The 112,180-nt window shown below is 62.3% G+C and carries 106 protein-coding genes, 3 tRNA genes and 1 pseudogene (1 of these 110 cut by a window edge); 28 read left to right on the plus strand and 82 right to left on the minus strand.

The genetic code is table 11. The features are described from left to right. The first annotated feature begins 134 nt into the window (after positions 1 to 134). Genes ACHHRT_RS06590 through ACHHRT_RS06600 form a run of 3 tightly spaced genes read left to right on the plus strand, consistent with a single transcriptional unit; the run spans position 135 to position 4,073 of the window. The gene (locus ACHHRT_RS06590; RefSeq protein WP_395498959.1) at positions 135 to 1,646 is read left to right on the plus strand and encodes a nickel-dependent hydrogenase large subunit; all 1,512 of its coding nucleotides are present in this window, start codon (positions 135 to 137) and stop codon (positions 1,644 to 1,646) included. Positions 1,647 to 1,657: 11 nt separating this feature from the next. Further along, positions 1,658 to 2,569: a hydrogenase small subunit gene (locus ACHHRT_RS06595; RefSeq protein ID WP_395498960.1), complete on the plus strand. Its 912-nt coding sequence runs from the start codon at positions 1,658 to 1,660 to the stop codon at positions 2,567 to 2,569. 49 nt (positions 2,570 to 2,618) lie between these two features. Further along, the gene (locus ACHHRT_RS06600; protein ID WP_395498961.1) at positions 2,619 to 4,073 is read left to right on the plus strand and encodes a methyl-accepting chemotaxis protein; all 1,455 of its coding nucleotides are present in this window, start codon (positions 2,619 to 2,621) and stop codon (positions 4,071 to 4,073) included. Here ACHHRT_RS06600 and ACHHRT_RS06605 read toward each other — a convergent pair whose 3' ends face one another. Next, positions 4,074 to 4,577, minus strand: a complete 504-nt coding sequence (locus ACHHRT_RS06605) for a DciA family protein (protein ID WP_395498962.1) — start codon at positions 4,575 to 4,577, stop codon at positions 4,074 to 4,076. It abuts the gene before it with no gap. A 157-nt stretch (positions 4,578 to 4,734) separates the two neighbouring features. Between ACHHRT_RS06605 and ychF the strand changes: the two genes are divergently transcribed. From ychF to ACHHRT_RS06635, 6 genes are all read left to right on the plus strand, one after another. Then, on the plus strand, positions 4,735 to 5,829 hold the full coding sequence (gene ychF / locus ACHHRT_RS06610; protein WP_395498963.1) for a redox-regulated ATPase YchF: 1,095 nt from the start codon (positions 4,735 to 4,737) through the stop codon (positions 5,827 to 5,829). Positions 5,830 to 5,852: 23 nt separating this feature from the next. Then, entirely contained in the window at positions 5,853 to 6,737 is an 885-nt protein-coding gene (locus tag ACHHRT_RS06615) for a DUF4438 domain-containing protein (RefSeq protein ID WP_395498964.1), read from the plus strand. Between the two features lie 99 nt (positions 6,738 to 6,836). Beyond that, positions 6,837 to 7,220, plus strand: a complete 384-nt coding sequence (locus ACHHRT_RS06620) for a response regulator (protein ID WP_395498965.1) — start codon at positions 6,837 to 6,839, stop codon at positions 7,218 to 7,220. Then, entirely contained in the window at positions 7,217 to 8,656 is a 1,440-nt protein-coding gene (locus ACHHRT_RS06625) for an HD-GYP domain-containing protein (protein ID WP_395498966.1), read from the plus strand. The genes ACHHRT_RS06620 and ACHHRT_RS06625 overlap by 4 nt, the downstream gene beginning before the upstream one ends. A 58-nt stretch (positions 8,657 to 8,714) precedes the next feature. Beyond that, positions 8,715 to 9,269, plus strand: a complete 555-nt coding sequence (pyrE, locus tag ACHHRT_RS06630) for an orotate phosphoribosyltransferase (protein ID WP_395498967.1) — start codon at positions 8,715 to 8,717, stop codon at positions 9,267 to 9,269. A 5-nt stretch (positions 9,270 to 9,274) separates the two neighbouring features. After that, positions 9,275 to 9,472: a dual CXXC motif small (seleno)protein gene (locus ACHHRT_RS06635; protein ID WP_395498968.1), complete on the plus strand. Its 198-nt coding sequence runs from the start codon at positions 9,275 to 9,277 to the stop codon at positions 9,470 to 9,472. Between the two features lie 19 nt (positions 9,473 to 9,491). On the opposite strand, the gene ACHHRT_RS06640 is transcribed toward ACHHRT_RS06635, so the two are convergent. Beyond that, on the minus strand, positions 9,492 to 11,483 hold the full coding sequence (locus ACHHRT_RS06640) for a ribonuclease catalytic domain-containing protein (RefSeq protein WP_395498969.1): 1,992 nt from the start codon (positions 11,481 to 11,483) through the stop codon (positions 9,492 to 9,494). A gap of 210 nt (positions 11,484 to 11,693) precedes the next feature. Here ACHHRT_RS06640 and era point away from each other — a divergent pair, with 210 nt between their 5' ends. Next, positions 11,694 to 12,596: a GTPase Era gene (era, locus tag ACHHRT_RS06645; RefSeq protein ID WP_395498970.1), complete on the plus strand. Its 903-nt coding sequence runs from the start codon at positions 11,694 to 11,696 to the stop codon at positions 12,594 to 12,596. A gap of 49 nt (positions 12,597 to 12,645) precedes the next feature. Here the strand turns inward: era and ACHHRT_RS06650 are convergent, their stop codons facing one another. Next, the gene (locus ACHHRT_RS06650) at positions 12,646 to 12,984 is read right to left on the minus strand and encodes a hypothetical protein (RefSeq protein WP_395498971.1); all 339 of its coding nucleotides are present in this window, start codon (positions 12,982 to 12,984) and stop codon (positions 12,646 to 12,648) included. 203 nt (positions 12,985 to 13,187) lie between these two features. On the opposite strand from ACHHRT_RS06650, the gene gltX reads away from it, so the two are divergent. The 4 genes from gltX (at position 13,188) to ACHHRT_RS06670 (ending at position 16,902) form a co-directional block, all read left to right on the plus strand. Then, the gene (gene gltX / locus ACHHRT_RS06655; RefSeq protein ID WP_395498972.1) at positions 13,188 to 14,675 is read left to right on the plus strand and encodes a glutamate--tRNA ligase; all 1,488 of its coding nucleotides are present in this window, start codon (positions 13,188 to 13,190) and stop codon (positions 14,673 to 14,675) included. Next, entirely contained in the window at positions 14,675 to 16,357 is a 1,683-nt protein-coding gene (locus tag ACHHRT_RS06660; protein ID WP_395498973.1) for a glutamine--tRNA ligase/YqeY domain fusion protein, read from the plus strand. Before gltX ends, ACHHRT_RS06660 begins: the two co-directional genes overlap by 1 nt. A gap of 7 nt (positions 16,358 to 16,364) precedes the next feature. Then, positions 16,365 to 16,793, plus strand: coding sequence for an NUDIX domain-containing protein (locus ACHHRT_RS06665; protein ID WP_395498974.1), 429 nt, complete (start codon positions 16,365 to 16,367; stop codon positions 16,791 to 16,793). 33 nt (positions 16,794 to 16,826) lie between these two features. Next, positions 16,827 to 16,902, plus strand: a tRNA-Ala gene (locus tag ACHHRT_RS06670). Positions 16,903 to 16,942: 40 nt separating this feature from the next. Here ACHHRT_RS06670 and ACHHRT_RS06675 read toward each other — a convergent pair. The 9 genes and pseudogenes from ACHHRT_RS06675 to ACHHRT_RS06715 all read right to left on the minus strand — a co-directional run bounded on the left by ACHHRT_RS06675 (position 16,943) and on the right by ACHHRT_RS06715 (position 26,293). Further along, the gene (locus tag ACHHRT_RS06675) at positions 16,943 to 17,296 is read right to left on the minus strand and encodes a TraR/DksA family transcriptional regulator (RefSeq protein WP_395498975.1); all 354 of its coding nucleotides are present in this window, start codon (positions 17,294 to 17,296) and stop codon (positions 16,943 to 16,945) included. Between the two features lie 101 nt (positions 17,297 to 17,397). After that, on the minus strand, positions 17,398 to 18,507 hold the full coding sequence (locus ACHHRT_RS06680; RefSeq protein WP_395498976.1) for a tRNA-queuosine alpha-mannosyltransferase domain-containing protein: 1,110 nt from the start codon (positions 18,505 to 18,507) through the stop codon (positions 17,398 to 17,400). Between the two features lie 54 nt (positions 18,508 to 18,561). Beyond that, the gene (locus ACHHRT_RS06685) at positions 18,562 to 20,430 is read right to left on the minus strand and encodes a flagellar hook protein FlgE (RefSeq protein ID WP_395498977.1); all 1,869 of its coding nucleotides are present in this window, start codon (positions 20,428 to 20,430) and stop codon (positions 18,562 to 18,564) included. 98 nt (positions 20,431 to 20,528) lie between these two features. Next, a complete protein-coding gene (locus ACHHRT_RS06690; protein ID WP_395498978.1) occupies positions 20,529 to 22,709 on the minus strand; it encodes a peptidase U32 family protein in 2,181 nt (726 codons plus the stop codon). Continuing rightward, positions 22,706 to 24,097, minus strand: a complete 1,392-nt coding sequence (locus ACHHRT_RS06695; protein WP_395498979.1) for a sensor histidine kinase — start codon at positions 24,095 to 24,097, stop codon at positions 22,706 to 22,708. Before ACHHRT_RS06695 ends, ACHHRT_RS06690 begins: the two co-directional genes overlap by 4 nt. Positions 24,098 to 24,116: 19 nt before the next feature. After that, entirely contained in the window at positions 24,117 to 24,656 is a 540-nt protein-coding gene (gene pyrR, locus ACHHRT_RS06700; RefSeq protein WP_395498980.1) for a bifunctional pyr operon transcriptional regulator/uracil phosphoribosyltransferase PyrR, read from the minus strand. Further along, positions 24,643 to 25,233, minus strand: coding sequence for a phosphoribosylglycinamide formyltransferase (gene purN / locus ACHHRT_RS06705; RefSeq protein ID WP_395498981.1), 591 nt, complete (start codon positions 25,231 to 25,233; stop codon positions 24,643 to 24,645). The genes pyrR and purN overlap by 14 nt, the downstream gene beginning before the upstream one ends. Positions 25,234 to 25,283: 50 nt before the next feature. Next, a pseudogene (locus ACHHRT_RS06710) lies at positions 25,284 to 25,859 on the minus strand (IMP cyclohydrolase); the annotation flags it as partial. 44 nt (positions 25,860 to 25,903) lie between these two features. Continuing rightward, positions 25,904 to 26,293 carry an RNA-binding S4 domain-containing protein gene (locus ACHHRT_RS06715; RefSeq protein WP_395498982.1) on the minus strand — a complete coding sequence of 130 codons (390 nt, stop codon included), beginning with the start codon at positions 26,291 to 26,293 and terminating at the stop codon, positions 25,904 to 25,906. Positions 26,294 to 26,487: 194 nt separating this feature from the next. Between ACHHRT_RS06715 and folE2 the strand changes: the two genes are divergently transcribed. Further along, positions 26,488 to 27,222 (plus strand): GTP cyclohydrolase FolE2, encoded by a 735-nt coding sequence (gene folE2 / locus ACHHRT_RS06720; RefSeq protein ID WP_395498983.1) that lies wholly within the window; start codon positions 26,488 to 26,490, stop codon positions 27,220 to 27,222. A gap of 83 nt (positions 27,223 to 27,305) precedes the next feature. Here the strand turns inward: folE2 and ACHHRT_RS06725 are convergent, their stop codons facing one another. From ACHHRT_RS06725 to ileS, 27 genes are all read right to left on the minus strand, one after another. Then, positions 27,306 to 29,894: a hypothetical protein gene (locus tag ACHHRT_RS06725; RefSeq protein WP_395498984.1), complete on the minus strand. Its 2,589-nt coding sequence runs from the start codon at positions 29,892 to 29,894 to the stop codon at positions 27,306 to 27,308. A gap of 151 nt (positions 29,895 to 30,045) precedes the next feature. Then, on the minus strand, positions 30,046 to 30,849 hold the full coding sequence (locus ACHHRT_RS06730; RefSeq protein WP_395498985.1) for an alpha/beta fold hydrolase: 804 nt from the start codon (positions 30,847 to 30,849) through the stop codon (positions 30,046 to 30,048). Between the two features lie 18 nt (positions 30,850 to 30,867). After that, positions 30,868 to 32,034, minus strand: a complete 1,167-nt coding sequence (locus ACHHRT_RS06735; RefSeq protein WP_395498986.1) for a helix-turn-helix transcriptional regulator — start codon at positions 32,032 to 32,034, stop codon at positions 30,868 to 30,870. 242 nt (positions 32,035 to 32,276) lie between these two features. Further along, positions 32,277 to 32,972, minus strand: a complete 696-nt coding sequence (gene nadD, locus ACHHRT_RS06740; RefSeq protein ID WP_395498987.1) for a nicotinate-nucleotide adenylyltransferase — start codon at positions 32,970 to 32,972, stop codon at positions 32,277 to 32,279. Between the two features lie 8 nt (positions 32,973 to 32,980). Further along, positions 32,981 to 34,237, minus strand: coding sequence for a glutamate-5-semialdehyde dehydrogenase (locus tag ACHHRT_RS06745; protein WP_395498988.1), 1,257 nt, complete (start codon positions 34,235 to 34,237; stop codon positions 32,981 to 32,983). A 16-nt stretch (positions 34,238 to 34,253) separates the two neighbouring features. Further along, entirely contained in the window at positions 34,254 to 35,402 is a 1,149-nt protein-coding gene (gene proB, locus ACHHRT_RS06750; protein ID WP_395498989.1) for a glutamate 5-kinase, read from the minus strand. Further along, positions 35,395 to 36,441: a GTPase ObgE gene (gene obgE, locus ACHHRT_RS06755; RefSeq protein WP_395498990.1), complete on the minus strand. Its 1,047-nt coding sequence runs from the start codon at positions 36,439 to 36,441 to the stop codon at positions 35,395 to 35,397. Before obgE ends, proB begins: the two co-directional genes overlap by 8 nt. A gap of 168 nt (positions 36,442 to 36,609) precedes the next feature. Continuing rightward, the gene (gene rpmA, locus ACHHRT_RS06760) at positions 36,610 to 36,882 is read right to left on the minus strand and encodes a 50S ribosomal protein L27 (protein ID WP_395498991.1); all 273 of its coding nucleotides are present in this window, start codon (positions 36,880 to 36,882) and stop codon (positions 36,610 to 36,612) included. Between the two features lie 17 nt (positions 36,883 to 36,899). After that, on the minus strand, positions 36,900 to 37,208 hold the full coding sequence (rplU, locus tag ACHHRT_RS06765) for a 50S ribosomal protein L21 (RefSeq protein WP_395498992.1): 309 nt from the start codon (positions 37,206 to 37,208) through the stop codon (positions 36,900 to 36,902). 122 nt (positions 37,209 to 37,330) lie between these two features. After that, positions 37,331 to 38,866 (minus strand): Rne/Rng family ribonuclease, encoded by a 1,536-nt coding sequence (locus ACHHRT_RS06770; protein ID WP_395498993.1) that lies wholly within the window; start codon positions 38,864 to 38,866, stop codon positions 37,331 to 37,333. 11 nt (positions 38,867 to 38,877) lie between these two features. Further along, entirely contained in the window at positions 38,878 to 41,409 is a 2,532-nt protein-coding gene (locus ACHHRT_RS06775) for a TIGR03960 family B12-binding radical SAM protein (protein ID WP_395498994.1), read from the minus strand. A gap of 53 nt (positions 41,410 to 41,462) precedes the next feature. Next, on the minus strand, positions 41,463 to 42,320 hold the full coding sequence (locus tag ACHHRT_RS06780) for a hypothetical protein (RefSeq protein WP_395498995.1): 858 nt from the start codon (positions 42,318 to 42,320) through the stop codon (positions 41,463 to 41,465). After that, positions 42,317 to 44,059, minus strand: a complete 1,743-nt coding sequence (locus ACHHRT_RS06785; protein WP_395498996.1) for a tetratricopeptide repeat protein — start codon at positions 44,057 to 44,059, stop codon at positions 42,317 to 42,319. Before ACHHRT_RS06785 ends, ACHHRT_RS06780 begins: the two co-directional genes overlap by 4 nt. Then, positions 44,046 to 44,720, minus strand: coding sequence for a dTMP kinase (gene tmk / locus ACHHRT_RS06790; RefSeq protein WP_395498997.1), 675 nt, complete (start codon positions 44,718 to 44,720; stop codon positions 44,046 to 44,048). Before tmk ends, ACHHRT_RS06785 begins: the two co-directional genes overlap by 14 nt. Continuing rightward, a complete protein-coding gene (pdxA, locus tag ACHHRT_RS06795) occupies positions 44,710 to 45,705 on the minus strand; it encodes a 4-hydroxythreonine-4-phosphate dehydrogenase PdxA (protein ID WP_395498998.1) in 996 nt (331 codons plus the stop codon). Before pdxA ends, tmk begins: the two co-directional genes overlap by 11 nt. A 40-nt stretch (positions 45,706 to 45,745) precedes the next feature. Next, positions 45,746 to 46,120 carry a YraN family protein gene (locus ACHHRT_RS06800; RefSeq protein ID WP_395498999.1) on the minus strand — a complete coding sequence of 125 codons (375 nt, stop codon included), beginning with the start codon at positions 46,118 to 46,120 and terminating at the stop codon, positions 45,746 to 45,748. Continuing rightward, a complete protein-coding gene (locus ACHHRT_RS06805; protein ID WP_395499000.1) occupies positions 46,117 to 46,800 on the minus strand; it encodes a ribonuclease HII in 684 nt (227 codons plus the stop codon). Before ACHHRT_RS06805 ends, ACHHRT_RS06800 begins: the two co-directional genes overlap by 4 nt. A gap of 31 nt (positions 46,801 to 46,831) precedes the next feature. Next, the gene (gene rplS / locus ACHHRT_RS06810) at positions 46,832 to 47,182 is read right to left on the minus strand and encodes a 50S ribosomal protein L19 (protein ID WP_395499001.1); all 351 of its coding nucleotides are present in this window, start codon (positions 47,180 to 47,182) and stop codon (positions 46,832 to 46,834) included. 56 nt (positions 47,183 to 47,238) lie between these two features. Then, entirely contained in the window at positions 47,239 to 47,805 is a 567-nt protein-coding gene (locus ACHHRT_RS06815; protein WP_395499002.1) for an RNA methyltransferase, read from the minus strand. A 4-nt stretch (positions 47,806 to 47,809) separates the two neighbouring features. Then, positions 47,810 to 48,574 carry a tRNA (guanosine(37)-N1)-methyltransferase TrmD gene (gene trmD / locus ACHHRT_RS06820; RefSeq protein WP_395499003.1) on the minus strand — a complete coding sequence of 255 codons (765 nt, stop codon included), beginning with the start codon at positions 48,572 to 48,574 and terminating at the stop codon, positions 47,810 to 47,812. 8 nt (positions 48,575 to 48,582) lie between these two features. Beyond that, a complete protein-coding gene (gene rimM, locus ACHHRT_RS06825; RefSeq protein ID WP_395499004.1) occupies positions 48,583 to 49,143 on the minus strand; it encodes a ribosome maturation factor RimM in 561 nt (186 codons plus the stop codon). An 11-nt stretch (positions 49,144 to 49,154) separates the two neighbouring features. Further along, complete coding sequence (locus ACHHRT_RS06830) at positions 49,155 to 49,382, minus strand: KH domain-containing protein (RefSeq protein ID WP_395499005.1); 228 nt, start codon at positions 49,380 to 49,382, stop codon at positions 49,155 to 49,157. 8 nt (positions 49,383 to 49,390) lie between these two features. Next, on the minus strand, positions 49,391 to 49,636 hold the full coding sequence (rpsP, locus tag ACHHRT_RS06835) for a 30S ribosomal protein S16 (RefSeq protein WP_395499006.1): 246 nt from the start codon (positions 49,634 to 49,636) through the stop codon (positions 49,391 to 49,393). A 41-nt stretch (positions 49,637 to 49,677) separates the two neighbouring features. Then, positions 49,678 to 51,045 (minus strand): signal recognition particle protein, encoded by a 1,368-nt coding sequence (ffh, locus tag ACHHRT_RS06840; RefSeq protein ID WP_395499007.1) that lies wholly within the window; start codon positions 51,043 to 51,045, stop codon positions 49,678 to 49,680. Positions 51,046 to 51,172: 127 nt separating this feature from the next. Continuing rightward, complete coding sequence (gene fabD, locus ACHHRT_RS06845) at positions 51,173 to 52,105, minus strand: ACP S-malonyltransferase (RefSeq protein WP_395499008.1); 933 nt, start codon at positions 52,103 to 52,105, stop codon at positions 51,173 to 51,175. A 10-nt stretch (positions 52,106 to 52,115) separates the two neighbouring features. Next, positions 52,116 to 52,607 carry a signal peptidase II gene (gene lspA / locus ACHHRT_RS06850; protein ID WP_395499009.1) on the minus strand — a complete coding sequence of 164 codons (492 nt, stop codon included), beginning with the start codon at positions 52,605 to 52,607 and terminating at the stop codon, positions 52,116 to 52,118. A 53-nt stretch (positions 52,608 to 52,660) separates the two neighbouring features. Beyond that, positions 52,661 to 55,510: an isoleucine--tRNA ligase gene (gene ileS, locus ACHHRT_RS06855; protein ID WP_395499010.1), complete on the minus strand. Its 2,850-nt coding sequence runs from the start codon at positions 55,508 to 55,510 to the stop codon at positions 52,661 to 52,663. Between the two features lie 140 nt (positions 55,511 to 55,650). Here ileS and ACHHRT_RS06860 point away from each other — a divergent pair, with 140 nt between their 5' ends. Beyond that, the gene (locus tag ACHHRT_RS06860) at positions 55,651 to 56,409 is read left to right on the plus strand and encodes an ATP-binding protein (RefSeq protein WP_395499011.1); all 759 of its coding nucleotides are present in this window, start codon (positions 55,651 to 55,653) and stop codon (positions 56,407 to 56,409) included. Between the two features lie 95 nt (positions 56,410 to 56,504). On the opposite strand, the gene ACHHRT_RS06865 is transcribed toward ACHHRT_RS06860, so the two are convergent. From ACHHRT_RS06865 to ACHHRT_RS06940, 16 genes are all read right to left on the minus strand, one after another. Next, positions 56,505 to 59,270, minus strand: a complete 2,766-nt coding sequence (locus ACHHRT_RS06865; protein ID WP_395499012.1) for a flagellar hook-basal body complex protein — start codon at positions 59,268 to 59,270, stop codon at positions 56,505 to 56,507. Between the two features lie 44 nt (positions 59,271 to 59,314). Further along, positions 59,315 to 60,040, minus strand: coding sequence for a flagellar hook assembly protein FlgD (locus ACHHRT_RS06870; RefSeq protein WP_395499013.1), 726 nt, complete (start codon positions 60,038 to 60,040; stop codon positions 59,315 to 59,317). A 54-nt stretch (positions 60,041 to 60,094) separates the two neighbouring features. After that, a complete protein-coding gene (locus ACHHRT_RS06875) occupies positions 60,095 to 61,885 on the minus strand; it encodes a flagellar hook-length control protein FliK (RefSeq protein ID WP_395499014.1) in 1,791 nt (596 codons plus the stop codon). A 290-nt stretch (positions 61,886 to 62,175) separates the two neighbouring features. Then, a complete protein-coding gene (locus tag ACHHRT_RS06880) occupies positions 62,176 to 62,667 on the minus strand; it encodes a MotE family protein (RefSeq protein WP_395499015.1) in 492 nt (163 codons plus the stop codon). 4 nt (positions 62,668 to 62,671) lie between these two features. Then, on the minus strand, positions 62,672 to 63,118 hold the full coding sequence (fliJ, locus tag ACHHRT_RS06885) for a flagellar export protein FliJ (protein WP_395499016.1): 447 nt from the start codon (positions 63,116 to 63,118) through the stop codon (positions 62,672 to 62,674). A gap of 1 nt (position 63,119) precedes the next feature. Next, positions 63,120 to 64,430 carry a FliI/YscN family ATPase gene (locus ACHHRT_RS06890; protein ID WP_395499017.1) on the minus strand — a complete coding sequence of 437 codons (1,311 nt, stop codon included), beginning with the start codon at positions 64,428 to 64,430 and terminating at the stop codon, positions 63,120 to 63,122. 2 nt (positions 64,431 to 64,432) lie between these two features. Next, positions 64,433 to 65,272 (minus strand): FliH/SctL family protein, encoded by an 840-nt coding sequence (locus tag ACHHRT_RS06895; protein ID WP_395499018.1) that lies wholly within the window; start codon positions 65,270 to 65,272, stop codon positions 64,433 to 64,435. Then, positions 65,265 to 66,296 carry a flagellar motor switch protein FliG gene (gene fliG, locus ACHHRT_RS06900; RefSeq protein ID WP_395499019.1) on the minus strand — a complete coding sequence of 344 codons (1,032 nt, stop codon included), beginning with the start codon at positions 66,294 to 66,296 and terminating at the stop codon, positions 65,265 to 65,267. Before fliG ends, ACHHRT_RS06895 begins: the two co-directional genes overlap by 8 nt. A gap of 3 nt (positions 66,297 to 66,299) precedes the next feature. Continuing rightward, positions 66,300 to 67,886: a flagellar basal-body MS-ring/collar protein FliF gene (fliF, locus tag ACHHRT_RS06905; protein ID WP_395499020.1), complete on the minus strand. Its 1,587-nt coding sequence runs from the start codon at positions 67,884 to 67,886 to the stop codon at positions 66,300 to 66,302. Between the two features lie 15 nt (positions 67,887 to 67,901). Next, positions 67,902 to 68,204 (minus strand): flagellar hook-basal body complex protein FliE, encoded by a 303-nt coding sequence (gene fliE / locus ACHHRT_RS06910; protein ID WP_395499021.1) that lies wholly within the window; start codon positions 68,202 to 68,204, stop codon positions 67,902 to 67,904. Between the two features lie 14 nt (positions 68,205 to 68,218). Beyond that, positions 68,219 to 68,653: a flagellar basal body rod protein FlgC gene (gene flgC, locus ACHHRT_RS06915; protein ID WP_395499022.1), complete on the minus strand. Its 435-nt coding sequence runs from the start codon at positions 68,651 to 68,653 to the stop codon at positions 68,219 to 68,221. 3 nt (positions 68,654 to 68,656) lie between these two features. After that, positions 68,657 to 69,043 carry a flagellar basal body rod protein FlgB gene (flgB, locus tag ACHHRT_RS06920; protein WP_395499023.1) on the minus strand — a complete coding sequence of 129 codons (387 nt, stop codon included), beginning with the start codon at positions 69,041 to 69,043 and terminating at the stop codon, positions 68,657 to 68,659. 63 nt (positions 69,044 to 69,106) lie between these two features. Continuing rightward, positions 69,107 to 70,576, minus strand: a complete 1,470-nt coding sequence (locus ACHHRT_RS06925) for a sigma-54-dependent transcriptional regulator (RefSeq protein ID WP_395499024.1) — start codon at positions 70,574 to 70,576, stop codon at positions 69,107 to 69,109. Between the two features lie 31 nt (positions 70,577 to 70,607). Then, the gene (locus ACHHRT_RS06930; RefSeq protein WP_395499025.1) at positions 70,608 to 71,687 is read right to left on the minus strand and encodes a two-component system sensor histidine kinase NtrB; all 1,080 of its coding nucleotides are present in this window, start codon (positions 71,685 to 71,687) and stop codon (positions 70,608 to 70,610) included. 12 nt (positions 71,688 to 71,699) lie between these two features. Beyond that, entirely contained in the window at positions 71,700 to 73,730 is a 2,031-nt protein-coding gene (locus ACHHRT_RS06935; protein WP_395499026.1) for a tetratricopeptide repeat protein, read from the minus strand. Between the two features lie 31 nt (positions 73,731 to 73,761). Continuing rightward, positions 73,762 to 74,886, minus strand: coding sequence for a sigma-54 interaction domain-containing protein (locus ACHHRT_RS06940; protein WP_395499027.1), 1,125 nt, complete (start codon positions 74,884 to 74,886; stop codon positions 73,762 to 73,764). Positions 74,887 to 75,081: 195 nt separating this feature from the next. Between ACHHRT_RS06940 and ACHHRT_RS06945 the strand changes: the two genes are divergently transcribed. From ACHHRT_RS06945 to ACHHRT_RS06960, 4 genes are all read left to right on the plus strand, one after another. Continuing rightward, a complete protein-coding gene (locus tag ACHHRT_RS06945) occupies positions 75,082 to 75,789 on the plus strand; it encodes a cell division ATP-binding protein FtsE (RefSeq protein ID WP_395499028.1) in 708 nt (235 codons plus the stop codon). Then, on the plus strand, positions 75,773 to 76,672 hold the full coding sequence (locus ACHHRT_RS06950) for a cell division protein FtsX (protein WP_395499029.1): 900 nt from the start codon (positions 75,773 to 75,775) through the stop codon (positions 76,670 to 76,672). Before ACHHRT_RS06945 ends, ACHHRT_RS06950 begins: the two co-directional genes overlap by 17 nt. Before the next feature lie 3 nt (positions 76,673 to 76,675). Then, a complete protein-coding gene (locus tag ACHHRT_RS06955) occupies positions 76,676 to 77,935 on the plus strand; it encodes a murein hydrolase activator EnvC family protein (protein ID WP_395499030.1) in 1,260 nt (419 codons plus the stop codon). Between the two features lie 113 nt (positions 77,936 to 78,048). Further along, a complete protein-coding gene (locus ACHHRT_RS06960) occupies positions 78,049 to 79,386 on the plus strand; it encodes a S41 family peptidase (RefSeq protein WP_395499031.1) in 1,338 nt (445 codons plus the stop codon). A 33-nt stretch (positions 79,387 to 79,419) separates the two neighbouring features. Here the strand turns inward: ACHHRT_RS06960 and ACHHRT_RS06965 are convergent, their stop codons facing one another. The 13 genes from ACHHRT_RS06965 to ACHHRT_RS07025 all read right to left on the minus strand — a co-directional run bounded on the left by ACHHRT_RS06965 (position 79,420) and on the right by ACHHRT_RS07025 (position 89,324). Beyond that, positions 79,420 to 79,995, minus strand: a complete 576-nt coding sequence (locus ACHHRT_RS06965) for a FumA C-terminus/TtdB family hydratase beta subunit (protein WP_395499032.1) — start codon at positions 79,993 to 79,995, stop codon at positions 79,420 to 79,422. Beyond that, on the minus strand, positions 79,995 to 80,831 hold the full coding sequence (locus ACHHRT_RS06970) for a fumarate hydratase (protein ID WP_395499033.1): 837 nt from the start codon (positions 80,829 to 80,831) through the stop codon (positions 79,995 to 79,997). Before ACHHRT_RS06970 ends, ACHHRT_RS06965 begins: the two co-directional genes overlap by 1 nt. Positions 80,832 to 80,833: 2 nt before the next feature. Next, on the minus strand, positions 80,834 to 81,427 hold the full coding sequence (locus ACHHRT_RS06975; protein ID WP_395499034.1) for a PilZ domain-containing protein: 594 nt from the start codon (positions 81,425 to 81,427) through the stop codon (positions 80,834 to 80,836). A 24-nt stretch (positions 81,428 to 81,451) separates the two neighbouring features. After that, positions 81,452 to 82,210 (minus strand): OmpA/MotB family protein, encoded by a 759-nt coding sequence (locus ACHHRT_RS06980; protein ID WP_395499035.1) that lies wholly within the window; start codon positions 82,208 to 82,210, stop codon positions 81,452 to 81,454. A gap of 8 nt (positions 82,211 to 82,218) precedes the next feature. Further along, positions 82,219 to 82,983: a motility protein A gene (locus ACHHRT_RS06985; RefSeq protein ID WP_395499036.1), complete on the minus strand. Its 765-nt coding sequence runs from the start codon at positions 82,981 to 82,983 to the stop codon at positions 82,219 to 82,221. A gap of 78 nt (positions 82,984 to 83,061) precedes the next feature. Continuing rightward, positions 83,062 to 83,904: a 3-methyl-2-oxobutanoate hydroxymethyltransferase gene (gene panB, locus ACHHRT_RS06990; RefSeq protein ID WP_395499037.1), complete on the minus strand. Its 843-nt coding sequence runs from the start codon at positions 83,902 to 83,904 to the stop codon at positions 83,062 to 83,064. A 4-nt stretch (positions 83,905 to 83,908) separates the two neighbouring features. Beyond that, on the minus strand, positions 83,909 to 84,988 hold the full coding sequence (gene ruvB / locus ACHHRT_RS06995) for a Holliday junction branch migration DNA helicase RuvB (RefSeq protein ID WP_395499038.1): 1,080 nt from the start codon (positions 84,986 to 84,988) through the stop codon (positions 83,909 to 83,911). Continuing rightward, positions 84,985 to 85,620, minus strand: coding sequence for a Holliday junction branch migration protein RuvA (gene ruvA, locus ACHHRT_RS07000; RefSeq protein ID WP_395499039.1), 636 nt, complete (start codon positions 85,618 to 85,620; stop codon positions 84,985 to 84,987). The genes ruvB and ruvA overlap by 4 nt, the downstream gene beginning before the upstream one ends. 28 nt (positions 85,621 to 85,648) lie before the next feature. After that, positions 85,649 to 86,131 carry a crossover junction endodeoxyribonuclease RuvC gene (gene ruvC, locus ACHHRT_RS07005; RefSeq protein WP_395499066.1) on the minus strand — a complete coding sequence of 161 codons (483 nt, stop codon included), beginning with the start codon at positions 86,129 to 86,131 and terminating at the stop codon, positions 85,649 to 85,651. After that, entirely contained in the window at positions 86,128 to 86,877 is a 750-nt protein-coding gene (locus tag ACHHRT_RS07010) for a YebC/PmpR family DNA-binding transcriptional regulator (protein ID WP_395499040.1), read from the minus strand. The genes ruvC and ACHHRT_RS07010 overlap by 4 nt, the downstream gene beginning before the upstream one ends. Next, a complete protein-coding gene (locus ACHHRT_RS07015) occupies positions 86,878 to 87,525 on the minus strand; it encodes an RlmE family RNA methyltransferase (protein ID WP_395499041.1) in 648 nt (215 codons plus the stop codon). 86 nt (positions 87,526 to 87,611) lie between these two features. Then, complete coding sequence (rsmI, locus tag ACHHRT_RS07020; protein ID WP_395499042.1) at positions 87,612 to 88,490, minus strand: 16S rRNA (cytidine(1402)-2'-O)-methyltransferase; 879 nt, start codon at positions 88,488 to 88,490, stop codon at positions 87,612 to 87,614. Positions 88,491 to 88,514: 24 nt separating this feature from the next. Then, positions 88,515 to 89,324: a sensor histidine kinase gene (locus ACHHRT_RS07025; RefSeq protein WP_395499043.1), complete on the minus strand. Its 810-nt coding sequence runs from the start codon at positions 89,322 to 89,324 to the stop codon at positions 88,515 to 88,517. Positions 89,325 to 89,566: 242 nt separating this feature from the next. Here ACHHRT_RS07025 and ACHHRT_RS07030 point away from each other — a divergent pair, with 242 nt between their 5' ends. The 4 genes from ACHHRT_RS07030 to cmoB all read left to right on the plus strand — a co-directional run bounded on the left by ACHHRT_RS07030 (position 89,567) and on the right by cmoB (position 93,003). Then, positions 89,567 to 90,763, plus strand: a complete 1,197-nt coding sequence (locus ACHHRT_RS07030) for a TraB/GumN family protein (RefSeq protein WP_395499044.1) — start codon at positions 89,567 to 89,569, stop codon at positions 90,761 to 90,763. A 64-nt stretch (positions 90,764 to 90,827) separates the two neighbouring features. Next, complete coding sequence (locus tag ACHHRT_RS07035) at positions 90,828 to 91,301, plus strand: YhbY family RNA-binding protein (RefSeq protein WP_395499045.1); 474 nt, start codon at positions 90,828 to 90,830, stop codon at positions 91,299 to 91,301. Then, positions 91,298 to 92,029 (plus strand): carboxy-S-adenosyl-L-methionine synthase CmoA, encoded by a 732-nt coding sequence (gene cmoA, locus ACHHRT_RS07040; protein ID WP_395499046.1) that lies wholly within the window; start codon positions 91,298 to 91,300, stop codon positions 92,027 to 92,029. Before ACHHRT_RS07035 ends, cmoA begins: the two co-directional genes overlap by 4 nt. Continuing rightward, positions 92,029 to 93,003 carry a tRNA 5-methoxyuridine(34)/uridine 5-oxyacetic acid(34) synthase CmoB gene (gene cmoB / locus ACHHRT_RS07045; protein WP_395499047.1) on the plus strand — a complete coding sequence of 325 codons (975 nt, stop codon included), beginning with the start codon at positions 92,029 to 92,031 and terminating at the stop codon, positions 93,001 to 93,003. Before cmoA ends, cmoB begins: the two co-directional genes overlap by 1 nt. A 23-nt stretch (positions 93,004 to 93,026) precedes the next feature. Here the strand turns inward: cmoB and ACHHRT_RS07050 are convergent, their stop codons facing one another. Further along, positions 93,027 to 94,754, minus strand: coding sequence for a Na/Pi cotransporter family protein (locus ACHHRT_RS07050; RefSeq protein WP_395499048.1), 1,728 nt, complete (start codon positions 94,752 to 94,754; stop codon positions 93,027 to 93,029). Between the two features lie 236 nt (positions 94,755 to 94,990). On the opposite strand from ACHHRT_RS07050, the gene ACHHRT_RS07055 reads away from it, so the two are divergent. Further along, on the plus strand, positions 94,991 to 95,794 hold the full coding sequence (locus tag ACHHRT_RS07055; RefSeq protein ID WP_395499049.1) for a flagellin: 804 nt from the start codon (positions 94,991 to 94,993) through the stop codon (positions 95,792 to 95,794). Between the two features lie 8 nt (positions 95,795 to 95,802). Here the strand turns inward: ACHHRT_RS07055 and ACHHRT_RS07060 are convergent, their stop codons facing one another. Continuing rightward, on the minus strand, positions 95,803 to 96,417 hold the full coding sequence (locus ACHHRT_RS07060) for a nitrite reductase (RefSeq protein ID WP_395499050.1): 615 nt from the start codon (positions 96,415 to 96,417) through the stop codon (positions 95,803 to 95,805). A 160-nt stretch (positions 96,418 to 96,577) separates the two neighbouring features. On the opposite strand from ACHHRT_RS07060, the gene ACHHRT_RS07065 reads away from it, so the two are divergent. Beyond that, positions 96,578 to 96,997 (plus strand): M41 family metallopeptidase, encoded by a 420-nt coding sequence (locus ACHHRT_RS07065; protein WP_395499051.1) that lies wholly within the window; start codon positions 96,578 to 96,580, stop codon positions 96,995 to 96,997. A gap of 19 nt (positions 96,998 to 97,016) precedes the next feature. Here ACHHRT_RS07065 and speA read toward each other — a convergent pair whose 3' ends face one another. Further along, positions 97,017 to 98,945, minus strand: coding sequence for a biosynthetic arginine decarboxylase (speA, locus tag ACHHRT_RS07070; protein ID WP_395499052.1), 1,929 nt, complete (start codon positions 98,943 to 98,945; stop codon positions 97,017 to 97,019). Positions 98,946 to 99,129: 184 nt separating this feature from the next. Between speA and rhlB the strand changes: the two genes are divergently transcribed. Further along, positions 99,130 to 100,722 carry an ATP-dependent RNA helicase RhlB gene (gene rhlB, locus ACHHRT_RS07075; protein WP_395499053.1) on the plus strand — a complete coding sequence of 531 codons (1,593 nt, stop codon included), beginning with the start codon at positions 99,130 to 99,132 and terminating at the stop codon, positions 100,720 to 100,722. A 23-nt stretch (positions 100,723 to 100,745) separates the two neighbouring features. Here the strand turns inward: rhlB and ACHHRT_RS07080 are convergent, their stop codons facing one another. Beyond that, positions 100,746 to 101,375: a phosphoesterase gene (locus tag ACHHRT_RS07080; RefSeq protein WP_395499054.1), complete on the minus strand. Its 630-nt coding sequence runs from the start codon at positions 101,373 to 101,375 to the stop codon at positions 100,746 to 100,748. Between the two features lie 273 nt (positions 101,376 to 101,648). Here ACHHRT_RS07080 and ACHHRT_RS07085 point away from each other — a divergent pair, with 273 nt between their 5' ends. Then, positions 101,649 to 104,354, plus strand: a complete 2,706-nt coding sequence (locus ACHHRT_RS07085; protein WP_395499055.1) for an ATP-binding protein — start codon at positions 101,649 to 101,651, stop codon at positions 104,352 to 104,354. Positions 104,355 to 104,414: 60 nt separating this feature from the next. On the opposite strand, the gene ACHHRT_RS07090 is transcribed toward ACHHRT_RS07085, so the two are convergent. The 10 genes from ACHHRT_RS07090 to ACHHRT_RS07135 form a co-directional block, all read right to left on the minus strand. Then, a tRNA-Pro gene (locus ACHHRT_RS07090) sits at positions 104,415 to 104,491 on the minus strand. A 51-nt stretch (positions 104,492 to 104,542) separates the two neighbouring features. Next, positions 104,543 to 104,983, minus strand: coding sequence for a MerR family transcriptional regulator (locus ACHHRT_RS07095; protein ID WP_395499056.1), 441 nt, complete (start codon positions 104,981 to 104,983; stop codon positions 104,543 to 104,545). Between the two features lie 8 nt (positions 104,984 to 104,991). After that, complete coding sequence (locus ACHHRT_RS07100; protein WP_395499057.1) at positions 104,992 to 105,285, minus strand: integration host factor subunit alpha; 294 nt, start codon at positions 105,283 to 105,285, stop codon at positions 104,992 to 104,994. 4 nt (positions 105,286 to 105,289) lie between these two features. Next, positions 105,290 to 107,725, minus strand: a complete 2,436-nt coding sequence (gene pheT, locus ACHHRT_RS07105) for a phenylalanine--tRNA ligase subunit beta (protein ID WP_395499058.1) — start codon at positions 107,723 to 107,725, stop codon at positions 105,290 to 105,292. Positions 107,726 to 107,740: 15 nt separating this feature from the next. Continuing rightward, positions 107,741 to 108,748: a phenylalanine--tRNA ligase subunit alpha gene (gene pheS, locus ACHHRT_RS07110; RefSeq protein ID WP_395499059.1), complete on the minus strand. Its 1,008-nt coding sequence runs from the start codon at positions 108,746 to 108,748 to the stop codon at positions 107,741 to 107,743. A gap of 151 nt (positions 108,749 to 108,899) precedes the next feature. Continuing rightward, entirely contained in the window at positions 108,900 to 109,250 is a 351-nt protein-coding gene (rplT, locus tag ACHHRT_RS07115) for a 50S ribosomal protein L20 (protein WP_395499060.1), read from the minus strand. Between the two features lie 11 nt (positions 109,251 to 109,261). Continuing rightward, the gene (gene rpmI, locus ACHHRT_RS07120) at positions 109,262 to 109,459 is read right to left on the minus strand and encodes a 50S ribosomal protein L35 (RefSeq protein WP_395499061.1); all 198 of its coding nucleotides are present in this window, start codon (positions 109,457 to 109,459) and stop codon (positions 109,262 to 109,264) included. Between the two features lie 17 nt (positions 109,460 to 109,476). After that, complete coding sequence (gene infC, locus ACHHRT_RS07125; protein ID WP_395499067.1) at positions 109,477 to 110,016, minus strand: translation initiation factor IF-3; 540 nt, start codon at positions 110,014 to 110,016, stop codon at positions 109,477 to 109,479. 88 nt (positions 110,017 to 110,104) lie between these two features. Continuing rightward, complete coding sequence (gene thrS, locus ACHHRT_RS07130) at positions 110,105 to 112,033, minus strand: threonine--tRNA ligase (RefSeq protein ID WP_395499062.1); 1,929 nt, start codon at positions 112,031 to 112,033, stop codon at positions 110,105 to 110,107. 80 nt (positions 112,034 to 112,113) lie between these two features. Continuing rightward, a tRNA-Val gene (locus ACHHRT_RS07135) sits at positions 112,114 to 112,180 on the minus strand (it continues 8 nt past the right edge of the window).

Below are 112,180 nucleotides of genomic sequence, written 5' to 3' on the forward strand. Positions count from 1 at the left end.
AAAAAAATCTTGATAAGGCATAAAGATACTGCTAACTAATTCCAGACAACAAAAATCAAAATAGATTAACACCTGGCGACAGGACTGGATTAAAACAGCTCCGCTTTCGGGCACTCGATCGGGGGAGATCAAGGATGAAAATTGACATCGGGCCGGTAACCAGAATTGAAGGCCATCTCAACGTGCAAACCACCGTCGAGAACGGGGTGGTCACCGATGCCCGCTGCGAAGGAGAAATGTTCCGAGGTTTCGAGATTTTCCTCCGCGGCCGCGACCCCCTGGACTCCCAGCAGATTACCCAGCGGATCTGTGGGGTTTGCCCCTATGCCCACGCCATCGCTTCATCCTACGCCCAGGAAAATGCCTATCAACTTACCGTCCCGCCAAACGGTCGGATTCTCCACAACCTGATCCAGGGCGCCAACCATCTTTACGACTATCTGCTCCACTTTTATCAGCTCTGCGCCCTGGACTACGTCGATATCACCGCCGTGCTGCAGTACACCGGCCGGGACCCCGAGCTGAACAGGGTGCGCGACTGGGTCAAGGCCGAGGTCGACTCCGGCAAGCGCTACCCCGCCGCGCCCTTTCTGCCCCGCCTTTCGGGTAAATATCTCAACGATCCCGAGGCCAACTTCGGGGCGATCAAAAACTATCTCGAAGCGATGAGCATGGAGAAAAAGGCCAACCAGGCCGCCGCCATCTTCGGCGGCAAATTCCCCCACGCCACCGCGATCTTCCCCGGCGGCTGCACCCAGGAAGCCCGCATCGACCTGATTGTCGCCTACCAGTCGCTGATCCGGGAGGTCCGTGACTTTATTCACCATAAATACATTCCCGATGTGCTGGCGGTGGCCGGCGCCTTCCCCGAATACTGGGAGATCGGCCGCAGCAAGGGGGGCTTCCTCTCCTACGGTCACCTGCCCTTGGGGCCGGAGCTCGACAGCCGACGGCTGCTGGCCGGCGGAGTGATGTTCGACGGTCGGGTTTCGGCGGTGGATTTCGGTAAAATTCGCCAGGATGTGGGCCACGCCAAATACTCCTCTCCCAGCAACCTCACGGTCCGGGAGGCGGCCATCGTCCCCCAGCCCGGCAAAAACGGGGCCTACTCCTGGATCATGGCCCCCCGTTACGACGGCCGGATGGTGGAGGTGGGTCCCGCGGCCCGGGTCATGGTGGATTACGCCCAGGGCCACAACCCGGCCATCAAGGCTTTGGTGGAAAAGTTCGCCGGCCAGGCCAACATCAGAGCCGAGCAGCTCAACTCGGTACTGGGCCGCCACCTGAGCCGGGCGATCCTGGCGGCGGTGACCGCCGATTTCCTGCTGGCGGAGAGCGAACGGCTCACCCCCGGGGCCCCCACCATGGCCGAACTCAATCCGCCCTCCTCGGGCGAAGGCTACGGGGCCACCGAATCCTCACGCGGGGCTCTGCTCCACTACATCCGGATCGAAAACTACAAGATCGCCAAGTATGAATGCGTGGTACCAACCACCTGGAACGCTTCCCCCCGGGATGACCAGGGTAACCCGGGCGCCATGGAATCGGCCCTGATCGGCACCAGAGTGCAAACGCCGGCAGAGCAGATCGAGTCGAAAAGGATCGTCCGCTCCTTCGACCCCTGCCTGGCCTGCGCCGTCCACTAAGAGGAGTGCTTATGCTTGATCGTCGCGACTTTTTGAAACTTGCCGCCGCCCTGACCGCCGCCTTCGGCGCCAAAGGCATTCCCCAACCGGTGGCCGCGGCCCTGCAAGAGGTCGATCCCCGCTCCGTCCCCAAACTGCTTTACCTGCAGGGACTATCCTGCACCGGTTGCTCCATCTCCCTGCTCCAGGCCGATTCCCCCTCGCCGCTGGCGATGATCACCGATTATTCCCAATTGGTCTTCCACACCGACCTCTCCTCGGTATCGGGCAAGATGGCGATGGAGCTGATCGAATCGTTCATCGACGGTCGGGCCGGAGAGTACATTCTGGCCATTGAGGGGGCAATTCCGGCGGAGATGCCCGAGGCCTGCATCATCGCCCACAAACCGTTTGCCGACTACCTGGAACGGGCGGCCAAAACCATGACCGCGGCGGTGGCCATCGGTTCCTGCGCCTGCGACGGCGGCATTCCCGCCGCGGAAGGCAATCCCACCGGGGCCATCGGCCTTAGAGAGTTTTACCGCCGCCGCAACGTTGACAAGCTGGTGATCGACATCCGCGGCTGTCCGGTCCATCCCGACTGGGTCTGGCACACCATCAGCCATCTGGTCAAGGTCGGGGTTCCGGAGCTGGTTGACGGCGCCCCCAAACTCTTTTTCGAACGCCGCCTCCATGAACAGTGCCCCCGCTATTACGATTTCCAGGAGGAGATCTTTGCCGCCAAACTGGGAGAGAGGGGGTGTCTGTTCAAGTTGGGCTGCCTGGGGCCGATCACCTTTGCCGACTGCCCCACCCGCTGGTGGAACGGCGGCCGCACCTGGTGCATCGACACCAACGCCCCCTGCATCGGCTGTGCCTCCCCCAGTTTCGCCCGCCACAAAGCGCTGCCTTTCTACCGCCTCAGCGAAGGCAAAGTCAAGTGAGGGCAGAGGCCGTCACCAATACCAGACCAACGCTTAACGGAGATCTGCAATGTCAGGCAACGCCTCCAGCAAACATTCACTGATCGCTAGGGTTCTAACCGTGGTCCTGGTGGTTTTGGCCGGGGCCCTGGTCGGCGGCACCATCTTTCTCCACTCCTTCGTCAAACAGCGGCTGACCGGCAACTACCTGGACTCGGTCCACATCCTCTTCGACTCTTTCGAAGAGGGGGTGAAGGGTTCCCTGGAGCGGGGCCAGATGAAGACCTTCCTGCAACTGCTCCACCAGCAGAACGAGATTGCCGGGGTGCTGGACGCCTCCCTCTATGACGCCGGCGGCAAACTGGATATGTCATCCAGCAAAGGCGAACGTTCGGAAGAACGATTGTCCCCCGCCACCATGCAAAAGCTGGAGGCGATGACCATGGTGGCCGAGCAGCGGGGCGATCATGTCCGGCTCTACAGCCCCCAGCCGGTGGTGCCCGATTGCGTCCGCTGCCATATCGACTGGCGGGTGGGGGAGAGCGGCGGCACCCTGGCCTTGAGCTACGACCTGAGCCGGCTCAATGAAACGGTTCGTAATCTTGGTCTTTTTCTGATTTTTGGTTGCATCACCTTGCTGGTCCTGGTCAGTGTCTCCATCGCCCTGGTGCTGAACCGGATGGTCAGCCGCCCGGTTATTGCCGTGATCGACGAGCTCTCGGCCAGCGCCGGCCAGGTTTCCTCCAGCTCCCGCAGGGCGTCTGATTCCAGCCTGGCGGTGGCCGACCGCGCCTCCCAGCAGGCGGCCTCCTTGGAGCAGACCAGCGCCTCCATCGAGGAACTCTCCTCGATGACCAACAAAAACGCCGACAGCGCCGACGCAGCCAACAATCTGATGACCGAAGCCAACCAGGTGATGACCGAGGCCAACCTGGCCATGGGCCAGCTCACCGAGGCCATGGGCAAGATCACCAGCGCCAACGAAGAGACCAGCAAAATTATCAAAACCATCGACGAAATCGCCTTCCAGACCAATCTCCTGGCCTTGAACGCGGCGGTGGAGGCGGCCCGGGCCGGTGAGGCCGGGGCCGGGTTCGCGGTGGTGGCCGACGAGGTGAGAAATCTGGCGATGCGGGCGGCCGAGGCGGCCCGGCAAACCACCGCCCTGCTGGAAACCACCAACGACCGGATCGAGCGGGGGGCCCAATTGGTGGGCAGCACCGACGAGGCCTTCAAAAACGCGGCGGACAAAGCCAAGAAAACCGCCGATATCCTGGCCGAAATCGCCTCCGCCTCCAAGGAGCAGACCCAGGGGATTCAGCAGATCACCAAGGCGATCCACGAACTGGACGAAGCCACCCAGCACAATGCCGCCGAGGCCGACCAGCAGTCGCAATTGGCCCAGGAGATGGAGCAGCAGGCCGAACAGCTCAGCCATTGCGTCACCACCCTGATCCACCTGATCAAAGGACTGGAGGGACAACGGCAGGAGGACAAAGAGGGCCCCAGGCTCATCCAGGGCTGATCATTCCGGCGGTGAACGCCGTCGGTCGGCCTGCGTCTTGCGCCAGAGCCGCAGCAGATTGGCGCGGGCCTGCGGGTCATCGATGACCTCGATCATCCGGGCAAACTCCGCTTCCCGTTGCGGATCCGGCGGCGGCTCCGGATCCGCCTCCCGACCCTCCTGAGCCAGCAGCTGCCGCGCTTCCATCTCTTGGGCCAGCGCTCCATCCAGCCGGAAACGGAGGTCTTCGATCTTCTCCCGGGAGCGCAAGCGCCGGTTGATCTCCCGCAACAGGGAGCTTTTCTGAAACACCAGCTGCTGACGCCAAACCGGGTCCACCACCCGCAGCCAGAGGACCCGCTCCCGGATCACCTCCGGCTGAACGACGGCGGCCAACTCCTCCCCAACCATTTCCGGCCAGGAGAGGAAAATGGCGTGCATATCCAGGCGCTCACGCCACCGTTTTTCGCCGGCCAGATCCCCCAGCAGGGCACCAATCCGGCTGATATTCCGCTCTCGTCCCATCTTCTCTTCCCCGGCCACTGGTCATGGGCAATTCACCCCGGTCACCCCGCAAGTTAAACAAGCCTTGCCGCTTTGCCAAGAAAACATTATCATGCCGGGTTGCAAAAGCAGCCATACCATCAAGAGCCTACCCTAATTAATCACCAAGGATATCAGCATGGGATTTCGTTGCGGAATCGTCGGCCTGCCCAATGTCGGCAAATCCACCATTTTCAACGCCCTGACCGCGGCCGGAATCGAATCGGCCAACTACCCCTTCTGCACCATCGAACCCAATGTGGGGATGGTGGCGGTCCCCGATGAACGGCTGGACAAGCTGGCGGCCATGGCCAAGACCAGAAACAAGGTCAACGCCCAGATGGAGTTTGTCGATATCGCCGGCCTGGTCAGCGGGGCCAGCCAGGGCGAGGGCCTGGGCAACCAGTTTTTGGGCCATATCCGCCAGGTGGATGCCATTGCCCATGTGGTCCGATGTTTCGCCGATGACAATATCGTCCATGTCAGCGGCAAGATCGACCCTCTCCAGGATCGGGAGATCATCAACACCGAGCTGATCCTGGCCGACCTGGAAACCGTGCGCCGCCGTCAGCAGAAAACCGCCTCCCAGGCCAAATCCGGCGACAAGGTCTTCAAGGAGCAGTTGGCGGTGCTGGATGCCATGGAAAAGCACCTGGATCAAGGGCTGCCGGCCCGAACCCTGGAGCTTGACGACAGCGGCCAGACCCTGCTGCGGGAGATGTTTCTGCTCAGCGCCAAGCCGGTACTTTATGTGGCCAATGTCCCCGAGGAGCAGATCAATACCGGCAACCCCTGGGTCGAGGAGCTGACCAGGGCCGCCGCCGCCGAGCAGGCCTCGGTGGTGATGATCTCCGGGGCGATCGAAGAGGAGCTCAGCGGCCTGGATCCTGAAGAGCGCCAGGCCTTCCTGGCCGACATGGGCTTGAGCGAACCGGGACTAAACCGCCTGATCCGGACCGGCTACCAACTGCTGGGGCTGATCACCTATTTCACCGTGGGAGAGAAGGAGACCCGGGCCTGGACCATTCCCCAGAGGACCAAGGCTCCCCAGGCCGCCGGAGTTATCCATTCCGATTTTGAACGGGGCTTTATCCGGGCCGAAGTAATCTCCTGCGCTGACCTGCTGGCCTGTGGCAGCGAGGCCAAGGCCAAAGAGAAGGGGCTGTTGCGCCTGGAAGGCAAGGAGTATGTGGTGCGGGACGGTGACTGTATCAATTTCCGCTTCAATGTCTAACAAGTTGATGGTGAGGAGATCAAATGCTCAAAACCAACCGGGAACAACTGGTTTGTCAGTCGGTGATCGGCGAGATCACCTCCCCCCTGGGCGGCATCAATCCCTACCGGATCGATCCCCAGGGCCAATCCGACATCTACCCCGGAGTCGGGGGGATCACCTACAACCTGCGGGTCGGGGACAGGGCCTGCGGCCTTTTTGCCGACCACGTTGAACCCGGGGTCTCGATCAGCAATTTCACCAAGTTCCAGGGCCAGCCCGGCCCCAATCGGGCCCTCAATCTCTTCTCCTGCGCCGGCAACCTGGCCACCGTGGTATCCGGCGATGCCAAGGGCAAAAAGGGGCGGGTCACCGGTAAACACGGCGGCATCGAGCATGTCCTGCTCGACTTCCCGGCCAAGGTGCTGGAGCAGCTGGTGATCGGCGACAAGATCCAGATCCGGGCCTTCGGCTGCGGCCTTAAGCTGCTGGAGTTCCCGACGATCAAGGTGATGAACCTGGACCCGGACCTGCTGGCTCAACTGCCGCTCAAGGCGCTGAAAAACCGCCGACTGCAGGTGCCGGTAACCCACCTGGTGCCGGCGGCGATCATGGGTTCCGGCCTGGGCTCTCCCCACAGCCAGAGCGGCGATTACGATATTCAGCTGTTCGATCAACCCACGGTGGAGAAGCACGGTCTGGCTGACCTGCGCCTGGGGGATTTCGTGGCCATCACCGACGCCGATGCCACCTTTGGCAGAATCTATCGCAGCGGCGGGGTGGTGATCGGGATCGTGGTCCACTCGGACTGCGTGCTGGCCGGCCATGGCCCCGGCGTCATGGTGGTAATGTCGTCGGCCACCGGGGAGATCGAACCGGTGATCGACCCCAAGGCCAATCTGGAGCGCCACCTGCCCAAACTGAAATAACCCGCTGCCGGGGTTATATTTTTTGCATTATTCCCCCCAGTGGGGTTATAATTCTCTGATTGGCTGTTTTGGAAAGGGGCGTTCAGGGGTGCTAAGCGGATGAGCAAAACCATTCTAATAGTTGACGATTCAACGATGATCCGGCGGATTGTCAGTCAACTGGTCCAGCAGTTGGGCTATCGACCCGCCGTCGCGGAAAACGGCAGAAAAGGCTGGGAGATGGCCCTCGAACTCACCCCCGACATGGTGATCATGGACATCGAAATGCCGGAGATGGACGGCATCGAGGCCACCCGCATGATCAAAGCCGACGCCCGCACCGCTGCCATTCCGGTGGTTTTCTTCACCGCCCTGGGCGGAGAGGACAATATCCGCCAGGCCAAGGCGGCCGGCGGCAATGGTTTTCTCAACAAGCCGATCTGCAAGGAGGAGCTGGGCAAGGCCATCGACCATATCTTAGGCCTTACCACGGCCCAGCCATGAGTTCCATTCAGGATCACCTCTTCGACAGCGAATTCCTTGATCTTTCGCTCCACTACCTGAGCGAGACCCTCCAGCTCAAAATCACGGTCCTGGACAGTGACCAGCGCCCGATCATCGAAAAGGGGGAGATCGGCGGCGCGGCCGCCCGCTACTACCCCTTTAATTTTCCCCAGAATATCGGGGGCCTCTCCTGCGCCGCCCCCAACCCGGAAGCGCTGGAACGGGCCGAACCCCACATCAACTACTGCCTGGCCTCCCTCAACAGCCAACTGCTGCGGGAGATTGAACTGCGGGAGACCAGCGAGGAGATGTTGCAACTCTCCAGCCAGCTAAGCTTCCTGAGCCGGGTGGCCCTTAAGATCATCGGGGTGGAAGAGCTGGAGCAGTGCTACCGGATCACCCTGCGGGAGATCGCCGGGGCGATCAAGGCTGAACAGGCCTTTCTTAAAACCCGCGGCCGCTGGGATGAAGAGATCAGCCTGGCCCTCGCTGTTGGCCAGGACGAGAGTGTCACACTCCGGGAGAGCGAATGCCTCAAGGAGCGAGGGGGTTGCGAGCACACCATGATTTGCGCCGCCGCCGACGGCTCCTCCCTGCTCTGCTCCCCGATCCGGGAAAAGGACAACAAGATCAGGGGCCAGATGATCTTCCTGCGCCTTCCCAATCAGCGCCCGTTCTCCTCCTACGAAAAAAAACTGGTCGGCATCATCGAAAACATCATCTCGCCAACCTTCGAGACTCTGCGCCTCTACGATAGCCTCCAGGACCTCTACCTCAACACGGTCAAGGCCCTGGCCGCCGCCATCGACGCCAAGGATGAATACACCCACGGCCACTCCTTCCGGGTGGCCAAGTACGCGGTGGCCATCGGTCGCCAGCTGAAACTGGAGAGCAAGGAGATCAGCGACCTGGAGATCGCCGCCTACATGCACGACCTGGGCAAGATCGGCGTTTCCGAACAGATCCTGGGTAAGCCGGGCAAACTGACCAGCGATGAGTTCGGCCAGATCAAGCAACACCCGGTGTTCACCGACCGGATCCTCCAGCCCATCCATCTGGCTGGCCATATTCTCCAGGGGGCCATCCAGCACCACGAGCGGCTGGATGGCAGCGGCTATCCCCTGGGGCTACGGGGGCAGGAGATCTCCCTCTTTGGCCGGATCATCGCGGTGGCCGACGTCTTTGACGCCATGACCTCCAAACGGCCATATCGCGAGGCCATGGCGGTGGAAACCGCCCTTAAAACGCTCTGCCAGGATGTGGATAGCCAGTTCGACCGCAACGCGGTCCTCTCCCTGATCCAGGCCCTGCAGGCCAATATACCCAACGGCGAGCTGGGGGAACTCCATACCACCCTGCGCTTTGATGCCCTGCATAACCTCAAGCAGTTTCTGCTGGAACTGGCCGAGATTGTGGCCACGATGCCGGCCCGCTGACCGACAACGATTCGCCCCCACATTTCCACCGGTAAACCAAACAAAAGGACCAGATTCAATGGACGACAGGCAACGACTGAAAGAGATTATCCGCGAAAAATCTTACCGACAGGGCACCTTCAAGCTCTCTTCCGGCAAGGAATCCGACTTCTACATCGACGGCAAGCAGACCACCCTCTCCGCCGAAGGAGGGTGGCTCTGCGGCAAGCTGCTCTTCGAGATGATCCGCGACAACCCGAAAAAGATCGAGGCGGTGGGCGGCATGACTCTGGGGGCCGACCCCATTGTCACCGCGGTCTCCCTGGTCAGTTTTGTGGAAAAGGCCCCGATTCCGGCCTTTATTGTGCGCAAGGAGTCGAAAAAGCACGGCACCGAGGCCTATCTGGAGGGACAGAGCAACCTGCCCGAAGGGGCCACGGTGGCCCTGGTGGAGGATGTGGTAACCACCGGCGGCACCCTGCTGAAGGTGATTGAACGGGTGGAGGCCCAAGGCTACAAGGTGGGCCTGGTGGCGACCATCGTCGATCGCCAGGAAGGTGGGGCCGAAGCCCTGGCGGCCAAAGGTTACGAATTGCGGGCGATCTTCAACCGCCAAACCCTCCTGGCGGATTAAGACCCATGCTCGGCACCTCGATCCCCACCACCATGACCTGCCCCGCCTGCGAGGGACCGCTTGACATCCTGCGCTCCTGCCGGCGGGTGCGCATGGCCTGCACCAGCTGTCAACGGCAGTATCAGATCCATGAGGTGGCGGACCGGCTGGATGAACGGGCCGAAGAGGTCCTCTCCCGCTGGACCGCCATTATCTACGACTGAAACCGGGCGGTGCCCCGACCTACCATTCCACCCGCAGAATCCCCTCCAGGGGATCGACCCGGGCAATCTTGATCGGAACAATCTCGCCCGGCTGGATGTTGAGACCCCGACCCGGGGGCAGATCAGCCTCCAGCAGACAATCGGTAAGCACCACCGTCACCCGCCTGGGCCCGCCGGCCACCACCAGGGCGTCCACCCGGCTGCCCTCCTTTCCGGCCAGGTATTTAAGCAGCCAGTAGCGCTGGCGGTCCCGCCGCACCTGATTAACCCGGGGCTGACTGGTGGCCATGGCGGCGATGAAATCCAGCATGTCCGGCTCCGCGAAACGGGCCCCCTTGCCGGCCCGCAGGGCGTAAACCTGATGCTGCATCACCAGATCCAGCAGCCGCCGAATCGGCGAGGTGATGGTGGTATAGCTGGCCGCCCCCACCCCGCTGTGACGTTTGGGCCGGGTTAGCAGCTGACCGGGCTTGAGCTGCTTGCGTTGGCGCCAGATCGTGAAAATATCCTGATCATACCCCTGCACCAACCGCTGATGGGGATCGTCCTGGGCCCGGAAGAGGCCGGGGACCTGCTGCTGGGCCACATATTCCGCCGCCACCATATTGGCCAGCACCATCATCTCCGAAACCAGCAACCGGGCCGGGATATCCACATCCTCCAGCGTTACCCGGGGGTTACCCTGTCGGTCGAGACGGATGTTAACATCGGGAATGGGAAGCAACAGGGCGCCGGCCTCCAGACGGCGGCGGCGCAGGGCCCGGCTCAAGGCCAGCAGCTCCTGTAAGTCAGGATCGTCGGCCAGCAGCTCCTCCACCTGATCGTAATCCAGCCGGCGCTTTACCTCCACCACCCCGGCCACGATCCGGGAATCAACGATATCCCCGGCCGGGGTGAGGGTCACCAGAAAGCTCATGGTCGGCCGAACCTTGCCGGCCACCAGGCTGCAAAGGTCCTCGGAGAGCCGGGGGGGCAGCATCGGCACCTGGCCCTCGGGGAAGTAGAGGGAGGTCACCCGTTTCACGGCCGCGGCGAAAAGGGCCGAGCCGGGCTTGACGAAATGGGCCACGTCGGCGATATGGATGCCGACCCGAAAGTTCTCCCCCTGGCGCTCGAGATGGAGGGCGTCGTCGAGATCGCGGGTGGAAGCGCCATCAATGGTCAGCACCGACAACTCCCGCAGATCCAGCCGGCCCGCCGCCAGCAACTCCTCGCCGCTGGGCTCCCGGCAGGCCTCGGCCTCGGCCAGCTCCTCGGCGGAAAACTCCACCGGCAGCCGGGCCCGCAACAGAGGCACATTTTCATCGGGCCGCCAGTGCCCGGTTTTGACCAGCAGGCTGTAAACATCGTGGGGCCGGGTCAGGCCGGACCGTTTGAGCAGCTCCCGGGCCAGTTCCCCCTCTTCGGCTTCATTGGCATAAAGGTAGTAGTCCCGGAGCAGGGCCAGGCAAGGTTCCAGTTCCGGCCAGTCGCCCACGGCCTCCCCGGCAAAAATATTCTTGAGCTTTTCCGCTCCGACAACCAGCAGCTCTTCCCGCTGCCGCTCCTTCTCCTGGCGGGCCAGCAACTGCTCCACCACCTCGACGGGATGGGCCATCACCCGGCCATCCTTATATTTAAAGTAGAGACGATCGGTGAATACCGCCCGCAGGAAGGCGGCCACCTGGTCATCATCGGCATGGCCGCCGAAATTGAGCTCGGCCAGAAACAGGGGGTTGAAAAGCTGGTTTTTTTCGCCGGCGGCCAACTGCCAGACCATCTCAGTCTCCACCTGGGCCGTCAATTCCCGGCGACGCTGGTCGGTCTCCTGGAGGCGGCGGCGCTGCTCGTCGCGGGAGAGCCCGGCCAAGGTGGGCGAACTGGAGCTGTGGACCACCCGGGCCCCGGGCAGGTTGAGTTCCCGGCCGTTCTGGTTGAAAACTTTCAAGCGGGAAGAGGTGGCATCCAACACCACTCCGCAAATAAATTTGCCCTGTTCAACATATTCAACAATATTACCGGAAGAGGTCATGGAATAGCAGCTGGTCCGTGGAGGTGGTCGGAAAGGGGAAAGGGGGCTTTCTCCCGCGGATAGCCCGGAGGCCGAAGGGTACCCATCTACCATAAATTAACCCCCCAGTCACTTAAAACAGGGGCGAAAGAGAGCAAGATTACGGACAAAATAACCAAAAGCTGCTAAGATGGCGGCTTACCTTTATCCCGTAACCCGGAGACAACAACCATGCATAACGACCCGGCTCAAGAGATCGCCTGCGGCTTTGTGGCCCTGGTGGGCCCCCCCAACGCCGGCAAATCAACCCTGCTCAACCGCCTGCTGGGGCAGAAAATTTCCATTGTCACCCCCAAGCCCCAAACCACCCGTAACCGGATCCTGGGGGTGGTCAACGGCCCCGGCTACCAGCTGATCCTGCTGGATACCCCCGGGCTGCACCGGGCCCGCACCCCCCTTAACAGCGAAATGGTCAAAATAGCGCGCAATACGGTTAAGGAGGTGGACGCGGTGGCCTATATGATCGACGCTGGTTTACCCGATAGCGAACATCAGCGGGAGGCGGCGGAACTGCTGCGGGGGGCCGGCAAACCGGCCCTGCTGCTTTGCAACAAGATCGACCGGATCGGCAAAGAGCGGCTGTTGCCGCTGATCTCCGCCTGGCAGGAGGTTTACCCCTTCCAGGCCATCATTCCCGTCTCGGCCATGAACGGTGAGGGCTGCGAAATATTTCTCGACCAGGCCAGCCGCCTGTTGCCCACGGGACCAAGGCTGTTCCCCGATGATCTGCCCACCGATGCCAGTGAACGTTTTATCTGCGGTGAGATCATCCGGGAAAAGATCATGCTGCTGACCAAAGATGAACTGCCCTACTCGGTGGCGGTGGTGATCGAAGGTTTTTCCGAGGAGCCGGAGCGCAACCTGACCACCATCCACGCCACCATCATGGTGGAGAAGGATTCCCAGAAGGGGATTATCATCGGCAACAAGGGTTCGATGCTGCAACGGATCGGCCAGACCTCCCGGCGGGAGATCGAGGCCCTGCTGGGGGTCAAGGTGCTGCTTAAACTATGGGTGAAGGTGCAGAAAAACTGGACCGCCAACCGGCGGGTCTTGCAGGAGCTGGGATTCTAGCCGGCTCCGGCGACCAGGCGGGCGGCGGCCCAGGTCAGGACGGCCTTACTTAGACTGTTAGATCGATGCTGGAGTAACGCTGGGGCTCCTGTTGCACCCGGCGGGCCTGCTCCTCGCGGTTGGCCTGGGCCACCCCCCGATCCTCGCGTTCCATCCGGTCGGCACTCCGTTCCGGATCGGCTTGCTGCTCCGCCTCCCGGACCGGACGGGCCAGCTCCATGGCCGCGGCGGAAAAATTGGTCACCACCGCCGGGCCGATATCACTGCTCCGCCCGACTTCGCTCCGCTCGGGCTGGGCCCGGTTGGCGTCGTTGGGAACCGGGCTGCTCTCCGGACGCTCGGGCCGGGTCAACGATTGCCCCACTCCACTACTGGCATCGAGTAACATAACTGGCACCTCCAACAATTATTACCTCGTGCTAGACATCATACAACGATCGGAGAACAAAATCAAATCCCGGCCCCAAAACAAAAGCATGACCACCCTCCCCCGACTCAACCGCAGTCGTTCATTGAATATTTGAGCAAAAAGGACTATAAACAGCTGGAAATATCACCCCCTTATTTTCCCTGTTCAAGGAGATTACCGGCATGAGTGAAGTACGTGTACGCTTTCCCCCCAGCCCCACCGGCTATCTGCATATCGGCGGGGCTCGCACCGCCATCTACAACTGGCTTTTCGCCCGCAAACACGGGGGCAAGCTGGTGCTGCGCATCGAAGATACCGACGCCGAACGCTCCACCGAGGAATCGATCAAGGGGATTATCGAGGGGCTGGAGTGGCTGGGGGTGGATTGGGATGAAGGCCCCTACTTCCAATCCGCCTTTGCCGCCGAACATGTGGCGGCGGCGGAGAAGCTGCTGGCTGCGGGCCATGCCTACAAATGTTTCTGCACCAAGGAGGAGCTGGAGGCCCGGCGGGAGGCGGCGGCCGCCGCCAAGGCCGACTACCGTTACAACGGCGCCTGCCGCGAGCTGAGCCCGGAAGAGGTGGCGGCCAAGGAGGCGGCTGGCCTGCCGGCGGTGATTCGTTTCAAGGTGCCCCAGGGCGAAGGGGGAGTGGCCTTCAACGACGTGGTTTACGGCGGCGTCGAGCGCAACTATCGCGATATTGAAGATTTCGTGATCGTGCGTTCCAACGGTCTGCCCCTCTACCTGCTCTGTAACGTGGTGGATGATATCCGCGACCGGATCAGCCATGTGATCCGCGGCCAGGACGGCCTGGTCAATACCCCCCGCCAGATTCTGCTCTACCGGGCCCTGGGGACCACTCCCCCGACCTTTGCCCATATGCCGCTGACCCTGGACTTGAAAAAGGCCAAAATCTCCAAGCGCAGCCACGGCGAGATTGTGGCGGTCCAGTTCTACCGGGACCACGGCTTTCTGCCCTGGGCCCTGGTCAACTTCCTGGTCCTGCTGGGCTGGTCCGCCGGTGATGACCGGGAGATCTTTTCCAAGGAGGAGCTGATCGAAGCCTTTACCCTTGAGGGGGTCAACCGGGCCAACTCGATCTTCAACTACAGGAAGGATGACCCCAAATTCTTCACCGACCCCAAGGCGATCAACATCAACGCCCACTATCTGCGAACCATTCCGGTGGCGGAACTGGCCCAACGGGTCAGGCCGGTGCTGGAGAAGGAGGGACTCTGGGATCCCGCCTATGAAGGGGAGAAACAGGAATGGTTTCACAAAACCCTGGAGATGAGCCGGGAGCGGTTCCACACCCTCACCGACTTCGCCACCCTCGGCCGGGCCTGGTTCGCCGATGATTTCTCCATGGATGAGACCGCCCTGCAGAAAAACCTGCTCAAACACCCGCAGATGAAGGAGTGGCTGCCCCAACTGGCCCAACGTTTTGCCGCCCTGCCCGAGATCACCCATGACGAGGCGGAGCGGGTGGCCCGGGAATTCGCCGAGGAACACGGGGTCAAACCGGGAGTTCCGATCAACGCCGCCCGGGCGGTGATCACCGGCCAGAACAAGGGCCCCAGCATGTTCGAGGTGTTCGCTCACCTTGACAGGGAGAAGGTGGTGCAACGCCTGCGGGAAGCGGGAAAATATTTCGAGGGACAAAGCTGATGAGTCAAACAGAGCTTGGAGGTCCGGCCGATTTTATCCGGGCGATCATCGCCGAGGACCTGGCCCGGGGTAAACATGAGCAGATCGTCACCCGCTTTCCGCCGGAGCCCAACGGTTATCTCCATATCGGCCACGCCAAATCGATCTGCCTCAACTTCGGAATCGCCAAGGAGAATACCCCGGCCCGCTGCCATCTCCGTTTCGATGACACCAATCCGACCAAAGAGGAGCAGGAGTATGTGGAGTCGATCAAGGAGGATGTGCGCTGGCTGGGTTTCGACTGGGGCGAGCACCTCTATTTCGCCTCCGACTATTTCGCCCAGCTGTACGACTATGCCGAACAGTTGATCAGCCAGGGTAAGGCCTACGTCTGTGATCTGCCCGCCGATCAGATCCGAGCCACCCGCGGCACCCTCACCGAACCGGGCCAAAACAGCCCCTACCGGGAGCGGAGCGTGGCGGAAAACCTCGATCTTTTCCGGCGGATGCGGGCCGGGGAGTTTGCCGACGGCAGCCGGGTCCTCAGGGCCAAGATCGACATGGCCTCGGGCAACCTCAACCTGCGCGATCCCGTGCTCTACCGGATCATGCATACCAGCCACCATCGCAGCGGCGACCAGTGGTGCATCTACCCCATGTACGACTTCACCCATCCCATCTCCGACGCCCTGGAGGGGGTCACCCACTCCCTCTGCACCCTGGAGTTCGCCGACCACCGCCCCCTTTACGACTGGTTCCTGGCCAACCTGCCGGTGCCGGCCCAACCCCGCCAGATCGAATTCGCCCGCCTCAACCTGGGCTACACCGTGGTCAGCAAGCGCAAACTGCTGCAACTGGTCAACGAGGGCCATGTGGCGGGCTGGGACGATCCCCGGATGCCCACCATCTCGGGAATCCGCCGCCGGGGTTATCCCCCCGAGGCGATCCGCGGCTTCTGTGACAGGATCGGGGTGGCCAAGAAGGAGAGCCTGGTTGACGTGGCCCTGCTGGAGCACTGCGTGCGGGAGGAGCTGAATCAACGGGCCCTGCGGGTGATGGGGGTGCTCAACCCCCTAAAGGTGGTGATCAGCAACTACCCGGAGGGGCAAAGCGAAGAGCTTACCGCCCAGAACCACCCCCAGCAGCCGGAACTGGGGCAGCGCCAAATCCCTTTCAGCCGGGAGATCTTCATCGAACGGGACGATTTCATGGAGGAGCCGGCCAAAAAATTCTTCCGCCTGGCCCCGGGCCGGGAGGTCCGGCTGCGTTACGCCTATTTCATCAAATGTGACGAGGTGATCAAGGATGCCAGCGGCGAGATTGTCGAGCTACGCTGCACCTATGATCCCCAAACCCTGGGCGGTTCCGCCCCCGACGGTCGCAAGGTAAAGGGCACCATCCACTGGGTTGACGCCGCCCGGTCGATTGAGGCCGAAGTCCGCCTCTATGACCGGCTCTTCACCGAGGAGAGCCCGGAAAAGGGGGGCCGCGATCTCACCAGCTCCCTTAACCCCGACTCCCTGACGGTTCTCTCCGACTGCCGTCTGGAACCAGGTTTGGCCGAGGCGACAACCGGTCAGCATTTCCAGTTTGAGCGCCAGGGTTACTTCTGCCTCGACCCCAAGGATTCGCGGCCCGGCCGGCCGGTTTTCAACCGCAGCGCCACCCTGCGCGACACCTGGGAAAAAGTGAAGGGCAGCTGAGGCGACCATGCGCTGCCCCAGATGTGGAGAGCGGATCGAAAGCCGCCGCAACCCGGTGCCCACCGTCGATATCATCATTGAGGCGGGGACGGGCATTGTCCTGATTGAGCGCCGCAATCCGCCGCCGGGCTGGGCCCTGCCCGGCGGCTTTGTCGATTACGGCGAAAGCCTGGAAGCGGCGGCCATCCGCGAGGCCCGGGAAGAAACCGGGCTTAAGGTGGAGCTTATCGGCCAGTTCCACACCTACTCCGATCCGGCCCGCGACACCCGGCTGCACACGATCAGCACGGTCTTTATCGCCAGGGCCCAGGGGGAGCCACAAGCCGGCGACGACGCCGCCGCGGCGGCCATCTTCACCGCGGACAACCTGCCGCCCCTGGCCTTCGATCATGCCAAAATTCTGGCCGACTATTTCCGCCACAAGGCAGTTGACTAACCGGGCCGGGCATGGTTTAAGGGAAACCGACAAGGGGCTGTAGCTCAGCTGGGAGAGCGATGCGTTCGCAATGCATAGGTCAGGGGTTCGAGCCCCCTCAGCTCCACCAAAAGATCAAGGGCGACTCCGCCAATCGGAGTCGCCTTTTTTTATAAATTCTCCGCCTCCCGGGCGCAGGCGAGGCAGACCAGGGAGCTGGGGTCCACCCGCAACCGCCCTTCGGCGATCTCGTCGTCGCACTGCATGCAGTAGCCGTAATCGCCCCGTTTGATCCGGCCCAGGGCGGCTTCGATCCGCTGGCGCTCCTGGCCGGCCAGCCGGGCCCCGGCCCGGGAGATCGCCTGTTGCTGCATGGCGTCCATCCGGGAGAGCCGGCCCACACACTCCTGATCAAGCTCCCGGGGGGCGCTTTCCCCCCGGGCGGCTTCCTGTTCGGCCTTAATGACCGCCAACCGATCCTCGAGACGCTGCTTGAAATATTCCAGATCGAGATCCCGACCCATATTTTTTCTCCTCTGCTCATCAGATGTATTGCCTGGTCTTGCCCCCCACTATACCCGATCACCAACCCGCTCTGCCAGGACTGTTCCCAAGCCCTCAATTCTCAAGCCAAAAGCCATTGGCGATAGCGGGGAGCCAGGGTGGGCCAGTCGTAGGGGGCGGTAAGCGCCACCGCCTGCTCCCGGGCCAAGCGGCCGGCCCGGCAGGCGGCCTTAAGGGCCGGCAGCAGCTCTTCATCATCGGCATAAAGATATGGAGCGGGAAACAGTTCCGGATAGGCCAGGCGGGCCGGCAACAAAGGCCGGCAACCGGCTCGCACCGCTTCCAGCACCGCCAGGCCGAAAAACTCGTGGGCGGCGGTGGAAACCACCAGGTCGGCCTGGCCGAGCAACCGGTAGTAGGCGATTCGATCGGCCACAAAACCGCAGTGGAGCAGGTGCTCCGGCAGGTCTTGCCTAATTCGGGCAAATACTTCACCCCCCCGGACAAACTCCTGGCCGGCAATAATCAAGCGGAAGGGGAAATTATCGGCCGCCAGCCGGCGGATGGCGGCGCCGAAGAGTTCCGGCTGCTTATCATGTTCCCAGCGATGGTTCCAGAGGATCACCGGCGGACCGGGGGGGCGATGAGTTGGCCCAACGGCATCAATGGCCGCCAGATCGAGACCCGGCGGCAGGACTACGCTCTGCCGGGCGATCCGTTCCACGCTGTCTAAAAGGGGCATATCCGGGGCCTTGGCCAGCACCTCCCGGCAGCCGGCCAGGAAGGTGGCCAGGTTGTAGGCGGAGTTGAAGGCGAGCCGATCAGCGGCCAGGGCGGTGGTGTAGTTGGTCAGGGCAAAATGGAGATCGCGGTAATCTTCGACCCGCACCGGATAGGCAAACTGATTTTCGTGGAAGTAAGCCGTCAGCGGCACCCCCTGCCAGGTGGCGGGCAGCAGGGCCTTGAGGGCCGCCAGATCCAGCAGGGATGAGCAGAGAATCCGCGCGGGCTTCGCCAACTCGCCGGCCGCCACCCGCCGGGCGATCACTTCCGCCAGCAGGGGGGCGGCCAACCGCATCCGCCATTTCCAGCCCCGGGCCGGCAAGGTCAGCAGCTCAAAGCGGCAATCCCGGGCCAGGGCCCCCTGCAAGCCGGTGAGAAAACGGCGGTGGGAGCCACCGAAATAGGGCTCCAGGACCAGAATAAGCGGCAGGGCCGAGTCCGAGCTCATGAAATCACCTCGATAATTCCGGCCGCCGCCGGCAACTCCAATCTCATCACTACACTACTTGAGGCGCATCAGGGTATCGAAGATCTCGTCGGCGGTGGTGATCGACTTGGAATTGGCCTGGAAGATCCGCTGGGTCATCATCAGATCGACAAATTGCCGGCCCAGATCCACATTGGAAGTTTCCAGGGAGTTGCCCATAACCTTGCCAAAACTGCCGCTGCCCGCCGCTCCCATCACCACCTCTCCCGCCTCGGCGGTGGCCCGGTAGGCGTTGCCACTGGCCAGGGTCAGCCCCCGGTAGTTGGCAAAATCGGCCAGCATCACCTGGGCCTGCTCAAACTGCTGGTTATTGGAGTAGTAGCCGACAATGGTACCGTCCGCCTTGACCGAGATATTCTGCAAAACTCCCGCCCCGAAGCCATCCTGGCCCTGGGCGATGGTGGCGGACGCCACCGCGTAATTGGTGGTGCGAATCGGACTCAGCTCAAATCCCTCGCCCTCCCTCACCTCAAAGGGCGCCCCATCCTCGCCAAAAGGTCTGGCCAGATCTGGATTTTCCGCCGGGCTGTTGCCGGCGGCGTCCCGGTAAGTGATCCCGGCAACCGTCAGTTGACTCTCCCCGGGATTAAGGTCATGGAGTTCCAACTGACCGTTTCTCACCAGAGCCGTGCAGTTGAAGGCGCTCTCCAGCCTGATCAGCAGATCCTCCACCCGCTGACCATACTCCACCACGTAGGTCAGCTCCACCTCCTGGCCCGCCCCGGTGAGGCCGCTGAAGGTCAACTGGTCCCCCTCCTGGATTCGATTACCATCCCGGTCGTATACACTCTCCCACAGGGTCATGGCCGAGATCGCCGGTCCTTCGACCCCGGTGGCGTCGGCCCTGGCCCCAGCGGGGCTGGTGGCCTGCCGGGCGGCCAGGGTGGTTCCGAAATCGATGGTTGAATTCAGGTTGGCGCCGGTGCCGCTGAGATTATAGGCAAAGGAGTAAAGACCGCTCTGGGGATCGGCCGCCAGCAGGTTGTCCTGCTCGGGAACCAGCTCACCAGCCGGCGGCACATTCCAGGCCTGGATATCCAGCATCTCCCCGTTGCTGTTGAAGAGCAACCGACCGTAAAGCAGAGCCCCGGCCCCCTGCTCCGGGCTGTCGCCATCATTGTAACGCGTTCCGTTGTCGTCGAGCAGCCGCCGATCCAGGACCGGATCGTGGGTGACCATGAACTCCCACTCGTTGGCGCTGGCGGTCCGATCGAAATAGACCACCAGGTCAAAGTTCTGCCCCTGATCGTCAAAGGCCCGGATCGTCGTCTGATAGGCGTACTGATCGGCGGCCAGGGGTGGGCTGGCTGTCCCGTCCCAGGCCGCGTAAAGGGGGGGATTGACCGCCTCGGGGACAAACGGTCTGTTTTCCAGGTTGACGGCCAGATTGACATTGGCGGTGGCCTGGGGCATCGATTGGCGGCGAATCAGAATATCTTCGATATTGCCACTGGGATTGGCCACCGAGCCCAGGTTGATCCCCTGCACATAACGGCCATCGGGGGTAACCAGGTTATAGGTTCCCTCGGGGGTGCCCGGCAACAGCTCCAGATTGAACTGCCCGTCACGGCCATAAAGGGTTTCGCCCTCCCGGGGATCACGGAGCATGAAAAAGCCCTGACCGCTAATGGCCATATCGGTACTCTTGCTGGTGGCCTCAAACTGACCCGGCAGGAAATTCTTGCTGATGGCGGCGATCTGGGAGCCGTTGCCGACCTCCCCGAAACGGGCCTGGGAAGAGGTTAACACACTCTGAAAGGTGGTCTGGGCGGCCTTGTAGGAGACGGTGTTGACGTTGGCGATATTATCACCCAACACCGCCATGTTACCGGACATGCTGTTGAGCCCGCTCATTCCATTGTACATGATGTTGTGCAGCGCCATAATCGCCTCCCGCCGGACCAAGGGTTAAAAAACTCTCACCCCTGCCCATAAGCAATTAGCGTGCCAGATTCCGGCGGTATTTTTTGCCGCCATCGCTCTCAATCCAGGCCATGCAGATAGTTGAAGTTGCTCAGGGCCACCCGCGAACGCCCCTTTTTTCCGGCCTGGCGCAGCAGGGGCAGCAGCTCCGGCCGGGATACCTGAAGATGGCGCAGGTCGATCACCCCATAGGCCAGGCCGGCGGCGGCCAGTTCGGCAACATGGGGCAGCAGGGAAAAGGGTTTGTCCGCCAGGGCCAGGGTCTGACCGGACTCCCGGGTCAACACCAGGCCCTCATTCCGGGGGGAGAGCAGTGGCGTCTGATAACGAAAATGGATGGAATCCAGCCGGGAGGTAAACAGCGGCGGCCGGCCGTGGATGGTCATCCCCAGTTGGCCGGGCCGGGCCCGGCCCAGCAGGGCCAGGGTCGAGCGATCAACCTCCACCGCCGCCTGGGCACTGGCCAGCCCCGCCTGCTTGCAGATATCCCAGGCCAGGCTGTTGAGAAGATTAAGGGGGTAATCGCCATGAATGATCAGCCCGGCCGCCCGACCCCGTTTGAGGCCCGGCCGTTTTTCATCGCTCCGGGCAAACAGGCGCACCTGGGCGAGATGCCCGATCTGCCAGGCATGGAAGCCTTTGGCCCGCAGGGCGGGGATCTGCTCCCGGTAAAAAGGGAGGTCGGCCTCGAGAATAACCGGAGGCAGGGCCCAGATAATTCGGGCGGCCAGATTGCGCAGCACCTTGCCCGCGGCCAGAAAACGGGGCAAGGTTTCGGGGGTGAGCGTCAGCACCACCCGGGCCACCTGTTCGGGCAGCCGCTGTTTTAGGAGCTGGGGATCATCCAGCTTAAGCCAGAACGGAAGGGGGGCCGTCTCACCACCGGTTCTCTTGGCCCCCCTCCTCCGCTCCGTAAGCGCCCCCGAACCGAGCAAGGCCCCGATCTCCCGCCGGGGGGGACGGGCCGCCAATCTGGCGGCCAGACGACGATGGGAGTCCCGCACCACCAGATCACGCCGGGCGGCGGCCTTGCGGCGTTCGGCCGAATCAACCTTATAGAGGCTGTCGCCGACTCGAGCGGCTTCCGGCAGCAGAATTTCCACCGCCGCCAGGGCCCCACCCCCACCGGGGGACTTGCCCCCGGACCGTCCCGGCCGCAGCTCCTTGGCGGTAAAGGCCAGCCGTTCCCCGCTCCCCTCCCGGTGCAGGCGGAGCCGATCCCCTTGCCGCAAAGGATGGCGAGGGGCCAAGGTGGCCCAGCGGTCACGCTGAGCGACAATCTTGCCCAGAAAGAGCCCGACATTGCCGGAATGGGCCGGGCTGACCAGATCCTTGGGGGGCAACTGAAAGAAACCGGCTCCGCTGCGGCGCCCCATCGCCTCCCGCAGCAACTCCCGCCCCTCGGCCAGGGCCGCCGCCGGTACCTCATCGGCGGCCCCTCCCCCTCCGGCCCGGGTCGCCGAAGCCGCCAAAGCGTCCAGCACCAAACGATAGGCCCGCACCACCCGGTCCACGTACTGGGCGCTCTTCATCCGGCCCTCGATCTTCACCGAACCCACCCCGGCCCGGGCCAGGGCCGGCAGCAGTTCCAGGGCATCCAGGTCGTTCATCGAAAAAAGGTAGCCCGATTTATCGGCCCAGCGATAGAGCCGGCGGCAAGGCTGCACGCAACGGCCCCGCAACCCGCTTTTACCCCCCAGGTAGCTGCTGAACAGACAAAGGCCGGAATAGCTGAAACACATGGCCCCATGAACAAACACCTCCAGTTCCACCCCGGTTTGGCGGTGAATGGCGGCAATCTCCGGCAAGGAGAGTTCCCGGGCCAGCACCACCCGGGCAAAACCCATCCCGGCAAACTGCTCCACCGCCAGGCTGTTGTGGGCTCCCAGCAGGGTGCTGGCATGGAGGCGGATTTGCGGAAAAAAACGGCGACAGAGGGCGTAAAGCCCCAGATCCTGGATAATCAGGGCGTCGATCTTGAGAGCGGCCAGCAGTTCGACGGTGGCGGCGGCCCCGGCCAGCTCATTCTCCTTGAGCAGGCTGTTCATCGCCGCGTAGACCTTGACTTTGCGGCCATGGGCGTATTCCAGCATGGCGGCCAGTTCCGCCGGGGTGAAATCCCGGGCCAGGGCCCGGGCATTGGCGCCCGGAGCCCCGATATAGACCGCGTCGGCGCCGGCGGCAACCGCCGCCTCGAAGGCCTCCAGGCTGCCGGCGGGGGCCAACAGTTCCATTTTCATCGCTGGTCGCCGGAGATGGGGAGAATGAAGTAGAAGTTGTTACCCATCTCGGTGGGCTCGTAACCCACCACGCCGCCATGGATCTCCACCACCTGCTTGATGAAGGCCAGACCGTGGCCGGTACCGGGTTTGGCCAAGCCGGAACGGCCGCGAAAACCGTCGGTATAGAGCGACCCTGCCTCCTTTTGGTCAAGATGCTCACCGGTGGTGAAGACGTTGAACTTGATCCCGTCCTGGCCCGGCCCGAAATAGTTGGGCAGAAATTCACGCCCGTAGGCCATCAGCTTGGTCTCATCGCCGCTCCCGGAGGGAACGGGGGCGGTGTATTTCTCGGCATTGGAAAAAAGGTTGGCATAGACCTGGGAGAGCAGGCCGACATCCACCTTCAGCGGAATCTCCTCGTCACGCATATCGCTGGGCTGGGCGATCCTGATCCCCTGCCTGATCAGGCGATTACCGTAATGATCCAGCTGGGGGTTGATGATCTCCTTTTCGATGGAGCACATCCGGGGCCGCAGCACCAGATGGCCCTTGCTGAAATGGTCGCGCCGGAAGAGGCTTTCCAGGAAGAGGCTGTAGTTGTTGTAGTGTTCCAGCATCTCCCGGTGGTTGGCGGCCAGATCGTCATAGAGGATATCCAGCCGCTCCTGAATCAGGCCGCAGGTTTTATCGTCGCAAGCGTTGACCCCGGCCTGGCGCATCCGGGAAAACTCCAGGCTGAGCTGCTCCAGTTCATTGAGCCGCTTGCGCAGCTTGTTGAAGAGATGCCGGAAGTGGATATTGGGGGTGATCACGTTGTGCTCGATATCCATCACCAGATTGTTAATAAATTTGAGGTGACGAATATTTTGCTGAGCAATCAGGCGGTTGTGAAGGTTGTACCCGATGCGGTTGGCGTATTTGCGGAGAAAAAAGCGTTGATCGCGGCTGAGCTCGGCCCCGGCGGAGATCTCCAGCATCCCCATCACCAGATCGGTGAGCGAACGGGGTTCCCCACTCTCCTGGTTCGAGGGTTTGCGCTGGATCGGCACCACCAGTGAGCGGTTCAGGCTATAGGTGTGGCAGCCCAGACGCATCCCCTGGGGGGAGGGCAAGGGGGGGCTCACCAGCCCCTTGGCGCCGTCGCAGACCAGGGAGAGGGCATCCCGCCGTTCGTTGAGCAGGTGCAGACGGCAGGAGAGCTTGAGAAAAACCACCGGCACGATGACGCAGACCCGGTAGAAATCCTCCATGGCGTCATACTCCTGGGCCAGGTCGAAAAAGGCGCGCAGGGCGGCATTCTGGCCATGGGAGAAGTTGTAGCGTTGATAGCTCTTCTCCTTCTCCCTGACCCGCGACAGCACCCTTTCCAAGGCCTGTCGCTCTATTTCGGGGGCGGACTCGCGCATGGGGGGCACCGCTGCCAATTCAGGCTTCCGTCAGCACCACCTCATCGGCGCCGTCGTGTTCCCGCAACAACACATGGACATGCTCACCGGGGCCGACCTGGACATCCAGCCCGGTATAATCGGCCTGGATGGGCAGCTCCCGACCGCCGCGATCCACCAGGGCGGCCAACTGAATGCAGCGGGGACGACCCAGGTCCATCAGGGCATCGAGGGCGGCCCGGATGGTCCGACCGGTGTAAACCACATCATCCACCAGCACCACCACCTTATCCTTGAGGGCGAAATCCAGGGTGGTTTTTTTCACCACCGGATTCTGGGCCACCAGGCTCCAGTCATCCCGATAGAGGGTGATATCCAGGCTGCCGGTGGGCAGATTGATCCCGAACTGCTCCTGGATCAAAGCCTGGATCCGCTGGGCCAGATAGACCCCACCGGTATGGATGCCGATGATCGCCAGGTTCTCCACCCCATGATTATGTTCGACGATCTGCATGGCCATCCGGGCCAGGGAACGATCAACATCATCCCCATCCATCAGGCGTGTCTTAACCTTGTGCATCCCCGCTCCTCCCTTGCCAGAAGTAATCCACCCCCTTTTGGGCCACCAGATTGATCGCCTCGGGATAGGCTTCGCACTCGGCGGCAAAAACCTTGGCGGCGATGGACTCCGGGGGTTCACCATCGGCCAGGGCCACACACTTTTGTACCACGATCGGACCTTCGTCGTAAATCTCGTTGGCAAAGTGAACCGTGCAGCCGCTCACCTTCACCCCCCGGGCATGGACCGCCCGGTGAACCCGCATGCCATACATCCCGGCCCCGCAGAAGGAGGGGATCAGCGATGGATGGATGTTGAGTACCGCCCGCCGCAAAGAGTCCGGCGGAGTATAGAGCTTGAGAAAGCCCGCCAACAGCACCAGATCCACCGGATATTGGGCGATGATCCGGTTGATCGCGGCGCTGTCCGCCGCCTGGAAGGCGGGATAGCCATAACCCCGGGCCTTTTCCAGGCCCAGGGCGTCGGCGGTATTGGCGATCACCACTGCGATCCGGCCAACCATCCGGCCATCGGCAATCCGCTGGTGAAAATTATCCAGGGTCCGGCCGGAGCCGGAGAGTAACACCGCCAGATTCATGGGCCTGTCCTTTACGCGAAATAGGGGTTACTGTCCAGATCCACCTTTTTCAGCCAGGCGGTGATGGTGGTATCGTAAGAGCCGGTGAGATCAAACACCTTGACCGCCAGCTTGAAGCGGGTCTTCAAAGTGGTATTACCGTGCTCCTTCAGTTCGGCCAGCACCTGGGGGTAGTCGGCGGGATCGACAATCACCGTCACGTCACGAAAATTCTTGGCCGAGGAGCGGAGCATGGTGGGGCCGCCGATATCGATGTTCTCGATGGCGTTGGCCAGGGTGCAGGCGGGATCGGCCACACTCTTCTCAAAGGCGTAAAGGTTGACCGCCACGATATCGATGGGCTGCAAACCATGTTCGGCCATCTGGCGCAGGTGCTCGGGGTTCTCCTTCTGGGCCAGAATCCCGCCGTGCACCTTGGGATGCAGGGTCTTGACCCGCCCATCCAGCATCTCGGGAAAACCGGTGAACTCGGCCACATCCTTAACCGGGATCCCATGCTCCCGCATCTTCTTGGCGGTGCCGCCGGTGGAGAGAATTTCAATCCCCAACCGGGCCAACTCGCCGGCAAAATTCTCGATTCCGCTCTTGTCGGTAAGACTGATCAACGCCCTTTCCGCTTTCCGCATCTTTTCCTCTCCTGCTCACTTTTGTATCTGTTAGAGATATACTATTACAACTCGTCCTTACGGATAAATTTCTTGATCAACCGCCGATCCCGCTTGCCGGGACGACCGACGGGAAGCTGGGGCCCGGCCTGGCGGAACAGCCGCCGCTCCTCGCTGGCGGCCTGCCGGGCGGCCAGGCTGGCGGGAGTCTCCTCGTAGAGTTCGGCCGCCTTGGGAGCGGAAAGTCGCTGTCGGCTGAGGCCCCGCACCAGCACGACAAATTCCAGCCCCCCCTTGTGGATCTCCAGCCGGTCGTCCGGCCCCACCAACCGGGCGGGTTTGACCCGTTCGCCGTTGAGATGGACCTTACCGCCGCTCACCGCCTGGGAGGCCAGGGCGCGGGTTTTAAAAAAGCGAGCCGCCCAGAGCCAGATATCTATTCTGATCTTCTCCACCACCCCGGTTTTAAACCATACCCGGCCCTGATTTGCAATAACCGTCGGCGGACAAGCCCCCAGCCCGGCCCAATTTATCTCCCGTCACCTTTCCCTTTCTCTCCAGCCGCGAACAGGGTATAAAATGGGCGACCACCGGTCGTGGCCCAACCAGATCAAAAACCGCCCCCGGCGGCCTAACCGTAAAAAAGCGCATGGAACTACAGAGCGTCGGCATCAAGGATATCAGGTACCCCATCACCGTGCGGGAAAAATCGGGCGGGCTGCAACAGACCGTGGCCAGCATCGACCTGCTGGCCACCCTGCCCCGCCAGTACCGGGACACCTGCGTGACCACCTTTATCGAGGTGCTCAACCAGTACCAGGAGGAGATGAGCAACCGCATCTTCCGCAAGCTGCTGGTGGAGGTTAAGGAGCGGCTGCGGGCCGATTCGGCCCATGTCGAGATGACCTTCCCCTACTTCCTGGAGAAAAAGGCGCCGGTCAGCGGCACCCCCAGCCTGATGGAGTACCGCTGCCGCTTCACCGGCGGGATCGGGGCCGACGAAGAGTTCATGCTTTCGGTCTGGGTGCCGGCCACCACCCTATGCCCCTGCTCCCGGGAGATCAGCGCCAATGGTGCCCACAACCAGCGGGCCGAGATCAACCTCAACGTCAAATACCGGGAATTTATCTGGCTGGAAGAGCTGATCGCCATGGCCGAGGCCGGCTCCTCCTGCGAGGTTTTCGCCCTGCTCAAACGACCCGATGAAAAGTATGTCACCGAACAGGCCTACCACAATCCGATGTTCGTCGAGGACGTGGTCCGCAAAGTGGCCCAATCGGCCCTGAACCACCCCGCCATTAACTGGTTTTCGGTGGGGGCCGAAAGCTTCGAGTCGATCCACAAGCACAGCGCCTACGCCTACGTCGATAGCGACGACCTGTAAAAAAACCGGGCAAAAAAGGGATCCGGTCGCCATGTTCGCCGCCATCGCAATCATTGGTCGAGATGACGATTATCAGCACGGGCCTACTGCAGATTGAATTCTCCTGAAATCAGCTCCCCAAGGCTGCTGTTATAAACGGTGGCCTTGTACGTGCCGCGAGGATTATCGCCCCAATCGTCGTAGACTGATTCGCTGACCGCATCATAGCGACTATCACAATCAACGGAGGCCCATACCGTTTTTTGATCATTACCACCTAAATAGGGCGACTCCAGATATTCATTCCAATCATCCCAACGATCTGAACCGTCCGGATACTGCAGGCGGATATAGACACCTGAAAGGGCTTCGCTCGGCGGACGATTCTGGGTTATCCAGATCCCGATGCACCCAACATCGTAGGCATTAAAGGATGACGCAAAGGTGGTCGGAACTGTCAGCGAGTCAACCCACTGGTCTTCAAAAAACTGGATGGTGAACTCCTCATCCACAGCAATTTTCACCGCCCACAGCCGAGCGGAGTAATTGCCCTTGAGGTTGAAAAGATGCGAGTGGTCGGCAAGCAACTCTCCCTCGTCGCTGCCCACCACCGCCCTGGTGACCTTGATCTCCGCGGCCAGAGACGTGTCGGTGACGCCCCGGTTCACCGCCAGCAGATAGAGCACTTCATTGCCCTGGACCGTCGTGATCTCCAGCTCGTCGCCATCGCTTAGCACCTGATCGGGAGCCAGTATCTGATTGCCCGGTCGCCGCGCCGCCGCCCCCTCGGGCCCCCGGAACACCCGCAGTTCGGCATTGGCCCCGCCCGCCACGGCCAGTTTCAGGGTGTCCCCCGAATTCAATTCCAGGCGTTCTTTCTTCTCCGCGATCTCATTCCCCACCACGACGGTACTGAAATCCGCGACAGGAAAAGACTTAAGGGGAGAGTTATCGGCAAAAACCGCCCAGGCGGCATATTCGGCATAGTAGTCCCCCAGAGTCGACGGGGAAAAATGTTGGTTTAAAACCTCCAAAGGATTGCCCTGGGCCACGGCACCAACCAGCAAGCGGAAGTTGGCATACTTGGCCTCCACCAGGAACTGGACAAAGGCGGAAGCGGCATACTCATATTCCCGCTTCCAGGTTCCCGTGTGCCCGGTTGGACTTCCCGTGCTGTTCAAAGGATGGCTCAACAGGTCCGCCCTGGTCCCGGCGTTAAGGTACACCAAGCGCTCGTTACCCCAGGCGATCCGACTGCCGGCGAACTCGGCCGTGGCCTCAAGCCACCAGAAGTTGGGGGGACGGTTGCCGGCGGTACCGGAGCGCATCCCCAGAAGAGTGTAGTACTCCGCCTGAATCCGGTGGAAAAGCTCATGGCCGATCACATGGTGGGAGCTCTTGCTGCCGGTGAAGTTTTTCAGTTCCCCGGAAGGGAAGTGCAGGCGCTGGCGAATTTTTTCATACTGGGGATCCCGGACGCCCAGGCCGGTGGTCAAGGACCAATAGGAATCGATCTTGACATTTACCGGGTTATGCCATTGGCCGTAGAGCCACCCCGGGGTGACGGTGGGATCTTTGAAGTCGCGGGCCTTGTAATTGCTCAGGGCGTCCTCGAACACCTTGCCGATATCCTGAATATAGACCGGGTAGTTCACATTGTAGGGAACAGTGACCTGGGGCCGACTCTGGCTCCAGTTATAATCATTGCCGAATAATTCATCATCATCCATGGCGCTGCGACTATAGAAAAAACGAAAATTACCCTGCGGGGTCACATAGATATCGTTGAGCAGCTGCTCGCCGGCCCTGGCGCCGGCCTCCACCAGCATCAGAAAACCGAACAAACTGAGATGGTCGGTTACCGCGTAGATCTCCCCATCATCCGCGTTCACCTCATAGGGCAAAGTCTGCCACTCCCCCTCCTGCTCATCCCAGCGCATGACCACCAGCTGTTCAGCCGCGCCGAATCCGGGATCGAGCAGATCGGGATCGTATTTCATGCCGATTACCACCTCACCGTCAAGCTGGGTCAGCCCCTCAATGCTTACATCATAGGTGACGGGGGAGGAGTAGGGAGCGAGAGCGCTGGGGGGCGGATTTTCCACCCTGGCCAGGGTGAGCTTGCGGGGGGAGTCGAGAATCCCGGGGGGAATAATGATGCCCACGGAACCGGCCGCGGTCACCACGGTATTAGTGGCCGCAGGCGCAACGGTTTCTTCGTGGAGGGAGATCAACTGGGTGGGCAGGATTACAAACGGTACCCCATTGCCTCTATCCTCCCCGGCGCCCATGCTGATCTCAGCCGACGCGGCGGCAGCGGGGATCATTAGCTCGGCGGCATTTTCGTTGACGGCGACAATGGAGGTCTCCTGCCCGGCATAGTAGGCGCGCAGGGTGGTCAAGTCACCGACATAGGGACTGGCAAACCAAACCGTGACATAAGAGCCGGAGGGGCCCTCCTGGGGATAGTACTCCTTGATCTGCGGGGCAGAACCAGCCGGCAGCGAAGGATTATCAACCGGAGCGCCAACCCCGGCATCACCGCCTCCCCCACCACAAGCCACAAGAACCCCCAGCAGCATGGCCACCAGCAGCCAAGCCGTCGTACTCGCCAGCGTACTGAAAAACCCGGCGAAAACTCCTCCGTTCCCCACTGCTTCCATTGAGTCAAGTCGGCGTTGATCAACCCGCATGTTTCCCCCTCCTTGTTTACGCACTGTTTTGTCCAAAGGATTGTTCACGCTGGGGGGGGTATGACCTACCACCCAGCCCACGGAGCATAACAGGGGCCTAAAAGGAGGGAATCACCCATATGGGTGAAACCGCAATACAGGTTGATTTTTTTTACCGCGCCAAACGGGAAAGCAACTGGGTCAGAATCTGGTTGAAGCCTGACGGGTCCTCCATCTGCAGGAAGTGACCGGCGCCGGGAATGATGGTCTCCTGAACAAAAGGGGCACAGCGGTGGCGAGCGGATTCGGGAATCAGGGCCCCATTGATGGCGTGGATGGGGATCCGCAGTTCGGCAAAGGCGGCGGCCGGGTCCCAGGAAAGCAGATCACGCCAGAGGGGCAGAGCCCAGGCCGGATCGGCTTGGGCCATTTCCCGGCTCAGCTTCCGTTTGAGCTCCGGGGGGGTGGCCGGGGTGGAGGTCTGCTCCACCAGGGCGGCAATGGCGGCGGCAAAATCGGCGGCGAAGGGGCTGAAAACCGCCTGGACGGTCTCTGGAGACAGCCCCCCATAATCAATAATGAAGGTGTCCACCAGAACCACGCCCTCGGCCACCCCCGCCAGGCGCCGGGCGGCCTCCAGGGCCACCGCCCCGCCCATGGAGTGGCCCACCAGAATCACCCGGCGGGCCCCAAGCTCTCCGACGCAGGCTTCCAGGTCGGCGGCTAAACTTTGCACCCCCCAGACCTGGCGTCGGCCCGCCCCGGAGTCACCATGCCCCGGCAGATCAACCGCCGCCACCGCCTGTTCACGCCCGAAACAGGTCAGCTGCGGCTCCCAGTAACTCCGGCGACAGGTCCAGCCATGGACAAAAAGCAGCAAAGGTTCGCCCTCGCCCCGGCGCTCACCAACCAGGGTGACCCCATCATGCCCCCGCAAATTACAAAGCACGGTTCCGGCAGCGGACAGCTTACTCATCAGCCAAATCCTCCCATATTATCTCCGACGGACCGGACCGGCCAACAACAGCTTCATCAATGCGGCCTGGCTGCTGGTACCGGTCTTGAGAAAAATCGCCTTGAGGTGGGACCTTACCGTATGCAGGCTGATATGGCAGTGTCGAGCCACCGCCGCCGGCTCGGGGGTCACCGTCATGGCCCGGGCGACCCTGATTTCCGCCTCGGACAATTCATAAAGCCGGCGCAAGCGACCGGCGTCAATCAAGGCCCCGGCGGCGGGGTCATGGAAATAGACCGCCACATGAGCTGCCGATTCACCCTGGACCGACACCTCCGGGTGAATCGGCCGGATCAGCAGTTGCATCCGCACTCCATCGGCGCCCGGAACCTCCACCAGTCCGCCAGCCCCGTTGAACCGGCGGCTGGCCGCCGCGCGCAAGCTTTGCCGCAACAACTTTTGCAGGTGATCGTCGGCGGCTGCGTCGGTCAGCCGCAGCCGGCCGTCGACGCACCCCAGGCCGCTCCAGGTGCTCCACAACTTCTCAGCCCCGGGACTGGTGTACACCGGCCGCAACTCATGGTTCAGCAGCAAAAAAGGCAGGGTTTCACGCCCCGCCGCCCGGGCCACGGCCTCGTCCCGAACCCGGGCTGCCGCAATCTGACTGGCCAGGACCAGTGACTGCCGGAGGTGAGGAACGAAGCCGTTGATAAACTCGGTTTCCGCCTCGCTGTAGTATCCTTGGTCCCGGGTGCGTTGAATCAACAGCTGTACCGAACGTTCGGTGTCCTGATAAATGGTGCCACAGACCCCGTGGTGAATGTCCTGGGGCCCGGCCCAGTCATTGAAGAATTCGGTACGGTAGAAATCGGGTTGCCGGCAACTGAAGTGAAGATAGGTGGAGTAGAGCCGGCCCGGCTTTTTACGCCGCAACTCCGGGCGCCAGGGGCAGGCATTGACATAATGTTCAACATATCGCCGATGCCAGTTGTCGTCGATATTGAGTTTGCAGCTGGAGATAACCCGATCGGCCTCGGCATTCAGCATAAGAAGGCGGGCGGAGCGTGAACGGGTAAGGTCCACCAACTCCCGCAGGAAGGTCGACCAGGCGGCGGAGTCGCTGATGGTGGCATAAATTCCGGCGATCAGCCGTTCCCGCCTCCGCCGCAAACTATCATGCTGCGCCCAACCGATCCCACTTTCCATTATCTGACCAAATGATCGTGACACCCCAGGTGCCGTCCAGAGCCCTGGCCGCCGCCAACCCCCACCAGCTCACCGGCCCCCCAAATTGCCCTTGTTGTGGTGTAGCGCCTGCCCCCCGGTTTGTCAACCAAAACACTCCCTCTCCACCCCGCCATTCCCGTGGTCACAAGGACCGCAGACCGTGGCCGTAAACGGCATAGGAAAAAACACCGGCCAAACAACAACCAGACCACGGAAAGGATTCAGCGATAAAGCCCATTTTGCTCAATGTAGGCGGCCACCGGGGCGGGAACCAGGTCGGCAAGCGACTGGCCCCGGCGAGCCCGGGCGCGAATATTGGTGGCCGATACCGGCACGGCGTTCACCGAGCAGGGGTAGACCAAGCCGCCAAGGCGATGGCGCCAGGGCCGGAGATCGGGATCAACAGCAAGGCCGGGGGATGATTCCACCGCCGGCGGGGTAAAGCCGGGCAGATCACCCAGCAGGTGGGCCAGCCGGCCGGGGGCCAGATCGGGGCGCTCCGCCACCAGAAAATCGGCGTAGCGAAACAGCTCCTGATAATTCTTCCAGGTGGTGATTTCGGCAAAGGCGTCGGAGCCGATGATAAAGAAGAGGTCGCAGGCGGCGGGCAGGTTTTGCCGCAGCTCCCGCAGGGTATCGATGCTGTAGGATGGTCCCAGCCGCTGCCGCTCCATGCGGCTGACCACCATGGCTGACTGGTCGGCCAAAGCCAGTTCCAGCATGGTCGCCCGATGGCTAAAGGAAGAGACCGGCTCCCCCTGCTTGTGGGGAGGCTGGGCGGCGGGGATGAAGACCACCAGATCCAGGGCAAAGCCGTCACGGGCCGCCGCCGCCAGCACCAGATGACCGTTATGAACCGGATCGAAGGTCCCGCCCAGAACTCCCACGCGCCTGCCCGGCTCCACCCTGAAATCCATGGGCGGCCCTAAACCCTGACCTGGCCCTCGCCATAGACGATAAACTTGCGGGTGGTCAGCTCACGCAGGCCCATGGGGCCATAGGCATGGAGCTTGGTGGTACTGATCCCGATCTCGGCCCCCAGGCCGTACTGGCCGCCGTCGCTGAAACGGGTGGAGGCATTGACCATCACCGAGGAGGCGTCCACCTCGCGGATGAAACGCTGAGCCCGGGGGTGGTTGCTGGTAACGATCACCTCGGTGTGCTGGGAGCCGTAGCGGACAATATGGGCCATGGCCTCGTCGATATCGTTCACCACCTTGACCGCCAGAATCAGATCGAGGAACTCCATCCCCCAGTCTTCCTCGGCGGCCGGCTTGGCGGTGGGAGCCAGGGCCAGAGTCTGGGGACAGCCCCGCATCTCCACCCCGGCGACCGCCAACCTGGCCCCGATGGCGGGCAGGAACTCCGCCGCCACCGCCCGATGGACCAGCAGGCACTCCAGGGCGTTGCAAACCCCGGGGCGCTGGATCTTGCCGTTGATCACGATATTGGCCGCCATCTCCAGGTCGGCGCTCTCATCGACAAAAACATGGCAGACCCCCTTGTAGTGCTTGAGTACCGGAATTCGGGAGTTTTCGGCGACAAAACGGATCAGACCCTCACCGCCCCGGGGGATGATCAGGTCGATCTCCTCCTCCAGGCGCAGCATGCAGGTCACCGCCTCGCGATCGGTTACCGGAATCACCTGGATGGCGGCCGGGGCGATCTCCTCGGCGGCCAGGCAATCCTGCAGCACCCTGGCCAGGGCCAGATTGGAATGGAGGGCTTCGGAGCCGCCCCGCAGGATCACGGCATTACCCGCCTTGAGGCAGAGGGCGGCGGCATCGACGGTGACGTTGGGGCGGGACTCGTAGATCATTCCGATCACCCCCAAAGGGATCCGCATCCGGCCCACCATGATCCCGCTGGGCCGCCGGACCATCTCGGAGATCTCCCCCACCGGATCGGGCAGGGCCGCCACCTCTTTCAGACCGGCGACCATGGAATCGAGCACCTTGTCGCTCAAGGCCAGCCGGTCCAGCATGGCGGCGGAAAGCCCCTTTTGCCGGCCGGCGGCCAGATCTTTTTCGTTTTCGGCCTGAATAAACTCCTTGCGGGCCACCAGGGCCTCGGCCATGGCCATCAGCACTCGATCCTTGACGGTGGTTGAAAGATTGGCGACCTGCCGGGAGGCCCGGCGGGTTTCCTGGGCCAGGGCCCTGATTTCCGCTTCCATGCTCATCGTCCTCTCCTTTTGGCTACTCTTGCCCGATCAGAACCAGGTTATCCCGGTGGATAACCTCATCGGCATCTTTATAACCTAAAATATCGGCAATGGCCGAGGTTTTTGCCCCCCTGATGCTGCGCAGGGCCTCGGAGTCGTAGGCCACCAGGCCGGCGGCCAGGACCTTGCCCTCCTGGTCCAGGCAGTGGACCGGATCACCCACCCCAAAGGCACCGCGCACCTCGACGATCCCCGAGGGCAACAGGCTGCGCCCACCCTGGACAATGGCCCGGCAGGCCCCGGCATCCAGGATCAGAGAACCCTTGGGCCGCAGGGTATAGGCGATCCAGTGCTTACGCCCCTTCATCTTCTGGGGTTCGGGTAGGAAAAAGCTGCCCACCTCCTCGCCGGCAAAGAGGCGGGTCAGGATCTCCGGCTCCCGGCCCGGGCCGATGAAGGAGCAGCCGCCCCGGGCGGCCACGATCCGGGCGGCCTTAAGTTTGCTCAGCATGCCGCCGGTGCCCACCCCGCTGTGGGCCGCGCCGGCCATGGCCTCGATCTTCTCGTCGATCCGAGCCACGGTGCGCAGCGGTCGGGCGGCGGGATCAAGGGCCGGATCAGCGGTATAGAGGGCGGCCACATCGGTGAGGCAGACAAAGAGATCAGCCTCGGTCAGGTTGGTGACCATGGCGGCCAGGTTGTCGTTGTCGCCGAAGCGCAACTCCTCCACCGAGACGGTGTCGTTTTCGTTGATGATCGGCACCAGCCGCCACTGCAACAGGGTGAAAAGGGTGTTGCGGGCATTGAGATAGCGATCGCGGCGGGAAAAAACGTCGTGGGTGAGCAGCACCTGGGCCACCTTGGCGCCAAGCTGCTCGAAGATCTTTTCATAGGCCCGCATCAGGCTGCTCTGGCCAATGGCCGCCACCGCCTGCTTTTCCCGCAGGAGCAGAGGCCGATTGCCCAGGCCCAGCTTGCGGCGCCCCGCCGCCACCGCTCCCGAACTGACCACCAGCACCTCCCGGCCCTCCCGGCGCAGTTGCTCGAGCTGATGGGCCAGGCTGTCCAGCACCGGATAGTTCAACCCTTCGGCGGTGGTAAGCACCGCCGAACCGATCTTGACCACCACCCGCCGGGCCCGGTCCAGCCGGCAACGCCTCTGGCGCAGTTCCTCTTCACTCATGGCTCTCTTCCTGCCCGGCGGGCTCCTCCCCGGGCGGCTCAACTTGGGGCAACTGCCGGGAGATATCACCGATCAGTTGGGGCAGCCCCTGCCCCTCCAAGGCCGAGATCGGCAGGACCTTGACACCTGCTTCGGCAAAGCGCTCCCGCAACTCCCGCAGCTGCCGTCCTTCGGCGTTGAGCAGATCGACCTTGTTGAGTACCACCAGACGGGGTCGCTGCAAGAGGTCGGCCTGGTACTGGGCCAGTTCATTCTCCAGCATCCGGTACTGCTCCAGGGGATCACCATCCCGGCCGGAGGCGTCGATCACCTGCAGCAGCAACCGGGTCCGCTCAATATGGCGCAGAAAGGTGTGACCCAACCCGGCGCCCAGGTGGGCATCCTCGATCAGGCCGGGAATGTCGGCGATGGTGCAGGGGGGACGATCGGGAAAAAAAAGCACCCCGAGCTGGGGTGAGAGGGTGGTGAAAGGGTAGTCCGCCACCTTGGGGGTGGCGGCGGTGAGCTGGGCAAGCAGGGTCGATTTACCGGCATTGGGCAGGCCGATCAGCCCCACATCGGCGATCAGCTTCAACTCGATGCGATACCAGAGCTCCTCTCCGGGTTTACCCTTGGTGGCGATCCGGGGGGCTCGATTGGTTGAGGAGGCAAAGTGGACATTGCCCCGGCCGCCCGCCCCGCCGCGGGCCACCACAAAACGCTGACCATCCCGGACCAGATCGACCAGGACCTCACCGCTTTCCACCTCCCGCAGCACCGTGCCCAGGGGCACCAGCACCAGGCAGTCTTCACCGCCCCGGCCATGCATCTTGCGCCCCTTGCCCCCGGTCCCTTTCTCCGCCAGAAAATGGGAGCGGTACTTGAAATCGAGCAGCGAGGTCAGACGAGAGGAGGCCTCGATGATCACATCGCCGCCCTTGCCCCCATCACCGCCGTCGGGGCCGCCCTTGGGGACGAACTTCTCCCGGCGAAAACTGACGCAACCATTGCCGCCATCACCGGCCTTGACAAAGAATTTTGCCTCATCGATGAATGACATAGTGTTTGCCGGCAAGTAAAGGGTGAACCCGGGGGCGACAAAGGGCCAAAGGCCGGGCCGCAAAAAGAAACGTTCACCGGCACCGCCGGGTTGTTAAACTCCGGACGGCAGCGGTGAACGCTGACCAAAAACAGGGTTCGCCGCGGGGCGGTGAACCGAAAAGCAGAGCTACTCGGCGGCCACCGCCGCGGGGGGGTAGACACTGACCCGCTTGCGATTGCGGCCGAAGGTTTCGAAGGTTACCACCCCGTCAACCTTGGCGAACAGGGTATAGTCCCGACCCAGCCCGACATTGGTGCCGGGATGAATCTTGGTGCCCAACTGACGGACCAGGATGTTGCCGGCCCTGACCACCTGGCCACCGAAACGTTTAACCCCACGCCGCTGGGAATTACTGTCGCGGCCGTTTTTCGAGCTGCCGCCCGCTTTTTTATGTGCCATGACTCAAATCCTCTCGATTACAGAATCTCTTTGATTTCCAGAGCGGTGAAGGGCTGACGATGACCGTTTTTCAGCCGGTAACCCTTGCGGCGCTTCTTCTTAAAGACCAGAATCTTCTTGGCCTTGTCCTGCTCGACGATCCGGGCCACCACCCTGGCACCCTCAACCACGGGGCGACCGATCTTGACCTCGGTTCCGTCCGCCACCAGGAGGACATCGTCCAGCTCCACCGTATCCCCGACCTCGCCCACGAGTTTTTCCACCCGCAGACGCTCACCGGGCGCCACCTGGTACTGTTTGCCACCGGTGCGAACTATTGCGTACATAGCTTCCTCCAAATCTCGACTGTCGCCGTCTGCCCGCAGCCAGACGGCCCTATAAAGTAAACCCCGATACATAGCCTCACCACCGCAAATTGTCAAGCAGAAAGTACTCCCTGCCGGCGGGGTCACGACCAGATCAGATCATATTTTTCCGGGTGATTATCCTTCAGCGGCATGATATGGATCCGCTTGCCGCACTTCTTCTCCAGGTAATCCACGGTGTCGGCCTCCTCCCGCAGGATCAGTTCCGCCACCCGGGGATGGGAGCGGACGGTGACCGCCCCTCCTTCCCGCCGGCAAGCCTCCCGCTCGATGGTGCGAAAAATTTCATAGCTCAAGGTGCGGCTGGAACGCAGGACTCCGGTGCCATGACAGCAGGCGCAGGGCTCACAGAGCAGATGCTCCAGATCCTCCCGGTTGCGCTTTCTGGTCATCTGGACCAGGCCGAATTCGGAAACCCGCAGTATATTGAGCCGGCTTTTATCCTTTTTGGCCGCCTCCCTCAGGGCGTTGAACACCGCCTCCCGGTGCGATTCATCCTCCATGTCGATGAAATCGACGATGATAATCCCGCCGATATTGCGCAAGCGCAGCTGATAGGCGATCTCCTTGGCCGCCTCCATGTTGGTCTTGAAGATGGTCTCCTCCAGCCCGCTTTTGCCGACATAGCGCCCGGTATTGACATCGACCACGGTCAGGGCTTCGGTGGGCTCGATGATGATGTAGCCCCCACAACGCAGCCAGATCTTACGATCCAGGGCGCGGTTGACCTCCAGATCGACCCCATGGGCCTCAAAGAGGGGAGTTTTACCATCGGCCAGCTTGACCCTCTCCTTGAGGTGGGGCGCGAAGGTGCCGACAAAATTCAGCACCCGCTCATAGGTCTTCTTCTCATCCACCAGCATCTGGCCCACTTCCGGGGAGAAGATATCCCGCACCACCCGCAGGGTGATATCGATATCCTCGTAAACCAGGCTGGGCACCGGGGCCTCACCGGCCCGATCCCGAATCTCGTCCCAGGTGTGGAGCAGAAACTCCATGTCCGCCTCGAGATCCTCGTTGCTGGCCAACTCCGCCACCGTCCGGACGATGAATCCGGTGCCGGCCGGGCGCAGGGCCTCGATATCGTTGCGCAGCATTCGCCGCACATCCTCATCCTCGATCTTGCGCGAGATCCCGATATGGTCGGTCATCGGCATAAAGACCAGATTACGGCAGGGCAAGGTGATATGACAGGTAAGCCGAGCCCCCTTGCTCCCCAGGGGTTCCTTGCAGATCTGCACCAGGAGGTTCTGGCCCTCGTGGAGCAGCTCCTCGATATTATGGCCGGGGGTGCGCCGGCAGAGGGTATCACTGTCTTCGCCGCAGCAGGTGGCGCTGCTTTCGCCATCGCATTGGCGGCAATTTTCAAGACGCTTTTCCACCTCGTTGGAGGTGACCAGGACGTCATCGACGTAGAGAAAACCGGTGCGCTCCAGGCCGATATCAACGAAGGCGGCCTGCATACCGGGCAGGACCCGCACCACCCGTCCCCGGTAGATATTGCCCACCAGCCCCTTTTCGGAAGGATGCTCCAGGTAAAATTCCGCCAGATTGCCATGCTCCAGCAGGGCGATCCGGATCTCGTAGGGGTTGGCATTGATCAGCAGCTTGGATGACAAACCATTACTCCTTATTGCGCGTCTTTACTCCACAATTTAAGCACCCGGGCCGCCCGCAGCCGCCCCGGCGCCAGGCCAAAGCAGGCTCCCGCCGCCTCCAGGGGCTTGACCGTGGGCCGGCTGGCCTCCTGGATCAGAACCAGTTCCAGTTCGCCGGGACCGTGGACCACGCAGTCGTGGATGGCGGGGCGAATATCCAGGGTACGATCTCTTCCTTTACGTTGAACTGTCATAACAAATTCAGCGTTGGCCAGCAAGTCGGCCGCCACTTGGGGATCAAATTTCCCCTCCCCCGCCTCCGGCAGGGTGATCCGATAGGCACTGAGCTGGCGAGCCGCCTGGGCCCGGCCTCCCGGCCGCAGGGAGACAACCTCCAGCCCTACGGGCAGTTGCCGGTTGAGGGTATGGCGGGCCGCTTCCGGATCGGCCAGGGGGAGGGTCAGCTCCAGCCAGAGAAACTCCGCCAGGCTTTCGGTCCCCAGGGGCAGGGCCGGGCCAAAAGAGACTTTGGGGGCGGGATTGAACCCCTGGCTGAAGGAGAGGGGCCAGCCGACCCGGCGAAAGGCCCGGAAAAAGATCTGCAGGATCTCCAGATGACCCAGCAGCCGGGCCTCGGCCCGCCGGGCGTAGATCAACCGGTAGCCCACCGCCAGGGGCGGCTTGCCCACCGGGTCGGCGGGAGAGACCACCTGCTTTGGGACCTGTTCCCCACCCCCCCGCCATTCCCGGAAAACCACCGGCTTCACCCGCTTGAAATCGCAGAGCCCGCATTTGGCGCAGCCATGGACCCGGCAGTCGGGGGTGTACTCCTCTCCCAGAGCTTTCCGGTATTCCTCGACCAGGAACCGACGCTCCACCCCCACATCGAGATGATCCCAGGGCAGGGGCTCATCATCCCGGCGACGACGCAGGTAGGAGTCCAGATCCAGGCCCAGCTCGGCGGCGGCGGCTTGCCAGCGCTCCAGGTTGAAATGATCGGACCAGGAATCAAAGCGGGCCCCGGCGCACCAGGCCTTTTCCAGCAGCAATCCTAAACGGCGGTCACCCCGGCAAAATACCCCCTCGAGAAAACTCTGGCGGGGATCGTGCCATTTGAGCTTGAACTTTTTGTTGCGCAGTTTCTCCTTGAGAAAATCGATCCGGGCAAACCCCTCGGCAATTCCCAGCTGGGGCTCGCGCTCGAAGGGGGTGTGGGGCTTGGGCACGAAAATGGCGCTGCTCACCGTAACCTGGCCGCGGCCGCTTCCGGCGCGCAACACCTTGCCGGCCAGCTCGGGGATCGCGGCCATATCCTCCTCGGTCTCGGTGGGCAGGCCGAACATGAAATAGAGCTTGATCAACTGCCAGCCCAGGCTGAAGGCGGAAGTGGCGGCGGCCAGCAGGTCCGCCTCGCTAATCCCCTTGTTGATCACCCGCCGGAGCCGCTCGCTGCCCGCCTCGGGAGCCAGGGTGAAACCGGTCTTGCGCACCCGGCGAATCTGCTCCATCATCTCCCGGGTCAGGGTTCCCACCCGCATCGACGGCAGCGACAGGGAGACCCGGCGGGCGGCCAGGGCATCCATCAGCCGGACCAGCAGATCGTTGATGCAGGCGTAATCGCCGGTACTCAGGGAGAGCAGGGCAACCTCATCAAAGCCGCTCTCCTCAAGCTTGCGGAGGGTATCGGCCAACACCTTTTCCGGGTCCCGTTCCCGAACCGGCCGGTAGATGATCCCGGCCTGGCAGAAGCGGCAACCCCGGGTGCAGCCCCGGGCAATCTCCACCCCCAGCCGATCATGGACAATCCTGGTGGCCGGCACCAGGGGTGGGGCCTGGGAGGCCACCGCGTCCAGGTCGGCCAGCACCCGCCGGCGGGGCAGAGGCAAGTCGGGATGGAGCTTATCAATCCCCAACAGGGAGCCTTGCCCATCGTAACGGGGCTGGAAGAACGAAGGAACATAAACCCCGGCCACCCTGGCCAGCCGCGGCAAAAGCTCCAGCCGCCGCCACCCTTCCCGCTTGGCTCGCTCAACCAGGGTCAGGATCTCCGGCAGGGCCTCTTCGCCGTCCCCCAGGAGGATGGCATCGAAAAAGTCGGCCACCGGCTCGGGATGGAATGCGCAGGGCCCTCCCCCGATTACCAGGGGGTGGCCCTCACCACGCTCCGCCGCCCGCAGGGGCAGGCCGGCCAGATCCAGAATGGTGAGAATATTGCTGTAGCACAGTTCATAGGGCAGCGTGATCCCCAAGAGATCGAAATCGGCCAGCGGCCGCCGCGATTCCAGGGAAAAAAGGGGCAATCCCGCCTGGCGCAGGGCCGCCTCCAGGTCGAGATCCGGCGCGTAGGCCCTTTCCGCCAGCCACTCCGGCCGGGCGTTGACCAGATGGTAGAGGATCTGCAAGCCCTGGTGGGACATGCCGATCTCATAGAGGTCGGGAAAGATCAGGGCCAGCCGCAGGTCGGCCCGGGCCCAATCCTTCCTGACCGCGTTAAATTCGTTACCGCAATAACGCCCTGGCCGGGCGATACCGGCAAGGAGGGCGTCCAGATCGATCTTATCCATCTTTAATAATTACCGATAATTGTTCGCTAAATTGCTAACAAAGCCCAACGACCCTATTGTACCTGCTCCAGAAGAAAACCGCGGGGAACAATCAGCTGAAAGTCGGCGGCGGGCGGGCAGTCGGCCAGCATCTCACTCAACCGGAGGGTCAAGTCCAGCCCCTGGTGGCGGCGGGCAAGCAGTTCAATCCGGTGGGGCACCGGCAAAATTTCCGCCGGATCCTCCGTTGACACCAGGCGATACTGATCAAAAACAATCTGGGTGGGGGCCCCGCCCCGCCGCTCGAAAAGCTGAATTCGCCGCACCAGGCCAGGCGAATCGGCGGTGGCCGGCAGGTAGAGCAGGCGGGCATACCGGGGCTCGGCCAGCTCCAGCCAGTAACCACCCTCCTCCCCCGGCTCCCGTTCACGGTAAACCGCGACAATCTCCGGAGCAAAGGGCAAACCACCGCTGAACCAGTCAAAAAGGGATTCGGCCAGGAGTTCCGGATCCACCCCCCCGGGCAGGTAGCGGCGAAAAGCCTCGGCCGTGAGCGGCCCCTCATAGGCCTTGGCCTCGGGCACCACCACCAGTCGAAAGTGGTCACCGGCCACCATCAGGGCCAACACCGGCCGCCCCAGGGGATCGGTGCCGAAAAAGATGAGGCGGGAGGGCCGCATCAGCCGCAGGTAACCCGGCAACATCCCGGAACGCAGCAGGGAGCGCCAGCTCACTTCCACCTCGGCGTCAAGGCAGCGCAAGCGCTGACGCCGCTGGGCCATGGCGGCCGTAAACTCCCGTTCCACCGCCAGCCGGTCCGGACCGAGCACCGGCTCCCCCACCGTTGGCGGACGGATGGCGCAGCCTCCGAGCAGCAGCAAGAGCAGCAGCCCCGGCAACGGGGCGATCAGGCCGGCTAAACCCGGCCTCACCGAGCCAGTTCCTTGCGTTTCTCTTCAATCACCAGCCACCGTTCCCGATCCTCTTCCGGATCGAGCAACTCCAGGGCCCGGTCATAGGCCGCCGCCGCCTCGGTAATCCGGCCCAACTTTCGGTAGGCGTCACCCAGATGATCATGAATCACCGGATCATCGGGCAGGATTTGCGCCGCCTGCTCCAACTCCTCCACCGCCCGCCGGTAGTCGCCGAGCCGGAAGTAAACCCAGCCCAAGCTGTCGCGAATGGCCCCATCTTCAGGTTTGATTCGGATCGCTTCCTCGATATACTCCCGGGCCTTTTCCAGATTCTCGTTGCGATCGGCCCAGGTGTAACCGACGTAGTTCAAGGCGAAGGGGTCGTGGGGATCAAGGGTGAGCACCTCCTGCATCTTGGCCAGGGCCGCATCGGAGTGCCCGATTTTTTCCAGATAGAGGGCGTATTCGAACAGCACCTTGACGGTGCGGCCCAGCTCCCGCAAAGCGCGGTCAAAAACCAGCATCCCCTGCCCGGCGTCCTGCCATTCGGCGTGGAGCAGGGCCAGGGTAACGTAAAAACTGAGATAACGATGGTCCGGATCGGCCAGGGCCCGGGTCAGCACCGCCATGGCCCCAGCGGGATCATCCTGGCCGTGATAAATGCGGGCCAGCATCAGCACCGCCTCCTCGTAGCCGGCATCCCCGGGACGGATCTCTTCCAGCAGGGCCCGGGCTTCGCCAATTCGCTCCATGCGGTAGTAGGCCAGCACCAGCAGGGAACGTACCGCGTCCAGACGGGGCTCCTCGGAGAGCAAACTCCGCAGCAGGGCCACCGCCTCCTCAAGGCGGCCCTCGTCCACCAGAATCCGGGCGATGGTCAGGTCCACATTGCCGACATCGGTGATATAGTGCCGTAATTCAGCCAGTTCGGCCAGGGCGTCATCCACCCGGTTCATCCGCAGATAGAGGTTGGCCAGCAAGCCCCGGGCCCGCTCATCGGTCGGGTCCTCGGCCACCATCTGCTGGTAGAGGCGCAAGCTCTCCTCATAACGCCCGGCCAGCTCATAGGCTCCGGCCAGCTCACGGGCCAGGGCCGGAGACCAGCTCACGGCCAAGGCCCGCTCATAGGAAGCCAGTGCCGCGTCCATCTCACCGAAATCGCGATAAAGCCGAGCCAGATAATAGTGCCCCATCATAAAGCCGGGCTGGTTGACGGTCAGCTCTTCCAGGAGTTCCCGGGCCACGCCCAAACGCTCCCCTTCCACATAGAGGGCCGCCAGCAGCAGGGTGATATTGGGGTTGCCGGGGTCCTCGGCCAGGATATCCCGGTAGATGGCCGCCGCCCGCTCGGGCTCCCCGGCGGCACTGTAAAGGTTGGCCAACAGCCCGCGGGAGGCGGTATCCTCCGGTCGCAGCTCAACCATCCGCTGGACCCAGATGAGCGCCTCGGCCCGCTTGCCCTGGCGCAGGAGCAGCATCGCCAGGCTGCGCATCACATAATCGGCCTCGCGGTCACAGAGCAGGGCCTGTTCGTAGGCGTAACGGGCCTCCTCCAGACTGCCATCCAGCTCGGCGCTCTTGCCCCAGGCAAAGTGGTAATAGGCGCAGGCCGGAGAAACCGCCTCCTCATAAGGCTCCAGTTCGGCGGCAAAACGAGGGGTTGAGGGGTCCGCCGGCTGGGCGCCCCGCCAGGCACAACCGCCGGTGGCCGCCAAAAGCAGCAGTAGAACGATGAGGGTAAGATTATATCTGGTCATGGTCGTCCGCGTTTGCCTGAATAAGGGCCGGCGAGCCGGTTGCCAACAACCCTTTCTGGGCCAAAAGCTCGCGAACCGGGGGCCAAACCTGGCGCCGGACCTCTTCGATGTCGCCCATGGCGTCAATCCGCCGCAGTCGAGAGTCGTGGAAACCAGTGAAAATCTCCGCCACCCGGCGCAGATAATCTTCCTGTTCAAAATCATTGAGACTCTCCCGCCGTAACTCCCGCACCCGCCGGACCCCCACCGCCGGCGGCGCCTCCAGCAGCAGGACCAGATCGGGCCGGGGCGCGAACGACTCATTGAGGGCCAGCAGGGCGGCAGGATCATGGCCCGCCGCTCCCTGATAGGCGACGGTGGAAAAATAGTAGCGATCGGTCAGCACCACCTTGCCCGCCGCCAGGGCCGGCGCGATCAGTTGGATCACATGTTCCCGGCGATCCTCCACAAAAAGACGCAACTCCTCATCGGGCGGCAGGGAGGCTCGCTTTAGAAACATCTCCCGAATCCGGCGGCCATGGGGGCCATCGGTGGGCTCCCGGGTGGCCACCACCGCCAGCCCCAACTCCCGCAGGCGTCGGGCCAGTAACTCAATCTGGGTGGACTTGCCGGTGCCGTCGATCCCCTCAAAGGCGATCAGGACGCCCCGTTTAACTGACATGGTTGCCACCACCCCTTCTTCTGTTAACCACAATGCGGCCCGCCAACCGGAAAGCCGCCTTCAGACTGGCGGGATCGGCCAGCCCCTGGCCGGCGATATCGTAAGCGGTGCCATGATCCACCGAAGTGCGCACGATGGGCAGGCCGATGGTTACATTCACGCCATCCCGAAAGTGCAGAAGCTTAAAGGGGATCAGCCCCTGATCATGATAAAGGGCCACCACCGCGTCATATTTACCCTGGGCGGCCTGATAAAAGACGGTGTCCGGCGGAAACGGGCCGAACACCGTGAACCCTCCTCCGGCCAGCTCGTTGACCCGGGCCACGGCCGGGGCAACGAGCTCAATCTCCTCCCGACCGAACATGCCCCCCTCCCCGGCATGGGGGTTGAGCCCGGCCACGGCGATCCGGGGCTGTTCCAGGGCAAAATCGCCCCTCAGGGCACTGGCGGTGAGCAGGAGCAGGCGGGTTATCCCCTCGCGACTAAGGGCCGCCGCCACCTCGGCCAAAGGGCGATGGATGGTGACCAGGGTGACCCGCAGACGTTCGCCGGCCATCATCATGGCATATTCCGGACTATTAGACAAGGAGGCAAGCATTTCGGTGTGGCCGGGATAATGATAGCCGCCGGCGTTGAGCATCTCCTTGCCGATGGGGCAAGTCACCATGGCCGCCAACTCCCCCGCCTGAATCAGGCGCACCGCCTCGACGATGGCGGCGCCCATGGCCCGGCCACTGGCCACGGTGGGGTGCCCCCAGGCCGGCGGGGGATCAAGCCGAGAAACCGGCAATACATTGAGGGCGTCCTCCCGCGGGATCTGGCCCGGCTGCCAGGGTTTGAGCGGCACCGCCAATTTCAGCTCCCGGGCGCAATTGGCCAGGACGCCGATATCGCCCAAAACCACCGGCAAGAAGGGGTTGGCCGGCTCCCGATCGCGCCAGAAGCGGAGGATAAGCTCCGGGCCAACGCCGGCTGCACAACCCATGGTGATACCGATAAGATCCAATGGTTGTCGACCAGCCATCCTAGTAACCATCCGCCAGCTCGAACGCGTTTTTTACCAACTCAATCTCCGGTTTGCCCCCGACAAAGGTTACCGCCACCACATCGAAACGGGCGGCGGGGCGATCGCTGCGCTCCCGGAGCAGATACTCTTTGGCCGCCCGGGTGATTTTAGCCTGCTTGCGTCGATCAACCGCCTCCAGGGCCGAACCGAAGAGATCACCGCGACGACACTTGACCTCGACAAAAACCAGCTCACCGGCCTCCTCGGCCACCAGGTCCAGTTCGGCCCCACGAGTCCGATAATTGGCCGCCAGAATCAGATAGCCGTGCTGAACCAGGAAATCGCGGGCCAACAGCTCGCCGCGCCGGCCCAGACCCTGCCGCTGCCGGGTCACCGAGACCCCTCCCCGGGCCTGCCCTGCCCGGCCTGGGCCAGGGCCAGCCCCACCGGCTTGAAGCTGCGCCGATGTTCGGGACAGGGCCCATGTTCCCGCAGCAAACGCCGGTGTTCGGCGGTGCCGTATCCTTTGTGTTGCTGGAAATTGTATTGGGGATATTGCTGATGGAGTTCCGCCATGATCTCGTCCCGTCGCACCTTGGCGATGATACTGGCGGCGGCGATGGAGGCGCTGCGGGAATCACCCCGGACCAGAGCCTGTTGCGGCAACGGGAGGGCCACGGTGAACTTGCCGTCCACCAGCAGATAATCGGGCAGCAGGCCCGCCGGGGGCGACGCCAGGGCCTGCACAGCCTTCTTCATGGCCAACAGGGCGGCCTGGAGGATATTGATCCGATCGATCTCCGCCGCCGAGACCACCCCCAGGCCCCAACAGGCGCCGGGCAGGGCGAAGAGTCGGGCCGCCAGGTCCCGTCGACGCTCAGCCGTCAGCTGTTTGGAATCTTTAAAAATTCCCGGCTCGCACTGCCTGGGCAGGATAACACAGGCCGCCACCACCGGTCCCGCCAGGGGACCGCGGCCGGCCTCGTCGGTGCCGGCGACCAGCCGGTAACCCTGCCCCCACAGCGAACGTTCAAAGGCCAGGGAGTCGGCCTCAACCGGCTCCCTGGCCCACAAGGTTCGCTTTCCCGAGGGCATCCGGACGGAATCAGTTATTGATATCCCGTTCGCGAATCCGCGCCGCCTTGCCCCGCAGATCCCGGAGATAGTAGAGCCGCGACCGCCGAACCCGACCGTTGCTGATCAGTTCGATCTTTTCCACCTGGGGAGAGTGGAGGGGAAAGGTCTTTTCCACCCCCACCCCGTGGGAAACCTTGCGGACGGTGACGCTGGCGCCCATGGTGCCGCGACGACGACGAATTACCACCCCCTGGAAAATCTGGACCCGCTCCTTGGTGCCTTCCACGATTCGAAAGTGGACCTTGACGGAGTCACCGGGACGGAATTCCGGGTGGTCATGGCGCATCTGTTCCTGTTCGATCTGGGCAATAGCGTTCATTACTCTTCCTCTTGATATTTGGTAGTGATGCAGCTTAAGCAAAATTAAACTTCTCTTTAAGTAACGGCCAGTAGGCGATCCATAATGATCGCCGCCGCCGACCGTACCGGCAAATGATTATAATCGCCGCCGCCGCTGATCGGCGGCAGGAAAGCGTCAACCCCCTCCAGGGCTTCCGGGGCCAACCCCCAGGCGGTGCCCAGCAGGATCAGGGTCGTCCCCCCTTCGGCCAAACGCTTTTGCAGGTCCTGATAGGCAATCTCCCGTCCCTGGGCCCGGGCGCTGGTGGCCACCACCAGGGGGGCTTCTCCCCGCCGGGCGGTGATCTCGGCATAAAGGCCGGCCAGATCCGGCACCACCCGCACCAGCTGGAGGGCCTCTTTGCGAGCCGGATTCAACTCCCCACCCCGGCCGGTGAGCCAGTGGGCCAACAGTTCCGCCACCAGACTCTGCTGGTCGGCGTAAGGGGTGACCAGATGAAAACGGTCAATCCCGTATGTGCGACCGGTCCTGGCGATATCATGGATATCCAGGTTGGTCACCGCCGAACCGATCAACTCGCCCCGGCGATTGTTCACCGGGTAATGGACCAGGGCCACCTCCAGCCATTTTCCCGCACTCATCGTTTCATTCTCCGCCATTCCCGGCCGGGGGTAACGAAATGTCGTTTTCCCGCAGCAACTTGCGTTCTGCCGGAGTAAACTCCATGGCTGCCACCAGCTCCGGGCGTCGGGAGATGGTCCGGCGCACCGCCGCCAGAAAACGCCAGCGCTCTATGGCGGCGTGATCGCCGGAGAGCAGCACTTCCGGCACCTCCCGCCCTGCAAAAATCCGGGGCCGGGTGTATTGGGGATACTTCAACCCGCCGCGACTGCCCCGACTGAAGGTGTCGTTCTCGGCCGAATCTCCGCAGCCCAGCACCCCGGGCAGCAGCCGAATCACGCTGTCCAGCAGGACCAGAGCCGCCGGCTCACCGCCGGTGAGGATGTAATCACCAATGGACACCTCAAGGTCAACGTAGGCGGCCCGAAACCGTTCATCCACCCCTTCGTAGCGGCCACAGACCAGAATCAGCTGTTCCTCCCCGGCCAACTCCTCGGCCAGTTGCTGGTCCAGGGTGCGCCCCTGGGGGGTGAGCAGCACCACCCGGGCGTCGACCCCACTCCCCCGCGCCTGCTCAACGGCGGCGGCCAGGGGTTCGGGTTTCATCACCATCCCCTCCCCGCCCCCGAAGGGACGGTCATCGGTCATGGCATGTTTGTCCGTGGCATAATCACGGATATTATGGGTCTGGATCAGCACCAGCCCATCCTGGACCGCCCGCCGGATCATCCCCTCGGCCAGTGGCGAGCTGAAAAAGTCCGGAAAGATGGTCAAAATATCAAAACGCATGGGGCGCTTCAACCGTTGAGCTCCAGCAAGCCCGGCGGCGGGGTCAGCAGGAGAAATGCTTCCTCGGCGGCGGTGGCGGCCTGCCAGCGCATAAACTCTTCGTGGACCGGCACCAGGATTTCCCGCCCGTCCCCACCACTAATCACCAGAATGGGCCGAGCGGCGGTGGGCAGCAGGTCGCTGACCCTGCCGATCTCCCGGCCATCGCCATCCTTGGCGACCAAGCCCGACAACTGGTACCAGTAAACCTCTCCGGCCGGCAACGGCGGCAACTGACCGACCTCAACCGCCACCAAGGCACCCCGCAGGGTTTCCGCCCCATTGCGATCATCAACTCCGGCCAGGCGGACAATCACCGCTTCCCCGCTGCCCCGGCTGGCCAGCAGCTCATAGGCCCGAAACCCGCCATCGGCACCAGCCAACAGAAAGAGCTGCCGGTAATCCTTGAGGGCCAGGGGGCCACCGGCCAGGGGCATCACCTTCAACTCTCCCTTGATCCCCTGCGGCTTGACGATCTTGCCGATCTCCACCAGCCCGGCCCGCAAGGCGCCGGTAGCGTGAATTTTCAACGGCCGGCCCGCTATTCCACGATTTCCAGGCGGATTTGCCGCTGATCCGGGGCCACGGCGCCGAGCACAGTGCGCAGGGCCCGGACGGTTCGACCCTGGCGGCCGATCACCTTGCCCAAGTCTTCGTTGGCGACCCGCAGTTCCAGCAGCAAGGTGTCATCCTCTTCGCCGGCGCTGACCGCCACCGCCTCGGGCTTATCCACCAGGCCGGCAGCGACGAAAGCTACCAACTCCCGCATGGCCAAGCCTACTCAGCCGCCGGAGCGCCCTTCAGCAGGCTGCGCACGGTGTCGGTGGGCTTGGCGCCCCGGGCCAGCCAATCCGCCACCCGGTCCTGTTTGACGTTTACCAACGCGGGCTCCTGCATGGGGTCGTAAGTGCCGACCACTTCCAGAAAACGACCATCGCGTTTGGCCTCGGAATCCGCCACCACAATCCGGTAAAAGGGCTTCTTTTTCCTGCCCATCCGGGTCAGGCGAATGTGTACTGCCATCTTGTCACTCCTCCAAATAAAGGGGATAATCGTGCTTACCGCTATCTAGCCAGCCCTTTGGGCCGTTTACGCCTTTTCTTGCCGCCGCCCACCAGGCCACCCAGACCGCCGGGTTTGCCGCGGAATTTCTTCATCAACTTAAGCATCTCGGTGTAACTTTTAATCACCTTGTTGACATCCTGGACCTGGGTGCCGCTGCCCCTGGCGATCCGGGCCCGGCGCGACGCGTTGATGATCGCGTGGTTGCGCCGTTCCTTGGCGGTCATCGAGTTGATCACCGCCTCCACCTTGCCCAGTTCCCGCTCATCGGGCTTGGGAATATCCTGCATCTTCTTGAAGCGACTCATCCCCGGGATCATCCCCATGATCTGCTCCAGGCTGCCCATCTTGCGGACCTGCTTGATCTGATCGAGAAAATCCTCCAGGGTAAAGCCGTCCTGGCGGATCTTTTGCGCCAGGTCCTCGGCTTTGTCCCGATCGATGGCGCTTTCAGCCTTTTCGATCAGGGTCAGGACATCGCCCATCCCCAGAATGCGCGAGGCCATCCGGTCGGGATGGAAGGGTTCCAGGGCGTCAAGCCCCTCCCCCAGGCCGACGAACTTGATCGGCCGGCCGGTGGCCTTTTTGATCGAGAGGGCAGCCCCGCCCCGGGCGTCGCCGTCCAGCTTGGTCAGGATCACCCCGCTCAGGGAGAGATCGTGGTGGAACTTGTCCGCCACCGCCACCGCGTCCTGGCCGGTCATGGCATCCACCACCAGCAGGATCTCGGCGGGTTGCAGGGTCACCTTGATCCGGCCCAGCTCCTCCATCAGGGTCTGATCGACGTGGAGACGACCGGCGGTATCGATGATCATGGTATCGCAACCCAGCTCGCCGGCCCGGCCGAGGGCCTGGCGGCAGATCTCCACCGGATCCTGCTCGGTTTGCGAGGGGTGCACCGGAACCTGCAGGGTCCCGGCCAACACCCGCAACTGCTCGATGGCGGCGGGCCGGTAAACATCGGCCGGCACCAGATAGGGTTTCTTGCCATCCTTTTGCAGCCGTTTGGCCAGCTTGCCCGCCGAGGTGGTTTTACCGGAGCCCTGCAGGCCCACCAGCATGATCACCACCGGCTTGCGGCCACCCAGGTCCAATTCGACATTGCTGCCGCCCAGCAACTCCACCAGCTCCTGGTGGACTATCTTGACCACCTGCTGGCCGGGAGCCAGACTTCTCAGAACCTCCTGCCCCACCGCCTTCTCGGTTACAGCGGCAACGAAATCCTTGACCACCTGGAAGTTGACATCGGCTTCCAACAGGGCAAGCCGCACCTCCCGCATCGCCTCCTGAATATTCTCCTCATTCAGGGTGCCATGGCCGCGCAGCTTTTTGAAGACATCCTGCAAGCGGTCGGAAAGATTGTCAAACATACTTAATACCTTGTTTTTTATATATATTTTTGCCGGAACGCCAAAGGAGAAAAAAACAACTCCGGACGCAGACCGGAAAACGGGCAACAATACTTGCAAGCCCCAATAATGTCAAGCGCCAAAACGGTTAACCGGCGGCCAGGGTTTCCGGACTGTCCACCTGCCGAATCTCACAGGGGTAATCGGCGGGGATGATCTTTTTCAGCAGGCCGGAGAGTACCGTTTTGGGACCGACCTCGACGAAGGTGCCCACCCCGGCGGCCCGCAGATTTTCAATGATTTCGTACCAGCGAACGGTGGCGGCGATCTGGCGGGCCATGATGGCACGAATCTCCCCCGGATCGGTCTCCGGGGCGGCGGTGACATTAAAAAAGATCGGCGTGGCCGGGGGGTTGAAGGGGGTGGCGGCCATGATCTTGCTGAAGTCCGGGACGGCCCCGGCGATCAACTCACTGTGCCAGGCCCCGCTCACCGGCAGGGCTATGGCCTTGCCGCCCTGCTCCTTGGCCAGGGCCGACGCCGCCTCAACCGCCGGGGTATCGCCGGAGATCACGATCTGGGCGGCGGAGTTATGGTTGGCGATGGTGATTCGACCTTTGGGCGCCGCAGCGGCCACGATTGCCGCCACCGCCGGGAAATCCAGTTTAACCACCGCCGCCATGGCCCCGGGGTTCCGGGCCGCCTCCCGTTCCATCAGACGGCCGCGCTCGGTGACCAGCCGGATGGTGTCATCAAAACTGAGGACCCCGGCGGCCGCCAGGGCGGAATACTCCCCCAGGCTGTGGCCGGCATAATAGTCGGCCCGAACCCCGGCTTTTTGCACGGCCTTAAGACAGATCAGGTTGATGACCGTCAGGGCCGGTTGCAGGTTAAGGGTCCGGGTCAGCTCCTCCAGCGGGCCCTCCAGGCAAAGCCTCGCCAGGGGCAGCCCGCTGAGCTTTTCGGCCCGGGCCAGCAGCTCCCGGGCCGCGGAATCCTGCTCCAGAAAGCCCCGGCCCATGCCGACATACTGGGAGCCCTGGCCGGGGAAAATGATCGCGGTTTTGGCGGAATCGCTCATCGAAATTCTCCTAGGACTTTAAATCAATCTTGCCGGCCGGTGGCTGACGCCAGGAGGCCAGCAGAAACAGCGCCACCCCCATGGTGATGGCGCTGTCGGCGATGTTGAAGGCGGGCCAATGATAGCCCCGCCAGTAAAAATCGAGAAAATCGGTAACCTGGCCGAAACGAACCCGGTCGATCAGGTTGCCGATGGCGCCCGAGGCGATCAGGGCCAGGGAGTAAAGGTACAGGGGCGCGGACTGGCGTACCTGACGGTAGAGCAGGCCCAGCAGGACCAGGGCCGCCAGGGCCACCCCGACGAAAAAGAGCCGGCGAACCATGGTGGACTCCCCGGCCAGCAGGCCGAAGGCCGCCCCGGTGTTGGTGTAGTAAACCAGGCTGAAGAGGCCGGGAATAACCTCCCGGCTCTCATAAAGGACGAAGCTGGCCTTGATCCACCACTTGCTCGCCTGGTCCAGCACCACCAGCAGCAGCAGACAGCTCAGCGGTCCCCGGTGCACCCTCCACCCGCCGACGGCGGCGCCGGAACCGGCTTTTATAGGGGCACGACGTTTCACGCCGCCCCCACCGCCCGGGCACAGCGGTCGCAGATGGTGGGGTGATTGGGGTGGTCGCCGACCCCGGGGGCCCGATTCCAGCAACGTTCACACTTTTCCCGGTCGGCCGGCCGCACCGTGATCTGCAGGGCGGCGATCTCCTCGCCCTGATAGGCCCCGGCCGCCGCCTGTTCATCCAGGGCCATGACCGAGACCATGGTGACCTCCTGCAGGAGCTGCCAGTTGGCGGCGATAAATTCACCCCACTCACCGCCGGCCGTCAATCGGACCTCGGCGTCCAGGGAGTGGCCGATCACCTTGTCGCGCCGGGCGATCTCCAGGGCCCGGGTCAATTCGGAGCGAACCTGGAGGATTTTCTCCCAGCGGGCCAAGAGCTCTCGGTCGGCCACCCTTTCCGGGCGGGGCGCCGGAAAACTGGCCAGAAAGACCGAGGACTCCCGCCGGGGATCGCCTGGCAGGTACTCCCAGGCCTCGGCGGCCAGAAAGGAGAGGATCGGCGCCATCAGCCGCAACAACCCATCGCTGAGCTGGTACAGCACGGTCTGGGCGTCCCGTCGCCGGGGATCGTCGGCGGGCAGGGTGTAGAGCCGGTCCTTGACGATATCGAGATAGAGGGCGCTGAGACTGACGGTGCAAAAATTATAGAGGCCGTGATAAAGCTGGTGAAACTCGAATTTCTGATAGTTATCCAGGGTGCGCTCCCGCAGCTGCTCAAAACGGGCCAGGATCCAACGATCCAGCTCGCCCATCTCCGCTTCGGAGCGATTATGGACGGCGGGCTCAAAGTCGTAGAGATTGCCCAGCATAAAGCGAACGGTGTTGCGGATCTTGCGATAGGCGTCGGCCAGCTGGGTGAGGATATTTCCCGAAATCCGGATGTCATCGCGGTAATCCTCGGAGGCCGCCCAGAGGCGCAGAATCTCCGCCCCATGCTGCTTGATGATCTCGGCGGGGGCGATCACGTTACCGATGCTCTTGGACATCTTCTTGCCCTGGCCGTCCACCACGAAGCCGTGGGTCAACACCGCCTTGTAGGGAGCAACCCCCCGGGTGCCCACCGCCGCCAGCAGGGCGCTCTGGAACCAGCCCCGATGCTGATCGCTGCCTTCCAGGTAAAGATCGGCGGGACTCTGCAGCTCCTCCCGCTCCTCCAGCACCGCCGCGTAGCTGACCCCGGAATCGAACCAGACATCCAGGATATCCTCCTCCCGGACCAGCTCGGCAGAACCGCAGGCACACCGGGCGTCGGGGCCGATGAAATCAGCAAGCGGCCGGGCAAACCAGGCATCGGCCCCTTCCCGGCTGAAAATTTCGCTGATGGTGGCGGCGATCTTCTCGTCGTTGAGTACCTTGCCGCAAGCCTTGCACCAGACGGCGGTAAGGGGAACCCCCCAGGCCCGCTGGCGGGAGAGGCACCAGTCGGGCCGCCCGGCCACCATTCCCTGGATCCGCTCCCGACCCCAGCGGGGGATCCATTCAACTTCGTTGATGGCGGCCAGGGCCTTCTCCCGCAGGCTGGGAGTGGTCTGGTCCATCCCGATGAACCACTGTTCGGTGGCCCGGAAGATCACCGGTTTTTTGCAACGCCAGCAGTGGGGATAGCTGTGGCTGATCTTGCGTTCCCCCAGCAGGGCTCCGCGTTCCTGGAGATCGGCAACGATCTGCTTATTGCCCTTCATGATGAACATCCCGGCATAGGGCCCGGCTTCGGCGGTGAAATGACCACGATCATCCACCGGGGAGAGCACCGGCAGACCATGCTTGAGGCCGCTCAGGTAGTCCTCCCGGCCGTGGCCCGGGGCGGTATGAACGCAGCCGGAGCCGCTCTCCAGGGTGACATAGTCGGCGGCGATGATCAGCGAATCCCGCTCCAGCAAGGGATGGCGGCAGCTCTGACCCAAGAGGGCCGCGGCCGGAAAACGGCCCAGCAGCCGGTGCCCGCTGAAAGCGCATTCAGCCGCCACCTGCTCCACCAGTTCCGCCGCCATTATCAGCACTTCTCCGGCGAGTTCAAGGGCGGCATAGTCGAAATCCGGGTGCAGGGCCACCGCCACGTTGGCGGGCAGGGTCCAGGGGGTGGTGGTCCAGATCACCAGGTATACGCGGGGCAACGTCGCATCTTGCGGCGTTGCCCCGCGTTTACCTTTCAAATTTGCCAAGTCCGGATATTTTCCCAGCAAGAAAGCTGCGGCCTCGTTTGCCAAGGGGAATTTCACGTATATCGAGGGGGAGGTATGATCGGCATACTCCACCTCGGCCTCGGCCAGGGCGGTGTTGCAGGAGGCGCACCAGTGGACGGGCTTGCGGCTGCGGCTGATGGTCCCGTTGAGCAGGAACTTGTTGAACTCACGGGCAATCGCCGCTTCATACCGGTAGTCGATGGTCAGATAGGGCCGCTGCCAGTCGGCCAGAACCCCCAGACGCTTGAACTCCTCCCGCTGGGTCTCGACCCACTGATCGGCGTAACGGCGGCAAGCCTCGCGGAAGGCCAGCTTGTCGATCTCCGCCTTTTTGCTCCCCAACTCCTTGTCCACATTGAGTTCAATGGGCAGGCCGTGGCAGTCCCAGCCCGGCACATAGGGGCAGTGGTAACCGGCCATCCGCTTGGACTTGAGGATGATATCCTTCAAAATCTTGTTTAAGGCGTGGCCCATGTGAAGATGGCCGTTGGCGTAAGGGGGGCCGTCGTGGAGGATATAGAGGGGCCGGCCGGCGGAGGCCTGCTGGATGGTTTGGTAGAGGCCGGCCTCCTCCCACTGCTTAAGCATCTCCGGCTCCCGCTGGGCCAGGTTGGCCTTCATCTTGAAATCGGTCTGGGGCAGATTGAGGGTGGAACGGTAATCCATAATCAGAACTCCAACTGTGGAAGGGCTCTCCGCTGGGGATAAAAAGCAAAAATATCGGTGAAGAACGCAACGAAATTGGCTAAGATACCAGCTTGTGCCAGCTTTGCAAAGAGAAGAAGTCATCACGGGAGCGTGAAAAAATGCCTAAAGTAATCGCCATGGCCGGCAAGGGCGGAGTCGGCAAGACCACCGTTTCCGCCCTGCTGATCAACTATCTGCTGAACCGGGGCAAAACTCCGGTGCTGGCGGTCGATGCCGACGCCAACGCCAACCTCAATGAACTGCTGGGGCTGGCGGTGGAGCTGACCATCGGCCAGATCCGCAAGGAGATGAAGAGCGAACTGCCGCCCAACATCACCCGTGACCAGTATATGGAGATGAAGCTCCACCAGGCCCTGGTGGAGGCCAGGGGGTTCGACCTGTTGAGCATGGGCCAGCCCGACGGTCCGGGCTGCTACTGCTCGGCCAACCAGTATCTGGCCATGACCATGGAGCACCTGGCCGGTAACTACCAGTACATCCTGGTGGACAACGAGGCGGGAATGGAACACCTGAGCCGGATGAATCTGCGGGTGATCGACCTGCTGCTGGTGGTCTCCGACCCCTCGGCCCGGGGGATCATGACCGCCGAACGGATCGCCGCCCTCACCGGCCCTTTGGGAGTGGAGACCAAGGCCAAGTATCTGGTGGTCAATCGAGTGCCCGAGGGAGCCGGCCAACCCCTCCACAACCGGATCGAGGAGGCGGTGAGCAAGAGCGGCCTGACCCTGGCCGGCCTGCTGCCCCAAAGCGAAAGCCTGGCCGACTGGGAGCTGGCCGGTCGCTCCTACCTGGAACTGCCGGCCGACGAACCGGTGCTGACCGCCGCCTTTGCCATCTTCGACAAGATCCTGGAGTAGGCGGTCGCCCCGCCACAACTTCAGCAAAAAAGCCAAAAGGCCCGACCGGGGTTTATCCCGGTCGGGCCTTTTTTACTGCCGCGCCTTGATCTTGCTTAACGCTTGATATTGATCAGGTCGTTGAGCATCTCGTCGGTGGTGGTGATGATCTTGGAGTTGGCCTGGAAACCGCGCTGGGTGGTGATCAGCTTGACGAACTCGGTGCCGAGATCGACGTTGGACTGCTCCAGGGAGTTGGGCGAGATCGAGCCCAGACCGTTGGTGCCGGGCTGACCGGTAACCGGGGCGCCGGAGGCGGTGGTGGTCCGGAAAATATTGCCGCCCACCTTGTGCAGTCCCTGCAGGTTGGCGAAGTTGGCCAGGGCCACCTGGGCCCGCATCAGAACCTGGCCGTTGGAGTAGTTGCCGGTGATGATCCCGGCGGTATCCACCGAGACCGACTGGAGGAAACCGGCGGCAAAACCGTCCTGATCCTGATAGATGGTGGTGGAGCTGTTGGCGTACTGGGTGGTGCTCATCGCCTCGGTTTCAAAGTTGCGGCTGGCCACGGTGCCCATCCGGCTGCCATCCTCTTCCAGGGAGCCGGGAATGACGGTGAACCTCTCCCCCGTCGGCCCGAAAACCTCGGCCCCGGGGTAGCTGGTGATGCTGAAGCTGAGCTGGCTCTTCTCATCCTCACCGGGGCCGTCGGAGATCCGGTCACGGATGATCAGGCGGCCGGCCCGGTCGATAAAGACGTCGGCATTGAAGGCCTCGGCGATCTCGTCAAGCAGGTTCTGCACGGTATGGGGCGGGTCTTCGGCCAGGTTGATGGTGTAGGAGCCGGTCACGGTGGTGCCGTTGCGATCGGTGCCGGCAAAACTGAGCAGCCCGGCGCCGATGGAGTTGCCGGCGGCGTCATAGACCGAATCCCAGGTGGTGCCGGCGGTGATCACCGGCGGCTGGCCGCTGTCGGTGCTGAAGGCCTGGGCCGGAGCAATCAGCTCGAGCTTGGTGGTGGTCACATTGATCATTCCACCGACATTGGCGCTGAGCAGGTTGAAATCATCGACAATCAGAGGATCGGTGGAGCCGGCGAAACTGGTGATCTCCGGGCGCAGGTCTCCCCCCAGGGTGTTATCGAGCAGCCGCAGGCGACCGCTGCTGTCCAGCACCGCGGTGACATCCCCCGGATTGACCCCGTAAATACCGACCATAAAGTTGAGCAGATCGGCTACCGTGGTTCCATCGACCCCCTCGGTAAAAGTCGCGGCCACCGGGTTATCGCCGGTATCAAACCCCCCGAACCCAATCTGGCCGCCAACCCCCAGGCCGGTCCACCCCGGGGGATCGGCCCCGTCATAGCTGCCGACGCCGTCCAAAAGTGTGGTAACGGCGGTGATGGGGGTTCCATCCCCACTGACCAGGGGGGCGGCGCTAAGGGCGGTGACATTCTCCACCCGACTGCCGCCGCCAAAGGGGTCCGCCTCATTGGCGGAGAAGACATCGAAACTGGTGATGGCCAGGCCGGAGAAGCCGGGAGAGTTGTCGGTGATCCGGATCCGGCCCTCGGCGTCGATGGTGGCGGTGGCCCCGAACTGATTGCCCAGATTCTCCAGAAAGATCCCCACCCGCTCGTTACCGCTGACGTTATAGGTGTACTCCCGGTAGTAACCGCCATTATCGTAGCCGGCCACGGTGATCCGGTCGCCGCCGGTCATCCGGTTACCGTTGACATCGTAAACATCCTGCCAGAGGGTCTCCCGGGTGATGTAATTGGTGGCGTTGGCGTCGGAGTAGGCCCCGTTGTTGGTCACCAGAATCTGGGCCAGGTTGGTGGTCTGCCCGGAATAGCGGGCGCCGAAGTTAAGCTCGATCATCTGGTTTTCGGCCGCCCCGGTGAAGTTGGCCCCGAAGCTGTAGTAGTTGTCGGTGGGGTCCAGGACGATCCGGTTGGTGTTCTGAGCCGGATCGACCTTGCCGTCCGGCGGCACCTCCCAGGCGCTGATCCCGGTGATGGCCCCGGAGGTGTTGAAATCGATAACCCCATACATCAGGGCCCCCGCCCCCTTGTGCTGTTCATAGTTGTAGCGCTCGTTGGGGGCGTAGATCACCTGCTCCCGCTCATCGAGAGTCCGCAGGTCGGAGGCGGGATCGCAGGTGACCAGAAACTCATACTGGTTGTCCTGGGTGGTGCGATCGAAATAGATGGTGACATCATGGGCCGCCCCCTTGGAATCGTAGACCTTGATGGCGGTGGTGTACTCGAAATTGGCCGCGTCAATGGGCGAGGTGGGATTGACCGCGGCCATGTTGGTGCCGTTCCAGGCGTCAAAGAGCCGCTGCTCCGTGGTTTCCCGGGGGGTGCGGGAATCGACGTTGACGATCAGATCGATCCTTTCGGTGGCCACCGGCGGGGTGGCCCGGCCCAGGTTGATATCGCCGATGGTTCCCTGGATCTGGCCGGTAACCGCGTCGACACTCCAACCCTGGACGAAATGCCCGGCCGGGCTGGTGAGATAACCCTGGGTGTTGAACCGGAACTCACCGGCCCGGGTGTACATGTCGGCCTCGGCGCTGTCGGAGGCCCGGAGCATGAAGAAGCCCTCACCGCCGATGGCCAGATCGGTGGGGGTGGAGGTGGACTCGAAGGAGCCCTGGGCAAAGAGGCCATCCACCGTGGTCAGGGTGACGCCGCGGCCGACCTGGGCGCTGCCGGCGGCGGTGGCCACCGACTGGGAAAGCACATCCTGGAAGGTTGAACGGCTGGACTTGAAGGCGATGGTGTTGACGTTGGCCACGTTGTCACCAAGCACGCTCATCCCGTTGCCCATGGTGCTCAAACCGCTGATGCCGGCGTAAAGTGAACTCGACAGACTCATGGTGATTCCTCCCGTTTAATGGCACTACCCACTTTAATTTTCAGTTATCCCTGGTATTCCGGCTCCGCTTCCGCATCCTGCTCCTCACCACCGGAGCCCGGCAAGGGCTCATCGGTGGAGGCCCTGGTGCCGGAATCGTAAACCTGAATAATATCAGCTACATATTTAATGGCATGACCGCTGACCGTGATGGCGGCCCGCCCCGACTCAAACTCCAGGCCGGTCACCTTGCCCGAGGCCCTGGTTTCCACCCCGATCTGACCGCCATCGGCGGCCAGGGCGTCCACCTTATAGATGTAGAGCCCGTCTTCAACCAGCTGGCCGCTGTTATCCTTGCCGTCCCAGGCCAGGGTTTGGCGACCGGCATCCTGGTAGCCCATGTCGTAGGTCCGCACCAGGTGCCCGGCACTGTTGTAGATATAAACCATGGTGAAGGCCGAGGCCTCTTCCAGGACGTAGCTGGTCTTGGCCACCTCGCCGCCGGTGACCCCGATCTCGTTGCCGAAGGTTTCAATATTCTTGCCGATCAGACTTAAAAGCTGCAGGTTGTTCTGCGACACCTGGTAGTTGAGCAACTTCTCCATATTGTCGCTCATCTGCATGGTGGCTTCCATGGTCGAGAACTGGGCCAACTGGGAGGCCATCTCGTAACTGTCCATGGGCTTCATCGGGTCCTGATACTGCAACTGGGTGATGAACAGGGTCATGAAGTCGGCCCGATCCAGGCTGCTCTTACCCACCGGCTCGAACAGATTGGGCGCGTCGGCCATCGGTACTCCCGATCCCATACTGGAACTTATTGCGGTCATAGCCATCCCCCTCCCTTAAGCAAAAAGATCGACACCCTGCTCCCGACCCGAACCGTTGGGGCGGTGATAGAGCACGCTCTCCGGCACTTCGGCCAGATTTTCCCGACGCACCATGCCGCCCCCCCGCTGGTTGGTCCAGGCGGAGACAAAACGCTGCCAGGCCTCGCCGGACTCATCCCGGCCCTGCTGATCCACGGAAACCATGCACTCGCCAAGCTGAAAGCCCCGCCGCTCCAGACTCTCCCGGAAGAGATCCATGTGCCGCTCCAACACCTCCTTGACCTTGCTGTTTTCCATGGCAAAGGAGAGGGAGACCTGGTTGTCGCGAACCAACATCTCCACCCGCACCTCACCCAGTTCCCGGGGATAGAGGTGCATAACCAGATGATGCTCGTTGCGCTGGAGCCCGGCGGTCACTCCGCTGCTGATCCGGTTGAAGATCTGCTGTTCCAATTGGGAACTAAAACGAGGAGAACCGGCCAGGGCGCGCAGGGCCTCAGCCCGCGGATTATCGGCACTGCCGGCATCAGTGGCCGGCAGTGCCTCGCCACCCCGGCCATGCTCCCGCAATTCGCTGAGAAAATGGCGCCCGGAAAAAGCTTCTCCGTTAAGCTCGGCTTCACCATCGGCGAGAAGACCGACCTGGGCCACGGCCCGCTCCACCATTCGGCCGGCGGCCAGGACATCTTTGCCCGGCTCGGCAAATTTTTCCTCAAGCCGCAGCTCCTCCTTAAGCGAAACCACCGGCCCCACCCGCTCAACCCTGACGGCGGCCAGATCAACGCTCTCCAGGAGCTGGCCGTAAATCTTCTCCACCGCCCCCTGCACCGCCGGACTCCAGCCCACCCGCTGTTCGGCAAAATCCGCCCGGGTAAAAATCTCCTTGAGCTGGGCCAGAAACTCGGGGATCTCGGCCTGGGGCCGACCACCCTGCACCTCCGCCAGCCCTTTGGCCAGCAGTTCGCGAAAGCGGCTCAGGTCCAGTTCCAACGGCAGATTGGGGCGTTGGGGCTGCTCCCAGGGGGCGTGGAGTTCGGGCAGCAGTTCCCGCTGCAAGGCCCGGGAAACCCCGGCCGCGTCCAGCACCACCAGCAACTGCTCCGCATCCCAACCGGTTAAACTGAGGCCACCGGCCTGGAGATCGAAATCCTGGGGGTTGAGCCCCTCCAGCCCTTGGAGGAAGGCCACCAGGTTGAGGGTATTATCACCGCGCACCGCCTGCTCGCCCAATCGCTCAACCTCCTCCCCCGGCACCCCCAGCCGCGCGAGGATCAACTGGAGATAAGGCAGGTCGGTTTCCGGCACCAACACCGGAGCTTCGTGATCCATATTCAGAAAATGGCGGGAGAAACGGGCCAGAAACTCGCCCATCTCGAAACCCCCCTGATTTTGCTCCAGGCTGGTCAACAGGGCGGTGGTATCGGCCTGATCCATCCCCGCCCGGGCCGCCAGGGCGGCCAGCTGGGAAGGATCATCAATGACGACCCGCCAGGCCCCGGGACCATTTTGCGGATCCCGAGCCTGCTCCCTGATCAGCCCCAGAAATTCCCCCAGCAGAGCGGTTATTTCAGCCGGCGAACCACCTTTCTCCCGCTCGCTCCGCGCCACCTCCCGGCCGGCCCGGTCACGCCCGTCGGCCCGGGCCTCTGCTCGGCCCGCCCCCAAGGCGTTTTCACTGCGGCGGCGTTCGACCAGGCGGTTCTCCAGGTGGCCGGCAAAGGACTCATCTCCGGCGCGGCCGCTCCGGGAGCGGGAGCCGAGCTCGGGGCCTTCGGCGATCTGCAAGGGGATCATCAAGGTTTCCACGGTCTGTTCACTCCTTGTTTATGGTTGCCGGGGGCAAAACAACTCTTGCCCAGCCCCTTAAGCAACTGTCGTGCCAATGCGCCTTAAAAAAAATTACAACACAAAAACAAGGAATTAATAGCGTGACAAAAAGAGAAAACCGGCCTCTGGGGCCGCTCAGGTGGGCAATAAAGGCGAGGGGAAAAAGAGGTGGGACGATTTTGCCCAGCGCCACGGGCCGGGCTGGCGGCCGGAACAGTTTCCGGCGAGGGAGGCTTAGCAGCCCGTTGAAAAACGGGTTGTTCGTGAGGTTAGAGGAGACCCAGCTGACGGCTGAGCCGGACGGCTTTATCCTGCTCCAGACGGGGGATGATATCGGCCACCATCTCGGTTCTGAGGCCACGGAGAATCTCCAGGGCGTCCCGGTCACTCATCTGGTTGAGCAGTTCAGCGACCCGGGTGGGCCGCATGGCGCTGTAGACCCGGATCAGGTCGCGAAAGGCCTGATCCTTCACGGCGGTCAGGGCATCCAGGGTGGCCTTGGCCTCCCGTTGCAGCACCAGCAGCCGCTCCAGCTCCCGCTCCAGGTTCTGCTCCAGCTCCGCCAGCAACTGTTCCCGCTGGGCCAACCGCTCCTCCCGGGCCGCCAACTCCCTCTCCTGGTCCCGCAAGCGGGAGGAGTGAGCAAGCTCCTCCTGGCTGGCCCGCACCGGCCGGGTCTGCCCCTGGAGTTGATCAGGACTCAATATCCCCGGCAGCAGCAGGGCCCCGGCCACAATCAGCACCGCGGTTCTGGTTTTCATCGATCTATCTCCCACCATGCCGGCCGAACCGCAGAATCATCTGCTCATCCAGTTCGGCCTGCTCTTTTTTCAGCTCTTCCCGGAGATACTCCTCGTAATCCCGCTCCCGGGCCTTCTCCATGATCTTCCGCTCCCGCATCCTGCCCACCAGCTCCTGCCGCACCTGTTCCACCACCTGCCGCTGGCTGCTAAGCGCCTGCCGCTGGCGGTCGAGATCCCGCTCCCGACGTTCTATTCCATCCACGAACATGATATAGAGGGGAGCCGGAATCGGTTGGCGCTTGCGCTCTTCAAAGAGGGTGATCGCCTGGGCCAGCTCGGCGGTGATTTCAGCCAGGCGGCTCTGCTGCCGCTCCAGTTGAGCCTGGGCCAGGGCCAGCTTTTGGCGGGCCAGCTCCTCCAGGTTGCGGCGATAACCGAGCACGCTTTCAAAACGGAATCGGTAAGCCATGCTATTTCTTAAACAGGGTTAGAAGTTGGGCCACACTGTCGGAGGCGGAAACCCGCTCATCCACCTGCTGCCGCAAATAGGCGTTCAGTTGATCGATCATGGCCACGGCGTTGTCGATCTTGGGATTGCTGCCCTTGGCGTAGGCCCCGATATTGATCAGATCTTCCGAGCGGCGATAAAGGGCCAGCACCTCCAGAAAACGCTGGGCCGCCTGCAGCTGCTCCCGGGCGGCGACATCGGTCATGCAGCGGCTGACACTGCCCATCACCTCGATGGCCGGGTAGTGGCCCTGGGCGGCCAGGTCACGGCTGAGGACAATATGACCATCGACGATGGAACGGACCGCGTCGGCAATCGGTTCGTTCATATCGTCACCCTCCACCAGCACGGTGAAGATCCCGGTGATACTGCCCTTGTCCTGGCAGGTGCCGGCCCGTTCCAGCAGTTTGGGCAACTGACCAAAAACCGAAGGGGTATAACCCCGGGAGGTTGGGGGCTCCCCGATGGCCAGCCCCACCTCCCGGCTGGACATGGCGTAACGGGTAACCGAGTCCATCATCAAGACCACATCCCGCTGCTGGTCACGAAAATACTCCGCCACCGCCATGGCCAGATAGGCTCCCCGCATCCGAACCAGCGGGGGCTGGTCGGAGGTGGCCACCACCACCACCGAGCGGGCCAGACCTTCGGGGCCGAGGTCCCGCTCGATGAAATCCTTCAACTCCCGACCCCGCTCCCCGATCAGGGCGATCACGCTGATATCGGCGGCGGTGTGGCGGGCGATCATCCCCATCAGGGTGCTTTTGCCCACGCCGGAACCGGCCATGATCCCGATCCGCTGCCCCTTGCCCAGGGTAAGCAAGCCGTTGATCGCCCGCACCCCCACATCCACCGCGGCGGTGATCCGCTCCCGCTCCATGGGATTGAGCGGCTCGGCATAGAGGGGGTAGAATGCTTCCACCGGCAAAGGCGGGCCACCGTCCATGGGTCGGCCCAGACCATCGATGATCCGGCCCAGCAGGGCCTGGGAGACCGGCACCCGGGCCTGACCTTCAACCAACCGAATGGCGCTGCCCGGCTCCACCCCCCGCATCTCCCCCAGGGGCATCAGCAGAACCCGGCCATCGCGGAAACCCACCACCTCGGCCGGTACCGTGGAGCGTCCCCGAAACACCTCAACCTCACAGATGCTGCCCACCGGAATCCCCGGCCCTTCGCTTTCGATCACCATGCCGATCACCTGGCTGACCCGGCCACCCACGGTGATCAGGGAGGTTTCCCGGGCGATCTCCAGCAGGGGAGCGAAATCCATCACTAATCCCCCACCGGACCGGAGCCTTCACCTTCGTCGGCGGCCGCGTCGAGCTCAAGGGGTTTTTCGGCCGCCGCTCCCTCCTGGGCCAGGGCGGCCTGAAAGGCCAGATCCACCGCCTGATAGAGTTTGTCGCGGCAACTCTCCAGGGTGGCATCAATTTCGCCAAAACTGCTCTTGAGCAGACAACCGCCGGCGGCAACGGCGGGATCTTCCACCAACTGTACTCGATTCTTGCCACCGAACAGGGCGGGATCGGTCAAACCGGCCTCCTTGAGATGGTGAAAATCGTCGGGGTTGAGGTGGACCTTAACCAGCGAATTCTCAATCACATATTCCATCGCCCCCCGAAAACAGCTTTCGATGACCGCCGGGTTGACCGAAATCTCGTGGTGTACCAGTCGATCGGTCATGGTGGTGGCCAGCAGCAGCAGCTCTTCCCGGTAACGACGGATGATCGCCCCCCGTTGCCCCTCCAGGTTTTTCAGGATCTTACCAAGTCCCCCCAACCGTTGGGCATACTCCTTTTCCGCCTCGGCCCGCCCCTGGCGTTCTCCCTCGGCCCGCCCCCGGCGCTGGGCCTCCTCTTGCAGCCTGGCCGCCTCGGCCTTGGCCGTCTCCACGATCTTTTCCGCTTCCCGCCGGGCCTGCTCCACCGGATCGACCGCCTCATATCCAACGGCATCCGCCCCTCCCCCACCGGTCGGCGGCGGCGTGCGTTGCCAGAGATCCACCAGGGCAATGAACTCCTCGGCCCGGGGCGGCTTTTGCTTACGAGCCGCCTCCAGTTCGGCAAACTGCTCCCCGCTGTCGGCGGACCGCGACCGGTTGACCCTAGACAAACTCGTCCTCCCCGCCGCCGCCCACCAGCAGCTGGACCTTGCCTTCCTGCTCCAGGCGCTTGGCAACCTTGATAATCGCCTGCTGGGCCGCCTCGACATCGCGCACCCGGGTCGGCCCCATGATCTCCATGTCATCCTTCAACAACTCCACCGCCCGGGAAGACATACTGCGGAAAATCTTCTCCATCAGTTCGGGGGAGGCGATCTTGAGGGCCACCTTGAGGTCGTCGGTGCTGACCTCCTTGAGGATCATCTGGATGCCGCGATCATCGACATTGAGCAGATCCTCAAAGACGAACATCAGGCGGCGAATCTCTTCAGCCAGGGCTTCCCGCTGCTCCTCGATCCCTTCCAGAATGGCCGCCTCCGTGGCCCGCTCGGCGCTGTTGAGCAGTTCGGCCACCGCCTCCACCCCGCCAAGTCGCTGACCTTCCATCCCCTCCACCGCCAGCAGCTCATCCTGCAGCACCCGGTCCACATCCACCAGAATCTCGGGACTGACCTTGTCCAGCTCGGCCATCCGCATCACCACCTCCACCTGGGTGGCTTCGGGAAACTCCGCCAGCACATGGGCCGCTTGGCTGGGCTCCAGGACCGCCAGCACCAGGGCCACGGTCTGGGGATGTTCGTTGCGCAGAAAGTTGACCAGTACTTTCGGTTCCAGCTTGCGGGCCTTCTGGAACAGGGTCAGCTTCCAGTCGGAGCGGATATCCTCCAGGATCTCCTGGGCCTTCTCACCGGAGAGGGCCTTCCGCAGGGCCTGTTCCAGCAGATCGTTGCCGGAGAGAAAAAGATCGCTGCCGCCGGTATCACCCTTGAACTCCCGCAGCAGGGATTCCAGTTCATCCTTGTCGATCTTGTCGATCTTGGCCATCTGACGGCCCACCAGCTTGATCTCTTCCGGCGCCAGGCGTTGAAAAACCTTGGAGGTGAAATCATCTCCCACGGTCAACAGGAAGATCGCCGCCTTCTCCGGGCCGGTCAGACTACTGCCGCCATCTTTTTTCTTGGGTGCAACCGCCATCGCTTACGCTTCCTCCCTTAACCAGCGCCGCACCAGGTCGGCGGCCCGATCGGGATCACTCTGAGCCAGGCGATAGAGCCGTTCCTGGTCGCTCAACCCCCGGGGGCCCAAGGTCAGCTCCTCCTCCTCTTCCCCTCCTTCCCGACCCACCGAAACCACCTGGGTCGTCCGTTTGGCCTCCAGACCCTTGGCCGCCAGCAGCCGGAAAAAAGGCCGGACCACAAAGAGCATCACCCCGAAAGTGATCAGCAGATAAACCAGGGGCATGGCCAGCCATTCGGCCAACTCCCGCCACTGATCCAGTGGATCAACCTCCGGATCGGTCAGGGCCGAGAGGGCAAAGGGCAGGGAAGCAACCTCAATCTGATCGCCCCGTTCTTCGTTATAACCCACCGCGTTACGGACCAGGCGCTCGAAATAGGCCATCTCCTCGGCGGAACGGGGCCGGTATTCCAGGACGGTTTGCCCCGCGTCGTTGACCACTCGCTCGTAGGTGCCATCCACCATCACCGCCACCGACAGGCGCCGGACCCCACCGCCGCCCTCCTGCACCTGCCTGGTCTGGCGGCTGATTTCATAGTTGCGGGTCACATTGCTGCGCTGATAGGAACTGCCGGTCGCCCCACCATCCTCGCCGGCAAAAGTCGCCAGTTCGCCCTTGACCCCGGGAATACCCCGGGCCTGGTCTCCCCGCTGGTCGGACTCGGTCAGCAGCTGTTCACTGCGCACCACCTGCTCCTCGGGGTCAAAACTCTCCTCGGTGAGGTTTACCCGGCTGAAGTCGATATCGGCGGTGACACTGGCCCGCACCCGATTGACCCCCACCACCTCCTCCAGCATGCTCTCCACCTTGCGGCGGGCGGTCTCTTCCACCTTGTGCTGAAATTCAAGCTGGGTCCCGGAAAGGACTGCGTCCAGATCTCCTTTTTTGCGATAGAGCAGGCGACCGGCGGTATCCACCAGGGTGATGTTGTCATCGCTCAACCCCGGAACCGCCGAGGCCACCAGATTGACGATACTTTGAATCTGGTGCTGGGTAAGCTGCTCCCGCCCCCGCATCTGGACGCTGATCGAGGCGGTAACCGGCTTTTCATCCTCAATGAACACCGACTCCCGGGGGGTGGCGATATGAACCCGGGCCTCCTGCACCTGCTGAAACTGGCGGATGGTCCGGGCCAACTCCCCCTGCATGGCCCGCTGGAAATTGAGCCGATTGACAAAGTCGGTGGTTCCCAGGCCCACCTCGTCGAAAACCTCGAACCCCACCCCGCCCCCCCGGGGCAAGCCATCGCCGGCCAGGGTCAGGCGGATCTCGTAAACCTGGCTGGCGGGCACCATGATCGCGGTGCCGGTATCGCTGAGCCGGTAAGGGACGTTGAGGTCCCGCAACCGCTGGACCACCTCGGCGGCATCCTGCTGGGAGAGTCCGGAGAAGAGCACCCGCTCATCCTGCTTACCCCCCACGCTGGTCAGGGCGATCATCCCCCCGAAAACCAGAACCACCATCCCCAGGGCGGTGATTTTCTGAAGCGGAGTCAACCCCTTGAAGATGGAGACAAGCTGGGTAAAAATTTCCTTGGGACCGGCCATCACGTTCACCTCGGGTTAAAGCTGCATCCGCATAACTTCCTGGTAGGCGTCAAGCCCCTTCTGGTGGACTTTGGTCATCAGCCGAAAGGAGATGCTGGACTTTTCCGCGGCGATCATGGTTTCGTGGATATTGGCATGCTGGCCGCTGACCAGTCCCTCGGCAAGATGGTTGGCCTCGGCCTGGCGGGCGCTTACCGCATCCACCGCCTTTTTCAGAACCTCGCCAAACCCGGAAACCAGGTCGCGGGTCGCGGCCGGCTGCTCGCTGCCGGCGATACCGATGGGCATGGCCGGCTTTAAACCGGTGGGATTAATCATGGTTCACTCCTCCTCTAACGGCTGATCTCCAAGGCTCGCAGCGCCATTTCCTTGACGGCATCCAGGGCCGCGACATTGGCCTCATAGGAGCGGCGGGCGTTCATCATATCCACCATCTGCTCGGCCACATTGACATTGGGATAACGCACAATCCCGTTGGCGTCGGCGTCGGGATGGCTGGGATCGTAAACCTCGCGGAAGGGGGCCTTATCCTCCACCACTTCCACCACCTCCACCTTGCGCAGCCTGGAGGCGGCCCCCTCCAGGACGGTATTGAAATCCCGATCAAGGGGCCGGGCTTCAAAAACCACCGATTTGGCCCGGTAGGGACCACCCTCCATGGTCCGGGTGGTATTGGCATTGGCCAGATTCATGGCCGCGATGTTAAGGCGGCTGCGCTCGGCCTTCAAGGCCGAACCGCTGATCTGCATGGCTGTCAAAATATCCATGGCTTACTTGGCTCCTTCGTCAATTACATGACGCAAACCTTCAAACTTTTTGGCGATCAACTTGCTGGTGACCTGATACATCAGCTGGTTTTCCGAAAGCTTGAGCATCTCTTCATCCAGGTCCACCGGCCGCTCTTCCTGCCTGAACTGGCTGACCCGGGCCGCCTCCCCCGGGTCGACGGCGAGATGGCCTTTATGGGTGCGAGCCAGCTCCCCCTGGCCGCTGATCACCCGCTGCATCACCAGTTCAAAGGGAAAATCCTGCACCTTGTAGCCGGGGGTCTCCAGGTTGGCGATATTGGACTGAATCAGCCCCTGGCGCTGGTTGCGGACATTGAGGGCCTGGTGCATCACCTCAATGGAACCACCGAATAATTTGTTTATGGGCATGGGCTCCTCCTGTTGCCGGGTTTAAACGCTCGCCAACTTTACCATGCAAACATGGTGCCAACCTCAGAGGGTTCCCTGACTGCGATACTCGTTGAGCTTATTGCGCAGGGTGCGGACGCTGATTCCCAGCATTTTGGCGGCATGGGTCCGATTGTCCTCGGTTTTGCGCAGGGCCTGGAGAATCATCTGGCGCTCCACCTCCCGCAAACTCTGGCCGGTCAAGTCCGGCCCGGCATCGGGGCCGGGATCGACCTCCCCCAAAGCCGAGGGGGCGGAGGATCGGGGCGCGAAGGAGGGCGATTCCGGCGCGGGGGCGGCGGCAACATCGGGCGGCGGTTCCTCATCCCAGAAATCCCAGGGTTCCAAGGCCTCACCGCCACTGAGCAGCACCGCCCGCTCCACCAGATTTTCCATCTCCCGGACATTCCCCGGCCATTGATACTCAAGAAAGCGTTGCCGGGCCCCCTCCGAGATCTTTTTGGCCGGCTTGCGGTAGCGGGCGGTGTATTTTTCCACAAAGAAATCCGCCAGCAGGGGGATATCCTCCGGCCGCTCCCGCAGGGGCGGCAACCGGATGGGGATCACGTTGAGCCGGTAGAAGAGGTCTTCTCGAAACTCCCCGGCCTTGACCGCTTCAGCCAGATCCCGGTTGGTGGTGGCCAGCACATGCACATCGACCCGCACCGGCTCCTTGCCCCCCAGACGATCCACTTCCTCCTCCTGGAGAACCCGCAGCAGCTTGGCCTGCAGGTGGAGGGGGATTTCGCCGATCTCATCCAGGAGCAGGGTCCCGCCGCTGGCCAGTTCAAACTTCCCCTTCTTGGCCATCACCGCCCCGGTGAACGCCCCCTTTTCGTGGCCGAAAAGCTCGCTCTCCAACAAACCTTCGGGCAGGGCCGCGCAGTTGAGGGCCACAAAAGGACCGGCCTTGCGGTCACTGACATGGTGGATAAAACGGGCGAACACCTCCTTGCCGGTTCCCGATTCCCCCAGAACCAGCACCGTGGCCTTGCTGGAAGCCACCGCCCGGGCCCGCTCCAGCAGCCGGAGAAACTGGGGATCCTGGCCGATCACCTTCCGCTCGCCACCGCCGGCCTGGGCCGGGCCGGGCCCGGCAACGGCCGCTTCCCCACTCCCGCCGGCCCGGGGCGAGGAGGTGGGGGGGGCAACTCGCTCCCGCAAAACCTTCTTCACGGTCTCCTCGATCACCTCCACCGGAAAAGGCTTGAGGATATAATCAACGGCCCCCCGCTTCATCGCCTCCACCGCCGTCTCCACCGTGGCGTAACCGGTGATGATCACCACCGGCAGAGCCGGATGCAGCTCCTTGATCCGGCGCAGCATCTCGATCCCGTCCATCTCCGGCATCCGAATGTCGGTGATCACCAGGTCCGGCTCGGACTTGGCCAGCAGGGTCAGGGCCATCCGCCCGTTCTCCGCCACCGTCACCTCGTATCCCCCCCGGCTCAAGGCCTCGTAGAGGGCAACCCGCATGTTCTGTTCGTCATCAACGACCAGTATCTTTCGGCCCATATTCCATTTCCCGTTTTACCTGCCTTAACCGTCAGTAGGGCAAAAGGACCGTAAAAACCGAACCAGCCCCCGGTTCACTGTCCACCCGAATAAACCCCCGGTGACTCTCGACAATATGATGGACAATGGCCAGTCCCAGCCCCTTGCCCCCCTTCTTGGTGGTGAAGAAGGGATCGAAAATTTTATCGCGGTCGCCGGCGGCGATCCCCCGGCCCCGATCCAGCAGGCGAACCTCCAGCATGGCGGGCCTCCCACCACCGGCCTCCAGGCTGCGGGTGGACAGTTCCACCGTCCCCGCCCCCTCCATGCTTTCCAGGGCATTCATGCCGAGGTTGAGCAACATCTGCTCCAGCAAGCCGGGATCAGCCACTATCTCCTCCAACCGATGATTATAAGTGGTCAGAAAATCAACCCCGGCGGCCTCACCCAGGGGGGCCAGGGCGGCCAAAACCCGCTCCAGCCATGAGCGGATCACCACCCCCCGCTTTTCCGGCCGGGGTTGGGCGGCAAAGGTCAGGGTGTTGTCCAGCAGGTGGTTCATGGTCCGGATGGCGGCCAGCATCTGATTGGTAAGTCGCTGATAATCTGGATCTTCCCCCAGATCGCGACGCAGCATTGAGGCATAAAGTTCCAGCCCCCCCAAGGGATTACGCAACTCCTGGCTCAGGGAAACCGCCATATCCTGAATGGCGGCAAAGCGGCGGCAGCGGTCGAGATGGGGTTCAACCATGGCCGGGTAGGTTACATCCTCCAGGGAGAGAAAAAAACCGCCCACGCCAAAGAAGGGACTCTGCAGTTCATTTCGGGCAATCAGCAGATAACGGTGACCGGCCTCACCGGGGGTGGCCTGATCCACCATCATTTTGCCGCCGGCCCGGCCCAAGGGCAGCATGGCGGCGGCCTCCAGCCCCAGGGTCCGTCCCAGCAAATCCCAGCAGGAGCGCCCCTGGATCGAAGCCCCGGCAAAGCCCAGCAGGGTGGCGGCCTGCCGATTGGCGGCCAACAGTTGCCCCTGGCGGTCGGCCAGCAACAGGCCTCCGGGAATGCTTTCGATCATCGCGAAGAAAAATTCCCGCAGTTGATCTGGTTTATCGAAGGATAACAAGGTCATTGCAACTGGCGACTATTGAGTAAAGAGGCTGCGCATTCCCTCCGTGGCCTCCACGATATCCAACTGATTAAGCTGCTGACGGGCCATTTTGCCCAGCAGTTGATCCGGGCCGGCGGCGGCGGCCAGGTGCCGGCGGGCTTCATCACGGGCCGGTTGGTCACCCTTGGCCAGCAGCGCCCCCAAATGAAAGCTGATAGCCTGAAAATCCTCGCCCTCCCGGGGCATAGCCTCGGCCAGGCCAGCGCCGTAAACCGCCTGGGCCTGGTCCGTCAGCCCCAGGCGCCGCAGACCATCCCCGCTCCGGCGATACCAGGCCTGGGCCAGCTCGGGGCCCAACCAACCCTCCCCCAGGCCGCGGGCCAGCACCGACGGCATCTCATTGAAAAGCTCCAGGGCCGCCATGGTCCGCAACAGGGAGGGCAGAGCCTCCCCCCACCGCGGAACCGCCTCCGGAGAAGCGAGGGCTTGGCGGAAAAATCCCCACGCCTCCTGATGGCGCTGTTGCCGCGCGCGCAAAGTCCCGCTGAGGGCCTGGGCCTCGGCCAGTCGGGCCGGTTGCTCGGCATAAATCCGGCGCAGATGGGTGAGGAGGCGATCGGCGGCGGCGAAATCCCCCAGGGCAAAGTAAACCAGGACTCGCCGATAATAGAGTTCGGCCAACTCCTGATCACTCAGGGTCCCGGCCAGGGCCCGGTAATAAACCACCGCCGCCTGCTCATAAAGCGCCAGCTCTTCCATGGCCCTGCCGATGAGAACACGGAGCCGGCCGGGCTGATAGTTTCGCACATGCTGGTGTTCGTTGATATAAAGGTGGTGGATCCGCTCATATTCACCCCGCCGGAGCAGCTCCTCGATGAGAAAAACCAGCAAATCGCCGGTCCGGCCGGGGTTAAATCCAGGCCCCTCCTGCGGGGCGGCATGGCGGATATAGGCGCGGGCCTGCTCCAGGGCCTCCTCCAGATCACCCCGGGCCTTGAGGCGAAGCAGCAGGCCGTAACGGGCTTCCTGGGCAATCGGGTCCAGCCCGTACTGATCAATGACCGCCAGGTAAGGATAATCACCAACCCGGTCGGCGGGATCCCGTCGCGGCCGCCACTGCTCCTGCTGCCGGACCGGATCATCAAGGAACTGGGCCTGACGGAAGCGGGCCAGAACCACCGCCCGTTCCCCGGCTCCCCCCTCGTCGACAACCCGCTGATAAAGACGCTGGGCCGGAGCGTGATCGCCCTGGCGATAATAGCTTTCCCCCAGGGCGAACAGGGCCTCGGTCCGGCGAGGAGATAGGGGCGAGAGGTTGACAAAGCGCCAGAGCTGCTCCCGGGCCTCCTCCTCCCGCCCCAAACGCCCGTTGGCCAACCCCAGCATCAACAGCAGTTCGGGGTTTTCCAGATGATAATCGGCGGGGGAAATCTTGACGATACGCTCCAGGGTGGTCAAGGCCAGCAGATGCTCCCCCTGAATCTCATAGGCCTGCCGCAGGCCGAACAAGGCTTTTAGTCTGAGTTCTTCATCCGGCTCCCGGGTCAAATCGTTGAGCAGGGGCACCGCCTCCTCCACCCGGCCCACCTCCAACAAGGTTATGGCCTGCCAGTAGCGGGAAAGGGGCAGCAAGGGGTAATCGGCATAGCGCTGCGCGAACAACCTGAAATAGGTGAGGGCCTCCCGGAAAAAGCGCATCCGGAAATAGCTGATGCCAATCTCCAGATGGGCCTCATCCCGATGGTCGGCGGCGGGGTATTCGGTGCTGTAACGGTGAAAAAGATCACGAACCCGCTCCCAGTCGGGATCCTTCTCCTGCTCGGCGGCCTTGCGGCGCATCTGGGCGGCCCGCCACAGGGACTCCTCGGCGAATTCCGAACGGGAAAACTCCCGGTGCAGGCGTTCAAAATGGCTGGCGGCTTCGTCCCACCTCTCCTCAACGGCGGCGGCGGTGGCCCGCTCCCAGAGGTCCCGGACGGAGGGCCTTTCCTGGCTGGCCACTCCGGAAGCGGCCAGCAGCAGGAGCAACCCCAGCAGCAGAGCCGGCGCCCAAAATCGGGCCACGGGTGGGGGCAAGATCGACAACGCTGTCCAGTCAGACTTTTGACGCATCTTGGGGCTCGGTCAGGTTGTAGCGCTTCATCTTCTCCAGCAGGGTGGTACGATTAACATTGAGCAGCTTGGCGGCGCGGTTCTTGACCCAGCCGGTTTGCTCCATGGCCCGGACAATCAAAACCTTCTCAAATTCAGCCACCCGCTCGCTCAAAACAAAACCGCTGGGGGGAATCAACCAGCGGCCGGAACCGGGATCGCCGCCAACCACGGCCGCCGCGAACTCGGCGGGATTGCCCACCGGAGTTGCCGCCGTCCGCTCCCCGCTCTCCCCGTCGGCGGAGACGCGGGAAGCCGGCACCGGCGAGGCGGCCAGCAGCCGCTCGGGCAGATCCTCAACCCCCAGCTGGCGGCCGGAGGAGAGGATTACCATCCGCTCCATCAGGTTCTCCAGCTCCCGCACATTACCGGGCCAGTGGTAAGCCAGCAGACACTCCATGGCCCGGGGATGCAATCCGGTGATCTTGGTCCGACGCGAACGGTTGCAGCGGGCGATAAAATGATCGATCAACAACGGGATATCGGAAACCCGCTCCCGCAGGGGCGGGGTTTCGATGGGGATTACGTTGAGACGATAGTAGAGGTCTTCCCGGAAGTTGCCCCGGCTGACCTCCTCCTCCAGATCGCGGTTGGTGGCGGCCACCACCCGGAAATCGGAGACGATGGTCCGGGTCCCTCCCACCCGCTCAAATTTCTTCTCCTGCAGAACCCGCAGCAGCTTGACCTGGAGCATCGGACTCATCTCCGCAATCTCATCGAGAAAGACTGTGCCGCCGTCGGCCAGCTCGAAGCGACCGGGCCGGGTGCGGACAGCATGGGTGAAAGCCCCCCGTTCATGGCCGAAAAGTTCACTTTCCAACAGCTCCGCCGGGATTGCCCCACAGTTCACGGCAACAAAAGGCCCCTGCCGACGCCCCCCTTCCTGATGCAAAGCCTGGGCCACCAGCTCCTTGCCGGTCCCCGATTCCCCCCGGACCAGCACCGTGGTGTCGGCATCGGCCACCTTGCGAATCAAGCTGAAAACATGTTGGATTTTATCGCTTGTTCCAATAATGGCCGCGCATCCTTCCGTCGTCAACGCCCCGTTATCGATCTCTCCCTCGGTCATCCCCACCACCTCGGATACTAAAAAATGTTTATTAATTTCGGAAGTTATGTTTGTATGTCTATACAATAACGCTTAAAACAGTGTCAATTTTTTTTCACCATGGTTATGGTATTCGCCGCGAAACAGACGTGAACAAGGCTGGGAACTGCCAGTCAACATGCGGTTTTTAAAGCAAAAAATGGGCCTGTCATCAATATGAACAATTCCGTCCCGGTTTCCGACTTCACGGTTGAATGCCTGAAACTCGGCAAAACCTACCCCCCCGACATAACCGCCCTGCGCAATGTCTCCCTGACCGCCGCCCCCGGCGAGATTCTGTTCGTCACCGGGGTCAGCGGCGCCGGGAAAAGCACCCTGCTCAAGCTGATTTGCCGCCGGGAGTCCCCCAGTGGCGGCATGGTGATGCTGTTCGGCCAAAACCTGGCCCGGATCGGCAGCGCCGAAATGCAGCTGATCCGCCGCCGCATCGGGGTGGCCTATCAGGATTTCCGCCTGCTGCCCGATCTGAGTGTTATGCGTAACGTGGCGATGGCCATGGAGGTGGACTATCGCCCCCGCCGCATTGTCCGTCAACGGGTGGGCCGGTTGCTGGAGCAGCTGGGCCTGGCCGACAAAGAGCGGCGCCCGGTATCGGACCTCTCCTTGGGAGAGCAGCAACGGGTGGCCGTCGCCCGGGCCGCCGCCAACCAGCCGGCGCTCCTGCTGGCCGACGAACCCACCGGCAACCTGGACGAAAAAAGCGGCGCCCTGGTCATGGCCCTGTTTCGGGAGCTGGCCGCCGCCGGCACCACCGTAATCGCCGCCACCCACGACGAAAAACTCCACCGCGACAGCGGTCATCAAGTGTTGCGCCTGGAGCGCGGTTTTTTAGTGGAAGATACCCGTCATGAAAAAGCATACTAATCCAATCCCCCAGATCCTGCGCCAAACCGGCAGCAACCTGGCCAAAACCTGGCCGACCCAGATCATGGGGTTGTTCACCGTGATGCTGGCGGTGTTGATCTTCTCCTTTTTCCTGCTGGTCCATCTCAATATGCTGGCCACCGGCGCCCGCCTGGGCGAGGAGATCCGGCTCACCATCTATCTGGAGCGAGAGATCGAGCCGCCCCTGATGGCCCGCCTGGAACAGCAGATCCGCCAGTTCGGCGATATTGCCGAGGTTCGCTACACCTCCCGCCAGGAGGCCTTTGCCCGTTTTGCCGACCAGCTCGGCGAGGAGCGGGATATCCTCGACAATCTGGGCCCCGAGTTCCTCCCCCCCTCCATCGAGGTCACCCCCAGACCCAGCCTGCGCAGCCCCGATGACCTTGAGCGGCTGGCCGCCCATCTGCTGACCCTGCCGGACACCACCAGGGTCCAGTACGGCCGGGAATGGTTGCAGCGTTTCAGCGCCTTCAACCGGGTGCTGCAGGTGGTGGTGCTGATCAGCGGGGCGCTGCTGATTCTCAACATGATTTTCACCATCTCCCACAGCACCCGCCTGGCCATGGCCGCCCGCCGGGAAGAGATTGAAATCCTGCGTTTGCTGGGGGCCAGCCGCAGCTACATCAGCATTCCCTTTGTGGCCGAAGGCCTGCTCCAAGGCGGCCTGGGCTCGGGCCTGGGCACGGCCGCCCTCTGGCTGTTTTACCAGCGGATCGGCAATCCGGTGAACGAACCGGGCCTGCTGGGCCTGTTTACCCCCAGCTTTCTGCCCGTCCCGGTGATCGCCGGGATCATTATCGGCGGCACCCTGCTCTGTGTGGCCAGCAGCCTGCTCGTCGTCAACAAAGCCCTGCGGATCTAAATAATGGGGCCCCGACCGATCAACCGCCTGCTCTTGCCTGTCGTCCTGCTGGCCCTGTTGCTGGGCCAACTGCCCCTGGCGGCGGAGGAGGCCTCCCTTTACAAACGCCGCCCCCCCACCAGCGAAGATTACGCCCGACAGGGCGAAGATTACACCCGGCAGCTGGAACGGCTGCATCAAGGTCTGGCGGAACAGGAGGCCATGGCGGTGGAAGCCTGGCAACGGGAGCAAAGCCTTATGGCCGAACTGGCCCAACTCGATCATGAGTTAACGGTCCGCCAGGAACGCCAGGGGGAGTTGGAGGATCAGATCGTCCGCCAACGGGAGCTGATCGCCCGGCAGCGAGAGGCACTGGATCAGGCCCTGCAGGAGCTCAACCAGGCCGAGGAACATCTCCGGGCCCGACTGGCCGCCGCCTACCGCATGGGGGCCACCGGCCTGCTCAATATCCTCTTTTCCGCCCAGTCCCTGCCGGAGCTGCTTGATTTCCAGGAAAGTTTTCACCATATCATCGAGCATGACCGTCACAGTTTCGCCCGCTATCGGCAAAACATCGCCAATCTGGAGGAAACCGGCCAGGAACTCGACCGGAAACAGGCGGAACTGCTGGCCATCAGCGAAGAGCTCCAGCGCCAGGAGGAGGAGCTCCAGAAAGCTCGTGGTCAGCACGCCGCCCTGCTGCGGAGGGTGCAGATTGAGAAGCAGCTCTACCAGCAGGCTCGCCAGGAGATCGCCCGGGCCACCGAAAAACTGCGCGCCGCCCTGACCGATCTCCAGGCCCGGATGGAGGTCGAAGCCGCCGCCCAGCGCCTGCGGCCTGCCCCATTAGCCGGCGATTTCGCCGCCCTGCGCGGCCGCCTGGTCCCGCCAACCAGCGGCCCCATCCTGAGCCGCTTCGGCCAGAAAGAGGTAACGGGCCGACCGACCGCCCTGCCCCGTGACCCCAGCAAAGGGATCACCATCGCCGGCGCTCCCGGGGCCGGCGTTTACGCCCTGGCCCGGGGAACCGTCGCCTTTGCCGACAATGTCGAGGCCTACGGCAAAACGGTAATTATCGATCACGGCAACGAATATTTCAGCTTGGTGGCCGGCCTGGACGATATCCTGACCCTGCCCCGGGCGGAGGTGCGGCAGGGAGAAATTATCGGCCGCCTGAAAAATGATTCCGGCGAAGGGGCCGTCGCCACCGGACCGGTGCTCTATCTGGAGATTCGCTGGGGCCTGCGGCCCATCGATCCCCTGCCCTGGCTCAGAGGTCAATGACCAGTAGCTGTGGGCTCAGCAGGAAGGATAAAACATTGTCGAATGGGCACAAACATGCTACCCTGTGAAACGTTTTAAGTAATCTTTACTCAATTATCCATCGGGACCTCTCCATGAAAAATCCCCGCAACCTGGCAGCCAAACTATCCCTGCCCATCCTGGGCGCCCTGCTGTTTCTGGCCATCGCGGTCTGGCAGTTGCCCGACGGCGTGGCCGGAAAATCGCAACAGGACACCTACCGGCACCTGGAAACCTTTGCCAACGTCCTCCATATCGTCCAGCAGAGCTATGTGGAGGAGATCGACGCCGAAGAGGCGATCCAGGGGGCGATCCGGGGCATGCTGCAAGCGCTTGACCCCCACTCCTCCTTCCTGCGGGCCGACGACTTCAAAGAACTGCAGATGGAGACCAAGGGGACCTTCACCGGGATCGGGATCGAGATCTCCATGCGGGACGGGGTGTTGACGGTGGTTTCCCCCATCGAGGGGACCCCGGCCTTCCGCCAGGGGCTGCGGGCGGCGGATCGGATCGTTAGGATCGACGGCGAGTCCACCAAGGATATCTCCCTGATGGAGGCGGTAAAAAAGCTACGGGGCCCCAAGGGAACCGAGGTGGTGGTCTCAATCATGCGGGAGGGCTGGACGGAGTTCCGCGATATCACCATCGTTCGGGACCTGATCCCTATCCACAGCGTCCGCAGCAAGTGGCTGGAGCCGGGCTATGCCCACATCAGGATCTCCAACTTCCAGGCCAAAACCACCCGCGACTTCCGGACCGCCCTGGAGGACCTCCAGAAAGAGCAGGAGATCAGCGGACTGGTGCTGGATCTGCGCAACAACCCCGGCGGCCTGCTGGACCAGGCGGTGCAGCTGACCGATGTTTTCCTGGAGCGGGGAATCATCGTCTCCACCAAAGGGCGGATCCGGGAACAGAATATGATTTTTGAGGCCACCGGCAACGGCCCTGCCTACCGTTTCCCCATCGTGGTGCTGGTTAACGAGGGTAGTGCCAGTGCCTCGGAGATCGTGGCCGGCGCCCTGCAGGATCACCAACGGGCCATGATCATCGGCACCCCCACCTTCGGCAAGGGCTCGGTGCAGACCATCATCCCCCTCAATGACGGCGCCGGCCTCCGCCTGACCACCGCCCGTTACTACACCCCCAGCGGGGTATCGATTCAGGCCAAGGGAATCACCCCCGACGTGGAGGTCCGCAATGACGACCCCGCCCTCCTGGAGAACCGCGACGGGGCCAAGCCGCCCCACCAGATCCTCCGGGAACGGGACCTCCCCCACCACATCGATAACGATACCGACGCCCAACGGCAAAGCAGGGAGAGCAATGGGGAGGAGGACGAACTGCAGCAGCAGCTGGCCCGGGACCGCCAGCTGCAGTCGGCCCTGATGCTGCTCAAGGGGGTCCAGGTCTTTGGTGAGAGAACCAGACTGTAAGGGGATCAGGGGAGGAGAACTCCGCCCCTGCTGCTACTTCCGGCGGGCCTCTTCGTAGAGATCGCGACCCTGGAGGTCGTTGATCACCACCGCCGGAAATCCTTCAATCTCGAAGCGGAACATCGCTTCGGCCCCGGCGTCGGCAAACGCCACCACCTCGCTCTTCTTGATGCAGCCGGACAGCATTGCCCCGGCCCCACCGATGGTGGCCAGATAGATGGCGCCATGGCGAAGCATCGCCGCCCTGACCTCCGGCGAACGCGGTCCCTTACCCATGGTGGCCAGCAAGCCCAACTCCAACAGACGCGGGGTGTAGGCATCCATCCGGTAGCTGGTGGTGGGCCCGGCCGCCCCGATCACCCGCCCCGGCCGGGCCGGGGTCGGCCCCACATAGTAAAGCAATTGCCCGCGCAGATCCACCGGCAGGGCAGCCCCCTGGTCAAGCAGGGCGCAGAGCCGACGATGGGTCTGATCACGGCCGGTGTAGATTACGCCGCTGAGGCTGACCAACTCCCCCGCTTCAATGGCAGCCAGATCCTCGGGCTCGAAAGGGACCCGCAGGGCCCGCAGATTACGAAAAAAGCGCGGCTCGGTAGGCGATTGCGACATCAGAGTACGATCTCCTTGTGGCGGTGGGCGTGGCACTGGATATTCACCGCCACCGGCAAACTGGCGATATGGCAGGGAAAGAGCTCCAGGTGGACCGCCAGAGCGGTGTTTACCCCCCCCAGCCCATGAACCCCCGCCCCTTGCTCATTGATCTCCAGCAGCATTTCCGCTTCCAGGTCGGCCACATCGGACCGGGGATGAGCGTAACCCAAGGGTCGGCAGAGGGATTTTTTGGCCAGATAGGCCGCCTTCTCGAAGCTGCCACCCACCCCCACCCCCACCAGCACCGGCGGGCAGGGGTTGGAGCCGGCGGCCACCACCTGCTCCACCACATAACGGATAATGCCGGGCTTACCGGCCGAAGGCGGCAGCATGGCCATGGCGCTCATGTTTTCACTGCCGCACCCCTTGGGCAGAAAACGCAGGGTCAGGGCATCGCCGGCAACCAGTTCGAGATGAACCACCGCCGGGGTGTTATCATTGGTGTTGAGGCGGGTCAGGGGGTCGCAAACCGAATTCCGCAGGAAACCGTCCCGATAGCCCCGCCGCACCCCCTCCTGGATGGCCGCCTCCAGATCACCACCCACCCGAACTTCCCGGCCCAATTCGACAAAAACCACCGCCAGACCGGTGTCCTGACAGATCGGAATCTTCTCCCGGCTGGCGATATCGCTGTTGCTCAGCAACAGCTCCAGCACATTACGGGCCAATTCCGACGACTCCCGATCCCGGGCAATCAGCAGGGCCTCCAGGGTGTCCGGCTCCAGGTCGCAGGCGGCGGCCATGGCCAGCTCCCGCACCGCGGCGGTAACCGCGCTCTCTTCAATAACTTTCATGGTTAATCTTCATCCGCCTGACGCCGGCTGCGCAGGGCCATGCTCTGTTGTTTGAAATTGTGCTGGACCAGCTTTTCCCGGTCCTCCTCCATCACCAGGGCGAATTCCGAGCCGATCCGGTAGATGGCTCGACCCTGATGCTCACCATCCTGTTCGCACTGGGTGACCCGGGCAAAAAAGTAGAGATAGCTGTAGGAGGGCAGCAGGGCCAGATGAATCTCGACCAGATCCCCGGGGGTGAACTGCTCGAAGGAGAAGAAGGCGATCCCCCGCCCGCTGATACTCACCTTCTGCAGCTTCAGGGCATCAAAGAGGCTGCGTTCACCCTTGACCCTTTTCAGCAGAATATTGAGTTTGTTGTCCAGGTGCTTGAGAAAATCCGCCAGGTCCGGATCCCGGTTCCGCAGCCTCTCCAGAGCGGTATGGGCGCCGATATAGAGCTGAATATCCCCTAATCCCTCCTGGGTATAGATGGAGATCCCCTGCTGATAGTCCTCGGCAATCTCCGTGAATTTTTCCGGGGTCACCTTCTTGTAGGCCAGCAAAACCCGATCGGTGGCCCGCACCGCCCCTCTCCTGTTCCGCCCTTCACTCATTGTCCACCCCCGCCGGGTAATATGTCACCTGTCCCCCTCCAGCTCCAGTAACTCCCTGAACCCTTCAAAGGCCCGCACATCGGCCCCAGGCCGAATCCTGAACTCCACCCGCCGGTTGGCGGCCCTCCCCGCGGCGGTATCGTTGGCAGCCACCGGCTGGCCATCGGCGTAGGCCACCGCCGAGATCCGATCCCGGGGGATATCATACCGGGAAGTGAGATATTCCACCACCCCCACCGCCCGGGCCGAGGACAACTCCCAGTTGGATGAAAAGGGCGCCCCCGGACGGATGGGCACGTTGTCGGTATGCCCCCCCACCATCATGCTGGCACTGGACTCCACCAGAATCGGCCCCAGTTGATCCAGCAACCGTTTAAAATCCCCCTTGATTTCGGCCCGACCCAGATCAAAGGCCACCGAATCGCGAATTCTTACCAGCACCTCCCCGGCCTCCCCATCCTCGATGGTCACCAGCCCCGCGTCTTCCAACTCCCGGAACAGCTGCTGCACCGGCTTTCTGACATCGAAGGGTACCGTTTCAAACACGGTGGCGATGATCTTTTCGGCCCGGGGAACATGGTGGGCCGGGGTGATGGTCTGTATCCCGAAGGCTCGCTGGATGGAGCCGGTCACCTTGAGGAAGCTGGGCTCATCCAGGGTGGAGAAGGAGAGGATCAACACCAGAAAGCAGAGCAACAGCAGGGCGATATCGGCAAAGGTGGTCATCCACAGCGGGGCGCCGGGCGGAGGAGGCGGCTGTTTTTTGATCCTCTTTTTTGCCATCCCCCGACCTACCTTTTCTCCATGGCGTTTTTCCGATCCTTGGGGGGCAGGAAGGTTTCCAGGAACTCCTCCATCACCCGGGGATTGAGCCCCTTGAGGATCCCCAGAACCCCTTCGATGATCAACTGACGGTTACGCTCCTCCTCCTGGCTACGCAGAACCAGCTTGTCGGCCAGGGGGATAAAGAGAAAGTTGGCCAGTACCGCGCCATAGAGGGTGGTGAGCAGAGCCACCGCCATCCCGGGGCCAATGGCGGCGGGATCACTCATATTGGAAAGCATCTGCACCAATCCCACCAGGGTGCCGATCATCCCGAAGGCCGGAGCCGAGGCCCCCATGCCGTTGAAGACCTGCTGCCCCACCTGGTGGCGGGCCAGGGTCAGTTCCACCTCTTTCTGCAGAACCTCCTCGATAAACTCCGACTCATGGCCATCGACACAGTACATGATCGATTTTTTGAGGAATTTGTCGGTGATCGGCTGCTGCTCCAGGACAATCAAGCCATTTTTACGGGCCACGTGGGCCAGGCTGACAATCTCGGCGATTACCTCCTGGGGGTTGTTCAGCCGCACGGTAAAGGCGTTCATCGCGATCTTGAACGAATTGACCACATCGGCAATACTGAAACGGATCAGGGCGGTGGCCAGGGTCCCGCCGACCACGATCAGGACCGACGGGGGGTTGACGAATATGCCGGGGGCGTCCCCAAGCAGGATCGCCCCCACCAGCAGGACCGAGCCTAAAACCACCCCGATTAAGGTTGCTAAATCCATAGATAGCCGCGTCCTTTCCGCTTTTTCTTTGCCTGAAGGGCCGGCGGCGACCCGGGCCGCCCGCCCCGCCCACTCGGCTTACTTATCGGCCGGCCTGGTTTTTCCTTCAATCAACGGTCCGAAAGAGTGCTCGGCGGCGGGAAAAACTCCCCGCTCCACCTCATCCCTGAAGGAGGCCAGCGCCGCGCCGGCCTGTTCGGCCAGGGCGGCGTACTGTTTGGCAAACCGGGGTACAAAACGATCAAAAAGGCCCAACAGATCGTGGGTGACCAGCACCTGACCGTCACAGTACGGTCCGGCCCCGATCCCGATGGTGGGAATCGCAACCGCCGCGCTGATCCTTTGCGCCAGCAGGGCCGGCACGCACTCCAGCACCAGGGCAAAGGCCCCGGCCTCGGCCAGGGCCTGGGCATCGTGCAGCAACCGTTCCGCCGAACCGTCATCCCGCCCCTGAACCTTGAACCCTCCCAGTTGGCCGGCGGTCTGGGGAGTCAAGCCGATATGCCCCATCACCGGAATGCCGGCCCGCACCACCGCCGCCACGGTGGCGGCAATCCGCGCCCCCCCTTCCACCTTGACCGCCGCGCAACCGGCCTCTTTCAAAAAGCGGCCGGCGTTGGCAATCGCCGCTTTTTCATCAACCTGGTAGGAGAGAAAGGGCATATCCCCGATCAGCAAGGCGTTTTTTACCCCCCGCCGCACCGCCCGGGCGTGATGGATCATCTCCGCCATGGTCACCGGCACCGTGGAGTCATAGCCCAAGGCCACCATCCCCAGGGAATCGCCCACCAGAACCAGGTCCACCCCGGCCCGGTCGACCAGGGTGGCGAAGGCGGCGTCATGGGCGGTGAGCATGGTGATCTTCTCACCCCGCTGCTTCTTGGCCAGCAGATCGCAAACGCTCTTCACGGCAACAGCCATTCCGTCACTCTCCTTGGGGGAAAGGTTTAAGCGGCCCGGCCTCCTCAAAGAGCCCCCGACTCCGCTCCTGGCCGTTGCCGTTTTTACAGTTGAACACCCGGCCGAAATGCTCATAGGCGGCCCGGGTGGCCATCCGCCCCCGGGGGGTGCGGATCAGAAACCCGGCCTGGATCAGGAAGGGTTCATAGACATCCTCCAGGGTGTTCTTCTCCTCGCAGACCATGGTGGCCAAGGTCTCCAGGCCGATGGGCCCGCCCTGGAACCGGTCGATCAGGGCCAGCAGGATCCGGCGATCCATCTCGTCAAAACCGAGCTGATCCACCCCCAGCATCGATAGGGCCTGGTCGGCCACCTGGGCGGTGATACGCCCCTGGGCCTTGACCTCGGCAAAATCCCGCAGCCGCCGCAGCAGCCGGTTGGCGATCCGGGGGGTGCCCCGGGAGCGGCGGCCGATCTCGAGAGCCCCGCTCTCATCCATGGGGACCCCCAGCAGTCCGGCCGAACGCTTGACGATCAAGACCAGCTCCTCGGGGCGGTAAAAATCGAGCCGCAGGGCCAGGCCGAACCGGTCCCGCAACGGGGGAGTCAACAGGCCGGTCCTGGTGGTGGCCCCCACCAGGGTGAAACGGGGCAGCGACATCTTGACGCTGCGGGCGCCCGGCCCCTGGCCGATCACCAGATCCAGCTCATAATCCTCCATGGCCGGATAGAGGATCTCCTCCACCACATGGTTCAACCGGTGAATCTCGTCGATGAAGAGAACATCCCCCTCCTGGAGGCTGGTGAGGATGGCGGCCAGGTCGCCGGCCCGCTCGATCACCGGCCCGGAGGTAACCCGGATGGCCGCCCCCATCTCGTTGGCGATCACATAGGCCAGGGTGGTTTTGCCCAGGCCGGGAAAACCATGAAACAGGGTATGATCCAGGGCCTCATTGCGCCCCTTGGCGGCGGCAATGGCGATGGCCAGGTTCTCCTTGAGCTGCTCCTGACCGACATACTGGCTCAAGAGTTTGGGCCGCAGATCGGCATCGGGGAAATCTTCCGGGCCGACGACCGGATTGACCAGACGCTCTTCCAGGTTCATGCCAGGGACCTCAGGGTAAGGCGCAGCAGTTCATCAAGGGCCACGGTGGCCGCCTTCTCCTCCCCCAGCTGTCGCCGCACCTCGGCCAGGGCGGCCCGGGCCCGGACCGGCAGATATCCGAGGTTGAGCAGGGCGGAGAGGGCGTCCTGGAAAGAGGGTTCGGCAAACTCCGCCGTCGCCCCCTCGGCGGCGCGGCTGGCCCAGGTGGCCCGCGAGTCAACAGCCGGGAAGAAGTCAACCTTATCCTTCAACTCCAGGCAGAGCCGTTCAGCGGTCTTTTTACCCACCCCCGGCAATTTTTTCAGGGTGGCGATATCGTCGGTGGCGATGGCCCGGCTGAGCAGATCAGGCGCCGCCCCGGCCAAAATATTCATCGCCAGGCGCGGCCCCACTCCGGAGACCCCCAGCAGCAACAGAAAAAACCGTTTTTCGGCCGGATCAAGAAAGCCGTAAAGGCTGAAGGAGTCCTCGCGGACCACGGTCTGGATATAAAGGAAAACGGTCTCACCCAGAACGGGCAGCCTTTCGTGACGGCCGCCGGGGAAAAAAACCTCATAGCCCACCCCGCCCACCTCGACGATAAGGCTGTCGGTGCCCCGGTGCGCCAATTGTCCCTGCAAAGATGCGATCATGGCCATACCATACCCGAAAAAACCGGGATCAGAAAGGGTTGTGATTGGCGCAACAGATGGCCACCGCCAGGGCATCGGCGGCGTCCTGGGAGGGGCTGGCGGCCAGCTTGAGCAAGGCCCGCACCATCTGCTGGACCTGCTCCTTGGAGGCCTGGCCGTAACCGGCCACCGCCTGCTTGACCACCCGCGGGCTGTACTCGGCCACCGGCAGGCCATGCTCCATGGCGGCCAGAATAATCACCCCCCGGGCATGCCCCAGTTTCAGGGCCGAACGGGGATTGACCGCGGTGAACAGATCCTCCACCGCCGCCCGATCGGGCCGGTGGAGGGCGATCACCTCGGTCAAGCCCCGGTGGATCGCCAGGAGCCGGGCCGGCAGCTCCCGGTGCCGATCGGCCCGAATCACCCCGGCCGCCACCAAGCGTAAGCGGTTGCCCTCCTGCTCGATCACCCCGTAACCGGTGATCCGGCTGCCGGGATCAACCCCTAAAATCCGGCTGACCCGGCTCAGGAGATCGCCTCCATCACCTCATCGGAGATGTCGAAGTTGGCATGCACCTGCTGGACATCGTCGTTGTCTTCCAGAACTTCCAGCATCTTCATCAGCTGGGCGGCGGTTTTGGCGTCAGTAACCTCCACCACGTTCTGGGGGATCATGGTGACCCCGGCCTCGACAAAAACCACCCCCTTACCCCGCAGGGCCTCGCTCACCTGCTCATAATCCTCCGGGGCGCAGAGCACCTGAAAGGAGTCGTCCTCGCTGACAACATCCTCGGCCCCGGCCTCCAGGGCCAGATCCATCAGCGCGTCCTCATCGATGGCGCCCTTGTCGACCACCATCTGCCCCTTCTTATTGAACATCCAGGAGACACAGTTGGCCTCGCCCATGTTGCCGCCATGCTTGCTGAAGGCGTGGCGCACCTCGGCCACGGTCCGCACCCGGTTGTCGGTCATGCTCTCCACCAGCACCGCCACCCCGCCGGGACCATAACCTTCGTAGGTGATCTCCTCATAGGTCACCCCTTCCAGCTCACCGGTCCCCTTCTTGATGGCCCGATCGATATTATCCTTGGGCATATTCTCGGCCTTGGCCGCGGCGATGGCGGTTCGCAGCCGGGGGTTGCCGCCGGGATCACCGCCGCCCAGCCGAGCCGCCACGATGATCTCTTTGATGATCCGGGTGAAGATCTTGCCCCGCTTGGCATCCACCGCCCCTTTCCGCCGCTTGATATTGGCCCACTTGGAATGTCCCGCCATCTATTGCTCCCCTTCCTCTTCCCTGGTTGTTATTGTATTGCTTGCTCCGGCCGCCGCCGGCCGAAAATCGAAACCCAGCACAAAGACCTCCCGGCTTTCCGACCGGGAGCTTTTCGGTTTGAAAATTTTGACCCTGGCAAACCAGGGGCGCAAGGAGTCGACCAGCTCCTTGAAATCCTCCCCCTCGAACACCTTGCAGTACCAGCGCCCACCCGGCTCCAGCAGCTCCCCGGCCAGCCGCAGCACCTCCCGGGCCAGGTTGAGGGATTGCTGCTGATCGGTCCAGCGATTGCCGGTGGTGCGGGGAGCCATATCGCTGAGCAACACGGTATAGGAAGGAGAGATCGCCTTGACCCGGGCCAGCACCGTCTCCTTGGTAATATCACCCAGAATGAAATGGAAGGGGGCGCCTTTTCTGGGCCGGATCGGCCCGGGATTGAGGTCAACCCCCACCACCAGACCCCGGGCCCCGACCTGCTCGGCGGCATACATACTCCAGCTGCCGGGCTGGCAGCCCAGATCCAGCACCCGGTTACCGGGGCGGAGCAATCCGAACTTCTGCTGGGCTTCCACCAGCTTGTAGACGGAACGGGCCGGATAGCCCGCCTTCTTGGCCTGGTGAAAATAGTGATCCTGAACCTGCTTCATCTGCGCCGCCGCGTCCGGTTATGGTCAAAAGGACATAATCTATCGTTTTCGGCTAAAATTGACAAGAAAAAAGCAGACTTGGAGGACTACCAGCACTCCAGGAGCAGCCGATAGATTTCGGAACGGGGCCGGTCGAGATCGAGGGCGATCCGCCGGGCGGCGTCCTTGAGAGAGAGCCCACCCTGATCGCGATACCAGGCCGCCAGCTCCTCGATATTATCCCCCGGCTCACCCGGCCCGGCAGAGGGCCGGGGCTCGCTCTGATCAGGACCGGCCAGCAGCACCACAAACTCGCCTTTGAGGGTGGGGCGGGCTTTAAATTCGGCCAGGATGGCCTCCAGCTCCCCGGCCCGGAACTCTTCATGAATCTTGGTCAGCTCCCGGCCCACCAGAACCCGGCGCCGACCCAGCACCGCCAGGCAATCGGCCAGACTCGACAGCAGGCGGCGGGGGGATTCATAGAAGATCAGGGGGCGGGGTTCGGGACGGAGATCTTGCAGCAGGCGCCGACGTTCGGCGGCTTTGGCCGGCAGGAAGCCGAGGAAGAGATGGGCTGGCTCCGTCTGGCCGGCCACACTGAGCAAAGTGGTCAGCGCCGAAGGGCCGGGAATCGGCACCACCGTAAAACCGGCCTCCCGGGCCCGGCTGACCAGCATTGCCCCGGGATCGGCAATCCCGGGGGTGCCGGCGTCGGAAACCAGGGCCACCGATTCCCCCGCCGTCAGCCGGGCCAGAAGCTCTTCCGACCGCTGCGCCTCCCGCTCCCGATAATAGCTGCGGCAGGGGGTGGTAATCTCGAAATGGTTGAGCAGCTTGCGGGTATGGCGGGTATCCTCGGCGGCAATCAGATCCACTTCGGCAAGCACCCGCAGGGCCCGCAGGGTAATATCCTCCAGGTTGCCGATGGGGGTGGCGACGATGTAAAGCGTCCCGGCCCTGGCCTCTCTCCTTTCTGCTCTTACCACAAGTTTTCTCCGATTGCCCGGCGGTTAAGCGGTCGGCAGCAGCAGCCGGAAAAGCGCGCCGCTTTCTGCCTCCAGGCAGGTCAACTCGCCCCCCTCCAGCCGGGCCAGTTTACGGGCCAGGTACAGCCCCAAGCCCATCGCCTCGGGGCGGGTGGTGAAAAAAGGTTCAAATATCCGTTCCCGGTGGGCGGGAGCGATCCCGGGGCCATTGTCCCCCAGCAACAGTTCCAGACCGGCGGCATTCCGGGAGATACGGGCCTCGATCCTGGCCTCCACCTGGTCACGCACCGCGGCCAGGGCGTTATCCAGCAGCAGATAGACGATCTGGTGAATCTTCAGTAAATCGCCACCCAGGGGTGGGAGCTGGGCGGCCGGCTCCAGCTCTTTCACTACCTTGTGTTTAAAGAAGGGGTCGGCAGAGAGGAACTCCACCTCACACGCCAGAACCTCGTTGAGCGTCCAGGGCGGAGCCGAACCGGGAGAGAGGGGGGGCAGCTCCAGTACCCGCCGCAATATCTGGGTTCCCTGCCGGGTCTTTTCCTGCAGCTTATCCACCGAATCGCGTTGGCCGACCACCAGCGCTTCCAGTTCCGCCCGCAGGGCAGCGGCCCGGTCGGTGGAGGCGGTTGCCAGCTGCCCCACCAGCTCGGCGGCTCGGTGCAGCACCATGGCGGACATATCACCGTGGAGCGAACTAACCTGCAGCACCCCGTTGAGGTTGTGAATCACCCCCCGGAAAAGACGGCCCACGGCGGCGGTGGCCAGTTGCTCCAGATAGGCGTTTTCCCAGCGGGCAACCTCCGGCGAACCGACCGGCGATAAGTTTGCGGACATGGTGGCACCCCATTTAGTGCAAGCAATGCAGCGATGCGGGGCCAATCCCCACCCCGATTCATCGGGCTGAACCAGCACGGAAAGCATACCCGCAATTATCGCCATTGACAAGGACGGGCTTGGCCCCCAAATCGGAAAAGCGTTGAATAACCAGGTGTTTTCCGTTATAAGGAGCGAAACGATTGACCGGTTCATCTCGCCCAGCTTATCCCGCCGCCTCAACCATATTTACCAGGAACCCAGTGCAAACGGTTACCGCTGCCCCCCAACCCCCCGAATCCGCTGACATCCACCGCATCCAACTGGTCGACCGCGAGATCATCCTCCTGGGCACCGCCCATGTTTCCCGCGAATCGGTGCAACTGGTACGGCAGGTAATCGCCGCTGAACTACCCGACGGAGTCTGTGTCGAGCTGGATCAAAAACGGTACGACTCCCTGGCCAACCGCAAGAGCTGGGAGCTCCTCGACCTCCGGGAGATTCTGCGCCGGCGTCAACTCGCCACCCTGCTGATCAATCTGCTGCTGGCCTCCTATCAAAAGCGGCTGGGGGACAAGCTGGGGGTCCAGCCGGGCAGCGAACTGATCGCGGCGGCGGAAACCGCCCAACAGCTGGCGATTCCGGTGACCCTCTGCGACCGGGATGTCCGCGTCACCATGCGCCGGGCCTGGCGGGCCACCCCCTGGTATCGCAAGATCATGCTACTGGGCGCGCTGCTGGCCGGCATGTTCGATCGCAGTGAAATCAGCGAGGAGAGCCTGCGGGAGTTGCGCGATTCCGACCTGCTTTCCGAGCTGCTGGCTCAGCTTGGCCGTGAGCTTCCCGAGCTCAAGGAGGTATTGATCGACGAACGGGACACCTTCCTGGCCGAAAAGATCAAGGAAACCCCCGGCGACAAGCTGGTGGCGGTGGTGGGGGCCGGCCATGTGGCCGGCATCAAAAAAGCTCTGGGCCGAGAACAGCGCCACCGCCTGCCGGAGATCAGCACCATCCCCCCGGTCTCCCCGGCCTGGAAGATCCTGGCTTGGGCGGTCCCGGTGCTGATTCTGGGCTCTCTGGGCTACATTGCCGTCAGCAAAGGGATGGCGGTGGCCGGCCAGAACCTGCTCTACTGGATTCTGGCCAACGGCATCCCCGCTTCCCTGGGGGCGACCCTGGCCCTGGCCCACCCCCTGACCATTGTCGGCGCCTTTGTCGCCGCCCCGGTGACCAGCCTGACCCCGGTGATCGGAGCCGGTTACGTCACCGCCTTTCTCCAGGCGATGCTCCGCCCGCCGCTGGTTACCGAATTTGAACGGGTACTCGAAGATATGAACAGCCTGGGGGGCTGGTGGCGAAACCGCTTGCTGCGGGTCTTCCTGGCGTTTATTCTGCCGGCTTTGGGCAGCATGATCGGCACCTGGATCGGCGGCTACGAAATTATCTCCAATATCTTCTGATTTTTTGCAGCTCGCCCCGGAATAATCCGGCGGGCACCATCTTCCACCACGGGATCTTTAAGCGATGAAACAGGAAAAATATTATCTGAGCGGCAAACAGGCCCTGGAACTGCGCGGCCAGGGACACCATCTCAAACCCACGGCCATGGTCGGTCGGGAAGGGGTAACCCCGGCGGTGCTGGAGGCCCTGGCGGCGGTGCTGGCCGTCCATGAGCTGGTCAAGGTCAAGGTTCAGGAGGGTTGCCCCCTGGAGATGGCGACGGCGGCGGAGAAGCTGGCGGCGGGAAGCAAGGCGAAAATCGTCCAGATCATCGGCCATATCATTCTGCTTTATCGCCCCAAGCCTCCGGAGCAGGCGAAACCGGCCCCAACCACCGGGGCGGCCTGCCGTTTAGGGCGTTGCGCCAAATCGCAGGGCGGCCCCGCCCGGCAGCAGAGAGCCAAACCGGCAACCCCCAAAATTGGTCGCCCCTCCAGGGGTACGGCTGTAAAGGGGGCGGCCCGACGCCCCCAGGGTCGCTCCTCCGGCAAGAGATGAGCAGGGATCGGCTTTTCCAGGAGGCGGCCGGCATCGGCGATTTCCGCTTCAGCGAAAGGGTTGCCGAGGTGTTCGACGACATGCTGGTCCGCTCGGTCCCCAATTACCAGCAGGTGATCGAGATGAGCGCCCTGCTCCTGGACCGGCTGCTGCGCCCCGGCGACCGGCTTTATGACCTGGGCTGTTCCACCGGCAACACCCTGCTCCATCTGGCCCGCCGCCTCAAAACCCCCGAACTGACCCTGATCGGCCTCGACAACTCCCCGGCCATGATCGCCAAGGCCGGCCGCAAGGCGGAGAACTACTCCCTGAAGGGGCAGGTGGAGTTTATCGAGGCGGATATCATCACCTTCCCCTGCCAGCCGGCGGGGGGCATCCTGCTCAACTACACCATGCAGTTTCTCCGCCCCCTGCAACGGGCCGAGTTCATGGGCCGCCTGCACCGGCACCTGCGCCCCGGCGGCGTCCTGATCCTGAGTGAAAAAATCATCTCCCACGATCCGGAGCTCAACCGCCACTTCATCGATTTTCACTTCGATTTCAAACGGGCCCGGGGCTACTCGGAGATCGAGATCAGCAAGAAGCGGGAGGCCCTGGAAAACGTGCTGATCCCCTTCTCCCCCGAAGAAAACCGCCAGCTCCTGCGGCAGGCCGGTTTCAAACGGGTGGAAAGCTTTTTCCAGTGGTTCAACTTCACCTCCTGGATAGCGCTCAAGGAAGAGGAGTGATGAAGGCGGCGGGCGGAGAGAGAGACTACCTGGAACGGCTGCCCAAGGCCGATGGGGCGACGATCCGCCGCCTGCGGGAGGAGCACGACCGGCGGCAGTTGCTGCCCAAGAAAGGTTTTCTCCGATTTCGGGAACCCTGGCAGGCCATTTGCGCCCTGCCGGCGGCCTCCTATTGCGATTTCAGCGGCGACAGCGTGCTGATGGGCCGACCCGAAGAGATCAACGAAGAACAACGCCAACGGTTGCACCAGGCCCTGCGGGCCTTTATGCCCTGGCGCAAGGGCCCTTTCTCCCTGTTCGGAATCGAAATCGACGCCGAATGGCAAAGCCATCGCAAATGGCAGCGGCTGCTACCGGCCCTGCCGGAGTTGGCCGGTCGGGTGGTGGCCGATATCGGCTGCAACAACGGCTACTACATGTTCAGAATGCTACCCCACCGGCCCGCCCTGGTGGTCGGCTTCGAACCGATGCTGCAACACCTCTACTGCTTCAAGGCCCTCCAACATCTGGCCGGTTGCCGGGAGTTGGAGATCGAACCCCTGGGGGTGGAGCAGATCACCCTCTACCCCCACTCCTTCGACGTAATTTTTCTGATGGGGGTGATCTATCATCGCCCTTCGCCGCTGACCGCCCTGCGGGAGGTGTTCGCCGCCCTGAAACCCGGCGGCACCCTGCTCCTGGAGTCCCTGGCTATTCCCGGGGATGATCCGGTGGCCCTCTGCCCCGCCGCCACCTACGCCAAGGCGCCGGGGGTCTATTTCGTCCCCACCACCGCCTGCCTGATCAACTGGCTGCAACGGGCGGGATTCAAGCAGGTCGAACTGGTCAGCAGCCAACCCATGGATCCCACCGAACAACGCCGGACCCCCTGGATGACCTTCGAGTCCTACGCCGACTTCATTGATTCCCGCAATCCCGCTCGGACCATCGAGGGCTATCCCGCCCCCCTGCGGGTCATCGTCAAGGCTTCCTGACCGCAGGCCGGCGCCGAGGCCGCTTACAGTTTGGCCACCGCCTTCATCTTGCGGCCGGCCAGGGCCTCATTGACGTTGATGATATGATCGCCGATCTTCTCCAGGCGGTTGAGCAGATCAAGGTACATCACCCCGATCCGGGGCGAATAGACCCCCTGCTCCAGGCGGCCGTAATGGCGGCTGCGCAGACAGTCCCGCAGGTTGTTAATCCGCTCCTCCAGCTCCACCGCCTTTTTCAAGTCCACCACGGCGGTGGTGCCCTTGAGGTTTTGAGTCATGAAGACCAGGGCGTTGTGGACGGTATGGAGCATCTCCTGCAACTCATCCATCACGTCTTCGGGCACCTTGAGTTTGTCCTCAATAATCCGCTCGTAGGTCCTCGACATTTCGTAATAGATATCCCCCAGCCGCTCCAGATCATGGATCATGTTCTGCATGTAGCGGATCTGATTGATGGAAGCCAGGCTCAGGTTGGCGTTTTCCAGAATCTGGACCAGATATTCGGCAATCTCCAGCTCCATCCGGTCGGTGGCCTGCTCCCGCTCCTGAATCTTTTCCAGAAACTTCTTCTGCTTCTGGGGATCCTTGAACAGCAGGCCGGTGAAGGCGTAATGCATCTTGACGATGATTGCGGCGAAATGCTGAATCTCCTTCTGAGCCTGCTCCAGGGAGAGTTCCGCCGACGACATCAGGCCCGAGTGAATATAACGAAGGTGGTAACCTTCCCGCTCCCCGCCCCGCTCCGGCTGAATTTTCTCCACCAGCCGGACCATCAGGGGAACAAAGCCGAAAAGCAGGATCACGTTTAAGACGTTGAAGGAGGTATGAAACAGGGAGAGGGCCAGGGTGGCGTTGGTCCGGGCCGCGGGGTCATCGGTGAGGACCGAGGTGCCGGCAGCGGAGAGCGACTGCATCACCCAGTCAATCCCCAACAGAAACGGGGTCATGACCAGCAGCATCCAGCAGACCCCGAACACATTGAACATGAAGTGAAAACGGGCCGCCCGTTTGGCCTGGGTGTTACCGATCAGAGCGGCGATATTGGCGGTCACCGTGGTCCCGATATTTTCGCCCAGGACCATGGCGGCGGCAATGGGAAAGGTGATCCAGCCCTGGGAGAGCATGACCAGGGTGATGGCGGTGGCGGCCGAGGAGGACTGGGTCAGCAGGGTCAGAACGGTACCCACCAGGACAAAAAGCAGGGTGGAGGCGAAACCGAAATCGGTGAAACTATCCAGGAAGGCGAACATCTCGGGATTGTCCTGGATACTGGGCACCGAGCCCTTGATGAAATCAAGCCCGATGAAGAGGATACCGAAGCCGATCATCGCTTCGGCCAGGTGGCGCAGTTTCTGGTTGCTGACGAAAAGAAAGGGGAAAAAGATCCCGATCATCGCGACGGCAATCGGGGTGATCTGGAACTTGAAACCGAAGAGGGCAACCATCCAGGCGGTGACCGTGGTGCCGATATTGGCCCCCATGATCACTCCCGTTGATTCGACAAAGGTCAGCAGTCCGGCATTGACAAAGCCCACCACCATCACCGTGGTGGTGGAGGAGGACTGGGTGATGGCGGTGGTGCCGAAACCGGTGACGATGCCGGTTAGCCGGTTGCGGGTCATCCCCTTGAGAATCGCTCGCAGCTTACCGCCGGCCACCTTCTGCAGCCCGTCACTGAAAACCTTCATCCCGTAGATAAAGATCCCCAGGGAACCGATCAACTGCAGAAAATCAAAAAAATTGTAACTCATGTAACCTCGCTTGGGTCGGAACGCAGGCCCTTGCCGGCCCCACCCCTTAACCAAAAGCTAAACAAACTCTAATATTGTGCCCGCTTTTACTATAAGACTCAAGCAAAGGTCAACTGAAAACGGTTTTTCCTTGACGCCGTTTTCCCCCCCGCCTTAGAGTGGGGGTGTAGTCCATTAAGACTGCAAGATCGAACAATTGCTTACCAGTCACGGCCCGAACGGCCGGGGAGGCGGCCATGAACCTGCGCATCAATTCCGATATCGGCAGCATGTTCACCCTGGGCAATATGCGCCAAACCCAGCAGAATCTGACCGCCAGCCTGGCCAAACTCTCCTCGGGCAAGCGGATCAACCAGGCGGCCGATGACGCCGCCGGTATGCAGATCGCCAACCTGCTGGAGAGCCAGGCCCGGGGGGCCGGCCAGGCTATTCGCAACACCACCGAGGCCATTGCCGTGGCCCAGACCGCCGACCAGGCCCTGCAACAGGGGGGGGAGATCCTGATGGCTATCCGGGAAAAGGTGATTCAGGCCGGCGGGGCCGGCCAGTCGATGGAATCCCGCCGGGCGATCCAGACCGAAATCAATCAGTTGGTTGAGGTTTATAACCGGATTGCCGACACCACCACCTTCAATGGCCAGCGGGTGCTGCCGGAGAGCGTCAATATCGTGGTGGCAAGCGGGGAGGAAGGAGACGAAGTGGCGCCGGCGGGCCTGCTGCCCGGCGGGATCGACGTCACCGGCCAGGAAGGAGTGGAGGCGGCGCTCGGGGCCATCGATGCCGCCAGCGGCCGGCTCAACACCATGCGCGGCGAGTTCGGCGCCCGCCAGAATCAGCTGGTCTCGGAACTGGCCGGGCTCTCCACCACCGCCATCAACACCTGGGCGGCCCAATCCCAGGTGGCCGATGTCGACCTGGCCGAGGAGGCGATGATCTTCTCCCAGCTCAAGATTCTGCGCCAAACCCAGATGTTTGCCCTGGCCCAGGGGATGAACCTCAACAAGGCCAGCGCCCTTGACCTGCTCCAGGGCGGGCGCTGACCCGGGCCCTAAACTTCCGGGAAGGGGAAATCCGGTTCGGCCAGCAACCGGGCCAGCCGCTGTTTTTTGGGGGTTTTGCGGTCATGGTAGGCGATCAGCGCTTCAATGGTACTGAGCACCTGATCCGCGTCGGCCCCGCGGACGATCCGTCGCCCAACCACCGGGTTGGGCCCACCCTTGCCGCCCACGTAGATATCAAACCCCTGCTTGCTCCCCATCACCCCGATATCGGTGGTCTTAACCCCGGAACAGCAGAAGGGGCAACCGGAGATGGCGATCTTGACCTTGGGCTTAAAGGGGCCGCGCCCCTGAAAATGGGCCAACAACCGTCGGGAAAGATCCTCCGGGTCCTGAACCCCGGCGGAACAGTCCCGGCTGCCGATGCAGACCCGGGGAATGGGGAATTTACCCGGACCCTTGAAATCCACCCCCAGGGGAGCCAGCTCCGCCTTGGCCTGCTCCAGCTGCCCATCGTCAAGCCCCATCAGACGCAGATTCTGGGCGGTGGAAAGATAAACCTCCAGGCCATGGCGCTGGGCCAGCTCCAGGGCCTTGGCCATCACCGGCAGGGGCAACCGGCCGGCCGGCAACAGGATGGTCAGGCGTTTTTTTTCGTTATCCATCAACAACCTCATGGGAAAATATTTTTTTATTAAGGTGTGGGAAAAATCGGAAAAATTGCTCTTTTTCCCTTTCTCTTTCCTTTTTTTTCCAGTATCTATGCTGGAAAGTTAAGGCACCAAGTAACCGTCAAGCCGCACGGCACAGCACACGGGAACCGAAATGGGCAGTCAGACCAGACCATACAACGACAAAACCGCCGGAGCCATCGACCGCAAGCGGGAGCGGGAACGGCAAAACATGTTGCAAAGCCTATATCGCAGCGCTCCCGAACTGGCGACCAAACTGGTCCAGCGCCTGCTGGACAAGCACATCATCGAAACCACCTCGGCCGAAGCGATTCGTGAGGTTTTCACCAACCTCTTCCACAAGCTGCCGGAGATGGAGGATTTCGACATCCAGTACAAAACCGCGCCGCTCAGGGGCCTGGTCGCCGACCCCAACTTCATCAGTCTCTACCTCACCCAGTATATCGCCGAGGATCTGATCAACCACGACACGATCCAGGATATCTACGGCGATGACCTGGAGATCTACCAGGCGGTGGATTCAGTCATGGGTGCCCTGCGCCCGCCGGCCTGAACCGCGGCTGCCCTCCGCTTTAATCCAGGTTGAGGTAGGTATAGCCCCGCAGCCCCCTGGTGTATTCATTGAGCAACCGCATCGCTTCGTTGGGCCGCAGGCGATCCTCCTTGATCGCCCGGTCGAACTGGCGCTTCATCTTGCGAGCCAGATCGTTTTCCCCGTACTGAACCAGAGCCAGCACCTTCTCCATGGTGGTGCCGGGGATGGTTTCTTCAATGTAGTACCCCTCATCCTCATCCTCATCCAGGAAGACATGGGCTTCATTGACCCGGCCAAACAGGTTGTGGAGATCCCCCATGATATCCTGATAGGCCCCGGTGAGAAAAATCCCCAGATAGTAGGGCTGGTCGTTGAGTTCATGGAGGGGCAGGGTATCCACTCCCTCCTCGAAAAGATTGATGAACTTGGAGACCACCCCATCGGAATCACAGGTGATGTCGGCCAGCGTTCCCCGCCGCCGGGGCTGCTCATTGAGCCGATGCAGGGGCATGATCGGAAAAAGCTGACCAAAGCCCCAGTGGTCGAGCAGCGACTGGAAGACGCTGAAGTTGCACAGATATTGATCACTGTACTTGCTCTCCAACTCGACGATCTCGTCGGGGACATACTCCGCCCCCTGGAAAAACTCCAGCACCTTGACCCCCACCAGCCAGAAGATCCGCTCCACCTCGGCCTTGACCTCCAGGTCCAGCAAACCCAGCTCAAAGCGGGTCTGGGCCTCCAGCTTGTACTGCTGGGCGTCGTGGTAAGCCTCCAGCGGGTTGTTCTCGCTGATGTTCTGATAGGCGTCCCAGGCGTCATCCACCAGCTTGTGCTTAACGGTGGGGGCCACCGGCTCCTCCTCCACCTGGGCCTTCTTGATGTTGCCGAAGGTCTGGACCACCAGCAACGAATGATGCGCCACCAGAGCCCGGCCCGATTCGCTGATCACCACCGGGTGACCGACCCCCTCGGCATCGCAGACATCCATGATGTTGTAGATCACATCCCGGGCATACTCGTTGAGCGAGTAGTTGATCGAGGAGTGAAAGGTGGTGCGGCTGCCATCGTAGTCCACCCCCAGGCCGCCACCCACGTCGATATACTCCAGGGCGTGCCCCATCTTGCTCAGCTTGGCATAAAACATCGCCCCTTCCCGCACCGCCTTCTTGATGGTCAGGATATCGGGCACCTGGGAGCCGATATGGAAATGGATCAGCTTCAGGCAATCCTCCATGCCGGCTTCCTTGAGCAGGCGGGAGGCCCGCAGGATATCCATGGTGGAAAGGCCGAACTTGGCGTTCTCCCCCCCGCTCTTCTCCCACTTGCCCTTGCCGCCGCTCATCAGCCGGACCCGGAATCCGATCAGGGGAGTCACCTTCATCTTCTTCACCGCGGAGATGATCTGGCTAACCTCCTCCACCTTCTCCACCACCAGGATCACCTTCTTGCCCAGCTTGCGGCCTAAAAGGGCCATCCGGATATAGTCTCGATCCTTGTAACCGTTGCAGACAATCAGGCTCTCCTGATCCTCGTGCAGGGCCAGGGCCGCGTGCAGCTCGGGTTTAGAGCCCACCTCCAGGCCATGATGGAAGGCCTGACCGGCGTCCAGAATCTCCTCCACCACTTCGCGCAGCTGGTTGACCTTGATGGGATAAACCCCACTGTAGCGGTTTTTATAGCCGGCCTCGGCAATCGCTTCGGAAAAGGCCCGGTTGATCCGCTCAACCCGGTTGCGGAGCAGATCATGGAAACGGATCAGCATGGGAAAATGGAGTCCCTGCTCCTGGGCCTCCCGAACCACATCGACAATGGCGATGCTGGCCCCCTGCTCCTTGAGCGGGGCCACCGTGACCTGGCCGGCGGCATCGATATCGAAGTAGCGCAACCCCCAGCGGTTGATCCCGTAAAGATCACGGGCCTGCTCGATGGTCCACTCTGTATCTTCCTGTTTTTCCGCAATCATATTCTATTCTCACCCTAAAATGAAAACGGCAGGATACAGAATTCCACCGAAAATTCAACAGTTCTTTGCCGCTTGCCCCCCGGGTTCGACTTCTCTTCTTCTTTTTTATGGTAAAATCGTCTAAAGTGGCGCCGCCAACTATGAACGACAGACCGTTTTAATTTAACAGTACCGTGAGGACATTTTGATACGCCAATTCATTACCCGTATTCGCCGTCACCTGCGGGGAGATAAAGAGACTCCCGCCACCACCGCAACTCCCTCCGAAAGTCCCGCCACCCTGGCCGCCGCTCCTCGTCCGGATTCACCGACGATTGGGGAGGAGACAACCGCCAAACCCAAACGCCGGCGCCGGCGGCGACCGCGGAAAAGCGCCGACCCCGACCTGGCCTTAACCCAGGGGCTGGAGGGGACGGACCCGGCCGGGGTAGCCGCGGAATCACCCGCCTGGAGTCCGGATGATTTCCAGGTGCCACCGACCGAGGGGAAAACCCGCTTTCACGATCTGGACCTGGCCCCGGAACTGATGCGGGCCATCCATGCCCTGGGATTCCAGTACAGCACCCCGATTCAGGCCCAGATCCTGCCGCCGACCCTGGCCGGCCACGACGCCTTCGGCAAGGCCCAGACCGGCACCGGCAAGAGCGCGGCCTTCCTGATCAACATCATCACCCGCCTGCTCCGGGACCCGGAAGATCAAGCGAAAAACCTGGCCCAACCCCGGGCCCTGGTCCTGGCTCCCACCCGGGAACTGGCGATTCAGATCCACCAGGACGCCCTGGAGCTGCTGCGTTTCACCAACCTCAACTGCGTGGCGGTCTTCGGCGGCACCGACTATGAAAAGCAACGCCAGGTTTTTGCCCAATCACCGGTGGATATCCTGATCGCCACCCCGGGACGGCTGCTGGACTTCGCCCGCCAGAAGGTGGTTTTCCTCAATCAGGTGGAAGTGGTGGTCATCGATGAAGCCGACCGCCTGCTGGATATGGGCTTCATCCCCGATGTCCGCCGGATCATCCAGCAAACCCCGGACAAGAGCAAACGTCAGACCCTGCTCTTCTCCGCCACCCTGACTCCCCAGATCAGCAGCCTGGCCGCCCAGTGGACCAGGGACCCGATCACGGTGGAGATCGAACCGGAACAGGTGGCCTCGGACAACATCGAACAGCTGGTTTACATGGTCACCGCCAAGGAGAAGATGACCGTGCTCTACAACCTGGTCACCGGCAAAAATCTGGAGCGGGTGATCGTCTTTTGCAACCGGCGGGACGTTACCCGGCGGGTGCGGGACAGACTCTATCGCCACGGGATCTCCTGCGCCATGCTTTCGGGGGAGGTCAGCCAACCCCAGCGGATGAAGACCCTGGAGAACTTCAAAGAGGGCAAGATCCGGGTGCTGGTGGCCACCGACGTGGCCGGCCGGGGGTTGCACATCGAAGGGATCAGCCACGTGATCAACTACAATCTGCCCGAGGATGCCGAGGATTACGTGCATCGCATCGGCCGCACCGGCCGGGCCGGGGCCAGCGGCATCTCGGTGAGTTTTGCCGACGAGGAGGAGTCGTTCTATCTGCCGGCCATTGAGGAGTACATGGGACGTAAACTCTCCTGCGTCTACCCCGATGACGAACTGCTCGCGCCCCTGCCCCCGCCGATCCACAAGGCCCCGCCGCTGGAAAAAAGCAGTGGCGGCCAGGCAAGGGGGGGCGGCCGGTCCGGTGGGGGCGGGCGCCCGGCAACCCGGCGCCCGACGAGTCGCTCCCCCCGCCGCCGCTAGCGGCGAGGATCGCCCGGCCGCGATCACTCCCTGCGGGCGGCCAATTCCACCGCCAGCAGCGCCCATTGCTCAAAGCTCTCCCCCTGGGCCAGGATCTCGGCCACCGACCACCAGCCCAGGGGGTGAATATCCTCGCCGTCTCCCCTGATCGCCAGGGCCCGGCAGGCTTCGACGCCGGCCATGACTCCCAGATGAACCGCCCCCAGGTGCACCCGCCCCACCGCCGAGGTATCGTCGTTGATCCAGCCGACGAAATGGCCAGCCACCCCTTCGGCGTTGACCAGCTCCTCAACCCGCTCCCGCATCAGCGCCGCCTGATAGGCCGTGGCGGTCAAGTGATCGCCGCCGCCGGCATCCTCACGATTGATATGACCGCCAATTCCCACGGATAAACGGCCCGCCAAGCGCCCCTCCCCCACGCCTCCCCCCCGGCGATAAACAAAAAAACGCTCCTGGAAAGAGAAAAGCTGGTAGGGAATCAGCTGTTTGAAGGCCGGATTCTCCTCGGCCTCCCCCCGCCGAATAAAAGCTTGCGGCAAAGCCAGCACCCGCTGGGGATCGGGACCACTAAACGCCCCCTGGGGCAAAACACCCCCAAAAAGCTGTTCCAGATCCCCGCGCCCCAGACAAAAAACCTCCTCCTCCATCTTCATCGACAGCTATCCTCCGTGCTTACCTCTCTGCCCTAATTCGCCATTTCCCTCAACACCTGGGCATGATACCTCTGTTTGCGCCAGGATATCAATTAACTCCTGCATCCGGGCGGAAAACCGGCCCGGGCTTAACAACTGCGACAAAAACTACGCTTCAACTCTTCTTCAGGCTGTTTTTTTGTCTTTTTTTAACCATTGACAATAAGCCAGGCCCTCCTGTTTAATGATTAACCACTTGCCCTGAAATTCCTTCTGGTAAGATAAGGGAGCCCCATGGATCACCTAGACCACAAAAGTCGTATCAGAGGCCCCATTATGCTGCTGCTGGGTCTCACCCTGCTGTTCAGCGCCATGGTAACAATCTTCACCTTTCACCATATCCACCGTCTCCATGTGGCCAGAGAAGCGGAGCAGCGCCAACAGGCGATTCAAACCCTGCTGCCAACCCTGCTGGCCCAGAATGTCAGCCTGCTTGAAGCCCAACTGAACACCCTGACCACCTGCCCGCTTTTCCTGCAGGCCTGGCGGGCGGGAGATCGGGAGGATCTGCTGGACCGGATCTCCCCCTCCTTCAACGATTTCAAGGCACGCTACCAGTTTATAAACTTCTCCCTGCGCCAGGCGGACCAGACGCTTTTCCTGCAGCTGCAGCACCCCCGCGGGCACGGCGACTACCCCGCCGGCTCAATCCTGGCCCGGGCCGTAGCCACGGGCACCCCGGCCCACGGCCTGGAGCTTGACCGCTCCGGGATCATCTTCCTCCGCCTGGTCCATCCCCTCTATCTCGATGACCAACTTGCCGGTTTTCTTGATTTCAGCCGAGATCTCCATGGACTGACCGCCACCATCCACCGGACGGTGGGCAGCGATATCTGGCTGCTTACCGCCAAGGAAAACCTCGACCGAGAGCGGTGGCGGCAAAGACCTGGCGCGGCCGATGAAGACGAGTGGGAGCGTTTCAGTCGGGAGGTGATCCTCACCAGCACCACAAACGAGACACCTCCGGCCCTCACCGCCTTCATCGACCAGCCCCACCAAATACATCTTGGGGGTACCTTTACCACAACCATTCAAGGCTGGACCGTGCAGGGTGGCCAGGTGCCGCTTAGAGACCAGGAGGGACAGGAGATCGCCGAGCTCTTTTTCCTGGACGACGCGTCCGCACTGGTGACCTCGCTCAGTCGCTTACGGCTGCTTTTTCTCAGCGCCACCGGGGTCACCGCCGGCGGGGTTTTCCTTCTGCTGTTTCTGATTCTGGGCCGCACCCAGAACAGACTCACCGACCGGCACAGGTCCCTGCTCAGCGAAATTGAGACCCGACAGCGGGCAGAGGGGGAACTGCGGCAACTGAAGGAGGATCTGGAGCGCCAGGTGGCCAACCGGACCAGATCGATCAACGAAACAAACCAGGCCCTGCAAAGGGAGATCGAGCAGCGACAGGAGATCGAGGAGGAGCTGCGCGACGCCAAGGAGGAGTGGGAGCGAACCTTCGACGCCATGGAGGATAGCGTTATCATCCTGGACCTTAACTTACGTATTATCCGTGCCAATCGGGCCGCTGGCGACTTTTTGGGCCTGCCGGCCGCCGAACTTGTCGGCCGGCAGTGTCACCAACTTTATCGTGACGCCAGCGAGCCCTGTCCCGACTGCCCGGTGGTGGCAACCATCGGCGACTGCCGGAAGCGCACCACGGAGATCGAGCACTGCCAACTGGACAAAACCCTGCTGGCCTCCGCCTGGCCGATCAGCGATGGGGACGGCTCCTGCCGGAGGTTGGTCCACGTGGCCAGGGATATCACCGAACAGAAAAAATTCGCGACCAAACTCCAGCAGACCAGAAAGATGGAGGCCATCGGCACCCTGGCCGCGGGGGTAGCCCATGATTTCAACAATATCCTCACCGGAGTCCTGGGCTACGGCGAACTGATTCTGCGGGAGGCCGCCGCCGACTCAGCGGTGGCAAAAGATATCGGTCAGATCGTTGAACTGGGCCGGCGGGGTGCCGCCCTTACCCGGCAACTTCTGGCCTTCAGTCGCCAGCAGACCGTGGAGATGCGTCCGCTGGACCTCAATGAGCTCACGGCGAATCTCATGAAATCCTCCGGTCGCCTGATCGGCGAGGATATCGAGATCAAATTCAACCCCGGCCCTAATCTTGCCCCCGTAAAGGCCGATCCGATGCAGATGGACCAGGTTATCCTCAACCTGGTGGTCAATGCCCGCGATGCCATGCCCACCGGCGGAACCCTGACCATTGAAACTGCCAATGTCGAGATTGACGCCGCACAGGCCGAACGCCACCCGGGGATGAAGCCTGGGCCCCATGTGATACTGGCCATCTCCGACACCGGCATCGGCATGGATCGGGAGGTGCGGGAACATATCTTCGAGCCCTTCTTCACCACCAAGGGGGTGGGCCAGGGTACCGGGCTGGGCCTGGCCACCGTCTATGGAATCATCCAACAGCACCAGGGCAGCATCTGGGTTTACAGTGAAGTCGGCCAGGGCACCGAGTTCAAAATTTTCCTGCCCGTAACCGGGACGCCGGATATGCCAGCGCAAATCACCCGGGAGCCGGATCTTCCCCGGGGTCAAGAAACCATTATGGTGGCGGAAGATGAGGAGATACTGGCCAGCATGATCGGCCGCACCCTGGAAAATCTGGGCTACACGGTTTTGACCGCCCGGGATCCGGCCGAGGCGGAACTTCAGCTGGAGGCCCGGCCGGCGATCGATTTGCTGCTAACCGACATGGTCATGCCCGGCGGCAACGGCATGGAGCTCTACCGGCGGTTGGCGGCCCGGCGCCCAGGCCTCAAGGTGCTGTTCATGTCGGGCTACAACCAGGCCGCCCTGGAGCAGAAGACTATGGATTTTGCCGGCCTGCCCTTTATCCAGAAGCCTTTTACCGCCGGCGAAATCGCCCGACTCGTGCGCCATGTTCTGGATCAACAAAACAGGTTGAACCCGGGCAACTGAACCCACCCCGTGGGCACAAAAAAAGGGCTTACGGAATGAACCGTAAACCCTTGTTCTTTCTGGTCGGGATGAGAGGATTTGAACCTCCGGCCCCTTGAACCCCATTCAAGTGCGCTACCAGGCTGCGCTACATCCCGCAAAACGTGATCTTTAACCTTTTTTACCCTTGGCTGTCAAGCAAGAAGTGGCTATCGCTCAAGGATCTTCTGTAAATCGAGTAACTCCTGCTTGATCCCGCCAAAGAGTGAGGTGACACCGGTCTTCTCCCCACCAGCCGCAGGCTCCGGAGCCGCAGCCGACGGCGGGCCGGGCCGCTCCTCCTTTGCCGGCCCTGTGCCGGCTGCTGTCGGAAGGGCTGGTGAGGCGGCTCCCCCCCGCCGTTCACGGGCCAGCAGCTTCTTGGCCCCGCTGATCGTAAACCCCTCCTCCTTGAGGAGCCGTTTGATCCGCAGGATATTTTCCACATCTCCCCGCCGATAAAGGCGTTGACGGGAGTTGGCCCGCTGGGGGCTGAGAATGCGGAATTCCGATTCCCAGTAGCGCAGGACATGCTGCTTAACCCCGGTTATTTCGCATACTTCGCCTATTTTAAAATAGAGCTTGTCCGGAATCGGCGTTGCCTGATCCACGTCGCCACTTACTTGCGGTTGATCCGCTCCCGCACGATCTTGCTGGGCCGGAAAGAGATCATGCTGCGCTTGGTGATCTCCATCGGGTCGCCGGTGCGGGGGTTACGCCCTTGACGGGGCGACTTGCGGCGCACGTTAAAAGTTCCGAACTGGACCAGCTTGATCGGCTCTTCCGCCAGCAGGGTCGTCTTAAGACGATCAAAGACTATATCCACCAGATCGGCGGCGCTGCGTTGGGAAAATCCCATCTGTTCGTTTATTGCCTTGGCCAAATCCTTGCGGGTCAGGTTTGCTCGATTCATCAGTCTAGGCCTCTCGTAGTTGACCGTGGAAGCGGATAACCAGTTGATCAATGATCTTCCGGTGTACCACCGCCACTGTTTCCTCGTTCAGGGTGCGCTCAGCGTCGCGATAATGGATGGCAAACGCCACGCTTTTCCGTCCCGGTTCAATATTTTTACCGCGATAAACATCAAAAATTTCCACATGCTCCAGCAGCTTGCCCCCCGCTTGCCGGATGACCGTCAGCATCTCCCCGGCGGGAACTTCTTCGGGAACCAGCAGGGCCAGATCCCACTTAACCGAGGGGAACCTGGGCAAGGGGGTGAAGGCCGGCCGCGTGGCCGGCAGTGCCAGGAGGCGGCTGCTGCTCAGGTCAAGATAAAGGAGTTCCTGCTTGATGCCAAATGCTTTCAGCACCCTGGGGTGAAGTTTTCCACATTCCCCCAATTTTCCGCCTTCATGGTTCAAGTTGAAACAGCTCCCCGGCAGGGCGTAGGGGGGGGGATCTTCCGCCGGGACCAGCACCGGTCCCGACCGTCGTAACCCGTCCAGCAGTTCCTCCAGCAAGCCCTTGAGATCGTAAAGATCGACGGTGGCCTCCCCTTCCCAGAGCAGGGGGGAGCCGGGATGCCGCCGGCCACCGAATACCGCGGCCAATCGCTCCTCCTCCCGGGGGAGGGCGGAGGACGGCTCGGCAAAGAAAACCTTGCCCAGCTCGAAGAGCCGCAGATCGGGACACTGGTGATTGATGTTGTGCCGGGCGTTCTCCAGCAGGCCGGGCAGCAGGGTGGTACGCATCACCCCCTGCTCTTCACTCAAGGGGTTGAGCAGGGGCAGCATGCGGCGGCGCTGGTCGGCAGCATCCAACCCCATCCAGTCGGCATGGGCCGGATTAACAAAACTGTAATTAACCGCCTCATAACAACCCAGGGCGGCCATGATCGCCTTGATGCGGGGACGCTGATCACCATCAGCCGTTGCCGGCATCTCCATGGCCACCATGGGCATGGCGGTGGGTATCCGATCGTAACCGATCAGCCGGGCCACCTCCTCGATCAGGTCCACCTCCCGCTCCAGATCAACCCGGAAGGAGGGAGGGCGAATCTGGAGAGCCTGGTCATCCAGCCGCTCACCGTGGATCTCGATCCCGGCCAGATGACGGGCCACCGTCTCCAGATCAAGGTCGGTGCCGAGCAGATCGTTGATCCGGCCAAGCCGCAGGGTCAAGAGGGGGGGATCGACCACCCCCTCGCGATAATCGACCCCCCCGGGGGCCACCTCACCACCGGCCAGGCTGACAATCAACTTCATCGCCCGTGCCAGAGCCCGGGGAGCGGCCTGGGGATCAACCCCGCGCTCAAAACGGTAGGAGGAGTCGGTGGCCAGCTTGAGGGCGGCGGCGGTGGCGCGGACGCTTTTAGCTTCAAAACAGGCGCTTTCCAGCAAAATATTGACGCTTTCCAAGCCTACTTCGCTGTCGGAACCACCCATGATGCCGGCAACGGCCACCGCTTGCGCGGCATCGGCGATCAGCAGCATCTCCGGGGTCAGTTGCCGTTCCACCCCGTCCAGGGTGGTCATCTTCTCACCGGCCTCGGCCCGCCGCACCCGGATCAGGCCGCCGGCCAGGCGGTCAAAATCGAAGGCGTGCATGGGCTGGCCGTACTCCATCATCACGTAGTTGGTGACATCAACCACGTTGTTGATCGGCCGCAAGCCCACCGCCAGCAGGCGCCGCCGCAGCCACCAGGGGGAGGGCGCGATCTTGACCCCCCGGATCAGCCGGGCGCAATAACGCAGACAATCGGGGGCTTCCACCTTCACCGCAAAGGGAGGCTCGGATCCGGCCAGCTCGGGAGGGCTGACCTCGGGCTGCCGCAGGGGCAGGCCGGCGGAACCGGCCAGCTCACGGGCCAGACCGATCACTCCGGCACAGTCGGGGCGGTTGGGGGTGAGATCAACCTCGATCATGGTATCCCGCAAACCGAGAACCTGGGCCAATGGGGCTCCCGGAACCAGCCCGGGAAACTCCCCGGGGTCAAGGTCCATGATCCCGCCACTCTCCACCTGACCTTCAGCCAGCCCCAACTCCCGGTCGGCGCAGAGCATCCCCTCGGAGCTCTCACCGCGAATCTTACTGGCCTTGATCTTGAAATTGCCCGGCAAAACCGCGCCGGGCAGAGCCAGGGGGGTGAACATGCCGGGCCGGACATTGGGAGCGCCGCAGACCACCCGGCGCGGCCGCTCGCCACCGTCATCAACCTCGCAGAGGCTCAAACGGTCGGCGTTGGGGTGCCGGGTCACGCTCAGGACCCGGCCCACGCAAACGCCATCCAGGCCCGGATAGAGGGGCTCCACCGCGTCCACCTCCAGCCCCAGCATGGTCAGGCGGGCGGCGATCTCATCCGGGCCAAACTCGACGGCCACATACTCCTTAAGCCAGTTTTCGGTACATTTCATGGGGACTAACCGTTTTCAGAACTGGGCCAGAAAGCGCAGATCATTTTCATAAAAGAGGCGGATATCACCGATCCCGTAACGGAGCATGGCGATTCGCTCAATCCCCAGACCAAAGGCAAATCCACTGTACTGCTCCGCATCGTAGCCGACTTTGGCAAAGACGGCGGGATCGATCATCCCGGCACCCAGAATCTCCAGCCAACCGGTCTGCTTGCAAACCCGGCAGCCTTTGCCGCCACAGATCACGCAACCGATATCCACCTCGGCACTGGGCTCGGTGAAGGGGAAGAAGCTGGGTCGGAAGCGGATGGGGGTTTGCGCGTCGAACATCCGGGTGATAAACACCGACAGCACCCCTTTAAGATCGGCAAAGGAGACCTTGCGATCCACCATGAACCCTTCGACCTGATGAAACATCGGGGTATGGGTGATGTCGGAATCACAACGGTAAACCTTGCCCGGAGCAATCATCCGCAGGGGGGGGCTGGCCTGCTCCATGGCCCGGATCTGCATGGGTGAGGTATGGGTCCGCAGCAGCCTCCCCTCATCGACATAGAAGGTGTCGTGCATTGCCCGGGCCGGGTGATGGGGGGGAATATTGAGGGCCTCGAAATTGTAGAAATCGGTCTCCACATCGGGCCCTTCGGCCACCGCAAAGCCCAGGCCGACAAAGATGGCGCAAACTTCATCCATCACCTGGGTCACCGGATGGATACCGCCGGCGGGGCGGCGACGACCGGGCAGGGTCAGATCGCCCACCGGGGAGGCGGCGGGCAGCGCGCCCTCCAACTCCTCCTTGCGGGCATTGAACAGCCCCTCCACCACCGCCTTGACCTCATTGGCCAGCTTACCCAGCCGGGGCCGCTCCTCGGTGGACGCCTGGCCGAGCAGCCGCATCAGACCGCTAAAACGCCCTTTGCGCCCGAGATACTCCACCCGGAACGCCTCCAGGTCGGCCGGACCGCTGACCGCCGCCAAGGCGGCCTCGGCCTCGGCCCGCAGACTTTGCAGCTCCTCTTCCATAAGACCGTAACACTCCGAAAGATGAGGAGTTGCCACGCCCCGAGCTCAAAAGTCGAAAATTCACCGGCCCGGACGAAGACCTCTTGCAAAGAGGCGTCGCACGGGCCGGTCAGGGCATGGCAAATCCGTTTACAGCGGGGCCGACTCCGCCTCAGTGGGTCTGGGAGATCTTCACCACTTCGGCAAAACCGGCGGGATCCATGATCGCCAGATGGGCCAGCACCTTACGGTCCAGATCCACCTCGGCCTTCTTCAGACCACCCATCAGGCGGCTGTAGGTGGTGCCGTTCTCGTGGGCGGCCGCACCGATACGAACAATCCAGAGCTTGCGGAAATCGCGCTTCTTCTGACGCCGATCACGGTAGGCATAGCAGAGGGCCCGATCCACCGCCTCGGTGGCGCTGCGGAATTGGCGATGGCGACCACCGATATAACCACTGGCCAACTTCAGAACTTTTTTACGACGCCGACGCGCCTTGAAACCACGTGCTACCCTGGGCATGGCTGCTCTCCTTACAGATAGGGAATCAAACGCTTGATGCCGGGGGCATTGGTGGCATCAACAATGCCGCCCTGACGCAGCGAGCGTTTTCTTTTGGTCGATTTTTTAGTGAGGATATGGCTGGCAAAAGCTTTGCGGCGGGCCACCTTGCCGGAGCCCGTACACTTGAAGCGCTTGGCCGCTCCCCGGTTGGTTTTCATCTTGGGCATGACTTAACTCCTTTATTTTACTTGGGGCCGACCAGCATGGTCATCTGGCGCCCTTCCATCTTGGGGGTCTGGAGGATAACCCCATCCTCCAGCAACTCGGCCCCAAGCCGTTCCAGCACCTCACGACCGAGGGTCTCGGCATAAACAATCTCTCGGCCACGGAAGCGCAGGGTAACCTTGACCTTGTTCTTCTGTTGGAGAAATTTCTTAATATTCTTGATTTTGAAATCGAGATCGTGCTTTTCGGTCTTGGGCCGCAGCTTGATCTCCTTTACCTCGACAACCGTCTGCTTCTTTTTGGCTTCCTGCTGTTTTTTGCTCAGCTCGTAGCGGTATCTGCCGTAATCCATGATCCGGCAGACCGGGGGTTTGGCGGTGGGGGAAACCTCCACCAGATCCAATCCGGACTCTTCGGCCCGAACCAGGGCCTCACGCGGCGACATCACCCCGACCTGGGCGCCATCGGCATCGATCAACCGGACCTCATCGCAACGGATCTGCTGATTGATCCGCGCCCTGACCTCCTTGTTCTCTGGTTCCTTCCGTTTGCCCTTAATGATACCAGACCTCCTTGCCTACTTAACTTAATGGGGGCACCGCTCGCCGGCAGGCTTTATACCATTTCCGGCATAATTTCGCCAATATCTATTTTGTCAAAACGTTCTGGTCGCTCTCGGCCTCAACCAGGGCGGCAAAATCGGCAATGGTCATGGCCGGCAGGTTTTTGCCATCCCGCAGGCGGACGGTCACCGTGCCCTCGGCCGCCTCCTTATCGCCGACGATCAGCATATAGGGAATCTTCTGCAGCTGGGCCTCACGGATCTTGTAATTGAGTTTTTCGTTGCGGCTGTCCAACTCCACCCGCACCCCCTGCCGACGCAGCTGCTGGTAAGCCTGTTCGGCATAATCCAGTTGAGCGTCGGTGATATTGCAGATCCGGGCCTGCACCGGAGCCAGCCAAACGGGGAAGGCCCCGGCGTAGTGCTCGATCAACACCCCGAAAAAGCGCTCCAGCGAGCCCATCAGAGCCCGGTGGATCATGATGGGCTGATGCTCGTTGCCGTCGGCCCCGGTATAGCCGAGGTCGAAACGCTCCGGCAGATTGAAATCCACCTGAATGGTGGAACACTGCCAGGCCCGACCCAGGACATCCTTGATCTTGATATCGATCTTGGGCCCGTAGAAAACCCCTTCGCCGGGATCGACCCGGTAAGCCAGGCCCTTCTGCTCCAGGGCCGACTTCAGGGCCTCGGTGGCCCGCTCCCAGTGCTCATCACTGCCCACATATTTTTCCGGACGGGTGGAGAGATAAATATCGTAGTCGGCAAAGCCGAAGGCCCGCAGGATATGGAGGTTAAGCTCCAGAATCCGGAAGATCTCCTCCTCCAGATGATCGGGCCGGCAGAAGATATGGGCGTCATCCTGGGTAAAGCCCCGCACCCGCATCAGGCCATGCAGGGCCCCGGTCTTCTCGAAACGGTAGACCGTGCCCAGTTCGCACCAGCGCAGGGGAAACTCCCGGTAGCTGCGCTTCCTGGTTTTGTAGATCGCGATATGGAAGGGGCAGTTCATCGGCTTGAGCTGATACTGCACCTCTTCGATATCCATGGCCGAGAACATGTTCTCGCCGTAAAAGTCGAGATGACCGCTGGTCTGCCACAGTTCGCGCCGGGCGATATGGGGCGTATAGAGCAACTCGTAGCCGTGGCGGTAATGCTCCTGCCGCCAGTAATCCTCGATGAGCCGCCGCAACAGCGCCCCCTTGGGCTGCCAGAGAATCAGGCCGGGGCCGATCTGGTCCTGGATGGTGAACAGTTCCAGCTCCTTGCCCAGCCGGCGGTGGTCCCGCTTCTTGGCCTCCTCCAGCCGCTCCAGATAGTTCCGCAGATCCTTTTTGTCGAAGAACGCGGTGCCGTAAATCCGCTGCAGCATCTTGTTCTTTTCATCACCACGCCAGTAAGCCCCGGCCAGACGGGTGAGCTTGAAGGCCTTGAGCCAACCGGTGCTGGGCAGATGGGGTCCCCGGCAAAGATCGACAAAACTGCCCTGTCGGTAGAGCGAAACCTGCTCGGCCTCGATCTCGGCCAGCAGTTCGACCTTGTAATCCTGGCCCAGGCCCCGGAAAAAATCGCTGGCGGCCTGACGCCCCATCTCTTCCCGGGTAAAAGGCTGATCGGCGGCGACGATCTCGGCCATCCTGGCCTCGATCTTCTCCAAATCCTCGGGGGTAAAGGGGTGGTCGCGGTCGAAATCGTAGTAGAAACCATCCTCGGTGGCCGGGCCGATACTGACCTTAACCTGCTGGCCGAAGAGATCCAGCACCGCCGCCGCCATCACATGGGCGGCGCTGTGGCGCAGCAGATCCAAGGCTTCAGGGCTCTCCACCGTCAGGGGGGCAATTTCACCGCCGGTGGTGATGGGGGCTGACAGATCCAACAGCTCCCCTTCCAGCCGCAGGGCCAGGGTTCGCTTGCGCTCCTTGTTGGAGAGCATTGCGCGCGCCACCTCGGCGGCGGTGGTCCCCAAGGGAAAGCTTCTGCTTTCTTGGGAGTATCTTACAGTTATTTCAGCCATTTATCCGTCTGCATTAAAAACGAAGCTTCGCAAGGACGATCCGAAAAACGGATGAACCATTGCGAAGCCCGGTTCTTTTCTGGTAGGCACGGGCGGGATTGAACCGCCGACTTCTACCGTGTCAAGGTAGCGCTCTCCCACTGAGCT

This window comes from Desulfurivibrio modestus, assembly GCF_044068625.1.
Classification (GTDB): Bacteria; Desulfobacterota; Desulfobulbia; order Desulfobulbales; family Desulfurivibrionaceae; genus Desulfurivibrio.

What these genes read in the sequence shown, in the direction of transcription:
- speA (WP_395499052.1), bottom strand. Translation starts at nt 98,945, where the DNA reads ATGATTGCGGAAAAACAGGAAGATACAGAGTGGACCATCGAGCAGGCC.
- thrS (WP_395499062.1), bottom strand. Translation starts at nt 112,033, where the DNA reads ATGGCTGAAATAACTGTAAGATACTCCCAAGAAAGCAGAAGCTTTCCC.
- ACHHRT_RS06695 (WP_395498979.1), bottom strand. Translation starts at nt 24,097, where the DNA reads ATGCGCGAGTCCGCCCCCGAAATAGAGCGACAGGCCTTGGAAAGGGTG.
- ACHHRT_RS06595 (WP_395498960.1), top strand. Translation starts at nt 1,658, where the DNA reads ATGCTTGATCGTCGCGACTTTTTGAAACTTGCCGCCGCCCTGACCGCC.
- flgC (WP_395499022.1), bottom strand. Translation starts at nt 68,653, where the DNA reads ATGGATATTTTGACAGCCATGCAGATCAGCGGTTCGGCCTTGAAGGCC.
- ACHHRT_RS06745 (WP_395498988.1), bottom strand. Translation starts at nt 34,237, where the DNA reads ATGAGCATGGAAGCGGAAATCAGGGCCCTGGCCCAGGAAACCCGCCGG.
- ACHHRT_RS06725 (WP_395498984.1), bottom strand. Translation starts at nt 29,894, where the DNA reads ATGCGGGTTGATCAACGCCGACTTGACTCAATGGAAGCAGTGGGGAAC.
- ACHHRT_RS06730 (WP_395498985.1), bottom strand. Translation starts at nt 30,849, where the DNA reads ATGAGTAAGCTGTCCGCTGCCGGAACCGTGCTTTGTAATTTGCGGGGG.
- cmoB (WP_395499047.1), top strand. Translation starts at nt 92,029, where the DNA reads ATGAAGGCGGCGGGCGGAGAGAGAGACTACCTGGAACGGCTGCCCAAG.
- fliJ (WP_395499016.1), bottom strand. Translation starts at nt 63,118, where the DNA reads ATGGCTTACCGATTCCGTTTTGAAAGCGTGCTCGGTTATCGCCGCAAC.
- rplU (WP_395498992.1), bottom strand. Translation starts at nt 37,208, where the DNA reads ATGTACGCAATAGTTCGCACCGGTGGCAAACAGTACCAGGTGGCGCCC.
- ACHHRT_RS06615 (WP_395498964.1), top strand. Translation starts at nt 5,853, where the DNA reads ATGCTCAAAACCAACCGGGAACAACTGGTTTGTCAGTCGGTGATCGGC.
- pheT (WP_395499058.1), bottom strand. Translation starts at nt 107,725, where the DNA reads ATGAAATGTACCGAAAACTGGCTTAAGGAGTATGTGGCCGTCGAGTTT.
- pyrE (WP_395498967.1), top strand. Translation starts at nt 8,715, where the DNA reads ATGGACGACAGGCAACGACTGAAAGAGATTATCCGCGAAAAATCTTAC.
- folE2 (WP_395498983.1), top strand. Translation starts at nt 26,488, where the DNA reads ATGGAACTACAGAGCGTCGGCATCAAGGATATCAGGTACCCCATCACC.
- ileS (WP_395499010.1), bottom strand. Translation starts at nt 55,510, where the DNA reads ATGGATTACCGTTCCACCCTCAATCTGCCCCAGACCGATTTCAAGATG.
- ACHHRT_RS07055 (WP_395499049.1), top strand. Translation starts at nt 94,991, where the DNA reads ATGAACCTGCGCATCAATTCCGATATCGGCAGCATGTTCACCCTGGGC.
- ACHHRT_RS06635 (WP_395498968.1), top strand. Translation starts at nt 9,275, where the DNA reads ATGCTCGGCACCTCGATCCCCACCACCATGACCTGCCCCGCCTGCGAG.
- ACHHRT_RS06675 (WP_395498975.1), bottom strand. Translation starts at nt 17,296, where the DNA reads ATGGGTCGGGATCTCGATCTGGAATATTTCAAGCAGCGTCTCGAGGAT.
- cmoA (WP_395499046.1), top strand. Translation starts at nt 91,298, where the DNA reads ATGAGCAGGGATCGGCTTTTCCAGGAGGCGGCCGGCATCGGCGATTTC.
- pdxA (WP_395498998.1), bottom strand. Translation starts at nt 45,705, where the DNA reads ATGGGTTGTGCAGCCGGCGTTGGCCCGGAGCTTATCCTCCGCTTCTGG.
- ACHHRT_RS06600 (WP_395498961.1), top strand. Translation starts at nt 2,619, where the DNA reads ATGTCAGGCAACGCCTCCAGCAAACATTCACTGATCGCTAGGGTTCTA.
- ruvA (WP_395499039.1), bottom strand. Translation starts at nt 85,620, where the DNA reads ATGATCGCATCTTTGCAGGGACAATTGGCGCACCGGGGCACCGACAGC.
- ruvB (WP_395499038.1), bottom strand. Translation starts at nt 84,988, where the DNA reads ATGAACCTGGAAGAGCGTCTGGTCAATCCGGTCGTCGGCCCGGAAGAT.
- ACHHRT_RS06985 (WP_395499036.1), bottom strand. Translation starts at nt 82,983, where the DNA reads ATGGATTTAGCAACCTTAATCGGGGTGGTTTTAGGCTCGGTCCTGCTG.
- fliG (WP_395499019.1), bottom strand. Translation starts at nt 66,296, where the DNA reads ATGGCGGTTGCACCCAAGAAAAAAGATGGCGGCAGTAGTCTGACCGGC.
- rplS (WP_395499001.1), bottom strand. Translation starts at nt 47,182, where the DNA reads ATGAACGCTATTGCCCAGATCGAACAGGAACAGATGCGCCATGACCAC.
- nadD (WP_395498987.1), bottom strand. Translation starts at nt 32,972, where the DNA reads ATGGATTTCAGGGTGGAGCCGGGCAGGCGCGTGGGAGTTCTGGGCGGG.
- ACHHRT_RS06925 (WP_395499024.1), bottom strand. Translation starts at nt 70,576, where the DNA reads ATGGGCCGAAAGATACTGGTCGTTGATGACGAACAGAACATGCGGGTT.
- ACHHRT_RS06890 (WP_395499017.1), bottom strand. Translation starts at nt 64,430, where the DNA reads ATGGATTTCGCTCCCCTGCTGGAGATCGCCCGGGAAACCTCCCTGATC.
- ACHHRT_RS06640 (WP_395498969.1), bottom strand. Translation starts at nt 11,483, where the DNA reads ATGACCTCTTCCGGTAATATTGTTGAATATGTTGAACAGGGCAAATTT.
- ACHHRT_RS06940 (WP_395499027.1), bottom strand. Translation starts at nt 74,886, where the DNA reads ATGACCGAGGGAGAGATCGATAACGGGGCGTTGACGACGGAAGGATGC.
- ACHHRT_RS06980 (WP_395499035.1), bottom strand. Translation starts at nt 82,210, where the DNA reads ATGGCAAAAAAGAGGATCAAAAAACAGCCGCCTCCTCCGCCCGGCGCC.
- ACHHRT_RS07065 (WP_395499051.1), top strand. Translation starts at nt 96,578, where the DNA reads ATGGGCAGTCAGACCAGACCATACAACGACAAAACCGCCGGAGCCATC.
- purN (WP_395498981.1), bottom strand. Translation starts at nt 25,233, where the DNA reads ATGAATCTGGCGGTGTTACTCTCCGGCTCCGGCCGGACCCTGGATAAT.
- rpmA (WP_395498991.1), bottom strand. Translation starts at nt 36,882, where the DNA reads ATGGCACATAAAAAAGCGGGCGGCAGCTCGAAAAACGGCCGCGACAGT.
- ACHHRT_RS07015 (WP_395499041.1), bottom strand. Translation starts at nt 87,525, where the DNA reads ATGAAGCAGGTTCAGGATCACTATTTTCACCAGGCCAAGAAGGCGGGC.
- ACHHRT_RS07085 (WP_395499055.1), top strand. Translation starts at nt 101,649, where the DNA reads ATGGATCACCTAGACCACAAAAGTCGTATCAGAGGCCCCATTATGCTG.
- ACHHRT_RS06870 (WP_395499013.1), bottom strand. Translation starts at nt 60,040, where the DNA reads ATGGCCGACGCGCCCAATCTGTTCGAGCCGGTGGGTAAGAGCAGCCTG.
- panB (WP_395499037.1), bottom strand. Translation starts at nt 83,904, where the DNA reads ATGGCTGTTGCCGTGAAGAGCGTTTGCGATCTGCTGGCCAAGAAGCAG.
- ffh (WP_395499007.1), bottom strand. Translation starts at nt 51,045, where the DNA reads ATGTTTGACAATCTTTCCGACCGCTTGCAGGATGTCTTCAAAAAGCTG.
- ACHHRT_RS06660 (WP_395498973.1), top strand. Translation starts at nt 14,675, where the DNA reads ATGAGTCAAACAGAGCTTGGAGGTCCGGCCGATTTTATCCGGGCGATC.
- ychF (WP_395498963.1), top strand. Translation starts at nt 4,735, where the DNA reads ATGGGATTTCGTTGCGGAATCGTCGGCCTGCCCAATGTCGGCAAATCC.
- ACHHRT_RS06970 (WP_395499033.1), bottom strand. Translation starts at nt 80,831, where the DNA reads ATGAAAGTTATTGAAGAGAGCGCGGTTACCGCCGCGGTGCGGGAGCTG.
- rpmI (WP_395499061.1), bottom strand. Translation starts at nt 109,459, where the DNA reads ATGCCCAAGATGAAAACCAACCGGGGAGCGGCCAAGCGCTTCAAGTGT.
- fabD (WP_395499008.1), bottom strand. Translation starts at nt 52,105, where the DNA reads ATGAGCGATTCCGCCAAAACCGCGATCATTTTCCCCGGCCAGGGCTCC.
- ACHHRT_RS06620 (WP_395498965.1), top strand. Translation starts at nt 6,837, where the DNA reads ATGAGCAAAACCATTCTAATAGTTGACGATTCAACGATGATCCGGCGG.
- ACHHRT_RS06735 (WP_395498986.1), bottom strand. Translation starts at nt 32,034, where the DNA reads ATGGAAAGTGGGATCGGTTGGGCGCAGCATGATAGTTTGCGGCGGAGG.
- ACHHRT_RS06865 (WP_395499012.1), bottom strand. Translation starts at nt 59,270, where the DNA reads ATGAGTCTGTCGAGTTCACTTTACGCCGGCATCAGCGGTTTGAGCACC.
- ACHHRT_RS07025 (WP_395499043.1), bottom strand. Translation starts at nt 89,324, where the DNA reads ATGTCCGCAAACTTATCGCCGGTCGGTTCGCCGGAGGTTGCCCGCTGG.
- pyrR (WP_395498980.1), bottom strand. Translation starts at nt 24,656, where the DNA reads ATGCACAAGGTTAAGACACGCCTGATGGATGGGGATGATGTTGATCGT.
- obgE (WP_395498990.1), bottom strand. Translation starts at nt 36,441, where the DNA reads ATGTCATTCATCGATGAGGCAAAATTCTTTGTCAAGGCCGGTGATGGC.
- ACHHRT_RS06680 (WP_395498976.1), bottom strand. Translation starts at nt 18,507, where the DNA reads ATGAGCTCGGACTCGGCCCTGCCGCTTATTCTGGTCCTGGAGCCCTAT.
- ACHHRT_RS07035 (WP_395499045.1), top strand. Translation starts at nt 90,828, where the DNA reads ATGAAACAGGAAAAATATTATCTGAGCGGCAAACAGGCCCTGGAACTG.
- ACHHRT_RS06665 (WP_395498974.1), top strand. Translation starts at nt 16,365, where the DNA reads ATGCGCTGCCCCAGATGTGGAGAGCGGATCGAAAGCCGCCGCAACCCG.
- ACHHRT_RS06955 (WP_395499030.1), top strand. Translation starts at nt 76,676, where the DNA reads ATGGGGCCCCGACCGATCAACCGCCTGCTCTTGCCTGTCGTCCTGCTG.
- pheS (WP_395499059.1), bottom strand. Translation starts at nt 108,748, where the DNA reads ATGGAAGAGGAGCTGCAAAGTCTGCGGGCCGAGGCCGAGGCCGCCTTG.
- ACHHRT_RS06860 (WP_395499011.1), top strand. Translation starts at nt 55,651, where the DNA reads ATGCCTAAAGTAATCGCCATGGCCGGCAAGGGCGGAGTCGGCAAGACC.
- ACHHRT_RS07050 (WP_395499048.1), bottom strand. Translation starts at nt 94,754, where the DNA reads ATGAGTTACAATTTTTTTGATTTTCTGCAGTTGATCGGTTCCCTGGGG.
- flgB (WP_395499023.1), bottom strand. Translation starts at nt 69,043, where the DNA reads ATGCCCATAAACAAATTATTCGGTGGTTCCATTGAGGTGATGCACCAG.
- ACHHRT_RS06960 (WP_395499031.1), top strand. Translation starts at nt 78,049, where the DNA reads ATGAAAAATCCCCGCAACCTGGCAGCCAAACTATCCCTGCCCATCCTG.
- tmk (WP_395498997.1), bottom strand. Translation starts at nt 44,720, where the DNA reads ATGTCAGTTAAACGGGGCGTCCTGATCGCCTTTGAGGGGATCGACGGC.
- ACHHRT_RS06590 (WP_395498959.1), top strand. Translation starts at nt 135, where the DNA reads ATGAAAATTGACATCGGGCCGGTAACCAGAATTGAAGGCCATCTCAAC.
- ACHHRT_RS07100 (WP_395499057.1), bottom strand. Translation starts at nt 105,285, where the DNA reads ATGAATCGAGCAAACCTGACCCGCAAGGATTTGGCCAAGGCAATAAAC.
- ACHHRT_RS06950 (WP_395499029.1), top strand. Translation starts at nt 75,773, where the DNA reads ATGAAAAAGCATACTAATCCAATCCCCCAGATCCTGCGCCAAACCGGC.
- trmD (WP_395499003.1), bottom strand. Translation starts at nt 48,574, where the DNA reads ATGCGTTTTGATATTTTGACCATCTTTCCGGACTTTTTCAGCTCGCCA.
- fliF (WP_395499020.1), bottom strand. Translation starts at nt 67,886, where the DNA reads ATGGCCGGTCCCAAGGAAATTTTTACCCAGCTTGTCTCCATCTTCAAG.
- ACHHRT_RS06690 (WP_395498978.1), bottom strand. Translation starts at nt 22,709, where the DNA reads ATGAAAATGGAACTGTTGGCCCCCGCCGGCAGCCTGGAGGCCTTCGAG.
- ACHHRT_RS06965 (WP_395499032.1), bottom strand. Translation starts at nt 79,995, where the DNA reads ATGTCGCAATCGCCTACCGAGCCGCGCTTTTTTCGTAATCTGCGGGCC.
- ACHHRT_RS06650 (WP_395498971.1), bottom strand. Translation starts at nt 12,984, where the DNA reads ATGTTACTCGATGCCAGTAGTGGAGTGGGGCAATCGTTGACCCGGCCC.
- proB (WP_395498989.1), bottom strand. Translation starts at nt 35,402, where the DNA reads ATGAGTGAAGAGGAACTGCGCCAGAGGCGTTGCCGGCTGGACCGGGCC.
- ACHHRT_RS06685 (WP_395498977.1), bottom strand. Translation starts at nt 20,430, where the DNA reads ATGGCGCTGCACAACATCATGTACAATGGAATGAGCGGGCTCAACAGC.
- ACHHRT_RS06930 (WP_395499025.1), bottom strand. Translation starts at nt 71,687, where the DNA reads ATGACCTTGTTATCCTTCGATAAACCAGATCAACTGCGGGAATTTTTC.
- ACHHRT_RS06785 (WP_395498996.1), bottom strand. Translation starts at nt 44,059, where the DNA reads ATGACCAGATATAATCTTACCCTCATCGTTCTACTGCTGCTTTTGGCG.
- ACHHRT_RS07060 (WP_395499050.1), bottom strand. Translation starts at nt 96,417, where the DNA reads ATGGATAACGAAAAAAAACGCCTGACCATCCTGTTGCCGGCCGGCCGG.
- gltX (WP_395498972.1), top strand. Translation starts at nt 13,188, where the DNA reads ATGAGTGAAGTACGTGTACGCTTTCCCCCCAGCCCCACCGGCTATCTG.
- ACHHRT_RS06975 (WP_395499034.1), bottom strand. Translation starts at nt 81,427, where the DNA reads ATGAGTGAAGGGCGGAACAGGAGAGGGGCGGTGCGGGCCACCGATCGG.
- ACHHRT_RS07080 (WP_395499054.1), bottom strand. Translation starts at nt 101,375, where the DNA reads ATGAAGATGGAGGAGGAGGTTTTTTGTCTGGGGCGCGGGGATCTGGAA.
- ACHHRT_RS06880 (WP_395499015.1), bottom strand. Translation starts at nt 62,667, where the DNA reads ATGAAAACCAGAACCGCGGTGCTGATTGTGGCCGGGGCCCTGCTGCTG.
- era (WP_395498970.1), top strand. Translation starts at nt 11,694, where the DNA reads ATGCATAACGACCCGGCTCAAGAGATCGCCTGCGGCTTTGTGGCCCTG.
- ACHHRT_RS06605 (WP_395498962.1), bottom strand. Translation starts at nt 4,577, where the DNA reads ATGGGACGAGAGCGGAATATCAGCCGGATTGGTGCCCTGCTGGGGGAT.
- ACHHRT_RS06775 (WP_395498994.1), bottom strand. Translation starts at nt 41,409, where the DNA reads ATGGATAAGATCGATCTGGACGCCCTCCTTGCCGGTATCGCCCGGCCA.
- ACHHRT_RS06945 (WP_395499028.1), top strand. Translation starts at nt 75,082, where the DNA reads ATGAACAATTCCGTCCCGGTTTCCGACTTCACGGTTGAATGCCTGAAA.
- rplT (WP_395499060.1), bottom strand. Translation starts at nt 109,250, where the DNA reads ATGCCCAGGGTAGCACGTGGTTTCAAGGCGCGTCGGCGTCGTAAAAAA.
- fliE (WP_395499021.1), bottom strand. Translation starts at nt 68,204, where the DNA reads ATGATTAATCCCACCGGTTTAAAGCCGGCCATGCCCATCGGTATCGCC.
- ACHHRT_RS07010 (WP_395499040.1), bottom strand. Translation starts at nt 86,877, where the DNA reads ATGGCGGGACATTCCAAGTGGGCCAATATCAAGCGGCGGAAAGGGGCG.
- ACHHRT_RS06830 (WP_395499005.1), bottom strand. Translation starts at nt 49,382, where the DNA reads ATGCGGGAGTTGGTAGCTTTCGTCGCTGCCGGCCTGGTGGATAAGCCC.
- ACHHRT_RS06625 (WP_395498966.1), top strand. Translation starts at nt 7,217, where the DNA reads ATGAGTTCCATTCAGGATCACCTCTTCGACAGCGAATTCCTTGATCTT.
- ACHHRT_RS06815 (WP_395499002.1), bottom strand. Translation starts at nt 47,805, where the DNA reads ATGAGTGCGGGAAAATGGCTGGAGGTGGCCCTGGTCCATTACCCGGTG.
- rpsP (WP_395499006.1), bottom strand. Translation starts at nt 49,636, where the DNA reads ATGGCAGTACACATTCGCCTGACCCGGATGGGCAGGAAAAAGAAGCCC.